The following is a 115,343-nucleotide window of genomic DNA, read 5'->3' as shown; positions in this document are numbered from 1 at the left end:
GCAGCCGGCCACTCGACTACGAGGTCTATGCGGTGCAGCGGCTCGCGAGCGAACAGCGTGACGACGGCCAGTCGCGCGAATTCCGGCCGTTTCACGCGTCGTTCGCCGGCGACGGCGGCAATTACGGCGCGTACTACACGGTGCGGCGCGAGCCGCGGCTGGTGTCCGCGCAGGCGCGCGCGAACGGCACGCGCACCGGCTACGTCGGCAGCGAGGCCTACGTGTCGCTCGTCGACAGTCAATGCGCGCCTTACGACGAAACGATGCGCTACCTGTCCGTCGACACGCTGTGCACCAACCGCGATCTCGTGCTGCTGCAGCCGCCCGGCGACGCAAACACGTTCACGCTGCGCGTGTCCGCGCCCGTCGAGCGGATCGTCGCGATACGCGGCCCGTCGCGGCCGCGCCCGCCGATCGCCGACGCGCAGACGGCCTGGCGGCTGATCCGCCATCTCGGGCTCGCGCGCCACACGCTGACCGATCTCGACGACGACGACGGCGCGCACGTGCTGCGCGAACTGCTCGGCCTGCACGCCGATCCGGCGGACGCCGCGATGCGCCGGCAGATCGACGGCTTGCGGCGCGTCGCGTTCTCGCCCGTGTTCCGCCGCCTGCCGGCGCTCGGGCCGCTGATGTTCGGGCGCGGCGTGCAGGTCGACGTGACCGTCGACGACCACGCGTTCTCCGGCGACAGCCCGTTCCTGCTCGGTGCGGTGCTCGAACAGTTCTTCGCGCGGCATGTGTCGATCAACGCGTTCGCCGAATGCGTGCTGACGAGCGCGCAACGCGGCACGCTCGCGCACTGGCCGGCCCGCATCGGCAGGCGGCCCGCGATATGACGCGCGACATGAAACACGACACGCGATCCGGCGTGCAGCCGGCCGCCGACGCAACGCGCCGCGACGCATGGTGGGCGCGGCTGCGCGCCGCGCCGCACGGCTACGACCTGTTCCAGGCGCTGCGCTGGCTCGATGCGCTGTCGCCCGGGCGCGCGCCGCTCGGCCATGCCGCGCGGCCGCGCGACGAGCCCGTGCGGCTCGGGCAGCAGCCGTCGCTCGCGTTCGCGGCGTCGATGCTGGCCGGCGTGCGCGATCAGGGCACGGCGCCGCCGCGCGTCGCGATCCACGGCTTCGGGCTGTTCGGGCCGAACGGGCCGCTGCCGTCGCATCTCACCGAATACGCGCACGAACGGGCGGCCCAGCACGGCGATCCGACCTTCGCCGCGTTCGCGGACCTGTTTCATCACCGGCTGATCCTGCTGTTCTACCGCGCGTGGGCTGATGCTCAGCCGACGGTGAGTCTCGACCGGCCCGCGCGCGCACGGTTCGATGGCTATATCGCGAGCCTGATCGGCCGCGAAGCGAACGCGGACCGGCCGGCCGGACAGGCGCGTGCCGAGGCCGACACGCTCGCGCCGCATGCCCGCTATTTCCATGCGGGCCATCTCGTCCGGCATACGCGCAACCCCGAAGGGCTCGTGCAGATCGTGCGCCGGCATTTCGGCGTCGACGCAAGGATCGTCGAGCACGTGCCGCAATGGGTGGCGATCGAGCGCTCGCAGCGCTGCACGATCCGCGCAACCCGGCCGACGTTGCGCCTGGGCGGCGTCGCGCTCGGCTTCGCGGTGCGTGACGCGCAGTCGCGGTTCCGGATCGTGCTCGGCCCGCTGTCGCTCGACGCGTACCGGTGCTTCCTGCCCGGCGGCCCGCATGCGCGGCAGCTTGCGCAATGGGTGCGCGAGTACGTCGGCATCGAATTCGACTGGGACGTGCAGCTCGAACTCGCGGCCGACGCGGTGCCCGCGCTCGCGCTCGGCGTGCCCCAAGGGATCGGCCGCACCGCGTGGCTCGGCCGGCGGCTCGAACCGGGCCCCGCGCGCGATCTCGTGGTTCACTACGACGCGCGCCGCGATTCGCCGCGCGCGGGCGTCGACCTTCATCGCGAAACCGCATAAACGGGAACCGTCATGTCCGATATCGGCCGCGTCAACCTGTTCGGGAAACTGAATTCGTTCCTTTACGAAACGCTCGAGCAGGCCACCGGATTCTGCCGGCTGCGCGGCAATCCGTACGTCGAGCTCGCGCACTGGATCAAGCAGATCCTGCAGCGGCCCGACAGCGACCTGCACCGGGTCCTGCGCCGCTTCGACATCGACGAGGCCGCCGTCGACCGCCGTCTCGTCGCGGCACTCGACCGGCTGCCGCGCGGCGCGGGATCGGTGTCCGACCTGTCCGCGCACATCGACGACGCCGTCGAGCGCGCGTGGGTCTACGCGACGCTGAAATACGACGCCACGCGCATTCGGGGCGCGGTGCTGTTGCTCGCGATCCTGAAGACGCCGCAGCTGCGCAATGTGCTGTACGCGATCGCGCGCGAGTTCGAGCGCATCGTGCCCGATGTGCTCGCCGATGGGCTCGATTCGATCGTCGACGGTTCGCCCGAAGCGCAACCGGGCGGGCCGGCCGGCCCGGGCGGAGACGCCACGGCGCGCGCCGCTGCGTCAGCCACCGCGGGCGGCTCCGCGCTCGCACGCTTCGCGTTCGACCTCACGGCCCGCGCGCGCGCCGGCGAGATCGACCCTGTCATCGGCCGCGATCCCGAGATTCGCCAGATCGTCGACATCCTGCTGCGGCGCCGGCAGAACAATCCGCTGCTGGTCGGCGAGGCCGGTGTCGGCAAGACGGCCGTGGCCGAGGGCTTCGCGCTGCGGATCGCCGCCGGCGACGTGCCGCCGGCGCTGCGCGACGTCGCGCTGTACCTGCTTGACATCGGGCTGCTGCAGGCCGGCGCGGGCGTGAAGGGCGAGTTCGAGAGCCGCCTGCGCGGCGTGATCGACGAAGCGATGTCGTCCGAGCGGCCGGCGATCCTGTTCATCGACGAAGTGCACACGCTCGTCGGCGCGGGCGGCGCGGCGGGCACCGGCGACGCCGCCAATCTGCTGAAACCCGCGCTCGCGCGCGGCTTGCTGCGGACCATCGGCGCGACGACCTGGTCCGAGTACAAGCAGTACATCGAGAAGGACCCGGCGCTGACCCGCCGCTTCCAGCTCGTGCACGTGCACGAACCGGAAGAGGACGCCGCGCTGACGATGCTGCGCGGGCTCGCCGCGAAGCTCGAAGCGCATCACCGCGTGCTCGTGCTCGACGATGCGCTGCAGGCCGCCGTCGCGCTGTCGCACCGGTACATCCCCGCGCGGCAGTTGCCCGACAAGGCGATCAGCCTGCTCGACACCGCGTGCGCGCGCGTCGCCGTCAGCCAGCACGCGGTGCCCGCGCCGATCGAGGACGCGCGCCGCCGCATCGACAGCCTGCGCGTCGAACACGAGCGGATCGGGCGCGAGTTCGCGCTCGGCACCGGCGACGCCGCGCGGCGCGACGCGATCGACACCGCGATTGCCGGCGCGCAGGCCGGGCTCGACCGGCTCGATGCGCGCTGGCAGGCCGAACGCGCCGCGTTGACGACGATCGTCGACGCCCGCGCCGTGCTGCTCGACGACGCTCCGTCGAGCGCGCTCGACGCCGACGCCAGGGCTGCCGCGCAAGCCCGTCTCGCCGCCGCACAGCAGGCGCTGGCCGACCTGCAGGGTGACGCGCCGCTGGTGCTCCCTGCAGTCGACTCGCACGCGGTCGCGGCCGTCGTCGCCGACTGGACCGGCATCCCGCTCGGCCGGATGGTGCGCGACGAGACGCAGGCCGTGCTGAAGCTCGCCGATACGCTCGGCGAACGGGTCGTCGGCCAGCGGCACGCGGTCGAACTGATCGCCGAGCGGATCCAGACCGCTCGCGCGAAGCTCGACGATCCGGCCAAGCCGCACGGCGTGTTCCTGCTGTGCGGGCCGTCCGGTGTCGGCAAGACCGAAACCGCGCTCGCGCTGGCCGACACGTTGTACGGTGGCGAACACAACGCGATCACGATCAACATGAGCGAGTTTCAGGAAGCGCATACCGTGTCGACGCTGAAGGGCGCGCCGCCCGGCTATGTCGGCTACGGGCAGGGCGGCGTGCTGACCGAGGCCGTGCGGCGCCGTCCGTACAGCGTCGTGCTGCTCGACGAGATCGAGAAGGCGCATCGCGATGTGCACGAGATCTTCTTCCAGGTGTTCGACAAGGGCTGGATGGAAGACGGCGAAGGACGCGACATCGACTTCCGGCATACGGTGATCCTGCTGACGTCGAACGTCGGCGCCGATCGCGTGATGCAGGTGTGCCGCGATCCCGAGCGTTTGCCCGACGCGCAGACGCTCGCCGATGCGCTGCGCGCGCCGCTGCTCGACGTGTTTCCGGCCGCGCTGCTCGGCCGGCTGACCGTCGTGCCGTACTACCCGCTGAGCGACGCCACGCTGGCCCGGATCGTCGCGCTGCAACTGCGCCGGATCGAGCAGCGGATCGACCTGCATCACGGCATCCGGCTGCATTGCACCGACGCGGCGACCGTACTGATCGTCGAACGCTGCCGGACCATCGAGTCAGGCGGCCGGATGGTCGACTCGATCCTCACGCACACCGTGATGCCGCGCATCAGCCGCGCGATCCTGCAGGCGACGCTCGAAGGCCGCACGCTGGCGTCGATCGAAGTGAGCGCGGCCGGCGGCGAATTCGTTTACCGGTTCGACGAGGAGGCCACGGCGTGAACCGCGTCTTCATACTCGACAGCCCGCACGGCGACGACCTGAAATTCCATACGCTCGACGGCAGCGAGGCACTCGGCCGCCTGTTCGAATTCCGGATCGAGGCGCTCGCGGACAGCCACAGCCTGTCGCTGAAGGATCTGCTCGGCAAACCCGTGACCGTGCGGATCGAACAGCAGGACCGCTCGACGCGCTACCTGAACGGGATCGTTGCGCGTGCGACGCTGGCCGGCCGGCGCGCCGAACGGCACTACGGCTACGAACTGATCGTGCGCCCGTGGCTGTGGCTCGCGACGCGCCGCTCCGACTGCCGGATCTTCCAGAACCGCACCGTGCCCGAGATCGTGCAGGAGGTGCTGGCGCCGTATGGTTTTCCTGTCGAGAACAAGCTGACCGAAGCGTATGTACCGCGCGAATACTGTGTGCAGTACAACGAAACCGACACGGCGTTCGTCTCGCGGTTGATGGAGTTCGAGGGCATCTATTTCCATTTCCGGCACGCGGCGGACCATCACACGCTGGTGCTGTGCGACGCGATGTCGTCGCACACCGCGTTGCCCGGCTACGAGACGATTCCGTACATCGCGCCCGACCGCACCGCGATCGCTGACGAGGAGCATATCGACAGCTGGCTGCCCGCGCAGGAGGTGAGCGTCGGGAAGCACCAGACCACCGACTACGACTACACGAAGCCGCGCGCCGATCTGTCGACGCAGAAGGTCGATCCTCGCGGGCACGATCATGACGGCTTCGCGTCGTTCGAATGGCCCGGCGGCTATCGCGACGATGGGCCCGGCGCGCACTACAGCCGCGTGCGGCTCGAGGAGCAGCAGGCCGAACACGAACGGGCGAGCGCCGATACCGACGTGCGCGGCGTCGCGCCCGGTTACCTGTTCACGCTCGTGCATTGCCCGCGCGCCGACCAGAACCGCGAGTATCTGATCGTGAGGTGCCAGTACCGCTTTCGGGAGAACGCGTATGCGAGCGCCGCCGATGCCGAAGCGGTCGTGCATGAATCGCAGGTGCTCGCACAACCGTCGAGCCTGCCTTACCGGTCGCCGCGCGACACGCCGCAGCCGCGCACGAACGGCCCGCAGACAGCGACCGTCGTCGGGCCGCCCGGCGAGGAAATCTGGACCGACCAGTACGGGCGCGTGAAGCTGCAGTTCCGCTGGGATCGTTATGGGCAGAGCAATCAGGATTCGTCGTGCTGGGTGCGTGTATCGAGTCCGTGGGCCGGGGGCGGGTTCGGGGGCGTGCAGATTCCGCGTGTGGGCGACGAGGTGGTCGTCGATTTCCTGAACGGCGATCCGGATGCACCGATCGTGACCGGGCGCGTATACAACGGCGAGAAGATGCCGCCGTGGGGCCTGCCGGGCAGCGCGACGCAGAGCGGTTTGCTGTCGCGGTCGTCGCCGGGCGGGACGACCGAGCACGCGAATGCGTTCCGGTTCGAGGACAAGAAGGGCGCGGAGCAGCTGTGGATGCATGCCGAGCGGAATTTCGATGTGGAGACGGAGCTCGATCATTCGCTGTCGGTGGGGAACAACCATACGCATACGGTCGGCAATGACGAGACGATGCAGGTGAAGAACAACCGGCTGAGGAGTGTGGGGCAGAACGAGACGGTGAATATTGGGCAGAACAGGGTTGCGCAGATTGGCGGAAACGAGACGCATGGCGTAACCGGCAACCGGACGCGCTCAGTCGGGCAGAACGAGACCGTGACGATCGCCGCGAATCGCGACGCGACCATCGGCGGCACGCACAAGGAAACGGTCGCACTGAGCAAGACCGAAACCATCGGCGAAGGCAAGACGCTGAACGTCGGGCAGCTTTATCAGACGACGTCGCAGGACATGAAGACGCTGGTTGCGTCGTCGCATACCGAGGAGATCGGTGCGCGGACGTCGACGATTGCGAATGCGCATGTGCTCATGGTCGGCGGTGAACACACCGTCAGCGTCGGCGCGAACCACACGACTAACGTGCAGCGTCAGGTGCTCGTCAATGCCGGCGATCAGCTTGCGCTGATCTGCGGGATGTCCAGCATCGTGATGAAGAGCGACGGCACGATCACGATCCAGGGCGTCAACGTCGCATCGACCGGCACAGAAAGCCACCGCGTGAACGGCAAGACGGTGACGTCGTCGGCGACGGGCGAGCACACGGTCGAAGGCACCATCCTGAAACTGAATCCGTGACGGAGGTTCGCACGAATGCAGAACTGGCAGCCGACCAATCCGGTGGAGCGCAGGTTCATGGATGCGCATGCGGACTGGATGAGTTTCGCGAAGGACAAGGCCGCGCGGTTGATGGTCTGGCAGACCGACGAGACGGATGCGCAACTCGTGCGGCTGTATTTCCAGGTTCAGGACGAAACGTCGTGCGCGGTGCGGACGATGCGCGCGTCGTTCGTCAATGAATCGCGCTATGCGAAGGCGCTGACGGACGAGCTCGTCGCGTTCTACGACAGCCGGCGGGATGCATCCAATGCGCAGGGCGTGCACGCCGATTGGCAAGCGCCGTACGACGATGGCACGAATTCGTTGCTGTATCTGTTCACGGTTGCCGACAGCCTGATGCGCCACCATCCGGACATTTTCCCGTCGATGGTGTTTGTGCTGGAGCCGGCGAACGTGCGTGACAACTCGGCATGGGTGCGATGGCTGGATGGCTTGCTGTCGATCATCGCCTTCGCCCCGAAGCTTGGCGAGCGCGTGCGCTTCGTCGTGCCGCGCACGGATATCACGCCGTTTGCTGAACTGCTGCAACGGCATTCATCTGTGGCACGCCTCGTGCGAGGCAAGTATTCGACGGCGAGCGTGCCGCGTGAATTGCTGGCGGAGTCGGGCGAACGCGGGCCGAGCGGTGAGTTTCGGCGGCATTTCGTGATGTTGACCGAGACGATCGAAGGCGGAAATCCGGCGCGGCTCGAGGAATTGCGTGCGGCGGCGCTGAAGATCGCGGAGCGCGAGCAGTGGTTCGATCAGTGTGTTGTCGTGCATCTGATTGCAGGGGCCGCGTACCTGAAGTGGCGCGATCGGGAGCGTGCGATCGATGCATACCGGAGCGCTGCCAGCAGCGGCATGCGCGCGGTCGAAGCAGGGCATCCGGCGGGGCACAAGCTTGTCGCGAACGGGTTGTTCGGCGAGGCAAGCGTGCATCTGACACACAAGGACTACGCGCACTCGGCGTATTGCTATGAGCGCGCGGCGGCATCGACTACGGCTGCAAAGGACGGGCTAATGACGGTCGAGGCATGGCGCATGAGCGCCGTGTGCTGGGAGCGGGCAGGGGAGCGCGAGCATGCGCTGGAGGCCGGGTTCAATGCGCTCGATGCGGGATTGATGATCGACGAACCGATGCGCGCGAACAGTAGTTTGCCGCTCGTGGTCGAGTGGATGGTTTCGCAGTTGGGTGTGATGGACCGGCGGCGCAACGCGCTCAGCGAGAAGGTTGCTGCATTGCGCGGCGGGCGCTGAGCGCGAGCAGAGGGGCTAAATCGTGGCACTACTGGCCGTCAAGCATCTCGATCCGGTTGTTGGCGTCGACGTTCATTCGGTACTGGTCACGCCAGGTACGCCGCCGGTGTTCCTGCCGCACCCCCATGTCGGGTTCATGCTCGATCTGCGCGAGTATGTCCAGGCGGCGAAGGGCGTCGTCGGCAGCATTGCGATGATGATCGTGCAGGAGAAGGTGACCGAGTATGTCGAAGATCATCCCGACGATGTGAAGAAGCTGGAGCACTTGGCCGAATCAACGATGCAGCAGGTCAATGACTTGACCGGTGTAATGGGCGGGAAGCTGCCGGACATCAAGGACAACGCGATAGTTGCTAAAGGGCTGAAGCTCGAGGAGGAGGGCAAGGCAATCAGGAGCCGGATAGATGACGCGCTTGGTTCAAACGTCGGCGCCGGGGGCGGCAGCGGCAGGCCGATTTTCGTGAACGGGATGCTGCGCGCCACGGCGGGGACGCACGCGTATCACGTTCCGGGGTTGCATTTCCCGCTGGGGGAATCGTTTGTGCCGCCGCCGGCGGAGGATCCGGAGCCGTCGAACGACGGGGAATCGTTCATGGGCAGCAAGACGGTGCTCGCCAACAATGATCCGATGTCGTACATGGCACTGCAGGCGTTGAGTTGCTGGTCGGTCGGTATGGAACCGCCGCCGCACAATAGCGCGCATACGGATCGGACTTATCCGTCGATGCCGAGTTCGGTGATGCTGCCGATTCCGGCAGGGCGGCCGGTGTTGGTGGGTGGACCACCGATCATGAACATGGCTGCGGCGGCGAAGGGGTTGCTCAAGGCGTTTCGGGGATCGGATTGGGCGAAGGCGCTGGCGGACAAGCTGAATTTGAAGTCGGGGTTTTTGCGGTGCAAGGTGCTGCATGCAGAGCCGGTGGATGCAATCACAGGTGAAGTGGTTGTGCAGCAGCACGATTTCACGATTTCTGGTCGCCTGCCACTCGTATGGGACCGTCATTACGCGAGCCAGAACACGTGGCGCGGCACGGTTGGTGTGGGCTGGCAAACGCCGGCCGACATCCGACTTGAACTGATGCAGCATGCAGGCGAGGTGGGGGCGGCTGCCTATTTTCCGGATCATGCGACGGCATTCGACTCGATGCCGGATGCTACCGGATGGTGGGCCCGCGTACATGACTGGCAGCACGGACATGCGCTGTACCGGAATGGCGACCAACTGGTCCTTCGCACGCGTGCCGGGATCGAATATACGTTTGCATTGCCTGCACGATGGCAGCACGCGGTAGACATCCTTGCGGAAGGCTCCACGTTGACGCTGCCTATCGCGCGGATTGCCGACCTGAATGGTAATGCCTGGGTGTTCGAGCGCGGAGCGGAAGGTCGTTTGGCGCGCCTCATCGAGTGGAAGGGCGACGAAGCGAGCGGTCGTACGATCGCATGCGCACCGAGCGCAAGAAACCTGCTAACTGCACTGACCCTGATCGATGCCGGCGGTCACGCACATCTGCTCGTTGCCTACGAACACGACCGACACGGTGATCTGGTTACCGCGCTCGACGCGATGGGCCAGTCACGTAGATTCGCGTATGCCGACGGTCACCGGATGGTACTCCACACGAACGCGCGGGGAATATCTTTCTACTACAGTCACCGACAGTATCAAGACCGGAGGTGGCGGGTTACTCACGCATGGGGCGACAACGGAATATTCGATTACCACTTTGCCTACGACACTGGGCGGAGTGAAACTCTGATCACCGATTCATTAGGACATGAAACGCTTCTCCAAGCCAATGATCGCGGAACTCCGGTAGCGCGAATCGGCCCACTAGGTGACATGTGGAGCTACCGCTACGATCCGCAACGACGTACAAGCGCCGAGACAGATCCCGCCGGCCACACCACCGAATGGGAGTACGATGTCTACGGCAATCTGCTGGCGCAGACGCTAGCCGATGGGAGCGCGGTGCGTGTGGAGTACAACGCGAACCATAAACCCGTGCATGTGACTGATTCGGGCGCAAGGCAGTGGCGTTGCGAATGGGACGAACGCGGCAACTTGCTTGAGCAGATGCTGCCGACGCAGGTCAACATCTTGTACAAGTACGATCGGTACGGTCAACTGGTTAGCTATACGAAGCCACCTGGTGCGGTGACATGCTTCGACTACGATCCCGATGGCAACCTCTTGCAGGTAGTCGACGCTCTCGGACAACGTACCCGATATGCGCATGATGCGCGGGGCAACTGCATCCAGACTGTCAACCCACTGGGTCAAGTGAGCAACTATGAATTCGATCGCAACGGCAACCTCACGCGAGCACTCGAGCCGGGTGATCGGGAAGTCTTTTACAGCTATGACGCTGACGGTAATCTGGTGCGCTACCGTGATCCGAGCGGCTGGGTCACGCAACTCGAATATTCGGCGCTGGGGCAGATCGCCAAATGGCTGACGCCGGATGGGAGCGTGGTCGAGCACCAGTACGACACCGAAGGCCAATTGGTCGGCATAGTCAACGAGCGCGGCGAACTGTATCAGCTAAAGCGTGACGCGTTGGGACGGATCTTGGAAGAGGTCGACTACTGGGGCCAGTCGCGGCGCTATGAATATGGTGTGACGGGTGAACTGCTGCGTAGCATCGACCCTTTGAATCAGGCCGTCGAATACGAAACAGATATCCTCGGTCGTATCGTGCAAAAGCGTATACCCGATCCGCGACAGCTTGATGGAATCCGCACCGAGACGTTCTCATACGATTTCATTGGCAATCTCGTCGTCGCTGAGAATCCCGACAGCCGCGTTGAACTGAAATATGACATGGCCGGCCGCGTCGTCGAGGAAAGGCAGGGCGAGGCGTTCACGATCACCCACGTGTATGACGTGGCTGGCAATCGCATCGAACGCCAGACCCGATTGAAGACGGATGATGGCATTATCACGCACACGGTTCGCTACGAGTATGACGCGCTCGGTGCAGTCAGTTCGATCCGATTGGACGACGCGGCACCGGTCACGTTCGAACGAGATGCACTCGGACAAATTCGAGTCGAGCATCTTGGGGCCGAAATACGTCGGGAGTTGTCATACACGTCGGCGGGATTACCGGCAAAGCAAACCCTGTTTTCCAGCGCTGGCCCGCTATTTACCAGAGAATATGGGTATGACGCAAACGGTGAATTGCTTGAAAAGCGAGACTCTCGTCTGGGCGCTGAGCGCTATCAATACGATCCGGTGGGCAAACTGACCGGACACCTTGATCCGGCAGGCAAACTACATCGTTTCCTGTACGACTCCACGGGTGACCTGCTGAGAACTACGATTCGCGGTGGCAACCGCAACCAGACCGGCAGGTTCGGCCAGGAGCAACAGACCGACACATGGGTACGAGAAGGTGAGTACGAAGGCTGTTATTGCGTGTATGACCGCGCGGGCAACCTGATCCGCAAACGGGAGAGCACCCAGGACCTGGTCTTGCGCTGGGATGCTTCCGGACAACTGATTGAAACCGTGTCATTGCGTCCGATGCACATAGGTGCCGAGGGTCACCACGTCTGCATTCGCACAGGATACGAATACGATGCGCTCCGACGGCGCGTACGCAAGGTTGTGTACGTCGATCAGGACAGACCGGAATCAGCTGCAATCCACGAAAACTCCGGTACACCGTCATACATTTCCCGCTATTTTTGGGACGCAGATACGTTGACTGCAGAATACGCCTGCGATGTTGAGGATGTCATATCAAATTTTGGCGATCAGGGCCCGTCAGTACGACCGAAACAAACACACGTAAATTGTGTTCCCGAAGAGAGGGCTTTGCGCGGTGGCCGTGAGTGGATTTATTACCCCAGGACCTTCCAGATTCTGGCCGTAGCGTATTGCAGCCATCAGCAGCGCGACGATCTTGAATTCCCAAACGCAAACGCACAACACGTTACGCTCTCTGCGTCGCCGGAGGATTCGGCTTCTGCCGCTGGGTGGATGTCTGCAGTGCCTACGCCCTTGAGGAAGGATGTATATTTTTTCGAGAACGATTTGAACGGGGCGCCAGTGCGGATGCATGACGAATGTGGATGCCTGGTTTGGGAAGCACGTTATGGGCCACTGGGAAACGTTGCATGCGTTGAAGAACATCCAATTGAACAGCCGATAAGACTCCAAGGTCAATTTTTTGACTGGGAGTCTGGCCTCAGCTACAACAGACATAGATATTTTGATTCTCATACCGGAATTTTCACAAGCCAGGATCCGATTGGGTTAGACGGCGGTATAAACCTCTACCAGTATGCGCCAAACTTATTCCGCTGGGCAGATCCAACGGGGTTAAAGAAAAATGAGCACGGACGAGATTGGGTTAATGCCGTGCGAGCAACAATTGTCGTGGGAAATGGAGCACCTAAAACTTATGGAAGCGGAGCATCAGGACATGCCGAGCAGGATGCACTTCTCGACAATATCCTCGATATCGATAATCAGGACGTTATGCTGACAAATATTGAAGGCGATTATCGAAGCAACGAAAAAGGCACATGGATCGATCCGGTAACAATCTGCACCAAGCGCTGCAGAGGTGAGATGTTCTGGGCGGCACATATCGGCAATGTGGCTTCTTTGACATTCCCGATGGTCATCGCAAAGAAGTTCGTGAGGAATGTAACAATCCAGCGGGGGCACTTCGAATATTTGGCCAACGAAATGGAGAATCTAAAAAGTAGCTCAAAAAAACAATGGGATGCGATAACGAAATGTGAGCAAGGTCAATGCAACCACCCTTGATAATCGTTGGTTTGAACCTTATCGGTCATCCGCCACTCTCCTCCATTAACTGAATGCGGTCGCCACGCAAAAAAAGTTGTGGACGCAAAAATGCCTAAGCGGGACAACCGCGGTCACCGGCGTAACGTATCAATCCTTCGGTTTGAATGGTTGTGGTACACGCACCGCTCCCTGCATCGCGACCATCCAGCCCGGATATTCGGCCGGCAAGACACTCACTTCATCGAGCCGGGCGATCTGTTCCGGCGAAAGCGTCAGGTCGACTGCGGCGAGATTGTCTTCGAGCTGCGCGACGTTCTTCGCGCCGACGATCACACTCGTCACATGCGTCTTCGCCAAGACCCACGCCAGCGCGACCCGCACAACCGACACCGCATGCGCGGCGGCGATGTCGCGCATGACGGCGACGCACGCCCATGTGCGCCACGGTCGTTGGGGTCGGGGCCCATCGGGCTGCTGACCATGGTGGCGATCACGACGTCCTTGCGCGCGACGCCGAGATTCTTAAGCGCCTGACCGAGCCGCTGCTCGGACGCACCGAACGAATACACATCCGCCGAATAAATATTGGCGTTAAATCAAAGGGTTGCTTTTTGGGATCGAGCCTCAGGCTTTTGGCCTTGGGAGGCGAAAACCGAAGATTTCGGTCGAACAAATTGACAGTGACGATCCCGCAACAAGCGCGAGCGTATCGGAACATCTGTCGGATACAGCCTTCAACAATTCGAGTCTGAGATCGCGTCGTCGTAATCCGGTGTCCGTGCTTCGAATGAATCCGCCCCGATAAACCGGAGTGGATTTTTTCCCCACGTCATGTAGGCGTCGCAGAGCGTATCGCAAGCGTTTGGGCCCGACGCGTGGTCCGGATGAAACTCGCCGCGACGATGCCCGCTACGACACAGAGCGCGATGAAATACCAGCCGTTCGTGTAGACCTTGTGGCCCGATGCGTCGACGACCACGAGCGCTGCGAAGATCTTCGCGGAGAATGCCGCGACGAAGTAGCCTGCGCCATTGACAAAGCCCATCGCCTTGCCATAGACCTCGGGGGAGAATATCTCGGCGGGCAGCGCGAGGAACGGGCCCCACGCCATGTTCCCGAAGAACCCCATGCCGCAGAGCGCGACCGCGAGCAGCACCTGATTCGCCTGTTGCAGCGTGCCGAGCAGCACCACGAACGGTGCGAGCCCGATGAAGCACACAAGAATCATGATTTTCCGGTTACCCTTGAAGACCTTGTCCGACATGTACGACGAGATGAAGCTGCCGATTGCGCCTGCTGCGAAGTAGAGACCACTCCACCAGCCCATCGTCTGCAGCTTGAAGCCAAAGTTGTCCGACAGATACAGCGGAATCCACGTGAGCGCGCCGTAAAGCGTGATCTGCATCACGATATCGACGAACACGACGGCGACATACGTGGGATTTTTGAACAGATCGAGAAAGCGCACGCCGCCGCCCTTGAGAATGACCTTCTGCGCTGATGCATATTGTCCGCGTGTGATCGTGCCCGCTTCGAGTTCATCGCGGTATGCGTATTCGAGATCAGCTTCGGTCGCGTGACGATAGTGCTCCGGGCGGTCAAACACGAACAACGCGATCAGCGCGAGCGGCACGATCCCGAGTGCGCCCGTGACGAAAAACACGATGCGCCAGCTGTCGGCGTGTGCAGCGAATTGCGTAGCAAGGACACTCGCCCACGCAGGCGTGAGAATCCATGCCCACGCCAGAACGGTCTGCGCACGCGCACGGCCTTCCTTGTTGAACCAGCGCATCAGCACGCGCGCGGACGGAACGTATTCCGTGCCCACGAGCATACCGAAAATCGCCATCCGCCAGAGGTATTCGTCGCGCGTCTGGATGAGCCCCATGTACATCGTCATCAACGACCAGACAATGACGGAGAAGATCAGCATCTTTTTGGCGCCGAAGCGGTCGGTCAGCAAGCCCGACACGTATTGCGCGGGTCCGTAGAACAGCAGCATCAGGAAGGCACCGGTGCCGATATCCGCGGTCGTCAGTCCGATGTCGTGAGCGATAGCTGGATTGAGCACGCTGCTCTTCACGCGATCGAGATACTGGATGCTGTACGCTATGAGGGGTGCCTTTGATTTTCGCGCAATTTTCCGGTTAGAACGATCGAGACTACGCGCGGCCTAGCGACCTGCCCCCAAAAAATATTGGTTTTAAATCAATGAATTGCTGTCTGGCTGCCAACTGGTGCTTCCGGGGGTGCCGTAAAAGGGGTTGTCGTACTTTCCGTGCAGATTGTGGCGGTGAACGACAGAGGAGTGCCTTGCAGTAAGGCTCAGCAGCTCTTCATCGTTGGTACGAGGTGCGATTCTGTAAGCCTTTGATTGATATTGATTTTTATGGCAAAACCGCCAGTTCTTGCGTAGAAAATACGAGGCCTGCACGGTGAAATTGGTGTGGTTGTGGCGTCCACGCGCGCGGCAGCTGCCCGCAGAGTGAACGCGCTGAACATTGCTCAATACACGTCCGATAGTTCGCTGCACGCCCGGATAGGCTGGCAAAACCGAAAGCTAGGCGTGCTACGGATAGACGAGTCAGGCCACTTCGAACAATCCGGCGGCCCCCATGCCGCCGCCAACACACATCGACACGACTACATAACGCGCGCCCCGTCGCTTGCCTTCAATCAGCGCGTGGCCAACTAGCCGGGCCCCCGTCATGCCATACGGGTGCCCAATCGCTATGCTGCCGCCGTTCACGTTGTACAGCATCGGATCGATGCCGAGCTTGTCGCGGCAGTACAGCACTTGGCAAGCGAACGCTTCGTTGAGCTCCCACAGGCCGATATCCTGCACCGTCAGTCCGTGCAGCTTCAGCAGCTTGGGAATCGCGTACACGGGACCGATGCCCATTTCTTCCGGCGCGTTACCGACGACGGTCATTCCTCGATAAATGCCTAGCGGTTCGAGGCCGAGCTGTTGCGCCGTTTTGCCGTTCATCAACACGCAGGCACTGGCGCCATCCGACAGTTGGCTCGCATTGCCGGCAGTCACGACCCCGCCCTCCATAACGGGCGCCAGTTCGCCGAGCGAAGCGAGCGTCGTGCCGGGACGATTGCCTTCGTCGCGTGCGAGCGTGATCTCCTTGAGCGACGTCTGCCCGGTGACCTTGTCGGTGACCGACATCTGCGTAGTGATCGGCACAATCTCGTCCGCAAAGCGGCCTTCTGCCTGGGCCTCGGCGGTGCGCCGTTGCGACTCGAGCGCGTACTGATCCTGTGCGTCTCGCGAGATGCCGTACTTGCGCGCCACGAACTCGGCGGTTTCCAGCATTGGCATATAGGCCGCCGGCTGCGCGAACACCACGTTAGGGTCCCGCTCTGCGCTCACCCACTCGAAGTAGCGGGCCTGCACGGCCGAGATGTTTTCCTGCCCGCCCGCGACGACAACCTGCATGCCATCGCACACGATCTGCTTGGCAGCGGTGGCAATCGCCATCAGGCCGGACGCGCATTGCCGATCAAGCGTCTGCGCTCCCACCGAAGCAGGCAGCCCGGCTGCCAACACGCCATGCCGGGCGAGATTGCCGCCGGCTGTGCCGGCGTTGAGCACGGAGCCGATCACGGCATCCTCGATACGGTCGGGCTCGATGCCGGCACGCAATACCGCGTGCCGGATCGCGTGACCCAGCAGCGTGGGTGAACGCGTGGCGTTGAATGCGCCGCGATAAGCTTTGCCGATCGGCGTGCGGGCGGTGGAAACGATGACTGCGTCGATCATGATGCGTCCTTGGTCGAATGGTAAACGGCGAACGTGGCCATGCGGATAACAGTGCGGCGGCGCCGCTCAGAGCCATTCCACGGGCGTATTCAGCGGGGTCGTCTCGACGGGGTCCAGCACCGCGAGCCATGCGGGAACTTTGGGCATCTCCCAACCGAAAAAGTAATCGCAGGCGGCGAGCTTGCCGCGATGGAAGTCGCTTGCTTGCACATCGGACGCCAGCGCGTTCACGGCAACCGCCTGATCGAGCCACAGCCAGCCGACTACGACGTGGCCGAATGCTTCGAGGTAGGGCGCAGCATTGGCGAGCTGCAGTTCGCCGTTGTCGATGGCGTGCAGCGCGCCCGTCACCATGCGAATCCGGGACCACGCAGCTTCGAGCGTGTGGGCGTGTCGCTGCAGCGACACGCTCGCTTGCGCCCGCGCTACGGTATGCGCAATCCTCTCGCCAAGCAGTGCCATGGCGGCTCCACCGTTTTGACGGGTCTTTCGGCCAAGCAGGTCGAGTGCCTGGATGCCGAAGGTGCCTTCGTGAATCGGGTTCAGCCGGTTGTCCCGATAGAACTGCTCGACGTTGTATTCACGCGTGTAACCGTATCCACCATGCACCTGGATCGCCAGATCATTGGCCGCGAGCCCCCATTGGGAAGACCAGCTTTTCACGATCGGCGTGAGCAGGTCGAGTAGGTCTTGCGCATCCGCGCAGGCGCGGGCGTCGTCCAGCGAATGAAGATCGTCGCTGAGGCGGGCCGCGTACAGGCACAACGCCAGTGCTCCCGATGCATACGCCTTCTGGGCAAGCAGCATGCGACGCACATCGGCGTGACGAACGATCGGCACTTGGGCTGTCGTGGGGTCGCGCTCGTTGCGTGGGCGTCCCTGCAGGCGCGTCTTTGCGTAATCGAGCGCATGCAGATAGCCGGTATAGCCGAGCGCGGCTGCGCCAAGGCCGACGGAGATGCGCGCCTCATTCATCATGTGGAACATATAGGCGAGCCCCTTGCCGGGTTCGCCCACGAGTTCGCCAAGCGCGCCGGCTTCGCCTTCCGGACGGAAGCGGCCTTCGCCGAAATTCAGCACGCAGTTGACGGTGCCGCGATAGCCCATCTTGTGATTGATGCCCGCCAAGGCAATGTCGTTGCGCTCCCCGGCTGCCCCGTCGCTGCCGACGAGCCTGCGAGGGACAGTGAATAGTGAGATGCCCTGCACACCAGCGGGCAACTGGCCGTTCTCGTCCGGGATCTTTGCAAGCACCAAATGGACGATATTCTCGGCAATCTCGTGATCGCCTCCCGAGATCCACATCTTGTTGCCGAACAGTCGGTAGCGGCCGTCACCGGTTGGCACTGCGCGGGTTCGGATGTCCGCGAGGCTCGAGCCGGCTTGCGGTTCCGACAGGCACATTGTGCCGAAGCAGCGACCTTCCGACATCGCCTCGACGTAATGGGACACCAACTCACGCTCGCCGTGCGCAATCAGGAGGTTCGCATTGGCTATGGTGAGAAATGCGTAGCCGGCCGTGCCAGGATTCGCTGCCAGCAGGTACGCCATGCCTGCCCGCTCGACGGTAGCGGGCAGGCTCATACCGTTCCATTCCGCGGGAAACGACGCGCTGATCAGGCCGGCATCGGCAAACGCACGCAATGCGATACCGACTTCCGGGTTGACGGTCACGCGCTCTCCATCGAACGTGGGTTCTTGACTGTCGTTCTTCTTGTTGTGGGGTGCGAATAAGTCAACTGCAAGGAGTTCGTAGACATCGAGCACCGACGCATAGTCGAACCGGTCCTGGCTGGCAAAGCGCGGGCGGACGGTGAGCGATTCGACCTGCAACCAGTCAAACAGAATGAAGTCCAGGTCGTGGCGACAGAGGATGAGCTCGCTTGTCATGGCATTGATTTGTGAATGTGCCCGGTTTTGATCGAAGCGTCGACCATCACCGTATAAGTAAAAAGGAATGCTTAATAAAATGACGATAAAGCAGGACGTCTGGATGTCCGTTGCTGTCAGGTGTTGACGAGCATCACCCACTCGGCTACCAGCGCGGGTTTGGGCTGGTGCTCGATTTCCACCGTGACGCCCACTGTCAACTGATAGCTGCCCGGGCTTCGTTCTACGACTTCTTTCAATTTGAATCGTCCACGCACACGCTCGCCGCTGCGGACGGGCGTCAAGAAGCGCAGACTGTTCAGGCCGTAATTGATGCTTGTGCGTTGGCCTTCGAGTACGGGAACGACGTCGTACGCCATTGCCGAGAGCAGCGAGAGGGTGAGGAACCCATGAGCGATGGTGCTACCGAATGGCCCCGTGCGTGCTATTTCTTCGTTGACATGGATGGGCTGCCAGTCATGCGTGACATCGGCGAAGGCGTTGATCGAGGCCTGGTCGACGCATAACGATTTGGAAACGCCCAGCTCCTCGCCGACGAGGGCCGACAATTGCGCCGGCGATAGCAATGCATGACCATGATGCTGCGCATCAGGCGCGCGGCGGTCCTGGTCGATGCCGGTTACGTCGGCAATCGGACGGATCGTGTCACGCATGCTCATGCTCGCTGGTTTTCGGTTCAACAAAGCCGGCCTTGCGCAGCTCGATGTTGATCTGTGCTGCACCCGACGCAGGAACGGATTCACCGCTGCCGGCGGCTACCTCGTCGAGCCGCTGAGCGAGCGTGTGCGGCACATTTTCGCCAGTTCCAAGGTAGATCCCCGGCGTGAGCGTGATGTGTGCAGCCTCGAAGCTGCCTGCGCCCGCGCAAAGCACCATGCGGGTAGGCGCATCATCGCTGGCGAGCACGGCTACGGCCGGGCTGACGGCACGGGGTGAGAGGGCATTGAAAGCGTCCGCAGAAACGAGACCTTCCAGCATCCGAGTGCCCGCAGAAGGAGCGAGACAGTTGACGCGGATGTTGTGTCGTTCCCCCTCGATCGCCAGCGTTTGCATCAGGCCGACCAAGGCCATTTTCGCCGCACCATAGTTGGACTGCCCGAAATTGCCGTACAGGCCCGACGACGACGTCGTCATCACAATGCGGCCGTATTTCTGCTCTCGCATGACGTCCCACACGGCCTTCGTGCAATTCACCGAACCCATCAGATGGACTTCGATGACTGCGCGAAAGTCGTCGAGCGTCATCTTGCTGAAGGTCTTGTCACGCAGGATGCCTGCGTTGTTCACGAGAATATCGACACGGCCCCAGCGCGACAGCGTCTGGTCAATCATCTGCTGTACTTGGTCGACGTCAGTAACCGACGCACCATTCGCGATCGCCTCGCCACCAGCAGCCATGATCTCGTCGACAACGTTCTGTGCGGCGGTACCGGATCCGCCACGGCCATTCAAATCACTACCGAGATCGTTCACGACGACTTTCGCGCCCAATCGCGCGAGCAGCAGTGCATGTTCTCGTCCGAGGCCCGCTCCGGCCCCCGTGACAATGGCAACTCGGTTAGTCAGATTGATCGTCATGGCTTGCTTTCCTTGAAATGAACTCCGAGATGGCCTGTAGATGCGCCAACGCGAGTTGCGGGCGCGACCGGTTGCTACGCTTCCTGAAGACTTTCGCCGACGAAGCCGAGTCGGCGGATCATGTCCTGTGAAAGTCGAAACAATCTAGTTGTACAGATACCTTGAACCAGCCTAACTGACGGGAAAACGCGAGTTTTGGCGGTAATGTGAGTTCATGCTAGGTGGTCAGCTAGCTCGCGTCAATCATTTTTTGAATGTTTGTACCGATTTGTGCAGAGGGAGTGGTTTTGGGTAGTTCATTGCATCAAGGGCGCCCAGAAACTCGAGTCGCAGGTCGCCCAACGCCGCGATCTCGGCGCCGGTCGCCAGCAGGCGGACTTGCATGCCCGTGAAGAGACTGCACATCAGCAGCCCAAGTGCTGCGGGTGCCGTGCTGTCGAAGCCGGCCAGGAGCCGATGCCAGGCCCGGCTTCGGTCGCTGAACCATCGGCCCACCATCGGCCTCAGCGCTGGCTGTCTCGCTGCCTCCACTTCGATCGCGAGGGTGGCAAGGTTGAAGTCGCTGAACTGTGTGACTTCGCGGACTAGTACGGCGGTGGTCAGATCAACGATCTGGTCTGCCGTTGCGACCGTGAGGTCGATCCCGTTCACACTTTCGCGATAACGCGCCTTCGCTGCTTCATAGAGTTGTTCGCGCGCTGCGTCGATCAATGTGCCGACCGGCTTGAAATAGTAGGATGGCAGAGCCGGCGCGACGCCGGCCTCGGCGGCAACCGCATGTCCGGTCACTGCGCCGGCACCGCGGGCCGCCATCAGCCGAATGGCGGCATCGAGCAATTGCTTGCGGGTTTCGAGCCCTTTGCTGCGCTTGGATATGCGCTCCAAAGCGGGCGCCGGGACATCAGACAGAGGCTCGGGCATGACGCAGTCCAGGCCGCTGGTAAAGCAGGCCGCGGCCTCGTCAGGTGTGAGGCCGAGCGCCGTGACGATGAACAGTAGGCCAATGGTCCGGTCGATCGCAGCCTGGACGTGGAGTGGTTCGGAGCTTGCGCCGAGGAGCGACGCGATATCTGTCCAGACCTCGCGCAGGCGCGCGTACCAGTTTTTTGCGAGCGCACGGGTATCGGAGTTTCGAGCGGCGATGAGCATGATCTCGCACCAGGCGATAGTGCGCAGCCGATCCCGTCCCGCGGCATTGCGCAATAAGCGGACGAGGAATTGCTCAAACGTCGGGCGATCCGACGTGCGGGCCGCCTGACGGGACGCAAAATTGCGAAATCGTGCCGCATAGTCTTCGAGGATGACGGAAGACGCATGAGCGATGAGATCGAATTTCGACGCATAGTGGTAAGTCGTGGCCGCCAGGGAAACCTCCGCGCACTTCGCGACGTCGCGATGCGTCAGGCCGGCTTCACCGATTTCACCCAGCAGGTGTATCGTTGCCTGCGCAATCCGGTTTTGAGTCGCTTGCGATCGTTGCTGCTTGGGTTGCCGCGCGGGCGCCGCTTTCGGGAGCATGTCGAGAGATTTCCAATTTCATCAGCGCTATTTTGCCTACACCCACAGTGTGACACGGTGCGACGGTGTGCTGTCTGGCGGAACCTCTATGTCGAAGCGGTGGCGCCCGTCGCGGGAGCCGATGTGGGGGTGACAAGCTGTGCCGCGATCTGCGTTATGAACTCATGCGGCAGGTGGTGAATTGGTGCTCGTAGCTGATGCGACTGTCCTTGGGTGGTTGCGAATGGCGGTTCACTGTATCGTTGGAATCCGCTTTGTCACGCCAGCCCGATTGGCGTGCCAATCAGGCCAGTAGGCGAACGCTCTCGATCTCATCATCGGCAGCGTGCCATTGTCTCCGAGCGCGCACGGTGAAGCGGGTAGGTCGGCTTATCGAGCCGACGCGCGATCCCGTGCCGTCTGATCGCGTCGATTGAGGCAGGGCGCTGGCAGCCTTTGCCATCGGCCGAGTCTGCCGCGCGGCTGATCGCACTGGCTCGCGCCGGTATCGGTCCCGACATCGGTTGATGGCGAGCCTTTACGGGGCCAGGATACGAGATGAGCGGACGTTCGTGGTCGGTAGGACGTCAGGCGCCTTGGATACCCGTTGAGCGACGCGGATTGCCCAGAATCGGCCAGAGAGCGACGTTCGCCGTCTTTGAGACTGTGTCGTCCAGACGGCCGCGTCGCTCCGAAGGTAGTCACCTACCAGCAGTTTTCGCTTGCCGGCTTGTCGACCTTGGGGCGGGCTGGGTTCTACATCAGCAATAGGCGGATTGCTGGCAGCGCCTGCATCGAGCAGCCGAATGTCAGCTTAGCCGGAGCCTGGAATTGATGACAGTGACCAAGTCGACCGTATCGATTCGGAAGTCCCTCGCTGCCCCAACTAGGCCGTCGATCTCCTCTGGCCACTCTCTGTCGCTCTCTTGGTGCCAACGTTGCCTTGCGCGACGCGTATGGTAACGGCTTTCATCAACTCGAAAATGCGATTCGCCTCTAACGGTTGCTTCTTTGAACCGAACAACAAAATTGGTGCTCCCTCTGTCTGAGCTGCGATGAGCGTCGCGCGCGCGTGGCATTCGCGGGCAGTGGCAGAAGCGTCAAGCTCGCGTACTAAATCCACATAGAGTGCCCGATAGGCCGAGTAGAGCGTTTTCGTCAGTTCCAGCGTAATGTCCGAGTGCTGGGCCAGCGCAAGTATTTCGAACAAGAATCGGCACACTCTTGAATCGCGAGCCTCTTCAAAAGCATCAACCGTGATCTCGCACAGTCGCTCCAACGCAGGCTTGTCGCTTGGCTTGCCCATTTCCGCATACCGGTCCTGATAAACGTTCATGAGCGCGCTCGTGGTCGATCGCAGTAGATCATCATGTGTTGGGAAGTAGTTCCGGAGCGCGGATTCCGGGATGCCCAGTTCCCTGGCTACTCCCGCGAGGGTAAAGTTCACGTATCCTTCCGTCGCCAATAGGTTCGCGGCAGTGGAGACGATTTCGTTGATCTTTACCTTTCGTCGCTTCCCTTGAACTGTTGGTCGGTAATAAGGCGAATCCTGGCCCGTCTGTCGCGCGCTCAACTCGAACAGGTCCTGGCCATCCTTGTCAGAATTGAAGATGGCGCCGTGCGAACTGTTCGTGCCGTGAGTCTCCAGATTGGGCAAACCGCGAAGCGTTACGTCGTTCTCCAGTACTTGTGGCGAAAGGTCAACGATCATTTTTACAGACTGCTTTGTCACGCGAACACAGTCGGCATAGTCCTTATCCGAATCTCCGCAGTTGTAGGCGAATATCATGATCCCTGCCATCTGCACGACAATCACCGATGCACGAGCAAGACACTCTTCGTGAGTCAAAGTCGGATGGATCTCGGATAACAACTTCGCGAAGGTGCTTCGATGCTCGGCATACATGTCATCAACGAGCTCGGCAGCGTAGGGTTCTTGCTGGGCGAATGCCCATATTTCAAACAAGAACTTCGGCAGATCGGTTTCGTTGATATCGAAAAAAATGCGTTCTACCAGCGCCGAGCAACGCCGCTGAGCACTCATGCCCGGCTGGTTTGCGATGGTGGTGTAGTCGTTAATCTTCTGAGACACGTGTGCCTTCAGCGCCGCATTGAGCAACTCCCCTTTCGTTCGAAAGTAGTATTGAAGGTTTCCTAATGTGATCCCTACGCGCGCAGCTACGCCGCGTGTAGCAAACGCGGCATAGCCATCCTCGCGAAACGTTTGCTGCGCCGCAAGAATGATCTGTGCAAGGCGCCGTTCCCGATTTCCCTGCGCAGTCGATCCCGTCGCTGATCTTGCCTCGGCAAGGTCACTCACGGCTGCTCGCCTTACCGCCTTTTGTTGCACGTTGACTCCCCCTCAAGAAAAGAGATTCACTTCGATCTATCGCAAGTTATAGGTCGCAACCTAGTAAGAGGATACACCATCGTGTAGCCAGGCAAGCGGTGCGCCGCTGCAGTCATATCGCGATTGGAAGCCCGTGCCGGCTCAACCTCGCAGTCCGCAGGTGGGCCGCCGCCTCGTGGCTGTACCCCTTGAAATCAAGAATCTTTCCGGACGACCCGACACTCAAGTCAGTGTTTTCCCTGTCTTAATTTACCTTGTTGTTAGGTCACTGGCGCGCTACTCTTAGGTTGTGGACGCGTTAATTGTAGGTCGAATGCGCGTATATGATGGGTCGAATGCGCAGTGCCCTGGGTATCGAAGGGCGCGGGCTGCGAGGCGGAAGGCAAAAGAGAGCCTCGACGCGCACCGCGCCGATCCATTCCGCGCACCATAGGTTCCGTCAACTCGTTTAATCGAAGGTATATGCACCATGGCATCTGGTACTCAACGGCAATCGATCGTCCCTCCCCAGTTTCTGGCTTGGCACGATACCTACCACTTCACCCCGGCGACCCGTGTGGGCGACACGATCTGGGTGTCTGGCCAAGTTGGGGTCGACGCACAGATGAAAATTGGCGAGGACGTGCAGGCACAGACCCGAATCGCATTCGAGTCCCTGAAGACGATTCTTGCGGCGGCCGGGGCGACCCTGTCCGACGTCGTCGAACTGACGACGTTCCACACGAATCTGCAAGCCGACATTGAGCTGTTCTCGGCCGTCAAAGACGAATATTTTCCGAACCGCTTCCCCGCATGGACGGCGGTCGGCGTGACGCAACTCGGTCTTCCCGAGCTTTGCGTTGAAATTCGGGCAATGGCGGTTGCGGGATCCGGCGAGATGTGAGTCATCAGGAAGTACGTAGGCCGGATCGTCAGCGATCGGAACGGCGGAGTGCCAATCGTCCACCAGTGGCGTGATCGGCAAATGAATGTGGAACCGGAAGGAGACTAGGATGAAGAAGCACCAAATTGGAGCTGCGTCAGCTATTGCGGCCGTCTTGCTACTTTCGGCAGGCGGTGCTGTCTCAGCGGAAGACCTTACACCGGAAGGTGCTGAACGCGCTGCGAGTAAGGACGGCGTGGTGGCGGCCTACGCTGGCAAGCAATCGCCCGATGCAGGCTGGGAGTGGGGCAAGGTTCGAGGCGATTTCTGGAAGCACAAGAACGAAAAACCGCTGTTCTCGATCGACGCATCGAACATCGATCAGTACGCAGACAAGCTGACCCCGGGCCAGATCGCGCTGGTCAAACAGAAAAAGGGCTACCGGATGGATGTGTATCCCTCGCATCGCGAATGTCAAGTGCCCGACTTCGTCGCGCAGAACTCCAAAGCGAACTTCACGGCGGCAAAGCTCGATTCGACGAGCGAGCAGTTGCAGACTGCGAATCTTCCGGGGGTCGCATTTCCGCAACCGAAGAACGGCGCCGAAGCGATTCTGAACTATCTCATGCGGTACCGGGGCGAAGCCATTGAATGGCCGGCTGTGGTGACGACGGTTTCCCCACGTCCGGGGGGCAGCGAATGGATCGATGCAATCAGCACGGCAACTCAATATTTTCCGCCGAGCAAGTCGGGCAAACACACACCGCAGGACGTCGACCAGTTCAGCAGCGGCACCTTCTTCCAGATGCAATCGCCGCCGGCGCTGGCCGGGCAGGCCTTTGTTCAGCGCCAATTCTTCAACAAGGATCCGGAAACTTTCTATTACTTCCCCGGACAGAGGCGCGTGCGCCGCATGCCGGCCTACACACACGATGCGCCGGTCATCGGTTTCGAAAACCAGTACCTGATCGATGAAGCCAACATGTTCTTTGGCTCCCTCGATCGGTTCAACTGGAAGCTTGTCGGCAAGAAGGAAATGATCGTGCCGTACAACGTCTTCGGCATGTACAAATTCAACGAGAAGTTGCACGACGTGATCAGGCCTGATGGTGTCGCCGCCGCTAACCGGCGCTATGAGATGCACCGCGTCTGGGTTGTGGAGGCGACGCTCAAGACCACTGCGCGCCACGTTGCATCGAAGAAGGTCTTCTATCTGGATGAGGATAGCTGGTTGGCGCTCGCCGGCGAGGACTACGACGCCCAAGGCAAGCTGTGGAGGGTGCGCGAGAGTTACCCGATCCCGGTGTGGGAACTGGGCGGCACCTGCGATAACGAGCCGTTCGCGCAATATGACTTGATCAATGGGCGTTATGTAACCGATTCATCGTCGATCGGCCAAGGCAAAGACATCCGCTGGTATCAGCAAGCCAATGATCCTCGCTTCAAGGCGGACTTCTTTACTGCAGAAACGTTGCGGTCGGTCAGCGAACGCTGACGCGTGTCGAATAGATAAAAAAATGAGCCTGCGCGCATGGATGCGTTGCCGGCATCCGGTTTGGAGATGGGGTGGAGACATGAAAGCGAAAAAAATCGTTAGGCATACTGCAGTTTCTATTTCCGTGCTGGGTGCCGCGACATCGACCGCGTACGGGTACGATTTCACGTTGGGTGATGGCGCCGTGCAGGGGTCGTTGGTCAGCAATATCACGGCAGGAGCCGGCATTCGGACCAAGAGCCCGAGCTGCTCGCTCACCGGCGACCCGAACGCGAACGGTTGCGGTGCGGCGGCCAATACCAACCAATGGGGCTTCGGCGACAACGGTGACCTGAACTACCGCAAGGGACAACCGTTCAGCACCTATATCAGCGCAACCAGCGAGCTGCTGCTGAAGATGCCGAGCGAAGGACTGAAGTTCATGGTGCGCGGCACCGGGATGTACGACTTCATGGCGAAGAACACCGAGCGAACGCCGCTGTCGAGCACTGCGGCGGCGCAGGTGGTCTACAACGCACAGCTGCTGGACCTGTGGGGTGAGAAGGATTTCACGATCAACGGGCGACCCGCGCACGTGCGGCTCGGTAACCAGGTGATCAACTGGGGCGAGAGCATATTCGCGCAGAACGGTATCAACGCGACCAACTCGCTCGATATCCAGAAGCTGCTGATTCCAGGCACGCAGCTCAAGCAAGGTCTGCTTCCGGCACCGATGGTGAGCTTCGCCGCGGATCTCTCGCACGGGATCAGCACTGAGGGTTACTACCAGTTTCAGTGGAACGGCAACCGCTATCCGCCCGTTGGAACATTCTGGTCGACCACGAACGGCTTTGGCCGCGGCGCGGAACCGTTCACGCTCAACACGACCAACCTGAACGTGGCCGGGCCGAGCGCGGGCACGATTGCGAACGCGATCGGCGGGCCGGGCGCGGCAGGCAATCAGGATACGCTCAACGCGATCAAGAACGGTCTCGTGAACGGCGCGTTCGCGGGGCCGCCGTTCAACGACATCGGTTTTCCGACCACGACAAACCTACCGGCGAAATACCGGCCGCAATTCGGTGTGAAATTCGGTTTCGCGCCCGCTTCCCTCGGTGCGAACTTCGCACTGTATTACGTCAACTATATCGACAAGGCGCCGGTGCTGACGTCGACGGCGAATGGGGTTGCGCAATGGTCGTATCTCGGCAACCGCCAGCTCTTCGGCGCCAGTACCAACTTCGCGCTCGGCGACTGGGCGATCGGCGCCGAGCTGTCGTATCGCCCGCGAGACGCGGTGGCGCTGTCGAGCTGCTTCGGCGCCGGCGGTCCGCTCGACCTGAACACGAATGGCGTGTCGGGCATCGACTGCCAGCAGTGGGCCGACAAGAAGAAATTCCAGCTCGACATCAACGGCCTGCTTGCGCTCACGCGCAGCGGGTATCCGTTCCTGAAGCTGCTCGGCGCGGATTCGGCCACGTTGACGTGGGAACTGACGTGGATCCATTACCCGGGCCTGAATGCCAACGGCGTCACGCGCACGATCAACGGACAGACGGTCACGCAGGTGCCTGCCGCCGGCTATCTGGCGTGGCTGAACAACAACTCGGGGCTCGGCTATCCGATCGTGGCAGCGCAGGGCACGGCGAGTTCGGTCGGCGCCACGATCGATTTCAACTGGACCTATGACGGCACGCTGATCCACGGCTGGCAGGTGACACCCGGGGTGACCTTCTCCACCGGACTCTACGGCTATACACCGACGTTCACCGGCAACTACCTGCAGGGCGCGAAGTCGGTGAACGTCTATGTGCTGTTCAACCAGAATCCGACCGTCTGGCAGGCGGGCATCAACTTTTCGGCATTCTTCGGCGGGCACAACACGGTGGGGCAGCCATACGCGGATCGCAATTTCGTCGGGATGTTCGTCACCCGGAATTTCTGACGCATGAACCGATGAGAGACGGCGCGCATCGCGCGCCGCCGGAATACTTGAAGGGGTAACGTTGTGCTCAATCGTCTTGTCAGCAGGCTGGAAAAGGCCTTCTTCGCCCATCGCGCGATCGTGCTTGTGGTGATCGGCCTGTTTACCGTCGTGATGGCGGTATTCGCCGTGCAACTCCGGATGGACGCCGGCTTCGAGAAGCAGATGCCGATTGGCCATGAATACATCCGGACATTCCAGAAGTACCGGTCCAATTTGCTCGGTGCGAACCGGATCACGGTGGTGGTGCGCGCCAGGAAGGGTTCCATCTGGACGCCGGAAGGGCTGACGCGCCTGTACAAGGTGACCCAGGCGGTCACGTATCTGCCGAACGTGGACCGGATCGGTGTGCGCTCGCTGTGGACGCCGAACGCGTTCGTCAACGAGATCACCGACGAAGGGTTTCGCGCCGAGCCGATCATCTCGGGCAGCATCACACCGGATCAACTGACGCCCGAGGTCGTTGCGAACATTCGTCGCGCGACGACGTTGGGGGGCTACGTCGGTACGCTCGTCTCGCACAACGAAGACAGCGCGATGATCACCGCCGAGCTGAACGAACGGGATAGTGCCGGCAAGGTGCTCGACTACGTGGCGTTCAACCATACGCTCGAAGACAAGATCCGCAAACCGTTCGAAGACGCCGGTTATGAAGTCCAGATCATCGGCTTCGCCAAGCAGATCGGCGACATTGCTGACGGCGCCACGGCCGTGCTGGGCTTCTGCGCGATCGCGCTGCTGCTGACCGCGCTGGCGGTGTATTGGTACTGCCATTCGGTGCGCTTCACGGTGCTGCTGATCGTCTGCTCGCTGACGTCGCTGGTCTGGCAGTTCGGCACGCTGAGGCTGCTGGGCTTCGGCCTGGACCCGCTCGCGGTGCTGGTGCCGTTCCTGGTGTTCGCCATTGGCGTGTCGCACGGCGTGCAGCAGGTCAACTTCATCGTGCGCGAGATCGCTCGCGGGAACAGCTCGTACGATGCCGCGCGCCACAGCTTCAGTGGCCTGCTGATCCCGGGTGTGCTGGCACTCGTCACCGCGTTCGTGTCGTTCGTCACGCTGCTGCTGATTCCGATTCCGATGGTGCGCGAGCTGGCGATCACCGCATCGCTGGGCGTGGCCTACAAGATCGTCACCAACCTGATCCTGCTGCCGGTTGCCGCATCGTGTTTCAACTTCAGCCAGGCGTACGCCGAGCGCGCGCTCAAGCGAAGCGCCTGGCGCTCGGCGTTCCTGCGACCGTTGTCGCGGGTGGCCCAGCCGAAGCTCGCAGGCGTCACGCTTTTGATCACGTTGATGGTCTTCGGACTTGCCGTCTGGCAGAGCCGCGACCGCGTGATCGGCACGCTGCAGCCGGGCGCCCCGGAGTTGCGTGAAGAAGCGCGGTTCAACCGGGATGCGACGTCGATCGCGGGCAACTACGACATGGGCCTCGACTGGCTCTCGGTGGCGATCGAGTCGAACGGCAAGGCGTGCGACAACCCGGCCGTCGGGTTGTACGAGGACGAATTCACCTCCGCCATGCGCACCGAACCGGGTGTGGTGTCCGTACAGTCCTACTCGGCGATGTTGCGCACCTACAACGCGGGCTACAACGAAGACTATCCCAAGATGAACGTCGTCCCGATCGACCCCGAGAACTACGGCGCGGTATCGGTCGATGTGTCGCGCCTGAAGGGCTTCATGACGGCCGATTGCAGCATGACTGCCGTCCACCTGTACCTGACCGATCACAAGGCGACGACGATCAACCGGGTTCTCAACGACATCAAGCAGTACCGCGCGTCGCATCCGTTCCCGGGTATCAACATCCGCCTCGCGGCGGGCAATGCAGGGGTACTGGCAGCCACCAATGAAGAGGTGGAGAGGAGCGAGTTGCCGATGATGCTGTACGTGTACGCCGCGATCGTGATCCTCGTGTTCGTCGCGTACCGCGACTGGCGCGCGATGCTGGCCTGCTGCGTGCCGCTGGCGGTGGCTACCTTCATCGGCTACTGGTTCATGAAGGAACTCAAGATCGGCCTGACGGTGGCGACCTTGCCGGTGATGGTGCTGGCGGTGGGCATTGGCGTGGACTACGCGCTGTACATCTACAACCGGCTGCAGCGACACCTGGCCGAGGGCGATCCGATCCTCAAGGCGATGGAGCGTGCGCTCGAGTTCGAATGCGTGGCGACGATCTTTACGGCGATCACGCTGGCGATCGGCGTGGCGACGTGGAGCTTCTCGGCGCTCAAGTTCCAGGCGGACATGGGCAAGCTGCTCGCGTTCATGTTCATCGTCAACTTGGTGATGGCGATGACGGCGCTGCCGGCGCTGGCCTCGGTGCTGGAGCGCTGGTTCCCGCGTCGCAAGCCGGCGCGTGCGCCGGGCTTGCTCAGCCACTGACGCTCGCGCACCGCCCGACGGAGATTCCACCATGATCAAGACATTCGTTGTTTGTACCGTACTTTGCGCAGCCGTAGCGGCGTTGGTCCGATTCCATGGGCCGATCGTGAACGGGGCCGGGCCGAACCATACGCCCCTGACCACTGCAAAACTCGCGGGTGCACGCGCGGTTGCCGTCGACGAATCGAACACCGCACAGTCGTTGAACGACGACAGATTCACACGGCAGGCCTCGGCCGCGAAGACATCGACCGAGTCGTCGACGGTCGCACTCGGCGCGGCGAAGGCGGGTTGGGCCGACCTGTTCAACCACTGACGTCCGTGCACACCACAACAGAGATGCAACCATGATCAAGATTCTCGTTGCCTGTACCGCGCTCTGCGCAGCTGCGACCGCGCTCGCACAACCACCAGGAACCGTGGCTGACTGGGCCGCCGTGCCGGCACATGCGTGGGCCGCGCCGACCCACATGATGCTGATGGATGCGACGCGCGCCGGAAAGCGCATCGTCGCCGTGGGTGAGCACGGCCTTGTCCTGCTGTCGGACGACGACGGCAAGTCGTTCCGGCAAGCCCATGCCGTGCCGAACTCGGCAACGCTGTCGGCCGTCAGGTTTACCGATGAGCACCATGGCTGGGCGGTCGGTCAATGGGGCACGATTCTCGCGACCAGCGACGGTGGGGAAACCTGGCAGAAGCAGCGCATGGACACGTCGGTCGACCAGCCGCTGTTCTCCGTCATTTTCACGAGCTCGCAGGACGGGATTGCAGTCGGCCTGTGGTCGCTGATGCTGGTGACGCACGACGGCGGCAAGACGTGGAGCAAGCAGACGCTCCCTAAGCCGCCGGGTGGCGGGAAGGCGGACAGGAACCTGTACCACATCTTCTCGGACGGGAAGCACGCGCTGTACATCGTGTCGGAGCAGGGGACGGTGCTGAAGTCGACCGACGGCGGTGCGAACTGGACGTATGGCGCGACGGGCGGCAAGGGCACGCTGTGGACAGGCGTGGTGCTGCCGGACGGGAAGGTGGTCGTGGCCGGATTGCTGGGAAGCATGTTCCAGAGCACGGACGGAGGGGGGAGCTGGACGCCGGTGAGTTCAGGCACGAAAAGCTCGATCACCGAACTGTTCGTCAATGACGATCGCCTGGCCGGCGTCGGGCTCGACGGTCTGGTGCTGCAGCAGAAGGCGGACGGCGCGTCGTTCGATGTTACGCAGCGCGAGGATCGCGCGACGATGACTGCCTCTCTGACGAACGCGGTAGGAAAAACGATCTTGTTTGCGCGTGAGGGGGTGCTGACGGAGCATTGAACGCCCCTTGGTTCAAGTCTCACCAGCACATCAATACTAGCGGAGACAACTAGCGGAAGCGGCAGAGTACGCCATCGAAAACTCAGTCGATTACTGCGCCATTAGTTTTTCATCATGACCCAATGTTTATTCGGTGTCCTTCATGAATTGAGATCTTCGTGCTCTCGAAACATGGTGGACACGCTTCGGAATCTGACGTGCTAAGTGGCTCCGTGTACCAAATCGCGATGAATTGAATCAACTCTCAACAACCGAACTATCAGGAGACAAATCATGGCAAAGCACCCCGTCGTCGTCTATGGCGCAAGCGGTTACACCGGCATGCTGATCATGGACTGGCTGATCGACCAGAACATTCCCTTCACCGCCGTGGCACGCAACGCTGCCCGCGCGAAGGAAATGATGGCGCAGCGCGTTGTGCGCCTTGAGTCGGCGGACTACGAAATCATCGAAGCGGAACATAACGTCGACTCGCTCGTGAATGCATTTCGTGGCGCCAAAGTCGTGTGTGCCACCGTCGGGCCATTCTTCGATTTCGGGCTGGTTGCGGTGGAGGCGGCACTCAAGGCTGGCTGCCATTACCTCGACACCACCGGCGAGCAGCACTACATGCGCCAGGTGCGTGAGCAGTTTGGCGACCTGTACCAGCAGGCTGGCTTGCTGGTGTCGCCGTCGAATGCGTACATGTACTCGTTTGCAGAGATCGCTGCCGAGCTGGCGCTCGAGACGCCGGGCGTCGATGCACTGGAGACGGCTACGTTGGCGCGCGGCCCACGTGGGGCGGGCGCCGGTGTGAGCGTGGGCTCCACTGCAACCATCTTCGGGGGCTACCGCCAGGAGGCGTGCTACCTGTGGGAAAAGAAGCTGGTGCCGCATGAGAAGCACGCTTCGTTCAACGTCTCCTCCCCAGATTTCCTGCAGCCTGTGTTTGCGTTGCCGTGGGGCGGTACGTCGCTGCCGGTGTACTTCGAGCACGACGCGCGCGTGCGCAGTTGCATCTCGTGCGTGGGCTTCTACGACAACAACGCGATGCAGATGGTGCATGCGCTCGGCCAGAAGTGGGATGCCGAGTACGCGCACTTGCCGCGCGAGCAACAGGAAGCGGTGCTCAAGCAGCTCGTCGATTCGACCACGCCGGCCATGCCACCGCGCGAGCGCACGTCGCTGCATCGCACCGTTGACTTCGCAATCGGCCGCGGCCAGCTCGCAGCGGTGCGTGCAACCCTGCACGGCATCACGCCGTATATCGCCACCGGAGCGCTTCATGCCGCCGGCGCCATCAAGCTCCTCGATGGCGATACCGCCAAGGTCGGTTTTGCATCCGGCTCGAAGGCGTTCGGCCACCGGTACCTGCTCGGCTTCCTCGAGCAACGCGGGCTGGCGCGCGCAACGATCTCGCAGCTGTAACCGTACACGCAAGGGCACTGCGGGGCTGGTTCAACCCGTACACGGAAGGCATGGATCACCCCGTCATCGACCTGGTATGGATTCAAAGGAATACGTAAATGGCAATCATTGATTTTTTCGACCGTGGGTGGCGCATCAACCCCAACGGCATCGCCTATATCCAGGATGAGCGAAGCTTCTCGTTCCAGGAGATCGGCGAGCTTTCTTGCCGCATTGCGAACGGGCTGCTTGCGAGCGGGTTCGAGAGGGAAGCGAAGGCTGCAGTATGGGCGGACAACGACGTGATCGGTTGGGGCTGCACACTCGGCATGTGGCGCGCCGGCATGGTGTACATCCCCGTCAACGGGCGCAACGCACCTGCCGAGAACCAGTACGTGCTGGACGCCTTCGACTGCGAGGCGCTGTTCTTCACCCAAGCCTTCGCGCCGATCATTGGAGAACTGCGCGCTAGCTTGCCAAAGGTGAAGCTGTGGGTGTGCATCGATGCCGAGCTACCGTGGGCACCGTCGCTTGCAACGTGGAGCGCATGCCAGCCGACGACGATGCCGCGTGTCGATTACGACATGGACGACATCGTCACGCTGTCGGCCACCGGTGGCACGACTGGCGCACCAAAGGGCGTGATGAACTCGCACCGCGCGTTCCAGACGTACTTCGCCCAGTTCATGATCGCGTTCCCGTATGGCGCGCAGCGTCCGATGAACCTTGCCGCGGCGCCGATGACGCATACCGCAGGTATGTTGTCTCTGCCCTGTACCGCACGCGGTGGCACGGTGGTCGTACTGACCAAACCGGATCCCGTGCTGCTGTTGGCCACCATCGCCAAGCATCGAGTCACCGAATTCTTCCTGCCGCCGACGGTCATCTACCGCCTGCTCGATATCCCGGGCATCGAGCAGCAGGATTTCTCGTCGCTCAAGTACTTCCTCTACGGCGCCGCGCCGATGTCGGTGGAGAAGCTCAAGCGCGCGATCGAGGTGTTCGGCCCCGTCATGGCCGGCGGTTACGGGCAGACGGAGGCCGCAGCGTCGATTTCCTACTTGACGCCAACTGAGCATTTCGTCGACGGAAAGATTGCGTCGGATGAGCGGCTGTCTTCGGTCGGCCGTCCGAACCCGCTGATCCGCGTCGAGATCCTGAACGATCAGGGCGAGGTGCTGCCGCAAGGCGAGACCGGAGAAATCTGCGTGCGCGGAGACCTCGTGATGAAGGGCTATTTCAAGGCGCCGGACAAGACTGCGGAGACCATCGTCGACGGCTGGTTGCACACCGGCGACATCGGTCACCTGGATGCCGAGGGCTACCTGCACATCACGGACCGCAAGAAAGACATGATCATCAGCGGCGGCTTCAACGTGTACCCGAGCGAAGTCGAACAGGTCATCTGGGCGCACCCGGCGGTGCAGGACTGCGCGGTGATCGGCGTGCCCGACGACAAGTGGGGCGAGGCGGTGAAGGCGGTCGTCGAGCTTAACGTCGGCCAAAACGTGAGCGCCGAGGAACTCGTCGCGCTGTGCAAGGACAAGCTCGGTTCGGTCAAGGCGCCGAAGAGTGTGGACTTCGTCGCCGCGCTGCCGCGCAGCACGGTCGGCAAGGTGCTGAAGAAAGATCTGCGCGAGCAGTACTGGCAAGGCCAGCAACGCAAGATCTAACAGGCCTTCTACGAGCGACACACCATGAACAACATCTACATTGTCGGTATCGCCATGACCGTGTTCGGTCGGCACATCGAGCGCAGCATCGACGATCTGGCCGGCGAGGCGCTGCGCGGCGCTTTGCATGACGCAGGCTGCAATGCCGACGCGATTGGCGCGGCGTATTACTCGGGCGTTACCAATGGACACCTGCAGGGGCAAATATCGATCCCGGGCCAGGTTGTGTTCAGCAAGATCGGGCTCGAGGGCATTCCGGTGTTCAACGTCGAGAATGCCTGCGCATCGGGCAGCACCGCTGTGCACTTGGCGGTGCAGAGCCTGAAAGCCGGCACATGCGACGTGGCATTGGCGATCGGCGCGGAGAAGATGAACGTTCCGGACAAGGCGAAGGCATTCGCGCTGTTCGAGGGCGGGTGGGATGTGTCGCGCGTCGACGAAAACTTCGCGAACCTGGTGAAGCTAGGCGAGGGCGTCGAGCCGCCTGGCGGCTCCGAGTCCGACCGGCCCTACAGCCGCTTCATGTCGATCTATGCCGCGCTGTGCCGGTATCACATGAAGACATACGGCACGACGCAGCGCCAGATCGCCGCCGTCTCGGCAAAGAACCACGGGCATTCGGTACACAACCCGCTGTCGCAGTTCCGTAAGCCCTTCACCATTGACGAGGTGCTTGCGGCGCCGCCGATCACCTATCCGATCACGCTGCCGATGTGTGCGCCGGTTACGGACGGTGCGGCTGCAGCGATCCTCTGTACCGAAGAGGGACTGCGGCGCATTGGTGCCGATCGCAGCCGTTGCATCAAAGTCGCCGCAAGCGTGATTCGCAGCTTCACGCATCGGTGCATCGACGAGCCGGAAAAGAACATCGGCCGCCTGGCCGCGCTGCAAGCCTATGAGCAGGCCAGCCTGAGCCCGGAAGACATGGACGTTGCCGAGGTGCATGACGCATCGGCAATGGGCGAAATCATCCAGGCTGAAAACCTCGGGTTGGCGCAGCTCGGTCTGGGTGGTGTCGCAGCCGAACGAGGCGATTTCACGATCGGTGGACGCATCCCCATCAATACCTCTGGCGGCCTCGAATCGAAAGGCCACCCGCTGGGCGCGACGGGCATCGGCCAGCTCCATGAACTGGTGACGCAATTGCGTGGAGAGGCGGGTGCACGCCAAGTGTGGGGTGCCCGCCATGCAATTCAGGAAAACGGCGGTGGGCTGCAAGGTATCGAAGAGGCCGCGCTCGCCGTGCACATCTTGAGCAAACCCTGACGGAGGCAGCGATGATCGAAGCGAATGCAACGCAGAACTGGGCGGAGGAATTCGTTGGAGCCACCTCGCGCCCCTTGGACAAGGGTGCAAAAGCGCCATCCGACAGTACGGTGGCACAAGAGAGAGTCACCGCTGCACTGAAGCAGTATCGGCCGATCGGCATGTGGGTGGAAAAGCCAGCTGATCTTCAAGCCCCGCTGGAGGGCGATGTCAACGCTGACGTGATCGTTGTTGGCGCTGGCTTCGCCGGTTTGTCCACCGCGTTGGAGCTTGCCGCGCAAGGGGCGAAAGTGATCGTCCTCGAGCGTGAGTTCGCCGGTTTCGGTGCAAGCGGTCGAAACGCTGGCTACCTCGCGGGTGGCCAGGGACTTGAATACGACCTGTTCCTGAAACGCGTGGGTCTCGAGCGGGCGAAGGCGATTGTCGGGTTCTACGACGAAGGTGTTAGGTACGTCGAACGAAAGCTGGGCGAATACGACATCGACTGCGACTACAACGCATCCGGATTGATCCGGGCAGGCGTCCACCCATCACAGGAGAAGCATGTCCGCAAGACCATGCAACTGGGTATCGAACTCGGCTCTCCTGCGGTATTTCTGGACGAAGCCGGCATGCGCGCGCGTGGAATCCCGCCTGCGTTTCTATTTGGGTACCACGTCCCAACAGGAGGCACGCTGGACCCAGGAAAGTATGTGATGGGGTTGCGGCGTGCCGCGCTTAAGGCTGGTGTGAGGATTTACGAAGACACGACGCTTTTGTCCTACGACCAGGGTCCGATTGTTAAGGTAAGAACGGCACGCGGCAGCGCGAGCGCTCCATTCCTGGTGCTCGCCACCAACGCGTACACACCGCAGCTTGGCCTGCTCGGAGACAAGGTGATTCCGCTGCGCGTGTCGGCGATCGAGACCGAGCCTCTGTCCGCGGCACAGCTTGCAGCCTTGGGTTGGCCGCGGCGCGAAGGCGTGGTGACAGCCCATTGGACGATGGAAAGTCATCGCTTGACGGCACGCAACACGCTCGTGCTCACGACAAAGCGCCTCCGTTACGTCTACGGTTCGCGAACACCCAATGTGCCGGATAACACGGCCTATCGCGAGCTGGTGAAGGCACTGCACGACCGGTTCCCGACGTTGAGAGATCTCGCTATCCGGGCGTGCTGGAGCGGCTACGTCAGCTTCGCCAATGATGCGCTACCCGTGGTGGGTGAAACCGGGGCTCAGCAGAACATCTTCTATTCCGCAGGATGTTCCGGACACGGCCTCGGCACGCAATCCTTGATGGGGCATCTGCTCGCCGAGCGGATTCGCGGAACTGAGCCTCCTCTGCTTTCGGCGCTACGCCACGAGACCCCATCGACGCTGCCCGAGCCGGTCCGATGGTGCTTCGTCAATGGCGCGTTGAGCATGGCGAACCTTCTGGACGATCGGGTGAACAGCAAGGCGCGGTCCATCGCTGACCGAGCGGAGCAGTGAACCGATATGACGAGCACCGACACTCGATTTCCCAGAACGCGTCGTTTCAAACCGGAATTCTGATACTCGCCGGAGATTGATCATGAATCTTAGACTCTATTGCATTTTGTTTTCCTGTTCGGTATTTGCGTTTGCTTCACTCATTTATGGAGTGAAGTTTGTGATAAAGCGAAACTATCTTGTTGGGCTGGAATGGCTTGCTCTGGGGATTTCTGGCTTAAACGTTATCGTTTTTTTGCTGACGAATTCGCACGTTTCGTATGAGGTCATGCATTTCCTGGATGCGTTTTCCAGGGGATTCGGTTTGCCGGTTGTTGCAGTTGCTGGTTTGATGGATGTCACTCGGAAGCGCAAGCTGTCGGTGGTTCAAGACATCCTGCTGGTCGCAGGTGCAATTCTTGGAGGGATTGTATTGGTGACGGCCGATTTCATGGTCGGAATTCTTCCTTACTTCTATGTGGTGATGTGGATTTGGTTATCGGGGCATCTCGTCTATTTCATCGTCAAGTTGATGGAAATTGGCGAGTCATTGCAGGCTTTGAGCACGTTTGTGGCGCTCGTGACTTCTTTGGTGATTGCTTGTATCTACGATTTTTACAAGATACCAGGGGATGAAACCAATTTGGTATTGAATTTCCCATTTCTCGCGCTGCTCACGTGGGGATATTTCTCGGCTTCAATCTATTACGCCTATTGCGCATTGGAGCGAGGCGATTTGAGGCGTGGAGGTTTGGTGCGTGCGTGAATTGCACGAAGAGTTAAGTTCTTGATGTGAATGGTTTTGGAAGGTAGGTTTGATCCCAATTATTTTTTGTAAACCGTTATTTGTTTGTATCGTCATCGATACCAATCTTTGGAGGAATGCAAAATGAGCAACGTGGCGAAATCTGTTATTAAAACGGTGCCGAGCACGTCATCGGTTGAAGACATTCATGCAATTTTTCAGGAAGACGGGTGTGTCATCCTCAAGAATTATTTGACTGAGGCGCAGGTTAGATCGTTTAACGAAGATATCGAAACCGAGATGCAAAAGCTCACGCCGGGCTGCAAGAATGACGAATATGAAATCATGACCGAATTCCATGGCGTGAATACAAAGCGACTGACTGCTTTGGCCAAGATAAGCAGGACATTCCGTGAGGAAATCCTGGATATTGACGTCTTTCACGCCATGGGTGATGCGATTTTCCAGGAAGAGTCCGGTACCTGCTGGTTGACGACCGCCCAGGTGATCGAGATTGGCCCGGACAGCCGAGCGCAACCGCTGCACCGCGACCTCGAGGGCTGGACCCATTTCCTCAAGATGGGCGCTCAAGCGCCGGAGGTCGTTATCAACTTCCTGGTGGCCTTGACCGACTTCACCGACGAGAACGGTGCTACGCGAGTGATTCCGGGCAGTCACAAATGGCCGGACTACGCTGACCGTGGCACGCAGGAGATGACGATCCCTGTGGAGATGAAGGCCGGCGACGCTGTCTTGTACACAGGCAAGTTGGTACACGGTGGTGGAGCGAATCGCACCAAGGACTTCTATCGCCGCGGCGTGACCATTCCTCTGATCCCGGGCTTTCTCACCCCAGAAGAAGCTGTTCCGCTCCTCGTTGATATTGAGACGGTACGCGGGTTGCCCGAACGTGTGCAGCGCGTACTCGGTTTCCGCTCGCAGTACCCCGTCGGTTCAATCGGTTTGTGGCAAGCCAACGTTGGCGACGTCGGGACGTACCTCGGACTCTGACGGGCCCCTCAGGCCGGCGCACGCCAGGGGTATGCGCCGGTCATGCGATTCAGGAAAACGGCGGTGCTAGCAAGGCATCGAAGAGGCCGCGTTTGCTGTTCATGTTTTGAAAAGGATTGAGGGAGGCAGAAATGAGCAAGGGTCTCGATACCAAGCCGGACGGGCAAACCGGCCATTCCGGGATCACCCGGCGCAATTTCGTGAAGGGTGCGGCAGCCGCGGCCGTCGTTGTACCAGTTGCGGCGGCAATGCAAAGTGCGCGCACGGAGCCGGCTGCGGACGGCAGAGAGGCAGCCGACCTGGAAAAGTATCGGGCGCTTGGCGGATGGGTGGAAAAGCCCGAAGACATGCAGCCGGCGCTCGAGGGAAACGTCAGCGCCGATGTCGTGATTGTCGGCGCCGGCTTCGCTGGCCTTTCCGCCGCACTCGAGCTCGCCCAGCAGGGCGCGAAAGTGATCGTCCTGGAGCGTGAATTTGCCGGCTTCGGGGCAAGCGGCCGCAACGCCGGCTACCTGGGCGGCGGTGTAGCGCTCGAATACGACCTGTTCCTCAAGGACGTCGGCAAGGAGCGTGCGAAGGAGATCGTCCGCTACTACGAAGACGCTGTCCCCTTTGTTGAAGGCAAGCTCAAGGAGCACGGGATTGACTGCGACTACAACCCCTCCGGGTTGATTCGCGCAGGGATTCATCCGTCGCAGGAAGAGAAGGTGCGCGAGGGCGTACGCGCCAGCGCGGAATTTGGCGCCAAGTCAGAATTTTGGGGCGAGGCCCAGATGCGTGCGCGGGGCATTCCGCCGGCGTTTCTGTTTGGTGAATACACCCCGCGTGGCGGCACGCTCAATCCAGGCAAGTACGTGATGGGTCTGCGGCGTGCCGCGCTTCGCGCAGGCGTCAAGATTTATGAAAACACGCCGCTGCTGTCTTACACCGAAGGTCCCGTGATCAAGGTGAAGACGCCACGGGGTAGCGCGAGCGCTCCGGTGCTGATGTTCGCCACGAACGGCTATACCCCGCAGCTTGGTCTTCTCGCGGACAAGGTGGTCCCCTTGCGGGTGTCGGCCATCGAGACCGAACCGCTTTCCCCCGCGCAACTGAAGTCGCTGGGCTGGCCCGGGCGTGAAGGCATCGTGACTGCGCACTGGACAATGGAAAGCCATCGCTTGACGGCGAACAATACGCTCCTGGTGACCACCAAGCGACTTCACTATCCCTACGGATCAAAGACGCCGAACGTGCCTGACTACGATCAGTATCGCGAGTTGAGGATCGCTCTGCGCGACCGCTTTCCGACCTTGAAAAACATCGCTGTGCGGGCGTGTTGGAGCGGCTATATCAGCTTTGCCAGCGATGCGCTTCCGGTGGTCGGCACCACCGGGGCGAACCAGAACATTTACTACGCCGCTGGGTGCTCCGGGCATGGCGTGGCCTCCCAGTCCATGGTCGGCCACCTGATTGCCCAACGGATTCGCGGAACCGAGCCCCCGCTGCTCGCGGCGGTGCGCCACGAGACGCCCTCGACATTACCCGAACCGTTCCGATGGTGCGTCCTTAACGGGGCACTCGGTGGTGCAGCCGCGATGGACGATTGGTTGAACCGTAAGGTGCGCGACGCTGCAGCCTGAAGGCGGGCGCTTTAACTGAAAAAGGAATGGAGGAGCACAACATGATTCGCCTGAAGAAAAACGTGGAGTTGCCGTCGGTCGGCCTGACCGGCTTCGAGACGCCGTTGAGCGAAGAGGAAAGCGCGATCCAGAGCACAGTCCATCGCTTTGCCCGCGATGTACTGCGCCCGATTGGCCGGGAGCTCGATCGCATGACGCCGGAGGAAGCGATCGCCCCAGGGTCTCCGTACTGGACGGCGATCATTGAGGCCGCCAAGCTCGGGCTCGATCCGCAACTGATCGCGCAGTTCCCGCCCGAAGTCGCGATTCGCATCGAGTCGATCATTGGCGAGGAACTCGGTTGGGGCGATGCGGGCTTCGCCATTTCGATTGGCGCCGCGAGCATGCCGATGATGATGGCCCAGACGGTCGGTAACGAGGAACTGATCGAAATGTGTGCCGGCAAGGTTGGCTGCTGGATGAATACGCAGCCCGACCGCGGCTCCGATGCTGCAATTCTGTATCGCCAGGAACTCAGCGCTGGCGGAAAGCAGCCAGTCGGCAACGTTACCGCGAAGGTCGGCACCGATGAAATCATCATCAACGGCCAGAGTTCGGCATGGGTGTCGAACGGCGCGGTGGCACAGGTCGCGCTCGCCTACATGGCGGCCGACTATGGCGACGGGTTTTACGGCACTGGCGAGCACAGCACGTTTACCAATGGTATCGGGATAATCATTCCACTCGATCTGCCGGGGGTCTCGCGTGGTAAGCCGCTCGACAAGATCGGCCAGCGTTCGTTGCCACAAGGGGAGATCTATTTCGACAACGTCAAGGTGCCGAAGCGCTTCGCCATTGCGCTGAAGGATGACTATCTCGGCAACCTGGCGTCGACGTGGTCGTATGCCGGCACGCACATGTGCCAGACCTTTGTCGGCGTGGCGCGTTCGGCGTTTGAGCTGGCGCTCGACTACTGCCACCAACGCAAACAAGGCGGCGCGCTGCTAATGGATCACCAGATGACGCACTTGCGCGTCGGCGAGATGCTGCGCCGGCTGGAGATGGCGCGTGCGATCGCACGCCGCAGCCTCGCGTATTCGCGTATGTCGCCGGTGAGCCACCCTTATGCGACCGCACAGGCAAAGGTGAGCGTCACAGAAGAGGCGATGAAGATCACCCACGAGGCGTTTCAGCTCTTCGGCGGCAACGGCACGACGCGCGAATTCCCGATCGAGAAAATCTTCCGTGATGTGCGCTCCGCGCTGATCGAGGACGGTGAGAACTACATCCTCACGTCGCGCCTGGGCGTGCTTGCCGGTGAGCTTTATCAGAACGGCTGGACCAAGGAGTAAGCGCCGGGAGTGGGTACAGGCCGCAGCATCAATCAAGACGTTACCGAGCCGAGACGGACACAGTATTCGCATGGGAGACGTTGTCATGACGACATGTTCCGGCACTACGGCTGCGTCTTGGGGGCGGCAGCCTACCGCAAAGGAAATGCTCCACTTCTGGTCTGGGCTGTCAGGCAGCACCGAAGCAACTGCGGCGGCCGGCATGTCCGCAGGTTCGGGATCGAAGTGCAATGAGGCACTCGAAGCATCAACCCATTCATCGCAGTTACGTAAACACCATGTCAGAGAAATCTCACCCCGACACACCGGCCAACCTGCCGCGCAGGCAATGGCTGAAATACGCTGGCGTTGCGGCGGCCGCAGGCGGTATGGCGCTTGGCGCCCGGCAAGCCGATGCTGGTACCGCCAAGGCTGGACAGACACCGGACGGCGTGCTTGATGTCGCCATTATCGGCGCTGGGCTGGCGGGCTTGACGGCCGCGCGCGACCTGCAGCTGGCAGGTTGCAACTCCTTCGTAGTCCTGGAGGCGCGAGACCGAGTAGGCGGGCGCACGCTCAACTACAACATCGAAGGCGGCTACGTTTCCGAAGTCGGCGGCCAGTGGATCGGGCCCGGTCAGACCGCCGTCGCGGATCTCGCCCGCCAACTGGAGGTCGACACGTTTCCGAGCTACTACGAGGGCAAGACCGTCATTCTGGGCGGCGATGGCCGAGTGGCGGTCGATCTGAAGGGGACGTTCGGTACCGATGAGGCGGTCAGCGCAAAGCTCAGCCAGCTGTCGCGCGATGTGCCTTCGGGCGCCCCTTGGAAATCGCCGAGAGTCCGTGAGCTGGACAAGCTCTCGGTCGGTGACTGGCTCGGAAAGCAGAACATCAAGCCCGAAGACCAAGTCGGCTGGAACGCAAGCATTACTCTTTCCGGCGGCGCGGCCCCGGCCAAGATGGGGCTCCTGCATTTTCTGTCGATGATCAATTCAGCGGATCGCGACTACTCGCAGCTCGACAGCATCAAGCACAGCGCGCAGGAAACCCGCTTCGTCGGCGGTTCGCAAATCCTCAGTATCAAGATGGCGAAGCAATTGGGCGACAAGGTGCGCCTGTCGACGCCGGTGCGCCAGATTTCCGGTTGGGACCGCGATGTCGTCACGCTGCATACCGACCACGGCGAAGTGCGCGCCCGCAAAGTCATCATGGCCATCCATCCGGCCCTGTGTAACCAGGTGCAGTTCGACCCACCACTGCCGGAGAAGCGCGCCGCGTTGCAACGCGCATGGCCTGCGCACTCACCCGCACGCAAGGTGGCCATGGTCTACCGCCGCCCGTTCTGGCGTGAGAAAGGTCTGAATGGTCACATCATCCAGATCAACGGGCCCGTGATCTGGGCCTTCGACAACTCGCCTCCGGGCGGTGAAATCGGAGTCGTCAACGCCTTCGTCGTAAATGCACAGCTTCCGTCGGAGCCGGACGCGGCAAAGTCAATCCTGACCGAGCTCTACGCCCGGGCATGGGGCCGTGAAGCCCTGTCGCCGGTGGCCTATCACGATCACGACTGGGGCCGGGGCGACCCCTGGACGATCACCTGCATCTCAGCCATTCCGCCCGGCTTCTGGAGCGCCCACGGTGAAGCACTGCGCCCACCGTGCGGCAACCTGATCTGGTCAGGCACTGAGACGGCGGAGATCTGGGCCGGCTACATGGATGGCGCGGTGCGCTCCGGCCATCAGGCGTCTCTGCAGGTGCTCAATGCACTGCGTTGGGCGTAAGGGGAAGGACATGAAGAAACTCATTGTGATTAGCGTTGCCGCCATCACCGCTGCTGTGGCGCTTGTCGTCTTTGGCCCAGATCTGCTCGATCTCCATCGCCTGGATCGCTATATCGACGCATCAGCCAAGGCGTATGAGGCTGACGGAGGCCCGTGGCCGCACGTGAACGATGCCTGCTTCATGTGCCACGGCGTCAAAGGCAATTCACTCCATCAGGGCTATCCGAGCCTGGCGGGGCAGCCTGCCGCCTATTTGGAAGCGCAGCTCCACAATTTTGCGAGCGGCGCGCGACGTAGTCCGAACATGGGACCGTTGTCGATGACCATGGACAACGCGCAAATCAAGGACCTGGCGAATTATTTCTCCAAGGTTTCGCCTATCGCAAACCGCTACTTCAAGCCTGATGCGCAATTGCGCGAAAAGGGGCAGCAATTGGTGACGGGCGGGAATTGCGCGGCATGTCACGGGGCGCAACTGATGGGGCACGACCAGTTTCCGCGCCTGGCCGGCCAAGGCTACGACTACATCCTGGCACAGTTCGACGCGTTTGCCTCCGGCACCCGTAGCGAACCGACCGGCATGATGAAGCGCCTTGCGGACGGCACCTCGGCGGAAGACCGCAAGGCAATCGCCAGCTACCTCGCGAGCCTTGAACCAAAACATTGACGGCTTGCGTGCGGGTGAATACATGACCGGTTATGGAGCCCCCAAAGCGGCGCTGATCAGTTTGACGCAGTCCATGGCGCTCGAACTTGCAAGAAAGGGGCTTCAGGTCGACGCACTTCGCCCCGGAAACTTCAGGACGGAGATACATGCGTCTTTCGAAGAGAAGGGGCTGGACGAGAACCTGATCAAGCGTATCCCGATGCGCAAGATCGGCGAGGTTGAACAGCTCGACGGGGCGACCATGCTGCTGGCGTCTGATGCCGGTAGCCATATGACGGGCTCGGTGATCGACGTCGATGGCGGCCACGTACTGAATTGGATGTAAGGGCCTGTCTGGCCCAGTTTGTAGCAGCTGGACAATGCGTCCGGCAATTTATTAGGAATGTTGAAGTCATGAAGCTGAAAGACAAAGTGGCCGTCATCACGGGCGCGGCCGCGGGTATTGGGCAGGCGACTGCGCGCAAGTTCGCAAGCGAAGGCGCTACGGTGATTCTTTGCGACCGCGCGACGGAGGCTGTGGAGCAAGAAGCCAGCAGCCTGAGGTCAGAGGGCTATAAGGCCGCAGGCTATTCGTTGGACGTTACCGACCGCGCGGGTATCGAGGCCTTGGCCGCGGACGTCGTGGAAAAGTTTGGCCGTATCGACATTCTGGTCAACAACGCGGGCATCACGCTGGACGCGAAGGTCACGCGCATGACCGAAGAGCAGTTTGACCGGGTGATCGATGTCAACCTCAAGGGGGTGTTCAACTGCACGCAGGCGGTGATCGGTGCAATGCTTGAGCAGCAGTCCGGGGTCATCCTGAACGCGTCGAGCGTGGTTGGTATCTATGGCAATTTCGGGCAGACGAACTACGCGGCTAGCAAGTTCGGTGTAGTCGGATTTACGAAAACCTGGGCGCGAGAACTCGGGCCGAAAGGGATCCGCGTGAATGCCGTGTGCCCGGGCTTTATCGAGACGGACATTCTGAAAACGATGCCCGAGAAGGTTCTTGATGGATTTCGTTCCAACTGCTGGCAGCGGCGCCTGGGCGCGCCAAAAGAAATCGCAAACGTCTATGCATTCCTTGCGTCCGACGATGCGAGCTTTGTCAACGGGGAAGCGATCGAAGTTTCGGGAGGGCTTTCGATCTAAATCTGGTGCACAAACGAGACCGGAGTGGCGAATGTCTACTGAGCAACGCAGCAGCAGGAACGCAGCAGCATCGACCACAAGGTGCAGGGGAATACTCAGTCTTTCTGTTCTACCAGTTGTATGCAACACGACCTATGTTGGGCAACTCTTGAAATTGATGCATCGGGTGGACACATCGGCAATCCGGTTGGTATGCCTTTGTGTCCGAATGGACAGAGTTATGAGATTGAATCTGGAGGGGCAATGAAGGTGTTGGTAGCGGTGAAGCGTGTAGTGGATGCCAATGTGAAAGTTCGCGTCAAGACAGACTGCTCGGGCGTCAATGTTGCGAACATCAAAATGAGCATCAATCCCTTCGACGAGATCGCGGTCGAAGAGGCGGTACGGTTGAAGGAAGCGGGCGTGGCGAGCGAAGTGATCGCTGTCTCCGCCGGCGTGGCGCAGGCACAGGAGACGCTGCGCACGGCGCTGGCGATCGGCGCCGACCGCGCGATCCTGGTCGAGTCCGACGAGGAACTGCAGCCGCTGGCGGTGGCCAAGCTCTTGAAGGCGCTGGTCGACAAGGAGCAGCCGCAACTGGTGATCCTCGGCAAGCAGGCGATCGACGACGATTCGAACCAGACGGGCCAGATGCTCGCCGCGCTCGCGAAGCTGCCGCAGGCGACGTTCGCTTCGAAGCTGGCGGTTGCCGATGGCCGCGCACAGGTCACGCGCGAAGTCGACGGCGGCCTGGAGACGGTTTCGCTGTCGCTGCCGGCGGTGGTGACGACCGACCTGCGCCTCAATGAGCCGCGCTACGTGACGCTGCCCGACATCATGAAGGCGAAGAAGAAGCCGCTGGAGACGGTGCGGCCGGCGGACCTGGGCGTTGACGTGAGCCCGCGCCTGAAGATGCTGAAGGTTGTCGAGCCATCGAAGCGTGCGGTCGGCGTGAAGGTGCCGGACGTGGCGACGCTGGTAGAGAAGCTGAAGAACGAAGTGAAGGTCTTGTGAGAGGGAGGAGCGACGACATGAGCATTCTGGTTATTGCAGAACCTGACGCCCCAAAGGAAGCCCCCTTGGGAGGCAATCAATCGATCAAGGCAGCGACGCTGAATACCGTCACGGCGGCGCTCCAGTGTGGCGACGATGTGCACGTGTTGGTTGCGGGCGCGAACGCCGATGCGGCAGCGCAGCAAGCGGCGCAAATCGCCGGCGTGACAAAGGTGCTGCACGCCGATGCGGCGCACCTGGGCGACGGCTTGGCGGAGAACGTGGCGGCGCAGGTGGTGGCACTGGTTGTAACGGCAGGCGAGGGCTACACGCACATCCTGGCGCCGGCGACTGCCTACGGCAAGAACATCGCGCCGCGCGTGGCTGCGTTGCTGGACGTGGCGCAGGTCTCGGACATCACTAGGGTGGTCAGCCCCGATACGTTCGAGCGTCCGATCTACGCGGGAAATGCGATCGCGACGGTGCAGTCGAGCGACCCGATCAAGGTGATCACCGTGCGTTCGACGGGCTTCGATCAGGTGGTGGCCGAAGGCGGCAGCGCTGCGATCGAGCAGATCGAAGCGGCAGCGGATGCTGGCGTCTCGCAATTCGTGCGTCGTGAAGTGACGAAGCTGGACCGTCCTGAACTGACGAACGCGCACATCATTGTGTCGGGCGGCCGTGGTCTGGGCAGCGGCGAAAACTACCAGAAGGTGCTGGAGCCGCTGGCAGACAAGCTGCAAGCTGCACTGGGCGCATCGCGTGCCGCGGTCGACGCCGGCTACGTGCCGAACGACTACCAAGTCGGCCAGACAGGCAAGATCGTCGCGCCGCAACTGTACATCGCAGTCGGCATCTCGGGTGCGATCCAGCACTTGGCCGGCATGAAGGATTCGAAGGTGATCGTTGCGATCAACAAGGATCCGGAAGCGCCGATCTTCAGCGTGGCCGACTACGGCCTCGTCGGCGATCTGTTCAGCGTCGTACCTGAACTGACGCGTGCGATTTGAGCGAAAGCTCACCCGGTCGGGAGGTGTTGTATCCACTGCGCATTGGCCAGCCTCATCAAGGAGTTTGAGGCTTCTCTGATCGCCTATCCGATGATACAAGCCATCGATGCTGGCGGACCTCCTGTTATTTTTCCCGGTGAGGAGACGAACGTCGTCTTCAATTTTCTTTTCCTGGCTCTTCTTACGTGGTCGAGTTCTGTGACCCAACAATCTCGATTTGACCGCGTAGGATTCGCTTCATGAATGCCGTGAGATTCATAAAATAAATTTCAGAAACAGCAGCTCAATCGATATGATAAGTATTCCTTAGAATTAGGGCATGCAATGGCCAAACTCAATCTGGTGAGGAGCAGCCGGATGTCTTTCGGCATGGAGAGTTGCGATGGGAACGCCGTTCTCGGCGAGCACGATTCGGACCTATGGTTGACTCACAATACTGAATGATCGGAACAATGACGAACACGGCACAGCAACTCGATATCAACAGGCTGGTACGCTATCTGGAAGACCATGTTCCAGGTTTCGAAGGTCCCGTTGAAGCGAACAAGTTCGCCGGCGGCCAGTCGAATCCGACCTTCCGACTGACCGCGCGCAGCGGCCACTACGTGCTGCGATGCCAGCCGCCGGGTGAACTGCTGAAGTCCGCACACGCGGTGGATCGCGAGTTTCGTGTGTTGACCTCGCTGTCGGGCACCGCGGTGCCGGTCGCGCATCCGTATCACCTGTGCGAAGACCGCGACGTGATCGGCAGCATGTTCTACGTGATGAGCTTCGAGGACGGTCGGATTTTCTGGGATCCCGCGCTGCCGGATCTGCCGAAGGATGATCGTGCGATCTGCTACGACGTCGTGCTGCAGACGATGGCTGCGCTGCATGACGTTGATGTCGACGCGGTCGGTCTCGCCGACTACGGTCGCCCGGGCAACTACTTCGAGCGCCAGATCGGTGTGTGGACGAAGCAATACCGCGCGGCAGAGATGGAGCGTCTCGACGCGATGGAAACGCTGATCGATTGGCTGCCGAAGGCATGCCCTGACGACACGGGCCGGCCGGCACTGGTCCACGGCGACTTCCGGATCGACAACCTGATGTTCGCACGAGACGGCTATCGCGTGAGGGCTGTGCTCGACTGGGAACTGTCGACGCTCGGCAATCCGCTCGCGGATCTCGCCTACTTTTGCATGTGCCTACGATTGCCGTCCGAAGGCTTGGTTCCCGGATTAACCGGGCACGACCGCGACGAACTCGGCATTCCTGACGAAGCGGCGATCGTCGCGCGCTATTGCGAACTGCGCGGAATCGAACCGATCCGAGATTGGAATTTCTATCTGGCATTCAGCTTTTTCCGGTTTGCGGCGATCGCGCAGGGAGTGAAAGCTCGCGCCCTCCAGGGCAACGCATCGAATTCAAAGGCACTGCAGGTCGGCGACATGACCAGGTTGCTGGCTGACGAGGCCGTGCGAGTGATCGACACGCAGCGCTGAAACAAACCGAAGCGGCACGCGCCGCATGTATATCAATGGAGGAGTGAAACATGGCAACGAATCTGTTCGACCTGACCGGCAAGATCGCACTGGTGACGGGTGCGAGCCGCGGCATCGGCGAGGAAATCGCGAAGCTGCTCGCGGAGCAGGGCGCGCACGTGATCGTGTCGAGCCGCAAGCTCGACGACTGCCAGGCGGTGGCGGACGCAATCGTCGCGGCGGGCGGCCGCGCCGAAGCACTGGCATGCCACGTGGGGCGTCTGGAGGACATCGCCGCGACGTTCGAGACGATCCGCGGCAAGCACGGCCGGCTCGACATCCTCGTGAACAACGCGGCCGCGAACCCGTATTTCGGCCACATTCTCGATACTGATCTCGCCGCGTATGAGAAGACCGTTGACGTGAACATCCGCGGCTACTTCTTCATGTCTTTAGAGGCCGGAAAACTGATGAAGACGCACGGCGGTGGCGCGATCGTCAACACGGCGTCGGTCAATGCGCTGCAGCCGGGCGACCGGCAGGGCATCTATTCGATCACGAAGGCCGCGGTCGTCAACATGACGAAGGCGTTCGCGAAGGAGTGCGGGTCATTCGGCATTCGCGTGAACGCACTGCTGCCGGGGCTCACGAAGACGAAATTCGCTGGTGCGTTGTTTGAGGACAAGGATATCTATGGAGGCTGGCTGGCGAAGATCCCGCTGGGCCGCCATGCGGAGCCGCGCGAGATGGCAGGCACTGTACTTTACCTCGTGTCAGATGCGGCGAGCTATACGAGCGGCGAATGCATCGTCGTCGACGGCGGCCTGACGATCTGATACCGCAATGAAAGCAGAGGTCGAAGCTCGCGAGTCGTGACGATGCCCCTTGTGCAGGGCTCGCTGCTCAGGTGCTTCGGGTGGCTTGAGGATGTTGTCGCGGCGATGTCGGTATCTCGTCCGTGAATGTGCTTGTTTGACCGGGCTGGCCGCCGCTGTCGACGGTGGTGTCTCGGTTTTCTGACCGAACGGAGTCGATCATGGATTTTGGCTATACCCCAAAAGTAGAAGAATTGCGCGGCCGTTTGGCCGTGTTCATGCACGAACACATCGTGCCGCGCATCCGCCAGTGGCATGAAGAGGTGCACGCGGGACGCTACCCGGTGTCGTTCATGGAGGAACTGAAGGCGCGCGCGAAAGCGGAAGGGCTGTGGAACCTGTTCCTGCCGCACTTGAAGGCCAGCGAGCCTGGCATGGGGTTGACGAACCTCGAATATGCGCCGCTCGCCGAGATCATGGGGCGCGTGAGCTGGGCGTCGGAGGTGTTCAACTGCAACGCACCGGACACCGGCAACATGGAGCTGCTGCACATGTTCGCGACGCCCGAGCAACGCGAACAGTGGCTGCTGCCGCTGCTGCGCGGCGAGATCCGCTCGGCATTCGCGATGACGGAGCCCGACGTCGCGTCGTCGGATGCGACGAACATCACGACGCGCATCGAGCGCGACGGCGGCGACTACGTGATCAATGGCCGCAAGTGGTTCATCACGAACGCCGCACACCCGAACTGCCGCATCTTCATCGTGATGGGCAAGACCGATCCCGATGCGGCGTCGCACCAGCAGCAGAGCATGATCCTCGTGCCGCGCGATACGCCGGGCGTGACGATCGTGCGCAACATCACGGTGCTCAACCACTTCGCGCCGGAAGGGCACTGCGAGATCACATTCGACAACGTGCGCGTGCCGGCGAGCAACCTGCTCGGCGAAGAAGGCAGCGGCTTCTCGCTCGCGCAGGCGCGCCTCGGCCCGGGCCGGATCCATCACTGCATGCGCTCGATCGGCGCGGCGGAGTTGGCACTGGAACTGATGATCGATCGCGCGCAGTCGCGTCAGGCGTTCGGCCAGCCGCTGAACCGGCATGGCACCGTCGGCGAATGGATCGCGCGCTCGCGCATCGAGATCGACCAGGCGCGCCTGCTCGTGCTGAAGGCCGCGTGGATGATCGACAAGGTCGGCGCGAAGGCCGCGCGCAAGGAAATCTCGATGATCAAGGCGCTCGTGCCGTCCGTGCATACGGCCGTGTGCGATCGCGCGATGCAGGTGTTCGGCGCGATGGGGATCAGCCCCGACACCCCGCTCGCCGACAGCTGGACCTTGGGTCGCACGCTGCGCTTCGCGGACGGCCCGGACGAGGTGCATCTGCAGGCGATCGCACGGATGGAGATCAAGGACGCGACGCCCGGATCGAGCGCGCCGTACCTGACCGTGCCGCCGCGGGGCTGATCGCGGCACGCGCCGCCCCTGGGCGGCGCGTGCGGGCCGCGGCGAACGGGACGCCATCACCCAGCTTAGACGCCCGAGCGGCACGCGCCTTAAGATGCCATCAAGGAGACATAGGTGATAGGCTTATCAAAGCTTGGTCGAAATCTGTTTTTCGTATTCGAAACGATCTACAACAAGCGCAACCTGACGTGAAGCGCTCGACCTGTTGCGAAAGCACCCCGAGACGGCGAACATCCCTGTTGTCGCGCTCAGTTCGAATGCGATGCCGCATGACGTCGAGCAGGGCCTGGAAGCGGGCTTTTTCCGCTATTTGACCAAGCCGATCAAGATCGATCCGTTCATGCACGCACTTGCCGAAGCCATTGCGCTGGCAGCGAGACGGAAATAGCGCAGGTCGGCGCGTCAGGTACCGAATTAGGATCGATTCGTAATCGTTTAGTGGTCGCGATACTCTCAAGCGTCTCAGCCAAACTCAAGATGGGTTACCAGGCTGCTTACATTTTTGTTGTGCGCACAACCAATTTGACATAACGTGAATTATCGCCTTTTCGCGCTGTAGCGGCCATATCCTAATGTCGTGTTCTGGCTATTTACAGATGTCGTGTTTTTGACTGCTGGCATGCTGGACGGCTCGTTGAGCAAGCACGGGAGCCGACCATGCAGCCAGCCGGATTGGTGACACTGACGATGCGAGAACTTGATCGACTCAAGGTGATCCAGGCTGTGGTGGATATGGGTTTGAAGCCCGGACGTGCAGCCGAACGGCTGGGCCTGAGCGTGCGCCAGGTGGAACGGCTGGTCATCCGGTATCGCGAGCGCGGGCCCGGTGGTGTTGCTTCGGGCCGCCGTGGCCGACCGGGCAACCGCAAGCTCGACGACGGGCTGGCGTTACGTGCCCTGACTGTTATTCGTGAGCGCTACGCCGATTTCGGGCCGACGCTGGCTTGCGAGAAGCTCTGGGAATGCCACGGCATTCGGTTGGCCAAGGAAACGGTCAGGAAGCTGATGACGGAGGCTGGGCTCTGGATCCCGCGCCGGCAACGACCGCCCAAGGTCTACCAGCCGCGAGCGCGCCGGGCTTGCCTCGGCGAACTGATCCAAATCGACGGCTGCGATCATCGATGGTTCGAGGAACGGGCGCCGGCCTGTACGCTGCTGGTGTACGTCGACGACGCGACGAGCCGGCTGATGACGCTGCATTTCACGCAGACCGAGTCGACGTTCAGCTACTTCGAGGCCACGCGAACGTATCTGGAGCGCCATGGCAAGCCAGTGGCGTTCTACAGCGATAAGTACAGCGTGTTCCGCAATACGAGCGCCGGCAAGACCGGTCAGAGCGTCACGCACTTCGGCCGCGCGATGTACGAACTGAACATCGACACGTTCTGCGCGAACAGCAGCTCGGCCAAGGGGCGTGTCGAGCGAGCGCACCTGACGTTGCAGGACCGACTGGTCAAGGAACTACGATTGCGCGGGATCAGCACGGTAGCGGATGCCAATGCTTATGCGCCCTCCTTCATCGCCACGTATAACGCGCGCTTCGCGAAGCCCCCACGCAGCGGCTTTGATGCGCACCGGCCGCTGCGATCCGACGAGGATCTGGACCGGCTGCTGACCTGGCGTGAGACACGCCGGGTGACGAAGGCGTTGACGGTGCAGTACGACCGGGTGCTGTACCTGCTGGACGATACGCCGGGGAATCGAGCGTGGATACATCGCGACGTCGAGGTGTGGGAGTACCCGGATGGTCGGATCGAAATCCGAGCAGCCGGTCAGATACTGGCAGCTCAGTCCTATGACCGGCTGGCGGAGGTCGATCAAGGCGCAATCGTGGACCACAAGCGTCTGAGTCACGCGTTGCAGGTGGCGCAAGCGTTTCAGGCGCAGCGCGACAGCCGGCGGATCGGGACCGCACCGTCGCGAACGCATCGAGGGCTTCCGGTGCGGGAGGACGAAGCGCAACCCGGCACCAAGAAACCACGCCGGTTCACAGCGGCTGACATGGAGACGGTGATTCTGGAGGCCGCATCAAAAGCAGGAACTGAGCGGCGGTCTGCGAAGGCCCGCGGGTGAGCGTAAGCGCCCTGCTGCTTCAGGCTCGGCGCTTCAACGTTGAACAACGGAAAGGCCGATGAAACATGCGACATCTGTATTTAGCTGGCACCCCGACATCTGAATCCGGGTATGACAAAAATTGTAGTAGCTTTATAGATGGAATGGTCGCCTCCCGCCACATCGACCGTTCCAGCGCCTGTCTCCGCTTTCTGGGTTCCTGGTACGGATGTGCGACAGTGTCTTGTCCATTCTTCCGTTCAGGAGAGATTCCATGGAGCCCACGACGATCGCCATCGACCTGGCCAAGCGCGTTTTCCAGATCCACTTTGTCGATCCGGTGCGGCGGGATTGGCGTCGCGTAAGCGCGGGTTTCCGGGCAACCGGAAGCTGGACAAAGATATGGGGGCATGCCGACTTGCAATGGTATTGGCCTTCAACCCAAAGCAGACATGCCCCATCGAAATCATCAGCGGCCGATCCGTCTACCGTCTACTTTGCGGCAGCCTCGATCACTCGAGCGACCGCGGCCGGCTGAGACATAAACACCGCGTGGCTTGCACTCACCTCGGTCACCTTCGCCCCCGAACGCTGATACATCCAGCGCTGAAGCTGAGGGCTTACGACATGATCCCGGGTGGTCAGGACTGCATAGCTCGGTTTGGTTCGCCATGCCGCCACCGTGACAGGCGCGCCCAAAGCCTTCTCGGCGAGTTGCACCTGGGAATCCGCCAGGAATCGAGCGTCCGACGGCGAGACATCCGCGGCATAGGTCGCGTGGAATTGCGCCGGTGGAATGAAGAAATGCTTGTCCGGCGTGGCCCGCATCGCATCGTTGGGCGCGGCGAACTTCGACAGAAGCTGACCGCTGGCTTCTCCTGCATCGGGTTGGAGCGCAGCCACGTAGACGAGCGCACTGACCTTCGGGTCAGCACCCGCCTCCGTGATCACGGAGCCGCCATAGCTATGACCGACCAGCACGACAGGGCCCTTCTGCTGATCGACGACGCGTTTGGTCGCATCGACGTCCTCGGCGAGCCCAGTGAGTGGCTCCTGCACGATGCCCACATGAAAACCGTCCTGCGTCAGGATGTCGTAGACGGCCCGCCAGCCTGAGCCGTCCACCAGTGCGCCATGGACAATGACGATATCTTTCACAGCCGGTTTCGACTCGGCGTAAGCCATCGTGCCGGTCATGGCAACCATGACGGCGACGGTCAGTGTTTTTCGCAGTGCAAACAATTTAACCTCCGATAAGTTTCTGGAAAACCGCCGTTCAGGCGTCAGGCCAGCTTGTTCTTCATCGCCAGGACGTCGATCGGCTCGACCGACGGCGGGCTCGCCAGCATCTCGTCGACGCGCGCCATCAACGCATTGGCCATGTCGCCGGCGAGGTGTGCCTGCTGATCTTCTTCACTCGCAAAAGCATCGAAGACGCCGAACGTCGTCGGCGACAGCTTGAGGGCGAACCAGATCGGCGTGCCCGCCTCCCGATTGGTCAGTTCAAAGCCGGCGGTAAGGAAGTCCGCGACGGCCTGTTCCTTTCCCGGCCTGGCTTCAAGTCGGACAAATAATGCGTGCTTGATCATCTTTGCTCTCCAGTATCCGCGTGATCCATTCACTCGGTGAGCGACACTTTACAAACGGAGCGCCCGGGGAAATACTGTCGCGATCGACAGTTTTGATATCGATCCTGCCATGCGAATTTTTGTCCTGGCCCTCGAGGGGGTGTTCGACACAGGCCTCGTGACCGTGCTCGATGGGTTGACGACGGCTAACGAACTGGCGCGCTCGACGGGGATGGCCACGCCGGGCTTCGACATCACCGTTGCGGGGATGCGGCCGGAGGTGCGCACCGCGCTTGGGCTGCAGGTTCCCGTCTGCGATGTAACAGACGCCCCCACCCCGGATTGGGTCGTCGTACCGGCGCTCAACAGGACGACGACGGACCTGCTCGTGCCTTCGCTCGGCCGGGCCGACGTGATCGATGCGCTAGGTGCATTGCGCTCGTGGCACCGTGCCGGCGCCCAGATCGGAGCCGCCTGCACGGGTACCTTCGTACTGGCCGAAAGCGGCTTGCTCGACGGGCGCGAAGCCACGACCACCTGGTGGCTCTCGCCGCTGTTCCGGCAGCGTTACCCCGACGTGCACCTGGATGCGCATCGCATCGTCGTTCCCAGCGGCAGCACGGTGACGGCAGGAGCGGCCCTGAGCCATCTCGACCTTGCGCTCTGGCTGATCCGCCACAACAGCCCCGAGCTTGCGGCACTCGTGGCCAGGTACCTCGTATTCGATTCGCGCCCGTCACAGTCCGCCTTTGCGATCTCCGATCATCTGTCCCATTCGGACCCGCTCGTCGAGCGTTTCGACCGCTGGGTGCGCGAGCACCTCGACACGGCAATCGCACTCGATGACGTCGCGGACGCATTGGCGACGAGCAAGCGGACCTTGACGCGACGTCTGAATGATGTGCTCGGTAAAACGCCGGTCGAATACATCCAGGATCTGCGGATCGAGCGCGCCGTTCACCTGCTGAAAACGAGCAAGGACAGCGTGGATCGTATCGCCGAGCAGGTCGGCTACGCAGACGGCGTCACCTTGCGCACGCTGCTGCGGCGGCGGATTGGCAAGGGGGTACGTGAGTTGCGGGCGTCGTGAGCCTGGGTTGGACGAAGAGCCCGGTGCAATGTTTACCATGGCGAATCGGCTCGACCAGTCAGGCGCTACGCGCCGGCATGCCGCAACCCATCTGTCCCGTTGCCTACGACCAATTCGACAACTCGGCCCGGACTACGGAACTGGGTGTCGGGTGCGAATTGCTGGTTGGGCCGGAACGGGCCGCGAGCCGCCCGCTTCATCGTTTTGCGCCGGCGCCGGGGCCGAACGGCGGGCGAGCCAGCCACACCACCGCGATTACGGCGAAATACACGCAGCCGAGCGCGAACGAAACGTCGTTGAACGAGATCTGGTAGGCCTGTGTGTCGAGCAGATGGTTCAGCAGCATCGCCGCGTGCCGCGGATCGCCGCCGCCGAGTTCTGCGAGCCTGGCCCGCACGGCCGGATCGAACGTGCTCACGTGTTCGCCGAGCTGCGCATGATGCAGGATCGCGCGCCGGTCCCACAGGAACGACGTGATCGAGACGGCGAAGCTCGCGCCGAGCGTGCGCAGGAACGTCGACAGGCCGGAGCCGGCGGCGATCTCGTCCGGCTTCAGGTCGGACAGCAGGATGCTGTTGATCGGCATGATGAACAGGGCGAGGCCGAGGCCCTGCAGCAGCTGGATCAGCGCGATGTGCGTGAAGTCGACGTCGGCCACGAAGCCTGCGCGCAGGAACGACGACGTGCCGAAGATCGCGAACGCGCAGCAGACGAGCACGCGCATGTTGAAGCGCGGCGCGTACTTGCCCATGAACGGCGTCATCAGCACGGGGATCACGCCCATCGGCGCGACGGCGAGCCCGGCCCAGAACGCGGTGTAGCCGAGCGTGCGCTGCAGCCACTGCGGGACGATCACGTTGACCGCGAAGAACGCCGAGTACGCAAGCACAAGAGTCAGCGTACCGGCCGCGAAGTTGCGACGCGCGAAGAGCCGCAGGTTCACGATCGGATTCGGTTCATTGAGCTCCCAGATCAGAAACAGTGCGATGCCGAACGCGGCGATCACCGACATCACGACGATGAACGGCGAGTTGAACCAGTCGGCGTCGTTGCCTTTGTCGAGCACGATCTGCAGCGCACCGACGCCGATCACGAGCGCCGCGAGGCCGACGTAGTCGACGCGCGCGGCGACCGTCGTCTCGACGCGCGCGCGCATCTGCACGAACACGCACAGCGCGGCGAACACGCCGATCGGCAGGTTGATCAGGAACGCCCAGCGCCACGTGTAATGCTCGGTGATCCAGCCGCCGAACACGGGGCCCGCGATCGGCGCGACGACGGTGACCATCGCGATCATCGACAGCGCGAAGCCGCGCCGTTGCGGCGGGTAGATCGACAGCATCAACGCCTGCGTGGTCGGGATCATCGGTCCGGCCACCGCGCCCTGCAGCGCACGGAACGCGACGAGCTGTGGCAGGTTTTGCGCGAGGCCGCACAGCAGCGAGGCGAACGTGAACGCGAGCGTTGCCCACACGAACAGCCTGACCTGCCCGAAGCGCTTGACGAGAAACCCGGTCAACGGCAGCGCGACAGCATTGCTGACCGCGAACGTCGTGACGACCCATGCGCCCTGCGTCGCACTCACGCCGAAGTTGCCGGCGATCGTCGATAGCGACACGTTCGCGACGGTGCCGTCGAGCACCTGCATGAACACCGCGAGCGCGAGGCCGAAGGTGGTCAGCGCGACGCTTGACGGACGAAAGCCGCCATCGGCGGCCGGGGCCGGCATAGGGCCGCTCATCGCACACGCTCCGCGCGCCCCGCCACGGGCAGGTTCGCCTGCACGACCTCGGCGATCAGGCTGTCGGCCCGCGCGAGCTCGTCGCGGTACACGTCGGTGCGGAACACGGGGGCGCGCTGCACGCGCTGCGACAGCATCGGACCGCTGCGGTCGTGCAGGTCGACGCGTGCGTGCATCGACAGGCCGATCCGCAACGGATGCGCGTCGAGCTGGGCCGGATCCGTCAGCTCGATGCGCACGGGCAGCCGCTGCACGATCTTGATCCAGTTGCCGGTCGCGTTCTGCGCGGGCAGCAGCGAGAACGCGCCGCCGGTGCCGACGCCGAGGCTCTGCACGCGGCCGCTATAGCGCACGGCGCCGCCATACAGATCGGCAGTCAGCTCGACCGGTTGCCCGATGCGCATGTGCTCGAGCTGCTTCTCGGTGAAGTTCGCGTCGATCCACAGCTCGCGCAGCGGCACGACCGCGAGCAGCGGCACGCCGGGCGACGCGCGTTGTCCGACCTGCACCGTGCGCTTCGCGACATAACCGGTGACGGGTGCGACCACGTCGGTGCGTGCGCGCTGCAGGTACGCGGCGCGCAGCCGTGCCGCCGCGGCCTGCACGTCGGGGTGTGACGCGACAGCCGTGTCGTCGACGAGCGCCCTGCTCGTCTGATGCTGCTCGCGCAACGTCGCGAGTGCGCTTTGCGCGGCCGCATACGCGCTTTGTGACGCCGTCAGCGTGTCGCGCGCATGGGCCAGTTCCTCGCGCGAAATCGCGCCGGAGCGGCCGAGATCCTCGCGGCGCCGGTAGTCGGCCTTCGCGCTGTCGAGCGCGGTGCGTCGGGTGTCGAGTTCGGCGCGTGCACCGTCGATGCTGTTCGCGAGCCCGCGCTCGTTGCTATACAGGCCGCGAACCTTGCGTACCGTTGCCGCGAGGTCGGCCTGGGCGGCCTCGAGCGCGACCCGGGCGTCGCTTGCGTCGAGACGGACGATCGGCGTGCCGGCGCGGACAAGGTTGCCGTCGTCCGCATCGATCGACACGACGGTGCCCGTCACCTGCGGCGTCAACTCGACGACGTTGCCTTGCGCGTACGCGTTGTCGGTGGCTTCGAACCATCGGCCGACGAGTGCGTACCAGATCCCCCACCCTGCGATGCCGAGCGCGAACACGGCCACGAGCGCGCGCACGAGCCGCTTGCGTCGCGCGGCCGGCGGTGGCGGCGCCGGTTTTGTGCGGGCGTCAGGGGCGTCCGGCTCGCGCGGCGCACCGGCGTGGTCGGCCGCCGGATGCGGGCGGGCACTGGCGGAATCGGCGGCTGCGGGCCGCGCGGGAGTCTGCGGAGTGTTGTCGCTGCTCATGGTTCGATGTCAAGGACGGTGGGAAGGAGTGGCGGCGAGCGCGACGTCGTCCGGCTCGGCCCGGAAGCCGCCGCCCAGCGCGGCGACGAGTTGCAGCGATTGGTCCGCGCGCTGCGCGCGCAGCGCGGCGACCTCACGGCTCGCGATCAGCAGTTGCTGGCGGACGACGAGCGCGTCGAGGTAGCTGCCGACGCCGGCCCGATAGCGCGCGTCCGCGAGTCGCCAGGCATCGGTGGCGGAATCGTACGCAAGCTGCTGCGCATCGGCCTGCACCGCGAGCGAGCGCAGGCGCTGCAGATCGTCGGCCACTTCGCCGATCGCACCGATCAGCGTCTTGTTGTAGCCGGCGACCGCGAGGTCGTATTGCGCGTCTCGTTTGCGCAGCACGCCGCGCCGCGCGCCGCCGTCGAAGATCGGCAGACTCACGGCCGGACTCGCGTTGTAGGTGCGCGATGCGGCCTGGAACAGCGATGCGCCGCCGCGTGTCGCGAGCCCGATCAGCGCGGTCAGACTGACGTTGGGCAGAAAATCCGCGCGGGCGGCGACGACGTTGCGGCTCGCCGCTTCGACGCGCCAGCGTGCGGCGACGAGATCCGCACGCCGGCCGAGCAGCGCGGCCGGCAGATCCGCCGGCACCGCGAGCGCGGCGGCCGGCAACGGCGCGGGACGAACGAGCGCGAGGCCGCGATCGGGGCCTGCGCCGAGCAGGATGGCGAGCGCGATGCGCGCGCTGTCGATCGTCTGCGCCGCGCGCGCCTGCTCGCGCGTCGCGGCCGCGACCTCGCTTTCCGCCTGGCGCTGCTGAGCGACGTTGTCGATGCCTTTCGAGACGCGCTGGCGCGTCAGCGAGAGCGCTTCGTCGGCGCGGTCGTATTCGGCACGCGCGACATCCTGCTGATCGAACGCGTACGCGAGGTTCACATACGCGCGAGCGACGTTGACGGACAGCATGATGCGTGCAGCCTGCGCGTCGATCCGCGCGGCGCGTGCTTCGCCGAGCGCGGCCTCCCATGCGGCGCGGCGGCCGCCCCACAGATCGAGATCCCAACTGAAGCCGAGATTCATCTCGCGTGTGTGGCTGAAGAAGCCGCCGCCTTCGCCCGTCGAGTACTGGGTGCCGGACAGCCGCTCGGCCTTCGCGCCCGCGCGGCCGACAACGTGCGGCACGCGTGCGGCCTGTGCTTCGATCACCAGCGCCTGCGCTTCGCTAGCGCGCGAATCGGCGGTCGCGAGATCGGGATTGCCGGCGAGTGCTTCGTCGATCAGCGCATTCAGTTGCGGATCGTTCAGCGCGCGCCACCAGTCGGCAGCCGGCCAGTCGGCGGCCGGCTCATGCGCGATGCTTCGCGCCGCGGCGATCGTGTCGACGGTGCGCAGCGTGCCGACGGGCGCGAGCCCGTCGCGGCTCGCGCACGCGCCGAGCACGGCGAGCGCCGCGGCGACGGCCATTCGCGACGCAACGCGCATCGCGCAGGCATCGCGTGTCCAGGGAGCAAGTGCTGCACGCATCGCATTCCTCTGCTTCGTATCGTGTTGAACACGACTTGCATTGTTGGACGCGCCCAGGCAAAGCTGATAATGTTGTTTGGACTAAAAATAATGAATTCCGGCCATGCCCATCCGTGAAGTTTCTCCGCCGCGCGCGGTGCCGCGCGCCGACGTCGATCCGAGCGAGCGCGCGGACGGCCCGTCGCTGATCGCCGTCTGGGGCGAAGACAATGGCAGCAATGCGTATCGGCTCGGCACCCGTGAGGTCGACTGGCACAGTCATCTGCGAGGCCAGGTGTTCTGCGTGGAAAGCGGTTTCGCACACGTGCGCACGCCGCATGGTTCGTGGCTGCTGCCGCCGCATCGCGCGGGCTGGATTCCGCCGGGCGAGCAGCACAAGGTCAGCATCAGCGGTGCGCTGAGCGGCTGGAGCGTCGTGATCGCGCCTGCCGCGAGCCGCAGGATGCCGGGCCAGCCCTGCGTGATCGCGATCACCGAGCTGATGCGCGCGCTCGTGCGCCGCGCGACGTCGTGGGCCGATCAGGATCGGCTCGACATCGAGCAGACGCGTATCAGCCTCGTGCTGCTCGACGAGATGGGCCGCGCGCCGCACGAACCGCTGCACTTGCCGATGCCGCGCGACCGGCGGCTGCTGCGGATCGCCAACGCGATCCTCGGACAGCCGCACGACGGCCGCACGCTCGACGCGTGGGCCGAATGGGCCGGCCTGTCCGCACGCACGCTGAGTCGGCTGTTCGTCGCGGAGACCGGTACGAGTTTTGCGCAATGGCGGCAGCAGGCGCGTCTTACGCACGCGCTCGAACGTCTCGCGAACGGCGACAGCGTCGCCAACATCGCGGACGCGCTCGGCTACGCAACGCCGAGCAATTTCATCGCGATGTTCCGCCGCGCGTTTGGCGATTCGCCCGCGCGTTACTTCGCGACGCGCAGGCAGACGGGCTAGACGCTATCGCAACCTTGCGCGCAATGTGACGTCCACCCTTCGCCACCACCGGCCTCCAGAATGCGCGACTTCCATTGGCACTCGGACCATTCGAGATCGGCCTCCGAATCCAGCACGATGCCGCCGCCCACGCCGTACACGCCGGAACCGTCCTTATCGAGCACAAGCGTGCGAATGGCAACGTTCAGCGAGAAATCGCCATCCGGCGCCAGCCATCCGATGCTGCCGCAATACAGGCCGCGATCGTCGAGTTCCAGTTGCCTGATATAACGCATCGCCGCGATCTTCGGTGCGCCGACAACCGAGCCGCACGGAAACAGTGCACGCAATATGTCGCGAAACGAGGTACGACCGACGTCGGCCTTGATGGTGGACGTCAGCGTCCAGATGGACGGGTAGCGTTCGAGATCGAACAGCTTGTCGACATTGACCGAGCCGACGCGGGCGATCCTTCCCATGTCGTTCCGCAGCAGATCGACAATCATCGCGTTCTCGGCCCTGTCCTTCGTACTTGCCTTGAGCGCTTCGGCCGACGCCAGGTCGGCAGCCGGATCCGTGTGCCGCGGGGCGGTGCCTTTCATTGGGCGGCTGGTCAGCATGTTGCCGCTGCGCGACAGAAAGAGCTCCGGTGAAAACGACAGCACGTACGATTCGCCGTCGTCGATATAGGCCGCGTGCGACACCGGATGCCGATTGATCAGTTCCCTATACAGCCCCTCTGGCTCCCCTGTCATCCTGACGTCGACCGGGAGCGTGAAATTGATCTGATAGACCTCGCCCGCTTCGATCCATTGCTTGATGTGCGCGATTTTCTTTTGGTATTCGCTGAAATCGATCCGTGGTGCGACTTCGACGATACGGCCGGATTCGGACGCAAGCGGTGGCCCCCAAGGCGCTTCGTCGACGGCCCGCTCGAACACGAGGGCAGTCAGGCGCGGGCCATCATGGCGGGTCGGATGAGAATCGCCTCTCGCCAGCGCGGGCTCGAGCCATTCGCCGAGAGAAAAGGAGAGCATCAGCGCGACCCAGCACCCGTCCCGCTGTGCCTTCTCGATCGCGTCGAACGACGCGGGTAATTCGTCCGGCGTTCTGGCGACGATCTTGTGGCTGAAGCCATGCATGACGAGCGCCCGTTTCCGGATCGCGTCTTCGAAGCGGCAGATGGCCATCAGATTCCTCCCGCCGCAAAGCCCATCGGCGACGTGAGGAATGCGCGTGCCGGCGCATGGAAACGAATGAGGGAAAATATCGGCTGCATAGTCCTGGGCATTGGAGCGTTTCATTGAGAAATGAGCCCAGGCGCGCGGCGAAATGACGGCGGTCGCGCTTCCCGATAGTCTTCTATCTCTCGGCGCCAGTCACGCGACCGAGTGATTCTCTCACAGGGCGCCGCCTCGTATCGTTCTGCGCGGGCAGTCACGCAGCACATCGCGCGATCGCAAAACGCATGTCGCCCGCGCGGCCTCACCGCGGCAGGCGCGGTGGAATCCCCGCAATGCCAGCACCGGCGCCTTTCTCGGCACCGGGCCCATGCATCGAAGCATCCCGTTCAACCGACTCCTGCCTCACCTCTTCGCCCGTGTTCGCCCCGATCAGCGCGGCTTCGCGCCAGCACGGGTTCGAGCGCGCGCCCTGTATGACTCGCGCTCACCTGCACGAGCCCTTCCGGATGCGCGGCCGCCACGATCGCGCCGCCGCCCACGCCCCCCTCCGGCCCGAGGTCGATGATCCAGTCCGCTTCCGCGATCACATCGAGATCGTGCTCGATCACGACGACACTGTGCCCCGCATCCACGAGCCGATGCAGCACATGAATCAGCTTCGCGACGTCGGCCATATGCAGGCCCACGGTCGGCTCGTCGAGCACGTACAGCGTATGCGGCGCTTTCTGGCCGCGCCGTGTGATGTCGTCGCGCACCTTGCTGAGTTCGGTGACGAGCTTGATACGCTGCGCCTCGCCGCCGGACAAGGTCGGCGATGGCTGACCGAGCGTCAGGTAACCGAGGCCGACGTCCTTCATCAGTTGCAGCGGATGCGCGATGTTCGAGATCGGCGCGAAAAACTCCACCGCTTCGTCGATCTCCATCGTCAGCACGTCGCCGATGTTCCGGCCGCGCCACGTGACCGCGAGCGTCTCCGGATTGAAGCGCTGCCCGTGGCACACATCGCACGGCACCTTCACATCGGGCAGGAAGCTCATGCCGATCGTGCGCACGCCCTGCCCTTCGCAGGCGGGGCAACGCCCGTCGCCGGTGTTGAACGAGAAACGCGACGCCGTGTAGCCGCGCGCGCGCGCCTCCAGCGTGTCCGCGAACAGCTTGCGGATGGCGTCCCACACGCCGATATAAGTCGCCGGGCATGAGCGCGGCGTCTTGCCGATCGGTGTCTGATCGACTTCGAGCACGCGATCGATATGCTCCCAGCCGCTGATCGACTCGCAGCCCTGCCACGCATGCGTGACGTTGAGCGACGGCCTTGGCGCGCTGCGCGCCAGCACGCTCGCGCGGCGGTTCGCCGCCTGCGGGGCCGCCTGCTCTGCCGCCTTGCGCGCGCGTCGCGTGGCCGGCGACGACAGCACCGAGCGGCCCACCGCATCGAGCAGGTTCGTCATCAGCACGTCGCGCGCGAGCGTCGACTTGCCCGAGCCGCTCACGCCCGTCACCGCGACGAGCCGCCCAAGCGGAATGCCGACCGTGACGTCGCGCAGGTTGTGCAGCTTGCCGCCATGCACCGTCAGCCAGGTCTCCGGCACCGCCGCGCCGTCCTTCGCGCCCGGCAGGTTCACGCTGCGGCGCGGCTGCAGCGGATGCACGATCGGTTGTGCGAGGAAGCGCCCCGTCAACGAGTCGGGCTGCGCGGCGAGATCCGCGACCCCGCCCTGCGCGACCAGCGTGCCGCCGCGCTTGCCGGCGCCCGGGCCGACGTCGATGATGTGATCGGCGCGGCGTATCGTGTCTTCGTCATGCTCGACGACGACGAGCGTATTGCCCTTGTCGCCGAGCTTGCGCAGCGCGTTCAGCAGGATCTGGTTGTCGCGCGGATGCAGGCCGATCGTCGGCTCGTCGAGCACGTAGCACACGCCCTGCAGGTTGCTGCCCAGTTGCGCGGCGAGACGGATACGCTGGGCCTCGCCGCCCGACAGGCTCGGCGCCGCGCGATCGAGGCTCAGGTAGCCGAGCCCGACTTCCTCGAGAAACGCGAGACGGCTGCCGATCTCGCTGACGATGTCGCGCGCGATCTGCGCGTCCCGCCCGGCGAGCTGCAGACCGTCGATCCAGCGACGCGTATCCGACACCGTCCATTGCGCGACATCGACGATCGGATGGCCTTCGAAGGTCACCGCGCGCGCGGACGGGTTCAGCCGCGTGCCGCCGCAATCCGGGCACGGCTCGTCGCCGACGCCTTCCGGTTCCTGCTCGTCCGAAGGCAGCGTCTGCTCGCGGCCGCGACCGTCTTCGGCGAGCACCGTATCGTCGTAGGCCGCGCGCTGTTCGCGCGTGAGCGTGACGCCGGTTCCCACGCAGGTCGTGCACCAGCCGTGCTTGCTGTTGTACGAGAACATCCGCGGGTCCAGCTCCGGGTAGCTCGTGCCGCACTCGGGGCACGCGCGCTTGACCGACAGCACCTTGACCTCGCCGATCCGCGCGGTCGAATGATCGTTGGCCATCGCATGATGCAGGCCGTCGAGCGGCGCGAGCAGATGCATCACGCCCTTGCCGAGCTCGAGCGTCTCGTTCAGGCGCTGCCGCAGCTCGGCTTCGTGGTCCGGCGACACGACGATGTCGGCCACCGGCAGCTCGATCGTATGTTCGCGGAAGCGATCGAGCTTCGGCCACGGGTCCACCGTCACGAATTCGCCGTCGACGCGCAGATGCGTGCTGCCGCGCGCCTTCGCCCACTTCGCGAGATCCGTGTACACGCCCTTGCGATTGACGACGAGCGGCGCGAGCAGCCCGACGTGATCGCCGCGGTGATCGCGCAGCAATTGCGCGGCGATCGATTCGACGGATTGCGACGTCACCGGCGTGCCGTCGTGGATGCAGTGCTGAAGGCCGAGCTTCACGTAAAGTAGCCGCAGGAAGTGCCACACTTCGGACGTCGTCGCGACCGTGCTCTTGCGGCCGCCGCGCGACAGCCGCTGCTCGATCGCGACGGTCGGCGGAATGCCGTACACCGCGTCGACTTCGGGGCGCCCCGCCGGCTGCACGATCGAGCGCGCGTATGCGTTCAGCGATTCGAGGTAGCGGCGCTGCCCTTCGTGAAAGAGGATGTCGAACGCGAGCGTCGACTTGCCGGAACCGGACACGCCGGTGACCACGTTGAACTTGCCGTGCGGAATGTCGACGTCGAGCGCCTTCAGGTTGTGCTCGCGCGCGTTGACGATCCGCACGATGTCCTCGCCTTCGACTTCGCGTCGCGCGCGCGCCGCGCTCAACGCGGCCTGCAACGGCACGCCCTCCTCTGCGGGCTCGATATCGGCGGCCATTGCGCGGTCGTAGTGCAACAACGCCACGCCGGTATGCGATTCGGCGCAGGCTTTCACATCGTCAGGCGTGCCCGCGCACAGCACGAGGCCGCCGCCGTCGCCGCCTTCCGGACCGAGATCGATCAGCCAGTCGGCCGCGCGGATCACGTCGAGATTGTGCTCGATCACGATCAGCGAATGGCCGCTCGCAAGCAGCTTGCCGAACGCCTGCATCAGCTTCGCGATGTCGTCGAAGTGCAGCCCCGTGGTCGGCTCGTCGAACATGAACAGACGTGCGACGCGCGCCTCTCTCGTGACGACACGGCGCCCGCTGGCGGCCTTCGCCGACTCGGCGAGAAAGCCCGCCAGCTTCAGGCGTTGCGCTTCGCCGCCCGACAGCGTCGGCACCGGCTGGCCGAGTTTTACGTATTCGAGCCCGACGTCGACGATCGGCTGCAGCACGCGCAGCACCTCGGCGTCAGCCGCGAAGAACGCGGCGGCTTCGCTGACGGTCAGGTCGAGCACCTCGGCCACGTTGAGTGCGCGGCCATCGCGCTTGATCCGCACTTCGAGCACCTCGGCACGATAGCGCTGGCCGTCGCAGTCCGGGCAGCGCAGATAGACGTCGCTCAGGAACTGCATCTCGATGTGCTCGAAGCCGGAGCCGCCGCAGGTCGGGCAGCGGCCGTCGCCCGAGTTGAAGCTGAACGTGCCTGCACTGTAGCCACGCTGCAGCGCGAGCGGCGCCGTCGCGAACAGCTTGCGGATCTCGTCGAACGCGCCGACATAGCTCGCCGGGTTCGAGCGTGTGGTCTTGCCGATCGGCGATTGATCGACGAACACGACATCGGTCACCTGCTCCGCGCCCGTGAGGCTGCGGTATGCGCCCGGCGACTCGGTCGCCTTGCCCAGGTGCCGCGCCATCGCCGGATAGAGCACGTCCTGCAGCAGCGTCGATTTGCCGGAACCCGATACGCCGGTCACGCACACGAGGCGCTGCAATGGAATCTCGACCGTGACGTCGCGCAGGTTGTGCTCGCTCGCGCTCTCGAGCACGATGCGCGGCGTGTGCGCGTCCACCGCGCGGCGCGCCCAGTGCGATGCGTGGGCCACGTGCTTGCGGCCGCCGAGATACTCGCCCGTCAGCGTGCGGGCCGAACGGATCGCGCCGGGCGTACCGTCGTACACGATCGTGCCGCCGCGCTCGCCCGGGCCGGGGCCCATGTCGATCAGCCGGTCGGCCGCGAGCATCACCGACGGATCGTGTTCGACGACGACCAGCGTATTGCCCGCATCGCGCAAGCGCTGCATCGCCTCGACGATCCGGTTCAGGTCGCGTGGATGCAGCCCGATGCTCGGCTCGTCGAGCACGAACAGCGTTTTCGTGAGCGAGGTGCCGAGCGCCGTCGTCAGGTTGATCCGTTGCACCTCGCCGCCGGACAGCGTGCGGCTCTGCCGGTCGAGCGTCAGGTAGCCCAGGCCCACGTCGCACAGATACTTCAGCCGCGTGCGCACCTCGGCGAGCAGCAGCTTCAGCGCATCGTCGAGCAGTGCGCTCGGCAGGCTGATGTCGTCGAAGAAGCGGCGGATACGCTCGATCGGCAGCAGCATCAGGTCGTGCACCGTCAGGCCCGGCAGCGCTTCGAGCTGCGCGCGGGTCCAGTCGACGCCGCGCGGCAGGAAGCGGCCGGCAGGCGCGAGCGCCGCGTCGGCGTTCGCCTTCGTGCCGAGCCGCCACAGCAGCGACTCCGTCTTCAGGCGCGCGCCGCCGCACACGTCGCATGGCGTGTAGCTGCGGTATTTCGACAGCAGCACGCGGATGTGCATCTTGTACGCTTTCGATTCGAGGTACGCGAAGAAGCGCTTCACGCCGTACCACTGGCTCTGCCACTTGCCGTTCCAGTCCGGCGAGCCGTTGATGACCCAGTCCCGTTCGTCGGATGTCAGGTCGGCCCACGGCGTATCGCGCCGGATGTTCGCCTTCGCCGCATAGCGCATCAGGTCGTCCTGGCATTCCTTCCACGCGGGCGTCTGCATCGGCTTGATCGCGCCGCCGCGCAGCGTCTTGCGCTCGTCGGGGATCACGAGGCCGAGATCGACGCCGATCACGCGGCCAAAGCCGCGGCAGGTTTCGCATGCGCCGTACGCCGAGTTGAACGAGAACAACGCCGCCTGCGGATCCGCGTAGCGCAGGTCGCTGTCCGGGCTATGGAGCCCGGTGGAGAAGCGCCAGACTTGCGGCTCCGCTGCCGCGTCGGTCGCGTTGTCCGGCGCTTGTGCGAGCACGTAGACGTTCACGCGCCCGCCGCCGCGCTTCAACGACGCTTCGATCGCCTCGATGGCGCGCACCTTGTCGACCTGATGCAGCCGGAAGCGGTCGGCCACCACGTCGAGCACCTTGCGCGGCCCGGTGGGCGACGCGATCTCGCGCCGTGCCTGCACCCGCGTATAGCCGCTCGCCGACAGCCACTGCTCGACTTCCTCATCGGTCACGGTTTCCGGCAACTCGACCGGAAACGTAACCACGAGCCGCGGATCGTGATCCGTCGTGCGCGCGGAGAGGTCAGCGTAGATCGTCTCCGGCGTGTCGTGCCGCACCGGCTGCGCGGTCTTGCAGTCGAACAGTTCCGCTGCGCGGGCGTACAGGAGCTTCAGGTGGTCGTTGAGCTCGGTCATCGTGCCGACGGTCGAGCGTGAACTGCGGACGGGGTTGGTCTGGTCGATCGCAATCGCGGGCGGCACGCCGTCGACGCGGTCTACCTGCGGGCGGTCCATCCGGTCGAGAAACTGCCGCGCGTATGCGCTGAACGTCTCGACGTAGCGCCGTTGGCCCTCTGCGTACAGGGTGTCGAACACGAGACTCGATTTGCCGGAACCCGACGGGCCGGTGACGACCGTCATTTCACCGGTGCGCAGGTCGAGATCGATATGCTTGAGATTGTGCTGACGCGCTCCGCGAATGCGGATCAGATTGCTGGATGACAATTTGTCTGCCCGTCTGAATGGGTTGGCCAGGGGAGCGGCGCCGGGAGGCTGGGGGCGCTCGCGGGCACGGCGCCCGGGTCGTGGTGCGGACACGGGGACGGGCCGGTTTCGGACGAGTACTATACTGTATATTTGTACAGGTGCGACCTGAAGGTCGCTATCGCAATTGTCTTGCCGATAGTAATCGGACAAGACCTGCTGTTCTGCCAGCAGTAGCCTACTCGGTCGTGCGTCGCTGGTAACGGCGAGGTGCGGAGCATCGAGGACAACGACCGGGGCCGCGAGGCCTAGCCCGAGCCGCGAGGCGAAGGCGACACCTGCAAGCACCGATGCGGGAGCCGGGAGGGCTTGGATGGCACGGTTAACGGAAGTGAATTCTCGCAAGCGTCGTGAACACAGTCCAGCCAAAGGTGCTGTTAGGCTGCGGGCAAAAGCTAAGCGACCGGGTGCATTCAGTCTGTCTTGGATGCACGCAGACCATAGCGTCGCCGGCGTAGAGAGGAAACCGTCGCCATCTTCGTTGCGTTAGCGAAACAGGGTAAGCCCATCCTGCCGCCCGCATGGGCAGGCCGACCGCGAGGGAAGCTGTTGGCGGAGTGGGTAAAGGAGGTTGGAGAAAGCGAACGCCGGGTTGTAATGGCCGGGATACGGGCTGAGACATCGCCCGACACGAAAGTGGGCAGACTTCCAACTGGTCTCTCATCACGAGATAGCTTGCATAATCTTTGAAGGCAAGAAAGCAAATGAACGGGCAGTCAACGTGTGCACTGGCCGACCAAGGTACGTCGTGGCACAGCATCGACTGGAACACGGCCCACGCCGCGGTCAAAAGAATGCAGGCGCGTATCGTGAAGGCAACACAGGACGGTCGCTGGAACAGGGTCAAGGCCCTGCAACGGCTGCTGACCACCTCGTTTTACAGCAAAGCCTTAGCCGTGAAACGAGTGACGGAAAACCAGGGCAAACGTACACCGGGGGTAGACAGAGTGCTTTGGTCGACCCCGGATGCCAAATACATGGCGATAGGTTCTCTGAAGCGGTGCGGCTACCAACCGCTTCCGCTGAAGCGAATCTATATACCCAAGAGTAACGGCAAGCTGCGCCCGCTGAGCATCCCTACGATGCGCGATCGGGCGATGCAGGCCCTTTACCTGCTCGCTCTCGATCCAGTATCCGAAACGATTTCAGATGTGCAATCCTATGGATTCCGAAAAGAGCGATCCACTCATGACGCGATAGCGCAATGCTTCATGAACGCCCGCTACCACGGCAACCCAAAAGACCGGGGTGCACGAGTTTCGGCGCAGTGGATTCTCGAAGCGGACATCCGCGGCTGCTTCGACAACATCGACCACGCGTGGCTCCTAAAGCACGTGCCGACGGACAAGGCCGTGTTGGCGAAATGGCTGAGGGCCGGTTACTTGAAGGACGGCGCATTCGCAAGGACAACCGAAGGAACGCCACAGGGCGGAATCATTAGCCCTGTGCTCGCCAACTTTGCGCTAAACGGGTTGGACAAGGCTCTATCGTCCGCCTTCAAAAATGCATCACAGCGCATAGCCCACAAGGTCAATCTCGTGCGATATGCCGACGACTTCGTCATCACTGGAGTGAGTCGGGAAGTGTTACAAGACACAATCACCCCGGCAGTCACCGCGTTTCTTGCATCTAGGGGACTGGAACTCGCTCCGGAGAAAACGAAGATCACCCATTTGACAGAAGGCTATGATTTCCTCGGCCAGAACGTCCGGCGATACGGCAAGAAACTGCTTATCAAGCCGGCGCGGAAGAACGTGCAGTCCTTCCTGCTAAAGGCCCGGGATCTCATCCGAAGGTTACGGTCAGCACCGCAAGATTTGTTGATCCGCGCCCTCAACCCTGTGATCACTGGCTGGGCGATGTACCACCGCCACGTTGTCGCACAGGAAACCTTCTCTAACGTGGACAGCCATATTTGGTACGCACTCTGGCAATGGGCTAAGCGACGCCACCCAAAGAAACCTCCGGAATGGGTAAGGCAACGCTACTTCCATCAGATTGGGCTGCGGAGGTGGGTATTCGCCGCCGCCACCGATCAAATGGACGATAGCGGACGCCCCCTGCTCCGGACTCTCCGGACGGCGGCAAGCATACCCATCGAACGGCATCCGAAAGTCCAGTCGGACGCCAATCCCTACGATCGTGAGTGGTACGGCTACTTCGCGCAGCGAGCTGCGATTCGAAGTCGGGCCTCCCGCGCACGCCGCAAGGGAACCGGCCGCAGCTAGTACGCGTGCTGCCATAAGCAGGTACACACGCCGGTTGGTACGTTGTGCCGCCGGGTTGGTCTAACAACTGGCCTTATAGAGGCTTGAGCCGTATGCGGGGAAACTCGCCCGTACGGTTCTTAGGGGGCGGCGGCGCAGTAATGCGCCGCTGCTACCCGACTCAGTCATCCGTGTCACTGCCTCGCCGTACGTAGCCCTGCCCTCGCCGCCCTGCTCGAACTCCACGATTCGCCGTCCAACCTCCCAGTAGGTCGCCGTCATCAAGGCGTTTACGCTACGGGCGGCCGCCGCGCGCGTGGACTCTACAACATGCTGGATATAACGGGACGCGATTGCCCACTATCAGTCAATCGCGCCCTGCACCACCGGCCCCCGTCGCAACCTGTGCAAGCGTCCCCGAGTGCCGACGTGCTCTTTGGCTCAGATATGCACCGCGTGCCCCAACGCCCGCAACGCCGCCTCCTGCATCGCCTCACCAAGCGTCGGATGCGCATGGATCGTGCCGCCGATATCCTCGAGCCGCGCGCCCATCTCGATCGATTGCGAGAACGCCGCGGCCAGCTCCGACACCCCGCGCCCGACCGCCTGCCAGCCGACGATCAGATGCGTATCCCGCCGCGCGACAACCCGCACGAACCCGTCGGTAGCCTGAAGCGTCATCGCCCGCCCATTCGCGGCAAACGGGAACGAAGCACTCAAGCAGTCAACGCCAGCCGCCCGCGCGTCATCCGGCGACCACCCCGACGTCACGATCTCCGGATCGGTAAAGCAGACAGCCGGAATCGACGCAGGCACGAACTTGCGACGCTTGCCGGCAATCAGCTCCGCGACCATCTCGCCCTGCGCCATCGCGCGATGCGCGAGCATCGGCTCGCCAGCAACGTCCCCGATCGCCCACACATTGCGCATCGACGTCCGGCATTCGTCGTCGATCCGCAGCGCCCGCCCGTTGCGTTCGAGCGGCAGTGTCTCGAGCCCAAACCCGTCGACGCGCGGCCGACGCCCGACCGCGACCAGCACGCGATCGGCCGGCAGCGTCCGCTCGGCGCCATCGGGCGCCTGCACGCGCACTGCGCCGTCGTCCGCGAGCCCGAGCACCTTGTGGCCGAGCCACAGCCTGACGCCGAGCCGCGCGAGCGAATCGGCGACCGGCTTCACGAGCTCCGCGTCATACGCGGGCAGCACGCGCTCCGCCGCCTCGACCACGCTGACGTCGACCCCGAGCTTGCGATAGACCATCCCGAGTTCCAGCCCGATGTAACCCGCGCCGACGACGACCAGCCGCTTCGGTAACGTCTTTGGCGACAGCGCCTCGGTCGACGAAACGACATGCCCGCCGAACGGCATCGACGGTAGCGCGACCGGCTCGGAACCCGTCGCGAGCAACAGGTGCTCGCAACCGATCCGGATCGTCTCGCCGCCGGCGTCGACCTCGACGGTCTTGCCGTCGATCACGCGCGCGTCGCCGTGCAGCACGCGCACGCCGTTCTTCTTCAGCAGCGCGCCGACGCCGCGCGTCAGCTTGTCGACGACGCCGTCCTTCCACGCGACGCTGCGCGCAATATCGATCTCCGGCGTGTGCACGCGGATGCCGAGCGTGCCTTCACCGGCCTGGTCGCGCGCCTGCTCGAATGCGTCGGCGACGTGGATCAGCGCCTTCGACGGAATGCAGCCGATGTTCAGGCAGGTACCGCCGAGCCGGTCGCGCTCGACGAGCAGCGTCGGAATGCCGAGCTGTCCGGCACGAATGGCGGCGACGTAGCCGCCCGGGCCGCCGCCGATCACGAGCAGCGTGGTGTGTTCGTTCTTCATTGCGCTCACTTCCTCACTCCACGAACAGCAGCGCCGGGCGTTCGAGCAACGCGCGCACCGCCTGGATGAATTCGGCCGCGTCCATGCCGTCGACGACGCGATGATCGAACGACGACGACAGGTTCATCAGCTTGCGCGCGACGACCGCGCCGTCATGGAACATCGGCCGCTCGACGATGCGGTTCACGCCGACGATGCCGACTTCCGGATGATTGATGACCGGCGTCGACACGATGCCGCCAATCGGGCCGAGGCTCGAAATCGTGATCGTCGAACCGGTGAGCTCGTCGCGCTGCGCGCGGTTGGTGCGCACCGCGTCGGCCAGCCGCGCGATTTCGGCCGAGATCGACCACACGTCGCGCGCTTCCGCGTGACGCAGCACGGGCACCGTGAGGCCCGCGTCGGTCTGTGTCGCAACGCCCATGTGCACCGCGCCGTAACGGGTCACGACGCCGGCTTCGTCGTCGAAGCGCGCGTTGAGCTGCGGAAAGTCGCGCAACGCGATCACCATCGCGCGGATCAGCAGCGGCAGCAGCGTGAGCCGGCCGCGCGAGTCGCCGTAGCGGCGGTTCAGTTCCGCGCGCAGCGTCTCGAGCTCGGTCACGTCGATTTCCTCGACGTAGCTGAAGTGCGGAATGCGCCGCTTCGCTTCCTGCATCTTGCGCGCGATCGCGCGGCGCAGGCCGATCACCGGTACCTCGGTCTCGTCGGTCCGTTCGTCATAGCCGCGCGCAGGCTGTCCGCCCGCCCGGCTGCCGGTGCGCGCGTATGCATCGAGGTCCGCGTGCAGGATCCGCCCGGCGTCGCCCGTGCCGCGCACGTAGCGCAGCTCGATGCCCATGTCCCACGCGCGCTGGCGCACGGCCGGCGATGCGAGCGGCCGCTCGCCCGGCGCAAGCGCCGCGCGCGGCGGCGTGGCGTGTTCCGCGCGGCGCGGCTCGGCAGGCGCGCGGCTCGCCGCGTGACCCGCATCCGCGGACGATACGACAGACGCGGCGGCAGCTGGCGCCGTGGCGGCGGCTGCAACGGCTGTATCTGCCACAGTGGCCACCGCGGCCACCGCGGCCTCGCGCACGTCGGCGCCCGGCTTCAGGTTGCCGTCGCCTTCGACCTCGAGGCGAATCAGCTCGCTGCCGACCGCCATCATCTCGCCGATCTTGCCGCCGAGCGCCAGCACCTTGCCCGACACGGGCGACGGAATCTCGACCGCCGCCTTGTCGGTCATCACGTCGGCGAGCGGCTGGTCTTCCTTGATCGTCTGCCCCACTTCCACATGCCAGGCCACCAGCTCGACCTCGGCGATCCCTTCGCCGATATCCGGCATCTTGATGACGTGAATACCCATGTCAAGCCTCCATCACGCGTCGCAACGCATCGCCAACCCGGCTCGGGCCGGGAAAATACGCCCATTCCTGCGCATGCGGATACGGCGTATCCCAGCCCGTCGTGCGCTCCACGGGTGCCTCGAGGTGGTAGAAGCAATGCTCCTGGACGAGCGACACCAGTTCCGCGCCATAACCGCAGGTGCGCGTCGCCTCGTGAACCACGACGCAGCGCCCGGTCTTGCGCACCGATGCGACGACCGTATCCAGATCGAGCGGCCACAGCGTCCGCAGGTCGATCACCTCGGCATCGATGCCCGTCTCCTCGGCCGCGGCCAGCGACACGTGGACCGTCGTGCCGTACGTCAGCACCGTCACGTCGCTGCCGGCGCGCACGACGGCGGCCGAATCGAGCGGCACCGTGTAGTAGCCCTCCGGCACCGCGCTTGCCGGATGCTTCAGCCACGACGTGACCGGCCGTTCGTGATGGCCGTCGAACGGCCCGTTGTAAAGCCGCTTTGGTTCGAGAAAGATCACCGGATCGTCGTTTTCGATCGCCGCGATCAGCAGCCCCTTCGCGTCGTACGGGTTCGACGGCATCACCGTGCGCAGCCCGCACACCTGCGTGAACATCGCCTCCGGGCTCTGGCTGTGGGTCTGGCCGCCGTAGATGCCGCCGCCGCACGGCATCCGGATCGTCATCGGCGCGGTGAACTGGCCGGCAGACCGGTAGCGCAGCCGCGCGCCTTCCGACACGATCTGGTCGGATGCCGGGTAGAAGTAGTCCGCGAACTGGATCTCGCACACGGGCCGCAGCCCGTACGCGCCCATCCCGACCGCCGCGCCGACGATCCCGCCTTCCGAGATCGGCGCGTCGAACACGCGCGACTTGCCGTACTTCGTCTGCAGCCCTTCGGTGCAGCGGAACACGCCGCCGAAATAGCCGACGTCCTGGCCGAACACGACCACATCGCCGTCGCGCTCGAGCATCACGTCCATCGCGGAGCGCAGCGCCTGGATCATCGTCATCGGCTGCGTGGCCGTCGTCGTTGCTTCTCGTTGCGCCATGATCACGCTCCCAGTTCCTGGCGCTGACGGCGCAGATGCGCGGGCAGCTCCTTGTACACGTCGTCGAACATCGACGCCGGCGACGGAATCCGCTCGTCGGCCAGCGTTCCGTATTTCTCCGCTTCCTTCTGTGCGGCAATCACCTCGGCCTCGAGCTCGGCCGTGAGCGCGTCGTGCGCGTTGTCCGACCAGATGCCCTTGGCGATCAGGTGGCGCTTGAAGCGCGCGATCGGATCGCCGAGCGGGAAATGGGTCCAGTCGTCGCCCGGCCGGTATTTCGACGGATCGTCCGACGTCGAGTGCGCGCCCGCGCGGTAGGTCACCCATTCGATCAGCGTCGGGCCCAGGTTGCGGCGCGCGCGTTCGGCCGCCCAGCTCGACGCCGCGTAGATCGCGAGGAAGTCGTTGCCGTCGACGCGCAGCGACGCGATCCCGCAGCCGACGCCGCGCCCCGCGAACGTCGTCCCCTCGCCGCCCGCGATCGCCTGGAACGTCGAGATCGCCCACTGGTTGTTGACGACATTCAGCACGACGGGCGCGCGATACACGTGCGCGAACGTGAGCGCGGTATGAAAGTCGGCCTCGGCCGTCGCGCCGTCGCCGATCCAGGCGGACGCGATCTTCGTGTCGCCCTTGATCGCCGACGCCATCGCCCAGCCGACCGCCTGGATGAACTGCGTCGCCAGATTGCCGGAGATCGAGAAGAAGCCTGCTTCGCGGTCCGAATACATGACCGGGAGCTGGCGCCCCTTCAGCGGGTCGCCCTCGTTCGACATCAACTGGCAGATCATCCGTTCGAGCGGCACGTCGCGCGCGATCAGGATGCTCTGCTGCCGGTAGGTCGGGAAACACATGTCGCCGTGCCGCAGCGCCATCGCATGCGCGGCGCCGATGGCCTCTTCGCCGAGGCTCAGCATGTAGAACGAGATTTTTTTCTGGCGCTGCGCGATCAGCATGCGCGCGTCGAAGATGCGGGTCTTGAGCATCGCCCGCATCCCGGCGAGCAGTTGCGCGTCGTCGAGATCCGGTGCCCACGGGCCGACGGCTTCGCCATGGTCGTCGAGCACGCGCACGAGGCTGCGGGCGAGATCGGCGGTGTCCGCCGCGGCAACATCGATCGGCGGGCGGCGAACCGCGCCGGCTGGCGATAGATGCAGATAGGAAAAGTCGGTCTTGCAGCCCGGTCGCCCTGTAGGCTCCGGCACATGCAGACGCAATGGCTCTGACAGGCTCATCGTGTCGTCTCCACGCTCGATTTTGTCTCACGCTGATAAGGAAACGCGCGGCCGGTTGCCGGCTCGCGCGTGGCGTGGCACGCGGATAAGCGCACCAACCTTGGGAATTTATGCAATGCCACGCTGGCCGTCGATGACCAACCCGCTCGATCGTGGTGAGCAGATTTGCCATGTCGGGCAGGACACGGCTGGGCCGCGATGCGCGCGCCGGCGATTGACCGGCGAACGTGAACGCATCAACCGCCGCCGTCAATCGACGCGGCTGTCGGCCCTCGGCGAGACCAGAATCGGCACGTAATGGATCGTGTGGGATCGTGTGCGCGAGCAGCGCGACGAGCGAGAAGCGATGCGTGATCAGTTGGTTCGGATCGAGCCGCCCCGCGCGCACGGTCTTCATCAGCAGCGCTACCGGCAACGCGAGCGCTTCACTGTGCGGCCACCGGGCGCAACCGCCGTTGATCTGAGTCAACGGTGCGGGAAGCCAGCCTCGTAGACTGAATTGCACTGACGGGTCCACCGTCGATGGAGCGATCGCGATGAGCTACAAGAGCCTGGTCGTGCATCTCGATACGAGCGACCGCGCACATTCGCGCCTCGAGTTCGCATTGCGGCTCGCGCGGCAATTCGATGCGCATCTGACCGGCGTCTTCGCCGTCTATACGCCGGAGCCAAGTTCGTTTTATGTGATGGCCGGGTCCGCCGACTATTTTCGCGAGCACCAGCAATGGCGCGATCAGCGCTTTGCGGCACTCGAGCGTCTGTTCCATGCGGAAACCATGCGCGCCAAGGTGCCGAGCCGCTGGATCACCGCCGACGCACGGGCCAACAGCACGGTGCCGCATCATGCGCGTCATGCCGATCTCGTGATCGTCGGCCAGCGCAATCCCGACGACCCCGAGACCTTCATCGACGATCAGTTCCCCGAAAACCTGGTGCTCTCGGCGGGACGCCCCGTGCTGTTCGTGCCGTACGCGGGAGAGTTTGCGTCGGTCGGCGAGCGCGTGCTCGTTGCATGGGACGGCAGTCGGGAAGCCGTGCGCGCCGCGCATGACGCGATACCGTTCCTCGAACGGGCGAAACGAACGACGGTCGTCGCCGTCACCGGCGCGGGCGACGACGAGGCGGACTGGCGCATTCCGGGGGCCGACGCGGCGCAGATGCTTGCGCGCCATGCGCCGGATGTCAACGTACTCGATATTGCCGGTGCGCCCGATACGCCAGTCGGCGACACGTTGCTGTCGCGCGCGTACGAAACGGGCTCCGACCTGCTCGTCATGGGCGCCTATGGGCACACGCGCTGGCGCGAACTGCTGATGGGCGGCGTGACGCGTACCGTGCTCGCGTCGATGACGCTGCCGGTCCTGATGTCGCACTGAGCGCGAGCGCACCAATGCGGACCCGCGCGAACCGCGTGATCGACGCGGCCTCGACCGAAAAGGAACAGTCATGAGCTACAAGACCCTGCTCGTTCATCTCGACGACAGCCCGCGCAGTGCGGCACGCGTCGAACTGGCGCTCGAGCTTGCGCAACGCTGGCACGCGCACCTGATCGGCCTGTACGTGGTCTGCCAGGATCTGTTCGAGCCATTGCTCCGGCACGATGAACCGCTGAAGCTGGCCGTGTACGAACGCTTGGGCGAAGAACGCCGGAAGCAGGCGGAAACCGCCTTCCTCGAAGCGGCGGAACGTGCAGGATGTAGCGTCGAGTGGCGAGCGCCTGCCGGCCCCGCGACCGAGACAGCGACACTGCATGCGCGCCACGCGGATCTGCTCGTGCTCGGCCAGACGGATCCGCACGACCGCACCACCTACATTGCCCGCCATTTCGTCGATGACGTGGTGACGGGCAGCGGGCGTCCGGCGATCATCGTGCCGTACGCGGGCCAGGTACGCACGTTCGGCGAGAACATCCTCATCGCATGGGACGGCGGCCGTGAGGCAGCCCGCGCGGTTGCCGACGCGCTGCCGCTGCTCGAGCGCGCGCGCTTCGTCACCGTCGAGACGGTCGAGCGCCGGCATTCCGATCCGGACTGGACGCCCGCAGGCGTCGATGTTGCCGCTTACCTTGAACGCCACGGCATTCGCGCCGCCTTTGCGACGACGCCGCGCGAAGGCGACGTCGGCACCGGCGCGACGCTGCTCAACCGGACCAGCGACCTGCATGCGGATCTCCTCGTCATGGGGGCCTACAGCCACACGCGCACGCGCGAGCGCGTGCTCGGCGGCGCAACGCGAACCATCCTCGAAAGCATGACGGTGCCGGTGCTGATGTCGCACTGAGCCAGTGCGGGGCGGCCTTCTTGCGCCGCCCGAATTCCGGCCCGATTTCAGCTCGACTTCCGGCCGATCGGCCGTGCCCGGCAGCGATTCCGCCACGCATCACTGCAGAGACCCCACCTTCCCCGATGCAGGCCAGGCCACCGCGCGATTGTGCGCGGTCCTGCAGAGGACCTTTCCTGTGCAGCATCTTAATCGGCAGTCGCGCGATCTCCAATAATCGCTGCTCTGTCCGTCGGTCCATTCACTGTCCGCCGGCGCGGCAGGCCGGCACTCCGGCCGGATCGACCGATAAAAAATCATATGCATTCCTATAGACATAAGAAAACACGCAACCACGCCCTCCTCGCCAGGCTTCACGCCGTGGCCAGCGGCCGGCGGGCCGGCGGCATTGCGGGGACCGTCGTGGTGGCCTGCCTGGGCGGCTTCGGCGCAGGCGCGGCCCACGCGCAAAGCAGCGTCGCGTTGTACGGCCTGATCGACACGTCGATCACCTATGCGAACAACCAGCGCACCCACGGAGCCGGTTCGCCGGGCAACAGCAACTGGGCAATGACGAGCGGCGCGTTGAACGCGGCGCGCTGGGGGCTGCGCGGCCGTGAGGATCTCGGCGGCGGATTGGCGGCGATCTTTACGCTCGAGAACGGCTTCTCGGGCACGACCGGCGCGCTGTCGCAGAAAGGCGTCGACCTGTTCGGCCGTCAGGCGTGGGTCGGTGTCAGCTCGAAATCGGGCGGCGCGCTGACGTTCGGCCGCCAGTACGATCTGATCCTGGATTTCGTGACGCCGCTCGGCGCATCCGGTCCCGGCTGGGGCGGCAATCTGGCCGTCCATCCGTACGACAACGACGACTCGAACCGTAACATCCGCATCAACAACGCGGTCAAGTACACGAGCCCGACGTATCGCGGCCTGACGTTCGGCGCGATGTACGGCTTCTCGAACACGCCGGGCCAGTTCGGCAACAACGCGGCGTGGAGCGCGGGGCTCTCGTACGCGAACGGGCCGCTGAAGCTCGGCGCCGGCTACCTGAAGATCAACCGCGACAGGAACGCGGCGAATCCGAACGGCGCACTGAGCACGGTGGACGGCTCCGCGACGATCACGGGCGGCAGCCAGCAGATCTGGGCCGTTGCCGGACGGTATGCGTTCGGACCGCATTCGGTCGGCGCCGCATGGTCGCATTCCGCGACCGATGGCGTGACCGGCGTGCTGCAGGGCGGCAGCATCGCCGCGCTCAAGGGCAACTCGCTGGTCTTCGACAACGTCACGATCGACGGGCGCTACTTCGTCACGCACGCGTTGAGCGTCGGCGCCGCGTACACCTATACGATGGGCCGCTTCGACTCCCGCACGGGGCAAACCCGTCCGAAGTGGAACCAGGTGGTCGCGCAAGCCGATTACGCGTTCTCGAAGCGCACGGATGCCTACCTCGAAGGCGTCTACCAGAGCGTGAGCGGCGGCAACGGCAACCCGGCGTTCAATGCGACGGTGTGGACCTTGACCCCGTCGGCCAACAGCAATCAGGTTGTCGTCGCGCTGGGCTTGCGGCACCGCTTCTGATCGATTTCCGATCGATCCCCGTGCACCGGCGGCATGATGCGCAACGCGCATGCGTCGTGCGGCCGGCGTCGGCCAGTTGTCCATTCATCCGATAAGTGCCCGCTTAAGCGTGCGTTAATCCTCGGCGCCTACGCTGGAAGTGTCGTACCGTGTCACGGCAACGCCGGGGTCGGTCGCTGACCGCCTCCGGCATTGCGCGGGACCGCAGCAACGACGCGCGCAGGCATTGCGCCAATGCGTGTTGCAGTCTTACATGGGGTCGCCCCGCTGCCCTCGCCGCAGCTTGCGGCGCCACTGCTTCGACGCCCCGGCGACATCCCTGCTCCCGATCCTGAACGGTCCGGACCCGGCGCGCATGCCATCGCGCGGCTTGTTCGATGTCATCGTGAATGCACGTCCTCCGTGCATGAGGACGCACATCGAACGCGTTTGATGATGCCCGGTTCCACATGGCACAACACAAACGGAGGCGATCATGAACTCCCTATCCACATTGAAGCTGGATATTGCCGTGGTGGCCGTGCTGGCGCTCGGCATCGGCGGCCAGTACGCATGGGCCGCGGATGCCGAATCGCTGCCACCGCCCGATCATGCCGGTCAGGTGACGTATCTGTCCGGCGGCATTGGCAGCGATCAGTCGGCTGCGATCAAGGAGCAAATGCGCGATTACCCGCTGGTGCTCGAGTTTGCCGGCCGGGCCGGCAGCGGCGACAACGACTACCTCGCGGATATCCCCGTGAACGTCACGGACGCGCATGGCAATCAGGTGCTGTCGACGGTCACGCAAGGCCCGTTCCTGCTCGCGACGCTGCCCGACGGGCGCTACTCGGTGACGGCGACGTACAACGGCCAGACCCAGCGGCGCAACGTGCAGGTGCATGCGTCGTCGCACGTGCACGAAGTGTTCATCTGGAACATGTGACGGGTGTCACGAGCAAAGCCGGCCCGCCGGCGCCCGCGGCGTGACGATCCCGAAGGCGGAATGAACGTATGGACGAACAACCGCTTGAACGATCGCCTGAGCAACCGGCCGAACAACCACTAGAGCACCCGCCTGAAGCCGTCGACGTGATGCGGCGCAGATGGCTGATCGCGACTTCCGTCACGGGCGGGATCGGCTGCGCGGCGGCCGCATTTCCGTTCGTGGATTCGCTGACGCCGCCAGCGAGCGCGATCGCGGCGGGCGCGCCGGTCAAGGTCGACATCAGCCGGCTGTCCGAGGGCGACATGATGACGGCCGCGTGGCGTGGCAAGCCCGTGTTCATCGTCAACCGGTCGAGCGCGATGCTCGCTGCCGTCGCAAAGGCGGCGCCACTGGTCGCCGATCCTGACACGCGGCATCCGTTCTCGATGCCGTTACCGGACTACTGCAGGAACGCGTACCGCGCACGTGCGGATCATCGCAACATCCTCGTGGTCGTCGGCGTCTGCACGCATCTCGGCTGCACGCCGATTCCGCGCTTCCAGCCAGGGCCGCAGCCGAACCTGCCGGACGACTGGCCCGGCGGCTTTCTCTGTCCTTGCCACGGATCGACCTACGATCTCGCGGGGCGCGTGTTCCGCGACAAGCCCGCGCCGCAGAACCTCGACGTGCCGCGCTACACGTTCGCGTCGCCGACCGAACTGGTGATCGGCCACGACGAGCACGGCGACGCGTAGCGGAGCGTGGCGGTTTCGCACCGGCGCTCGGTGCCGTCGGCGCCGAAGCGGGGCCTTGCGTTGCCGCGCGCATGCGCATCGCGTTCGTCCGACGATCCGCTGACGCGACGCATCCTGCGAAACTGGTCGCGTTGTGACATTTTTCCTAAGCTATTTGCAGGGATTCGTGCAACAAGCCCGTCGCGCGCACCCGCGAGTATCCAACGAAGTCAACCGCAGGAGACGAACGATGAGCAAAATGAACCGATACGCGGTGATCGTGGTCCTGGCGCTGCTGGCCGGTTGCCACCACGCGGCGAAGACGCCGGAGAACGCCGCCGTGAATCCGAGTGCGACGAACGAGGCGGTCGCCACGACGCAGGCCGACGAGCTCAATAATCCGAACAGTCCGCTCGCGAAGCGGAGCATCTATTTCGATTTCGACAGCAACGTGATCAAGCCGGAATTCCAGTCGCTGCTGCAATCGCACGCAGATTACTTGCGCCGCCACCCCGCGCAGCGCGTGCTGATTCAGGGTAATACCGACGAGCGCGGCACGTCCGAATACAACATCGCGCTCGGGCAACGCCGTTCGCAAGCGGTGCTGAGCGCGCTCGTCACGCTGGGCGTGCAGGAAACGCAGCTCGAAGCGGTCAGCTTCGGCAAGGAAAAGCCGGTGGCGCTCGGTCATGACGAAGCGTCATGGGCGCAAAACCGCCGGGCGGATCTCGTCTATCGTTGACCGGATCGGGCCGGAACCCTCGGCGCGCGTCGGGCAGGCGTTCGGGCGCAAGCGACCGCCGCGCTCGGCGTGCGGCACTTACGCGTTCGGGGCGGTCACATCCTGGAACGCCCAGCCGAACGAGCGGATCTCCGATTTGTGCAGGGTCGCGACCGTGCGCAAGCAGCTTTCGCCTTTCGGTGTCAGATGAATCTCGACCTGCCTGCGGTCGTGCAGGCTCGCGTGGCGCGTGACGAGACCGGCGGCCTCGCAGCGCGTCACCAGCGCGACCGTGCCGTGCGACGACGCCTGCAGGCGTTCCGCGATTTCACCGACGGTCGCCCATGAACGGTCGGGAAACGCGCAGGTGTGCAGCATCAGCATGTACTGCAGCGGGGTGAGCCCCGCGTCGTGAAGGATCCGTTCGGAAAAGTGCAGGAATTGCCTCAGCCGGTAGCGAAAATCAGACAGTTGCTCCAGATCGGATTTCGTCACGCCCGTTTCGGCCTTGCGGTTGGTCGGTTGCATCGCTGACTCCCGTCGACGGGGCGTTTTCCGGATATATATCATCTTGTGACATAAATGTAGACCGGCATCTGCGCGAGTGCAAAAGCGTATCGGCGGTGATGTTTGCGGCCCGCCTCGAGTGGCGCTAGCGACCCGGTTGGTGCGGATTCTATAGGAATGCGTATCGACGTCGCTGCGTCAAACCATCATCGCGCCGGAAACGCGCGCGCCGCACGTGACATCCAATCGGTTGAGCGGCTTCGAACCGCGCATCGAGTCGCGCATCGAGTCGCGCATCGAGTCGCGCTTCGAGTCGCGCTTCGAGTCGCGCTTCAAGCCGAGATTACCCGGCGGCATCGCGCCGCTCGTCATTGTTCGGAGGATTCAGGATGAACACGATCTTCGATGCAGCGTTGTGCGGCGCCCTGCTCGCCGTCGCGCTGCCCGTTTCCGCGCAGCAGGCCGGCCCGACCGATCCGCAGATCGCGGCGATCGTCGTGACGGCCAACCAGGTCGACATCGACGCCGGGAAACTGGCCGAATCGAAAACGCACAACAAGGACGTCAAGGCGTTCGCCGACCGCATGGTGACCGACCACACGGGGGTCAACAAGGCGGCAGCCGATCTCGTCCACAAGCTGGGCGTGACGCCCGAGGAGAACCCCACCAGCATGGACCTCAAGCATGGCGGCGACACGAATCTGCAGACCCTCGGCAAGCTCGACGGCGCGCGTTTCGACCGCGCGTACATCGACCATGAGGTGACCTATCATGAAGCCGTACTGTCCGCGATCGATCACACGCTGATCCCGTCCGCGAAGAACGCCGAACTGAAGGCGCTGCTCGTCAAGGTCGAGCCCGCGTTCGTCGCGCACCTCGAGCATGCGCGCAAACTGCAGTCGACGCTGGGGAAAGGCAGTGACGGCGCGCAATGACGCGCTGGCGGCGCCGTCGCGCGCAAGCCCGTGGGGACGGCGCTGCGCCTGCGCGGTGTGGCTGGGCGCGTTGGCCCTGTCGTCCGGCGCGCTCGCCGGATCGCAGGTGGTCGTGATCGAGCAGATGCGCTTCACGCCGGCCGAGCTGACCGTGCATCGCGGCGACGAGGTGGTATGGATCAACCGCGATCTGTTTCCGCATACGGCAAGCGCCGACGGCCACGCGTTCGACTCCGGCAGCATCGCGCCGCAGGCGTCGTGGCGCTACGTCGCGCACGAGCGCGGCCGGTTCCCCTATTCGTGCACGTTCCACCCGACGATGCACGGGACCCTGAACGTGCATTGACGTCGACAAAGGTGCGCGATGACGATTTCTCTCGACACGCATGCGTATCCCGCCCTCGATGACGAACCCGCGCTCGTGCGCCGCGTCGTTGCGGGCGATCCTGGCGCATTCGAACTCGTGATGCGGCGGCACAACCGGCGCCTGTTCCGGCTCGCCCGCGCGATCCTGCGCGACGACGCGGAAGCCGAGGGCGCGCTCCAGGTCGCGTACCTGTCCGCGTACCGGTCGATTGCGCGCTTTCGCGGCGATGCGGCGCTCGGCACCTGGCTCACCCGGCTGCTGCTGAACGAGTGCTTCGGCCGCGTGCGGCGCGCGCGGCGCCGGGCCGGCGCGATGCCGATGTGCGATGCCGACGATGCCCTCGACGAGGCAGACATGATCGATATCTCGTCCGATTCCCCCGAACGGTCGGCGTCGCGCGCCGAATTGCGGGACCTGCTGGAGCGCCGGATCGACGCGCTGCCGCCGGCGTTCCGGATCGTGTTCGTGATGCGCTCGGTGGAGGAAATGACCGTCGAGGAGACCGCGCAACACCTCGCGCTGCCCGAGGCGACGGTGCGCAGCCGGCACCATCGCGCGCGGCGGATGTTGCGCGCGTCGCTCGCACTCGATCTCGATCTGGCCGCGCGCGACGCGTTCGATTTTCGCGGTGCGCAGTGCGACCGGGTGGTCGCACAGGTGCTGGCGCGGCTGCTGGCGGACGATCCGGCCGAACCCGCGCCGGATGCCTGAGCGGGCGAACGGCCGTTGCCGTGCCGCAACGCGCGCTCACGCTCGCAAGCTCGCACGATAAGCCGGGCCGGACAGCGGGCGCTGCGGGCACGCCGGTTGCAGGCCCGCGCAACCCGCGGCCCGCACGACATCGGATGGAATAAGGCGGTTGTCCGGAACGTTTCGTGTTCGCGCGGGCGTCGGGGCCGCCCGTCCGTCAACTGGAGGATGAGATGAAACCGACTACGTGGGTCGCTGCCGTGGTCGCAGCGCTGACGCTGCTGCTGTCCGCGGGATGCATGTCCGACAACGGCGCTTCGCAGAATCACGCCGTCGGCCGCTATGGTGGAGGCGGCGCGGGTGGCGGTGGCGGGGGCGGAGGAGGTGGTGGCGGCGGCTACTGACCCTTCACCTTTCGCCGCACGGGCCGCCGTGCGCGAGCGCCGCAAACCGGCTGCCTCGAGCCGCGGCGCCCCGCCCTTCCCCGTCAGCGCATCGCCTTCACGTCGGCCGGTGTGATGTTCGCCGGCTGCCCGCCCCAGGTCGCGCGCAGGTAGTTCGCGAGCTGCGCGAGTTCGTCGTCGCTCAACGTCAGCGCGAAGCCCGGCATCGACTGCATGTTTTCGACGCCGGCGAACTTCTGCGCGTCGATGCCGTCGAGCATCGCTACGAGCAGGTTGCGCGGATCGGGCTGTCGCAGCGTCGAGTTGCCGTTCATCGGCACCGCGACGTGCGGCTTGCCCTCGCCGCCGAGCCCGTGACAGCCGGCGCAGACCGCGAGGTAGACCGAGCGGCCCGCCGCAAGCTGCGCCGCGTCGGCCGACACCGGCTTCCCCCATTGCGGCGCCGGCGGCGTGTCGCCGAGCAGGTACACGGACAGCCCGCGCAGGTCGTCCTTCGTCAGGTACTGCGTGCTCAGGTGCACAACCGGGTACATCTCGCCGAACGCGGAGCCTTGCGGCGCGATGCCGACGCCGAAGAACGCCTGCAGGTCGGCGCCCGTCCAGCCGCGTGCGGCGAGGCCCGCCGGCGTGATGTCGGGTGCGGCCACGCGGCCGAGCGCCGCGCCCGCGAACGGCTTCGCGCCGTCGAGCTGGCCCGTGAAGCTGCGCGGCGTATGGCATTCCGCGCAGTGGCCGAGCGCATTCGCGACATAGCGGCCGCGCTGCCAGTCGGCGGACTGGCCGGTCGATGCGTCGGGCAGGCTGTTCTTCAGGAACAGCAGGTCCCAGATCGCCATCCCGAACCTCAGGTTGTACGGGAACGACAATTCGTGCGGACGGTTTTCCTGCGCGACCGGTTTTACCGACATCAGGTATGCGTACATTGCGTCCGTATCGGCGCGCGTGAGCTGCCGGTACGACGTGTACGGCATCGACGGATACAGCCGCCGGCCCGGCGCCTTGCCGTCGTGCAGCGCGGCGTAGAAGTCGTCCGCGCTCCAGCTGCCGATTCCGTGATCCTTGTCCGGCGTGATGTTCGAGCCGTAGAACGTGCCGTATGGCGAATCGAGCTTCGCGCCGCCGGCGAACGGCGCGCCGTCCTTCGCGGTATGGCAGGCCGCGCAGTCGGCGGCCTTCACGAGATAGCGGCCGCGCGCGATCTGGTCGGGCGCCGGCGCGGTGGCGACGCTCGGCGCGTCGTGGCCGCCGCAGGCGGCGAGCGCCAGTGCGCCGGCGGCCGCCAGCGCGGGCACGCGCACTGCGCGCGCGACTCGATGGGCGAATGTGCGTGTCATGCGGCGTCCTTCACGAGTCCCGGCGTCGTCAACACGACGTCCTTTACCGCTTCGTAGTAACGGACGTAGCCCGTGCAGCGGCAGAGGTGCGAATCGAGCGCTTCGGTGATCGTGCGTTCGACGTCGGCCTTCGCGACCGGCTCGCGCTTCAGCCGCTCGATCAGCACCGTGGCCGCGTTGACGAAGCCCGGCGTGCAGTAGCCGCACTGGAAGCTGAAATGCTCGAGAAACTTCTGCTGGATCGGCGACAGCTCGACCACTTCGCCCGCGTCGTTGCGCTTCGCGTGGCCTTCGACCGTGCGGATCGAGCGACCATGAAAGAAGTGCGCGCCGGTGATGCAGCTGCGGATTTCCTCGCTCGTGCCGTCCGGCTTGTCGAGGATCACCACGCACGCGTGGCAGATGCCCTGCCCGCAGCCGAGCCGCGAGCCGGTCAGGCCCGCGTACTCGTGCAGGAACTCGATCATCATCAGCCCTTCGGGCACCTGCATCGGGCCGACGGACTTGCCGTTGATGGTCACGGACAGCGGCTTCGGCTGGAACCGGACGAGCGGGCGCTCGACGGGCGCGGCAGCCGGTGTTGAAGCCTGTGCCTGTGCCTGTGCCGGTGCCGCGGCCGCGGCCGCGGCTGCGGCTGCGGTCGCCGGGGCCGGCGCGCTGGCGCCGCCGGCGGACGCAGGGATGGCGATAGTGGCGTTAGTGGCGCTTGCAGCGCCTGCGGCCGGGGGAATGATGCTGGTGGCGCTGGTGGCGCTGCCAGCGCTGGTGGCCGACGCGGCGGTATGGGCGGTCGTCATGCGAGCACCTCCTGAATCTTTTGCGGGGTCACCGGCAAGTCGGTGAAACGATGGCCGATCGCGTGCGCGATGCCGTTCACGATCGCGCCGACGACCGGAATCATCACCACTTCGGCGACGCCCTTCGGCGGATCGGTTTCGGACAGCGGCGGCAGCACTTCGCCCGTCTGCGTCCACACGGCGACGTCGGACGCGCGCGGCAGCGTATAGCGGTTGAAGTTCCACGTGCCGTTGCCGGGGCCGTCCTCGTACAGCGGCAGGTATTCGTGCAGCGCGTGGCCGATGCCCATCGCGAGGCCGCCCTGCAACTGGCCCGACACGAGCTGCGGCGAGATCTGGTTGCCGCACTCCATGATCGAGTGGTGCGTGAGCAGTTCGACCTTGCCGGTCGCTTCATGGATCGCGAGCTCGACGAGCGTGCCGACCGCGGTGTAGTCCGTGACGGCCGCGTTGTTGCGGCTCGTCGGCGGGATGAACACGCGCTTGCGGTCCAGCACGCGATAGCCGTTCGCGGTCGGCGGCAGCGTGCCGCGGATCGCGGTCGCGCCGGCCGGCGCCTGGCCGCGCGCGGCGCCCGATGCGGCGGCGCCGGAAGCCGCCGCATTCGCCACCGCATTCGCCGCTGCCGTGTTCGGCGCGCCGATGCGCAGCGACAACCCGTCGATCGGCAAACGCTCGACCGCGCCGCCGATCTCGAACTCGGCGTCGGTCCACTGCCAGCGATTGAACACGTGCACGACCGCACCGGTCGGCAGGCCGAGCGCATACGCCTGCTTCGCAAGCTGTTCGAACGTCAGCGGCTCGAGGCCGTCGGCCGTCAGCTTGCCGTCGACCCAGCGCGCGTCCTCGATGCGGATCGTGTATGGCGCGGCCTGGCCGCCGCCGAGGCCGCGCGTCCAGATCGACATCGCCGCGGGCCACAGCCCGTAGCGGAACACTGCGCGCGCGGCTTCGCGCGTGCTGTGCGTGAAGTAGTACGCGGAGTTCGTCGCGCTCGACGGCGACGCGTAGCTCGGCGACCAGCGCGGGTTCGCGCTCAGCCGGTCCTGGTCCGCCTGCGACATCAGGTACGGATCGCCGCTCGTCTCGACCGGCAGGTCCGGCCAGTCGGTTACCGCGACGCGCACGTCCGTCGCCGGCCGGCCGAGCCATTTCGTGACCGCGACGGCCTGCGACGTCGACATCCCGGTGCCGATCTCGGCGGCCGTGTGATGCAGCGTGACCTGGCCGCTCTCGTCGAACTCGACCTTTGCGAACGACGCTTCCGCGCCGGTGCCGAAATCCTTCTGCACGCATGCGAAGCCGACGCCGTAGCGCTTGCCAGGATGCGCGGCCTCGAATTCGGTCTTGCGTGCGACACGGCGCGTCCACAGCGGGTGCTGCCTCGCGCGTTCGAGCACGTCGTCGACGCGCAGCGCGCCAGCCGGAATCGCACCCTGCGTGTTCTTCATCCCCGAGCGCAGCGCGTTCTTCAAGCGGAACTCGATCGGGTCGAGCTGCAGCTGCGCGGCGATCTCGTCCACCGCCATCTCGGTCGCGGCCATGCTCTGCAGCGTGCCGTAGCCGCGCGCGGAACCCGCGTCGATCGCGCGCGACGCGATCGCGACCGCGGCCAGATCGCTCTTCGGGAAGTAATAGATCGATTGCGCGGCCGTCGCGCCGACCATCGCGACCGACGGCGAGAAGTTCATGCGGCCGCCGCCATCCGCCTCGAAGTCGCCCTTGAACGATTGCAGCAGCCCCGTGTTGCGGTCGACCGCGATCCGGTAATGCATCTTGAACGCGTGACGCTTCAGCGACGTCTGGAACTGCTCGTAGCGGTCGTTCGCGAAACGCACCGGGCGACCGTCCGCATACAGTGCGCAGACGAGCCCGTAGAACGGCACGTTGCAGTGATCCTTCGATCCGTAGCCGACCGTGTAGCACGGATGCACGAACAGCTTCTTCACCGGGAAACGGCATTTCGCGACCATCGCCGCGGCATTCTCGGCCACTTCGAGCGGCGACTGGGTCGGCACGACGAGGTGCAGCGCCTGCGTCGCGGCGTCGTACCAGCAGTTCGCGTTGTCGGGTTCGAGCGCGGCGGTGTCGACCGACTGCGTGCTGTACTCGCGGTCGAACACGAGCCAGTCGGCCGACGGATGGTCGAGCTCGCCGGCGATCCGCTCCGCATGGAACATCCCCTGCTCGTCGAGCTTGCCGTGTTCCTTGCCGTCCGGCCACACGGGCTGGCGCTTGCGCATCATGCTCGGGAAGATCGGCGCGTCCTTCAGGCTCGAATAGACGTCGTCGTCGTAAGCGGTCTTGCCGCCGACGCGCACGTAGCGGAATGTGCCCCACGGGTCGCGCTCGAGCGGGCCCGTGACCGCGCCGTAGCGGATCACGTCGTCGCGGAACTTGAGCAGGTTCTTCGCGAAGCGGAAGCGCGCGAAGTCGTGATAGATCAGGATCGCGACGGCATGGCCGAGATACGCGGGCGTCTTGCCGGCGGGCAACAGCATGTCATCGCCGTAGAACGCCGGGAACGCGACGCCGTCGCGCGCGAGATCGTCGGCGGTGACGATGCGGTCGGGCTTCAGGTCGTCGCCGAGCAGCGACAGGTCGAAACCTTCGTAGACGCGGTCGGCCTGTGTCGCGCGCAGGATAAGCGCATGCGACTGCTGTTGCGGCCAGTGCGGCATGTCGGCCGCGCGCACGTCGCGGGCGAACACTTTCGAGCCCGTGACCTTGGCGATGCCGTCGATGCGGAAACGGGGGATGCCGGTGACGCTATCCCATTTGACCGGAGTAAGGAGTTTTTCTTCGAAGAGTGCTGCGAATGCGCGGCTGCCGAGGGGCGCGACGTAGACTGCGACGCCCGCCAGCACGCTGGCTTTCAGAAAACCTCGCCGTGACAGGCCGTGGTTTTTCATGGGGGGACCTCCTGGTGCGGCTCGCGACGGCGAGCGGATGTCGCGGCCTTCGGAGCGGCGCGCATTCTGGCATCGTTTCCCGTATGGCGGCTATAGCGTTTCTCATATGTATTACTTATTGGAACGCATATAACGCGGTGCGCACGGGCGGGCGCCCGTCATCCGACCGGATGGCGATATTTCGTGTTAAGGTCTTGCGCATCCGGCCCACCGGTTTCGCCCGCAACGATGCGGGCGCCACCGGCGGTCATCGTGTCGAGGTCATCGATCATGGCAGTCAGGGCATCTCTCCTGCACTCCGTTCTCGCTACCCCTCCCTCCGGCAATCACCGCGTGACGGCTGCATTGCGCCCGTCCCTGCTCTCCACCCTGTTCGAAGACATCCGGCCGATGTTCCTGTCCGGCCTCGCGAGCAATTTCGTCGCGATCGTCGCGCTGATGCGGCTGCAGCAGACCTGGTGCGTGCTGTGGCTGATCGCCGATCTCGGCCTGCTCGCGGCGCGGCTCGCGATCGCGCGCGCGTACATCGCGGGCCGCGATGCCGGCGACCCGCGCGTGGAAGACTGGGCGATGCGCTACGCGCCGGTGTCGCTCGCCGCATGTTTCCTGCTCGGGCTGGGCACGATGGGTTGCGTGCAGGCGGTCGACGTCGAGATTGGCACGCTGTCGGTGATGGTCGCGGGCGGCGTGTTCGGCGGGATCGGGTCGCGCAATGCTGCACTGCCGCGTCTCGCGATGTCGCAGATCACGCTCGGCGTGCTGCCGATCGGGGCCGGCGCGCTGCTGGCGCCGCGCAGCGGCGCGTGGCTGCTGCTGCCGCCGATTGCGATCTACCTCGTTGCGATGCGCACGGTCGTGCAGCGGCACTACAAGGTGCTGGTCGCGCTGATCGCCGCGCGGCAGCGCAACGCCGAGCTCGTCGCGCGCTTCGACGCTGCACTGACGCATATGCCGCACGGCCTGTGCATGGTCGACGGCGACAACCGCGTGATCGTCGCGAACCGGCGCACCGCGCAACTGTTCGGCTCGCCTCGCGAGATCATGCTGAACACGCCGTTCCCGGACGTCGTCGTGGCGCTCGGCGCGGGCCTGACCGCGGAGCCTGACGACACCGCGCTCGGCGCGCGGTGTCGCGGCTGGCTGTTCCGCGAACCGGCGCCGTTCGAGATCACGCTCGCCGATGGCCGGCAGCTCGAGATGACGCGGCACCTCGTGCCGGACGGCAGCGCGGTGATCATCGTCGAGGACGTCACCGCTCGCCGCCGCGCGGAGCAACACATCCGCCACCTCGCAAGGCACGACGCGCTGACGGGCCTGCCGAACCGGCACGAACTCCACGCGGAGCTGAAGCGCATGCTGGCGCGGCGCACGCGGCGCCACGGGATGGCGCTCGGCGTGATGTATCTCGATCTTGACGGCTTCAAGGCGATCAACGACCGGTTCGGCCATCACGCCGGCGACGACGTGCTGACGCAGGTGGCCGCGCGGCTCAGGAAGACGCTGCCGCCCGGCGAGCTCGCGGCGCGCATTGGTGGCGACGAGTTCATCGTCGCCATCGACGACACGGAGATGGTCGCGTGTTCGAATCTCGCCGAGCAGATCATCCGGCAGATCTCGATGCCGTACACGCTGGCGATCGGCGAGACGGTGAACCTCGGGATCAGCATCGGAATCGCGCTCGACGGCGGCGGCAGCACGCCCGAGGACCTGATCCGGCAGGCCGACAGCGCGCTGTATGACGCGAAGTCGTCCGGTAAGGGTAGGTTCCGGTTCTATTCGAAAGGCAGCCGTGGGGTCGCGCCGGCTACGGCGGGGTGATGGCGGTGGGTGACGCGTTTGCTTTCGCTCCCGCTTTTGGCCGGCACTTCCCCGTTCCCCCCGAAATCCGCCCGCAAGTCCGGCGCCAGCCGGTTTCATCCGCGCTACATTTCACGCTCCGCACACGAGCGACGACGCACGTGTCACGTTACATGTTTCGTAACATCGGGCTGCTCGGACCGTGCAATTCGCAGCGGAACGCCGCACGATAGGCGCATCAGCGGGGTTTTCCGGCCTGGCACTCTTATTGCTGTTCTACGGGTAACAAAGAAAGTACTCGGGGAGCGCCAAAATGGATACCGTCGAAATCGTCAGCCGCAATGAGCCGATCAACGAAGCGACCGTGATCGACGGCGCCACGCTGATCAGGCGTCTCACGTCGTTCCGCCGTCCCGACCCGCGCGAAGCCGCATGCGTGAAGAATCCGCCGCTGACGCTGTACGGCGCGTATCGCCAGGGTGTCGACGACTATGCGGCCCGACGCGCGAATCCGTATCGTGCCGGCAGCCGCCTTTGGGCGCTTTGGGAAGAAGGACGTATCGAGGCTGAAACCGACGCGCGCTGAGCGCCGCGCGCCGCAGGTCGCGTAGTGGCGCGGGCGAGCGCCTGTTCGGCCGGTTTCGGCCTGCTGGCCTGTGTTACGGGGATGAAACGCGAGCCGGGTCCGTTGCCTCACCGTTGCCGGACTGTTGCCTCAGTCCGCGTTGCCGGCCGGATCGGGGAGGATCAGCCGGTCCGGCGCGCACGAGCGCGATCGCCGCGACACCGCGTAATACAGGATACCCGGCACGACGATGCCGACGATCCACGAAACGTCGACCCCGCCCAGCGCATCGACCCACGGCCCCGTGTAGAACCCGGTCGCGACGAACGGCATCTGCACGAGCACGCCGATCACGTAGACGGCGATGCCGGCAAGGTTCCAGCGGCCGTAGCGGCCGTTCGCGTCGAACAGCGCGGGCACGTCGTAGCGCTCGCGCGTGACCCAGTAGTAGTCGACCAGATTGATCGCACTCCACGGCGTGAATAACACGAGCAGGAACAGCAGGAACGACGAGAACGCCTTCAGGAACGAATGCTGCCCGGCGAGCGCGAGCCCGCTCGACGCGGCGACGGTGAGCAGCACGAACGCGACGCGCATGCGCGGTGAGATTTCGCGCTTGCCGCCGAATCCGGTGAGGATCGCCGCCACCGACATCACGCTGCCGTACGCATTGAGCGTGGTGATCGTCAGCTTGCCCAGCGCGATCGTGAAGTACAGCACGGCGGCGATCGGGCCGGTCGCGCCGAGCCCTACGATGAACGCGACCTCGTGCCCCGAAAAGTGGTCGCCGGCGAGCGCGGCGGCCAGAACGCCGAAGGTCATCGACACCTGCGCGCCGATCACGGTGCCGGAAAACACCGCGAGGAACGTCTTTCGCGCCGATGTCGAAGTCGGCAGGTAGCGCGAATAATCGGCGACATAGGGCCCGTATGCGATCTGCCACGACGCCGACAGCGACACCGCGAGCAGGAACGATGCGACCGTGAAGTGGCAATTCGCGAGCAGCGTGGCAAGCGCATGGCCGTGCAGCAGGCTCGCGAACAGGTACAGGAACGCGAGCGTGCCGACGATGCTCGACACGCGGCCCATCGCGTGGATCGTCCGGTAGCCGAGGCCGGTCAGCAGCACCAGGAGCGCGGAGAAGACGAGGATCGCGACCGTGTGATCGACATGCAGCAGCTCGGCGATCGCTTGCCCGGCGAGCACCGTGCCGCCCGCGGAAAAGCCGACGTACATCACGCAGACGAGCGCGAGCGGAATGATCGCGCCGTACACGCCGAACTGCACGCGGCTCGAGATCATCTGCGGCAGCCCGAGCTGCGGCCCCTGCGCGCCGTGCAGCGCCATCACCGCACCGCCGATCACCTGGCCGGCAAACAGCCCGATCAGCGACCAGAACACGTCGCCGCCGAGCACGACCGCGAGCGCGCCGACGACGACTGCCGTCACCTGCAGGTTCGCGCCGAACCACAGGGTGAATTGACTGAACAGGCTGCCGTGGCGCTCGGCGTCGGGGATGTAGTCGATCGAGCGGCGCTCGATCAGCGTGGTGTTTGCGGCCGGCGAAGCCGCTGAAGTCCATTGCTCGATTGCGCACCAGCCGCGGCATCACGGCGGCACGCGCAAGATCGGACGATCCTGACGGGTTGCGGGAATCAGACCGCCGCGGCGAATGCCGGGACGATCTCGTGCAGGTCGCCGACGAAGCCGTAGTCGGCGACGCCGAAGATCGGTGCTTCCGGATCCTTGTTGATCGCGACGATCACTTTCGAATCTTTCATGCCGGCGAGGTGCTGGATCGCGCCGGAGATGCCCACCGCGATGTACAGCTGTGGCGCGACGATCTTGCCGGTCTGGCCGACCTGGTAATCGTTCGGCACGTAGCCGGCGTCGACTGCGCCGCGCGATGCGCCGAGGGCGGCCTGCAGCTTGTCCGCTAGCGGTTCGAGCACCTTTGTGTAGTTTTCGCCGCTGCCGAGGCCGCGGCCACCGGACACGATGATGTTTGCCGACGTGAGTTCCGGACGGTCGAGCTTCGTCACCTCTCGGCTCACGAATTGCGACGTGCCCGCATCCGCTGCCGCGTCGATAGTCTCGACTGCTGCACTTCCGCTTTCCGCTGCCACCGGATCGAAGCCCGTCGCACGCACGGTGATGACCGTGACCGGATCGGAAGACTTCACCGTCGCGATCGCGTTGCCCGCGTAGATCGGGCGCTCGAACGTGTCGTCGCTGACGACCGCCGTGATGTCCGAGATCTGCGCGGCATCGAGCTTGGCGGCAATGCGCGGCGCAATGTTCTTGCCGTAGGCAGTGGCTGGCACGAGGATGTGCGAATAGCCCTGCGCGATGGTCAGCGCGGTCGCTTCGACATTCTCCGCGAGGCCGTCAGCCAATTGCGGTGCGTCGGCGAGCAGAACCTTCGAAACACCCTCGATCTTCGCTGCGGCATCGGCCGCGCGCTGTGCGTTATGACCTGCGACCAGCACGTGGATGTCGCCACCGCCGAACGTGGCGATGCAGCGTGCCGCCGCCACGGTGTTCAACGTGGCAGCCTTGATCAATGCGTGGCCTCCCGAAGCGCCTTCGATCGGCGCGTCGTGTTCGGCAATAACCAGAATCGTCATTTTCTTTCCGCTCCTTACAGCACCTTGGCTTCGGTCTTCAACTTCTCGATCAGCGTTGCCACGTCCGGCACCTTCACGCCGGCCGCGCGCTTCGGCGGTTCGGCCACCTTCAACGTCGTCAGACGCGGCGCCATGTCCACGCCGAGGTCTTCCGGCTTGAGCGTGTCGAGCGGCTTTTTCTTCGCCTTCATGAGGTTCGGCAGCGTCACATAGCGGGGCTCGTTCAGGCGTAGATCGGTGGTGACGACCGCCGGCAATTGAACGGATAGCGTTTCCGTCCCGCCGTCGATTTCACGCGCGACCGTCGCCCTGCCGTCGGCTATCACAAGCTTCGACGCGAACGTTGCCTGCGGCAGACCGGCCAGCGCAGCCAGCATCTGCCCGGTCTGGTTCGAGTCGTCATCGATCGCCTGCTTGCCGAGGATCAACAGCTTCGGCTGCTCCTTGTCGAACAGTGCCTTCAGCACCTTCGCGACGCCCAAAGGCTCGACGCCCGCATCTGATTCGACAAGAATCGCGCGATCCGCACCGATCGCGAGTGCGGTACGCAGCGTTTCCTGCGTCTGCGCAACGCCGACCGACACGGCCACCACTTCGGTCGCCATGCCCGCTTCCTTCAACCGCACCGCCTCTTCCACCGCGATCTCATCGAACGGGTTCATCGACATCTTCACGTTCGCGATGTCGACACCCGACTGATCGCTCTTCACGCCGACCTTCACGTTCGCGTCCACCACCCGTTTCACGGCGACCAGAATCTTCACTGCACGTCTCCTTGTTCCGTTCGTCCGCGCGTTACGCGAGCACCGAGCGCGCGATCACCGTGCGCTGAATCTCCGACGAGCCTTCGTAGATGCGCAGGATCCGCGCATCGCGCACCAGACGCTCGATTCGCATCTCGCGCGTGAAGCCGTAGCCGCCGTGCATCTGCAGCGCGGCATCCGTCACGAACGCGACCGTTTCCGACGCGTACAGCTTCGCCATCGACGCGAGATCCGTGAACGGCTCGCCTGCCGCCCGCCGCGCGGCGGCCTGCAGCGTCAGCAGCCACGCCGCTTCGAGGCGGGTTTTCATGTCGGCGAACGTCCACTGCAGCCCCTGCTTGTTCGCGAGCAGCTCGCCGCCGACTATCCGCTGCTTCGCCCAGTCGACCGCGTCGGCGAGCGCGGCCTCGGCAATTCCGAGGCTCGTCGCCGCGACATCGAGTCGGCTGTTGTCGAGCACCTTCATCGCGGTGCGGAAGCCACTGCCTTCGTCGCCGAGCCGGTTCGCGGCCGGCACGAAGCAATCCAGCGCGACCTCGTGCGCGGGCGCGCCGCGAATGCCCATCAGTTTCTCGGCGGGCGCGACCGTCACGCCGGGTGTGTCGCGATCGACGACGAACGCGCTGATGCCGCGCGTGCCGGGCCCGGGCGCCGTCTTCGCATACACGACGATGAACTGCGCAGCAGCCGCGTTCGAGATGAAATGCTTGACCCCGCGAATGCGGTAGCCGTCGCCTTCGCGCACCGCCTGCGTGGTCATGCCCGCCGGATTGGAGCCGGCCTGCGGTTCGGTCAGCGCGAACGCGCCGAGCTTCGTGCCGGTCGCGGCAGCCGGCAGATAGCGCGCGCGCAGCGCGTCGTCGCCGCCGATCAGTACCGAATCCGTCGCGAGGTAATGAGCGCCGATCATCGATGACGTCGCCGCGCACGCTTTCGCGATCTCGGCGAGCGCGAGAATGATCGCGGCCGGTGACGCGCCGATGCCGCCCCAGCGCTCCGGCAGGTTCATCCCCATCACGCCGAGTTCGGCAAGCGCCGGCACGTAGCGCGTCGTCGCGATCTCGTCGCGGTCGACCTGTGCTGCGTGCGGCGCGAGTTCGGCCTGCGCGAAGCGCCGGATCGCGTCGGCAATCTCGAGGTCGGCGTCGGCGACGCCCAGTCGTTTATGCATCGTGAGTCTCCTGATTCGTTGCGGATGAGGGGGCTGGCTCGGCTTCGGCATGCACGACGCCGGCCTGCGCGAGCGCGGCGACCTGCGCGGGGGCGAGGCCGAGCACGCGTTCGAGCACCGCGCGCGTGTGCTCGCCAAGCCGCGGCGCGCGCGTGGTGCGCGTGCCGGAATACGCGGAAAACTTCACCGGCTGGGCCGGCAGCCGCACGGTCGCGCCGTCGGACGCGGGGGCCTCGACGAGCAGGCCGCGCACACGGGCGTGCTCGCTGTCGAGCGCCTCGCGGACGCTTTGGATCGGCGCGACCGGAATGCCCGCGCCGCTCAGCGCCGCGTTGACTTCCGCGACCGAGTGCGAGCCGGCCCATTGCTCGATACAGGCGCGCAGCACGGATTCGTGCGCGCAGCGCGACGTGTCGGTCGCGAAACGCGGATCGTCGCTCAGCGCCGGCTGGCCGATCGTATCCGCGAGCCGCGCGAACAGCCGGTTGTTGAGCACTGCGACGACGAAGTGGCCGTCGGCGGCGCGATATGCGCCGAACGGCGCGGACGTCGGATGGCGGTTGCCGACCCGCTGTTGCGCGACACCGGTGGTCGCGTAGCGCGCGACGAGCGTTGCGGTCAGGTTCAGCGTCGCGTCGAACATCGACACGTCGACATGGGTGCCGCGGCCCGTGCGATCGCGCGCGACGAGCGCGGCCAGCACACCCCACGACGCGAAGATCCCGCTCACCACGTCCGAGACCGAATCGCCGACCAGCGTCGGCTCGCCGTCCGGCGCGCCAGTCGCATCCATCAGCCCGCACAGCGCCTGCAGAATGATGTCGTAGGCCGGCCGGTGCGATTCGGGGCCGGTCTGCCCGAAGCCCGATACGCTCGCGTAGACGAGCGCCGGATGGCGTTCGGACAGCGCCGCATAGCCGATCCCGAGCCGATCGGCGACGCCCGGCCGGAAGTTCTCGACGACCACGTCCGCCTGGGCGCACAGCGATTGCGCGAGTGCCTGCCCGTCGGCGGTCTTCAGGTCGATCACGACACTGCGCTTGTTGCGGTTCATCGCGCGGAACAGTCCGCTTTCGCCATCGGCGAACGGGCCGATCGCGCGGTAATCGTCGCCGTCGGGCGGTTCGATCTTGATCACGTCCGCGCCGAGGTCGCCGAGCAGCGCGGAGCACAGCGGTCCTGCGAGCACCCGGGAAAAGTCGATCACGCGTATGCCGTCGAGCGGCAGCCTGGACAGAGTCACGGCATCTTTCTCCTGAAGGTCGGGCCCGGTAGGCCGATACGGTGATTCTGGTCGAGCGAGGCGATTAGATAAAATATCGGAATAAATTAACGGCTATAGGATTTTCGTATGGCTTTGTCGCTGAGGTTGCTCCGCTATTTCGTCGCTGCCGCGGAAACCGGCAGTACCACCGCGGCCGCGGTCCAGTTGAGCGTGTCGCAGCCGTCGATCTCGGTCGCAATCCGCGAGCTCGAAGCGTCGTTCAACGATCCGCTCTTCACGCGCGGCGCCGGCACGCGGATGACGCTCACGCATTTCGGCGAACGCAAGCTCGCCGAGGCGCGGCAGCTGCTCGCATCGGCGTTAGCATTCGAGACCGACGATGTGGGCGACGAGCAAGGCGGCGTCGCGCAGATCGGCGTGTTCCGCACCATCGCGCCCGTCTATCTGCCGCGCGCGCTGGCGTTCGCGCAGCAGCGCCATCCGAATCTGTCGGTCCGGTTCGTCGAGGGCGATCTCGCGCAGCTCGACGCATGGCTGCACAAGCGGCAGATCGATTTTGCGCTGATGTACGACGTCGGCCTGCCGGACGACATCGAACGCGAATGCCTTGCCGAGCTGCGGCCCTACGGACTCGTGCCGGCCGCGTCGCCGCTCGCGAAGCGCAAGCGGGCGATCTCGCTGCAGGATCTCGCCGCGCAGCCGTTCATCCTGATCGATTTGCCGCAAAGCCGCGATTTCCTGATGGCGCCGTTCTGGCAATGCGGGCTGTCGCCGAACGTCCGCTACCGCGCGGCGTCGATCGAACTGGTGCGGGCGATGGTCGCAAGCGGGCTCGGCGTGTCGCTGCTGATCACGCAGAGCCCGGAGGCGACGCGTTCGCCGCTCGTGGTCGAATGCCCGATCCGCGAATCCACGGTGATCCAGCCGCTCGTGATCGCGCGGCCCGCTCGGGCGGCGCGCATGGGCGCGTCCGAGCGCGTGGCGGCGTGCGTGCGCGATGCGGTGGCCGAGGCGATGCAGGCGCGTGCGGGGCGGTGAGCGTTCCCGCTTTCATTCCCGTTGTCACTCCAGTTTCCCGATAAGATGAGGCCTTCCGTCCCCGTCATCCCTCCGTGACCATGACCACCCCGCTCCACGCCCGCAACCCGATCCACTGCGAAATCGACCTCGACGCCCCCGGCAAGCACGCCGGCTACCTGCGCCTGCCGCATTCGGTGCACCGTTCCGCGTATGGCTGGCAGCCAATCCCGATTGCGTCGATCCGCAACGGCGACGGCCCGGTCGCGCTCGTGATGGCCGGCAACCACGGCGACGAGTACGAAGGCCAGATCATCGTGTCGCAGCTGATCCGCGAGATCGAGCCGGAGATGATCACCGGGCAACTGATCCTGCTGCCGATGGCGAACTTCCCGGCGGCCGATGCAGGCCTGCGCGTGTCGCCGCTCGACGACGGCAACCTGAACCGCAGCTTCCCGGGCGAACCGGCCGGCACACCGACGCAGATGATCGCCCACTACATCGAGCACACGCTGTTGTCGCGCGCACAGTACCTCGTGGACCTGCACTCAGGCGGCAGCTCGCTGCTCTATCACGGCGGCAACATGCTCGCGATCGATCCGCTCGACGCCGACGAAGCCGCACGGCTCAACGCGCTGCTGCTGGCATTCGGGCTGCCGAACGCGCTGTTGCACGCGCCGAATCCCGTGCATTCGGCGTCGGCCGCGCGCCGGCAAGGCGCGATCTCGATCGTGACGGAACTCGGCGGCGCGGGGATGGCGGATCCGGCGATGATCCGGCTCGGCCGCCACGGGCTGCTCCATTACCTCGGCTTCATCGGCCTGCTGCACGGCACGCTCGTGCCCGACGCGCCGCCGGCCGTCACGCGCTTCATGCGCGTCGACGGCGACCGTCACTTCGTCTATGCATACGAGCGCGGCCTGTACGAACCGCTCGCCGAACTCGGCGACCAGGTGCACGCCGGGCAGCCGGCCGCGTGGATCCACTTTCCCGACACGCCACTGCGCGAACCGGTGCTGTGCCGCTTCAAGGGCGACGGCGAAGTCGTCTGCAAGCGCGTGCCTGCGCAGGTGCAGCGCGGCGATTGCCTGTTCCAGCTCGCGGAGCCGAGCGCCGCGCCGGTCTGACGCGCGTTCGCCGCTCGCTCCGACACCGCAGCGGCGCGAGCCGACACGATAGCCGGCGTGCCGCTTCTCCGGCGCGCCAGCGCATCGCGCACCACCATCCCCGTGCGCGCAACGCGCACCACGCACCGCACCGCGCGTAAAAGCCTTCTGACGCGCGCGACGAAATCCTTATCGAAATTGCTTCGTTCGCCTTTGTCGATCGCGACGGTAACTTAGTCGAAACCGCAGCGGCCGCTTGCCTGTGCCTCGGAACCGGCCTGCTCCGCTGCTGAATCGACAATCGCGCCGCGATAACGGACCGGCCTTCCGCCGGAGCCCGGATATGGACATCCGTGTCGCGCGCCACTCGCGACGCCCATGGCCATGACCGACCGCATCATCGACACGACGCCGCTCGACGCCCGCGCGCAACCGCTGATCGACGCGCTGATCGACGAATACGCGACCCGCTACGACGCATACCGCCCCGACAGCCTCACGTCCGCCCGCGCAGAGCTCGCGCGCTATCCGGCCGAACGGTTCGCGCCGCCGGAAGGCGCGTTCGTGCTGCTGCTGCGCGACGGCGAGACGATCGGCGGCGGCGCGTTCAAGCGCTACGACGCGCAGACGGCCGAGCTGAAGCGCATCTGGACGCGCGCGGACCTGCGCCGCCAGGGCCTCGCGCGGCGCGTCGTCGCGGCGCTGGAAGCGCGCGCCGCGCAGCTGGGCTATCGCCGCCTCTACCTGACGACGGGCTTTCGCCAGCCCGAAGCATGGGCGCTGTACGACGGCACGGGCTACACGCGGCTGTTCGATTCGTCGATCGATCCCGAGCTGTATGTGCACTTGCCGTTCGGCAAGGACCTCGTCGAGCGCTCGCGCACCGCGACGCTCGCCGATCTGTGGGCGCCCGAGCCGGCCGTGCCGCGCTGAACGGGCATGCCGCGCCTTCGACTCCCTTCCCCGTATCCGACAAACAGGACGCTTTCATGCAACGAGCCGCACCTATCGCTTCATACGCGCTGCGCACGCTCGCCGTCGCGCTGATCGGCATCACGGCCTTCGCCGCGACCGCCGCGACGTTCGACCTGAGCCCCGAGCAGCGCGGCCGCCCGCGCGGCAGCGCGGATCCGGCCATCGAGCGCGCGGTGCCGGCCGCGTTCAAGTTCGCCGAGCCGGGCACGTTCACGATCGGCATCGCGCCGAGCCTGCCGCCGATCAGCTCGTACGCGACCGACGCGCGCACGGTCATCGGCTTCGATGCCGACATCGGCCAGCTCGTCGCGGACAGCCTCGGCCGCAAGCTGAAGATCGTCGCGCTCGCATGGCCCGACTGGCCGCTGGCGCTCGAGTCGGGCAAGGTCGACGCCGTGCTGTCGAACGTGACGGTCACCGAGGAGCGCAAGCAGAAGTTCGATTTCTCGAGCTACCGCAAGGACCAGGTCGGCTTCTACGTGCGCAACGACAGCAAGATCACCGCGATCCGCGAGCCGAAGGACGTCGCGGGGCTGCGCATCGTGACCGACGCCGGCACCAACCAGGAAAAGATCCTGCTCGCGTGGGATCGCGAGAACGTCGCGCACGGGCTCAAGCCGGTCGCGGTCCAGTACTACGACGACCAGGCGATGCGGGTCGTCGCCGTGCAGTCGGGCCGCGCCGACGCGGTGTTCAGCGTGAATTCGGTGCTCGCGTACCAGAGCGCGCAACAGGGCAAGACCCGGCTCGTCGGCGCGATCAGCGGCGGCTGGCCGCGCACGGCCGATATCGCGATCGCGACGCGCAAGGGCAGCGGCCTCGCCGGGCCGCTGACGCTCGCGCTGAACGGGCTGATCACGAACGGCCGTTATCGGCAGGTGCTCGACCGCTGGAATCTCGGTTCCGAGGCGATCGACGAGGCGCGCACCAATCCGCCGGGCCTGCCGAAGTCCTGATGACCTGCAGCCGGAATCCCGACATCCCCCTGAAAACCCCACACGAGACGCCCATGACCCGACGATCCATCACTTTCGGCCTGATGCTGCAAGGCGCGGGCAGCCACATGAACGCATGGCGGCATCCGAGCAACCCGCCGGACGCGAGCATCAACCTCGACTTCATCACGCGGATCGCGCGCAAGGCGGAGGACCACGGCATCGCGTTCGCGTTCGTCGCGGACGGCCTCTACATCAACGACAAGTCGATCCCGCATTTCCTGAACCGCTTCGAGCCGCTGACGGTGCTGTCCGCGCTCGCGGCCGCGACGCACAAGATCGGGCTCGCAGGCACGATTTCGACGTCGTACAGCGAGCCGTTCACGGTCGCGCGCCAGCTCGCGTCGCTCGACGTGATCAGCGGCGGGCGCGCGGGCTGGAACGTCGTGACGACGCCGCTCGAAGGCACCGCGAAGAACTTCGGCAAGGTGCATCCCGAGCACGCGCTGCGCTACGAGATCGCCGACGAATACCTGAGCGTCGTGCAGGGGCTATGGGACAGCTGGGACGACGACGCGTTCGTCCGCGACCGCGCGAGTGGCCAGTTCTTCGCGCGCGACGGGTTGCATACGCTCGATCACCACGGCCGCTTCTTCCAGGTCGCGGGGCCGCTGAACATCCAGCGCTCGCCGCAGGGGCAGCCGGTGATCTTCCAGGCCGGCTCGTCGGATGCGGGAATCGGGCTCGCGGGCAAGTACGCGGACGCGGTGTTCACGCATTCGCCGTCGCTCGACGAGACGCACGCGTTCACGCAGCGCGTGAAGCAGAGCGCGGTCGATCACGGCCGGCGTGCCGACGACGTGAAGATCTTCCCCGGCATCGGGCCGATCGTCGGACGCACGGCGGCCGAGGCCGAAGACAAGTACCAGGCGATCCGCAACCTGCTGACGGTCGACGAGGCGCTTGCGTATCTCGGCCGCTTCTTCGATCACCACGACTTCACGCAATACTCGCTCGACGCGCCGTTCCCGGATCTCGGCGACATCGGCCGCAACAGCTTCCGCTCGACCACCGACCGCATCAAGGCAGACGCGGCGCAACACGGGTGGACGCTGCGCGAGACGGCGCTCGAAGTGGCGACGCCGCGGCCGAACTTCATCGGCACGGCCGCGCACGTGGCCGACGAGCTCGTCCGCTGGATCGACGCGGGCGCGGCCGACGGCTTCATCCTCGGTTTCCCGGTGCAGGCGCAGGGCGTCGACGATTTCGTCGAGCTCGTGATTCCCGAACTCGAAGCGCGCGGCCGGTATAGCCGCGACCTGCCGGGCAGCACGCTGCGCGATCACCTCGGCCTGCCGCGCAAGGCGAGCCGCTACGCGTCGGCCGATCCGGCGCGCGAGACAGTCGCCGAAGCGCAGGCCTGAGCGCAGATCCGCTGCCTATCCGCCGCCTATCCGCCGCCTATCCGCCGCCGACCGTGGCTGAGCTGCGCGCGGCGCACCGACCGATTCGAGGACCCGCATCGACATGAGCGACACCACCCATCTCGGCGGCGCGCTGCCGCCGCTATCTTCCCCCGCCGCGCGCGACGCCGGCGCTCGCCTGCGGATCGTGCCGGTCCGGCACCGTTCGGCCACGGCCGGCACCGCGCTCGCCGTCGTGCTGATCGCGCTCGCGCTGTACTCGATCCTCGGCAACCCGCAGTGGGGCTGGCCGGTATTCGCCGAATGGTTCTTCTCGCCGCCGGTGCTGTCCGGGCTCGCGCGCACGCTGCTGTTGACCGTGCTCGGCGCGCTGTCCGGGCTCGTGCTCGGCGCGTTCGTCGCGCTCGCGCGGCTGTCGCGGTCGCGCCTGCTGGCGGCGAGTGCGTGGACGTTCATCTGGCTGTTCCGCTCGATTCCGCTGATCGTGCTGCTGCTGATCCTGAACAATCTCGGCTACCTGTACGAGCACGTTCGGCTCGGCGTGCCGTTCTCCGGCATCACGTTCTTCGACGTGCCGACGACCGAGCTGATCAGCCCGTTCTTCGCGGCCGTGCTTGGCCTGACGCTGAACTACGCGGCGTTCTCGGCCGAAGTGATTCGCGGCGGCATCCTCGCGGTCGACCAGGGGCAGCTCGAGGCCGCGGCGGCGCTCGGCCTGCCGCGCGGCCGCCAGACGGTCAGGATCGTGCTGCCGCAGGCGATGCGCGCGATCCTGCCGACCGCGTTCAACGACCTGATCTCGCTCGCGAAAGGCACGTCGATGGTGTACGTGCTCGCGATGCCCGAGCTGTTCTACACGGTGCAGGTGATCTACCGCCGCAATCTCGAGGTGATTCCGCTGCTGATGGTCGCGACCGTCTGGTATCTGATCATCCTCACCGTGCTGTCGGCGATCCAGGTGCAGGTCGAGCGGCACTATGCGCGCGGCGCACTGCGCAATCCGCCGCCGTCCGCCCTCACCTTCGCGCTCGCGCGCGCCAGTGCGCTATGGCGGCGGGTACGGTCACGCAATGCCATCGACGCGACGGCCGCGCCCGACCGCGACGCCGTCGCGCCGCGCCTCGGCGGCGAAGTGGTCGTGCACGGCATCTCGAAGCAGTTCGGCGCGCAGCGCGTGCTCGATCGCGTGTCGTTCGTCGCGCCGCGCGGCAGCGTGACGGCGATCGTCGGGCCGTCGGGCTCCGGCAAGTCGACGCTGCTGCGCACGATCAACCATCTGGAGCGCGTCGACGACGGCTTCATCGACATTGACGGCGAGCTGATCGGCTACCGGCGCGATGGCGACGTGCTGTACGAACTGAAGGAACGCGACGTGCTGAAGCGCCGCACCGAAGTCGGTATGGTGTTCCAGAACTTCAACCTGTTCCCGCACCTGACCGTGCTCGACAATCTGGTCGAGGCGCCCGTCGCCGTCGGCGGTGCGACGCGCGACGCGGCCGAACGCGCCGCGCGCACGCTGCTCGCGCGCGTCGGGCTCGCCGACAAGGCCGACGCCTATCCACGCCAGCTGTCGGGCGGGCAGCAGCAACGCGTCGCGATCGCGCGGGCGCTCGCGTTGCGGCCGAAGGTGCTGCTGTTCGACGAGCCGACGTCGGCGCTCGATCCGGAGCTCGTCAACGAGGTGCTCGACGTGATCAAGGAACTCGCCCGCTCCGGCACGACGCTCGTGATCGTCACGCACGAGATCGGCTTCGCGCGCGAGGTCGCGGACAACGTGCTGTTCATGGAGCACGGGCGTGTCGTGGAGGCGGGGCCGCCTGCCGTCGTGCTCGATGCGCCGACGCATCCGCGCACGCGCGAATTCCTGTCGCGGGTGCTGTGACGTCCGCGCGCCCGTCCGGCGCGCCCCAAACGAGCGATTCGAACCGATGATCGACCGACGCCTGTTCATCACGGCCGCACTGGCCGCTTCCACCGGCCTGCCGTTTCGCGCGGCGCTTGCCGCCGCACCGGTGGCGGATCTCGACCCGCGCCAGGCGGGCCGCGTGCGCGCCCCGCAGGACGCGGCGGCGATCCGTGCGGCGAGCGGCTATCGCTGGGTGCGCGACGGCGCATTGACGGTCGCGATCTCGCCGCATGCGCCGCCGGTGTCCACCTACGCGACGGACGCCCGCACAGTGGTCGGCGCCGATCCCGACTATGCGCAGCTCGTGGCCGATGCGCTCGGCCGCAAGCTCGAGCTGGTGCCGATCGCGTGGGCCGACTGGCCGCTCGGGCTCAGTTCCGGCAAGTACGACGCGGTGATTTCGAACGTCGGCGTGACCGAGAAGCGCAAGGAAAAATACGATTTCACGACGTACCGGCTCGGGCTGCACGGCTTCTACGTGCGCAACGCGAGCCCGATCGTGAAGATCGCCGAGCCGAAGGATATCGCCGGGCTGCGGATCATCACCGGCGCGGGAACGAGCCAGGAGCGGATCCTGCTCGAATGGAGCCGCCGCAACGTCGCGCAGGGGCTGAAGGCGACCGAGCTGCAGTATTTCGACGACGAAGCAGCCGCGCGCATTGCGCTGCTGTCCGGGCGCGCCGACGCGGAGCTGAACCCGAACGCGGCGCTCGCCTACGAGGCGGCACGCGAGGGCAAGCTGCGCCGTGTCGGGCTCGTCAACGCGGGCTGGCCCGCGAACGCGGACGTCGCGATCGCGACGCGCAAGGGCAGCGGGCTTGCCGCCGCGCTGACGCTCGCGACCAATACGCTGATCGGCAACGGTCGTTACGGACAGGCGCTTGCGCGCTGGGGGTTGCAAAGCGAGGCTGTTGCGCGCGCAGAGACGAATCCGCCGGGGTTGCCGGCGTTCTGAGCCACACCGGCTGCTCTTCGCAGAACGATTCGAGCGTTCCCTACAACTATCGCGGCATCGACTCGTCGCGGACGGCGCGTTTATCCGCTTGTATTCGCGTATATTTTCGCGCGCTTTCCCGCAAATTTTCCCGGTTGACGACGCGCGATCCGGCAACACCTACCGGCTACGTCCTGTTACAAAAAATGCCTGCTGCCCCGGGGTTTTGTTCGCCTACATTGCAATCCGTTTCGACGCATTCGTCGTATCGAGCAGACCGGGGGTACCCGCCCGATAACCATGACGCGCGGGTTCCAAAAAGCAAGAATCAACAGGAGTCTTGACCGATGCGCTGGCGGACCCCAGCGAAGGCGGATTGCGATGGCTGAAGCGGCAATCTGAACGACGTGCGCTGGCGCGCTGTGCCGCTGCCGCTGCACGAGCGCCGTGCGTTCACGTTCCGTGCGCGGACCCGCACGCGGCTCGCCGCTGCGTGACGGCACGCGATGCCGCGGCCTGTCAGGCCACTGCTTCCGCATGTCACCGAGGAGCAGTCCATGCGACGCACTACCCTGCCTCACCCGTTCGTTACCCGACTGACCGTTGCCGCCGCGCTGGCATTTGCGGCCGCCGCGCACGCGGACCCGTTGCGCGTATCCGGGCCGAGCCCGTTCGCCGCCTGCACGATCGGCGGCCCCGGCACGGTCTACGTGAACGCCGAGGTCGAGCCGTGGCTCGCGGTCAACCCGGCCAACCCGTCGAACATGATCGGCGTGTGGCAGCAGGATCGCTGGTCGAACGGCGGCGCGCACGGCCTCGTCGCGGGCTACTCGTTCGACGGCGGCGCAACCTGGGCGCAGACGCCGCAACCGTTCAGCGCATGCGCGCCGGGCGGGCTGCCTTACGAGCGGGCGTCCGACCCGTGGGTGTCGATCGGGCCGGACGGCACCGCGTATTCGGTGTCGATCTCGTTCAACCAGTCGAACAACAGCAATGCGGTCGCGGCATCGGTGTCGACCAACGGCGGACAGACGTGGAGCAGCCCGACGCTGCTGATCGCGAACAACGAGCCGACGACGCAGTTCTTCAACGACAAGGAATCGGTGACCGCGAACCCGGTGAAGGCCGGCACCGCGTATGCGGTGTGGGACCGCCTCGAGCTGCCGAACGGCAATCCGTACGCGAACCTGCACACGCAGGCCTACCGCGGGCCGACGTTGTTCTCAAAGACGACGGACGCCGGCAACACGTGGAGCGCGCCGCGGGTGATCGTGAACGTGCCGTCGCGGCAGCAGACGATCGGCAACCAGATCGTCGTCGATCCGAAAAGCGGCACGCTTTACGATTTCTTCGACCTGATCCAGCCGCCATTCAGCCAGGCCGCGGGCAAGGTCGCCTTCATCAAGTCGACCGACGACGGCGCGACGTGGACGAAACCGCAGGTGATCGCCGGGCTGCAGACGGCGGGTGTGACCGATCCGAACACCGGCGAGCCGGTGCGCACGGGCGACATCATTCCGGAGCCGGCGATCGATCCGGCGTCCGGTCAGCTCTATGTCGTCTGGCAGGACGCGCGCTTCAACGGCGGCACATACGACGAGATCGCGCTGTCGACGTCGCGCGACGGCGGCGCGACGTGGAGCGCGCCGCTGCAGGTGAACACGCCGACCGGGCGGGCGGCGTTCAACCCGTCGGTGCGCGTCGACAACACGGGCGCGGTGATGGTCACCTACTACGACTTCCGCGACCTGCTGGCCGGCAACACGACGACGCTGCCGACCGGCTTCTGGCGCAAGATCTCGCATGACGGCGGCAAGACGTTCGCTGACGAGCGACGCGTTGGCGGGCCGTTCGACCTGAAGGTCGCGCCGTATGCCGAGGGCTTCTTCATCGGCGATTACCAGGGGCTCGACGTGATGCCGGCGTCGTCGTTCCATCCGTTCTTCATCCAGACCAACCCGGGCAATCTCGCAAACCGCACCGACGTGTTCTTCGCGCAGTGACGGGCGGACCGGCCGCCTGCGGGGCGGCCGGTCCGCGTCCGCGTGATGTTCTCGCGCCGGCGCCTCCCCTTCCGTTTCGCGCAGCGCATCCTGTATCGCGGCGCGGGCCTCGACGCGGTATGGCCGCAGTTCGTGATTCTGTTCGCGATCGGCGGCGTGCTGTTCCTGCTGTCGCTGAAGCGGTTCCGCAAGACCATCGGGCAGATGGCGTGACGGCGTGTCGCGCTTTGCCGCGCGACACGCCACCACTCATCGCATCTCGGTCAGCACGATGCGTCCGTCGACCTGGCCCGCGCGCAGCTTCGCGAACACGTCGTTGATGTTGCCGAGCCGGTCGCGGTGGATGTGCGCGCGCACGAGCCCGTCCGCCGCGAAGTCGAGCGACTCCTGCAGGTCGCGCCGGGTGCCGACGATCGAGCCGCGCACGGTGATGCCGTTCAGCACGGTCGAGAAGATCGGCAGCGGGAAATCGCCGGGCGGCAGGCCGTTGAGCGCGACCGTTCCGCCCCGCCGCACCATTCCGAGCGCCTGCGCAAACGCGCTTTTCGACACCGCGGTGACGAGCACGCCGTGCGCGCCGCCGATCGCCTTCTGGATGACCGCGGCCGGATCGTCGGTCGATGCGTCGATCGTCAGCTCCGCGCCGAGCTGCTTCGCGAGCGCGAGCTTCTCGGGCGCGACGTCGATCGCCGCGACGTGCAGGCCCATCGCGCGCGCGTATTGCACGGCGACGTGTCCGAGCCCGCCGATCCCGGAGATCGCGAGCCATTGGCCGGGGCGCGTGTCGGTCACGCGAATGCCCTTGTAGACCGTCACGCCCGCGCACAGGATCGGTGCGATCTCGTCGAACGCGACTTGCGCCGGAAGATGGCCGACGTAATCCGGATCGGCGAGCACGTATTCCGCGTAGCTGCCATTCACCGAGTAGCCGGTGTTCTGTTGCCCGTGGCACAGCGTCTCCCAGCCCGAGTGGCAATACTCGCAGTGGCCGCAGGCCGTATATAGCCACGGCACGCCGACGCGGTCGCCTTCCCGCACGTGTGCGACGCCCGCGCCGACCGCCGCGACGACGCCCACCCCTTCATGCCCCGGAATGAACGGCAGCGAAGGCTTCACAGGCCAGTCGCCGTCGGCCGCGTGCAGGTCGGTATGGCAGACGCCCGACGCCTTGATGTTGACGAGGATCTGGCCGGGGCCCGGCGTCGGCACCGGCACCTCCTCGATACGCAATGGTTCGCCGAATGCGTGCACCACGGCCGCTTTCATGGTTTGCGTCATGTGTCGCTCCTGTCTGGTCGTTGAGCGACCCAGTATCCGCACGCGGAATCGGGGCCGGTTGACGCGCATCAACGGGCGCGCAGTGCGCAGCGCAGGCGCGGCACTCGGTCGCGCAGCAATACTTAAGCGTTGGCTTGACTTTCCGGTGAACACGTCATAACTTAAGTGAATGATTGAGTATTCTGAACAACTTGACAGAGCCTTTCACGCGCTCGCAGACGCGACGCGCCGGGGGATGCTCGAGCGCCTGTCGCGCGGGCCGGCGTCGGTGAGCGAACTGGCCGAGCCATATGACACGTCCCTCGCCGCGATCCATCAGCACGTGCAGGTGCTCGAGGCGAGCGGGCTCGTCGTCACGGAAAAACACGGGCGCGTGCGCGAATGCCGGATCTCCGCCGAGGCGGTCCAGCGTGTCGAAAACTGGCTGAGCGAGCGTCGCGTCCTCTGGGAGAGCCGCTTCGATCGCCTCGGCAAACTGCTTGAAAGCAACGAACTCAAAGGAGACGACTGATGGCGGATACCCCGTTTTTCCACGGCACCTTCACGCTGAGCCGCGTGTGGGCGGCCCGGCCCGATCGCGTGTTTGCAGCTTGGGCCGATCCGGACCTCAAGGCCCAGTGGTTCACCGGTCCGGCGGAACACTGGACGCTGCTGCGCCGCTCGATGGATTTTCGGGTGGGCGGCGCCGAGGTGCTGGAAGGCCGCTTCAACGAAAGCGGCATGGTGACGCTGTTCGAGTCCCGCTATCACGTGGTTGAACCGGCCCGGCGCCTCGTCTATACCTACGACCTCCATCATTCCGGGCGCTTTCATTCGGTCACGCTGGCGAGTCTCGAACTCGAACCGCAGGCGGACGGGACGCGCGTGTCCTACACCGAGCAGATCGTGTTCCTGGACGGCAAGGACGGCACCGCCGATCGCCGCCACGGGTCCGGACTCATGTACGACATGATCGAGGGCGTCCTTCGATCCTCCGGAGCCCTCCAATGACGGTCGCACTTTACGGGCACCCGTTCGCGTCGTTCGTCTGGAAACCGCTGATTGCGCTCTACGAGCGCGAGGTGGCCTTCACGTTCCGGATCGTCGACCCCGATCATCCGGACAACCAGGCGCGCATGGCGGCGCTCTCGCCCACCGGGCAGTTTCCGGCGCTGGTCGACGGGGACACGGAGATCACGCAGAGCAATGCCGTGATCGAATATCTCGACCTGTTTCATGGCAACGGCAGGCCGATGGTGCCGGCGGACCCGCGCGAGGCGCTGGACGCGCGGATGATCGCCGACGTGTTCGACGATTACGTGAACGCGCCGATGCAGCGGATCGTCGGCGATGCGTTGCGGGCGGAAAACGAGCGGGACCCGCGCGGCGTTGCCGACGCGCATGCGCTGCTGGATCGCAGCTACGCATGGCTGGACACGCGTCTGCAGGCGAAGGAATGGGCCGCGTGCGGCCGGTTCACGATTGCCGATTGCGCGGCCGCGCCGGCGCTGTTCTATGCGGACTGGGTGCATCCGATTCCCGAACGCCATGCCACGCTCGCCGCATACCGGGCCCGGCTGCTGTCCCGGCCGTCCGTGGCCCGCGTCGTCGACGAGGCGCGGCCTTATCGGCACTTCTTTCCGTTGGGCGCGCCCGAGCGCGACTAGGGCGCATGCAGGGCCAACGGACTGGTCACGGTGATCGTTTCGCGACCGCCCCCGCCGCGGGGGCGGGTTGTCATTTCGCAATGATATAACATATCATTTTGCCTTCGTGACGCTCGCCGACTGCCAACCGACCGGCAGGCGCCGTCACGTCTCGCTTCGGCGGGTCATTGCGCGCTGTTGACGCAACAATATATCGTATCAAAATGGCGCGCACCGACTCCCGCTTGTCCGAATCCGACAACCTATCCGACCATGCGCGACCACCCTCGTCATCCTCTTCGTTCTCTTCACCCGCTTCGCCCGCTCTCACCGCTTTCCCTGATGCTGCTCGCCACCGTGGCCCACGGACAGGCCAATACACCGCTCATGCCGCCCGCGACGCCCGACCAATCCACCGATCGCCCGCTCCCGCCGATCTTCGTCACCGCGAACCCGCTCGGCGGCGCGCAACTGATCGCACCGACCGCGCAACTGTCCGGCGACGCGCTGACGCGCCGTCAGGCCGATTCGCTCGGCGAGACGCTGAACGGCCTGCCCGGCGTGTCGACGACGACTTACGGCCCGATGGTCGGCCGCCCGATCATCCGCGGGATGGACGGCGACCGGATCCGGCTGCTGCAGAACGGCGTCGCCGCCTACGATGCGTCGTCGCTGTCGTACGACCACGCAGTGCCGCAGGATCCGTTGACGATCGAGCGCGTCGAGATCGTGCGCGGCCCGGCCGCGCTGCTGTACGGCGGCAATGCGGTCGGCGGCGTCGTCAACACGATCGACAACCGCATTCCGCGCGAAGCGATCGAAGGCGTGACGGGTGCGCTCGACGCGCGCTACGGCGGCGCGAACTCGGTGCGCGCGGGCGCTGTGCAGGTCGAGGGCGGCAACGGCCGCTTCGCGTTCCACGTCGATGCATTCGATCGCGAGACGAGCAAGCTGCGGATTCCCGGCTACGCGCACAGCGACGCGCAGCGCGCGCTCGACGGCCCCGATGCGCCGCAGCCGACCGGCAGCGTGCCGAACAGCGACGGCCGCGTGCACGGCGGCTCGGTCGGCGCGGCGTACACGTGGGCGGACGGCTTCACGGGCCTGTCGTACAGCGGTTACGAGTCGAACTACGGCTCGGTCGCCGATGACAACGTGCGGCTGCGGATGCGCCAGGAGCGCCTTGCGGTCGCGTCCGAGGTGCGGAACCTGCGCGGGCCGTTCTCGCAGCTGAAATTCGACTTTGCGTACACCGATTACCGGCACAAGGAAGTCGACAACGGCGAAACCGCGACGATGTTTCGCAATCGCGGCTATGAGGCGCGCATCGAGGCGCGGCATCGCAAGGTCGGCCCGTTCGAGGGTGCGCTCGGCGTGCAGTTCGGCCAGAACACGTTCTCGGCGCTCGGCGATGAGACGCTCGTGCCGAGCACGCGCACGACGAGCGTCGCGCTGTTCGGCCTCGAGGAATGGCAGGTGTCGGATGCGCTGAAGCTGAGCGTCGGCGGGCGCTACGAGCATGTGAAGCTGCAGCCCGATCCGGCGGGCGTCGCGAAGTTCGCGCTCGCGCAGCCGCGCGACTTCAACGCGGGCAGCGTGTCTGCGGGCGCGCTGTTCTCGCTGACCTCCGTGTGGTCGGTTGCCGCGAACGTCGCGTACACGGAGCGCGCGCCGACGTTCTACGAGCTGTATTCGAACGGCCCGCACGACGCGACCGGCCAGTTCCTGATCGGCAACCCGAACGCATCGAAGGAAAAGGCGGTGTCGACCGACCTGTCGCTGCGCTATGCGAGCGGCCCGAATCGGGGCAGCGTCGGCGTGTTCTACAACCGCTTCTCGAACTACCTGACCGAGTACAACACAGGCCGTGTCGTCGACGGCGACGGCGAGCCGGTCGCGCCCGGCACGGACGGCGCGCTCTACGAGGCGGTCTATCGCGGCGTGCGCGCCGAGTTCTACGGTGTCGAGCTGGACGGCAAGTGGCGCGCGTTCGCGCGGCGCGGCCATACGGTCGATCTCGAACTGACCGCCGACTACACGCACGCGCGCAACGTCGACACGGGCCAGCCGCTGCCGCGCATCGCGCCGCTGCGCGCGACGCTGGCTGCCGACTACGGATACGGGCCGTTCGGCGCGCGCGCCCAGGTCACGCACGCATGGGCGCAGCACCGCGTGCCGGACAACGACCTGCCGACCGCCAGCTACACGTCGCTCGGCGTGATGCTGACCTACAAGTTCCGGGTCGGCGCGACGCATTGGCTCGCGTACCTGCGTGGCGACAACCTGACGAACCAGGACATTCGCTACGCGAGCTCGGTCGTGCGCGGCTTCGCGCCGGAAGGCGGCCGCAGCGTGATGGCCGGTTTGCGCACGACGTTCTGACCGCGTGGTCCTGCCGGACAGACAGGGGCGGCGGCCGTGGATCGGCGTGGCCCCGCCCCGTCGGGCATCGCGGCTGCGCAATCGCGGCATTCAGCGGGACAGATCTTCGAGCGCGACATCGCGCGTTCTCGGCCCGAGCAACCCGATCGCGGCAATCACGATCGCCATGGCTGCCGAGATGAACACGAACACGCCGGGGACGCCGAATTCGCGCAGGCACCACGCAATCACGAATGATGAAAACATCGCGCTCACGCGGCTCCACGAGTAGACGAAACCGACCGCGCGGGCGCGGATGCTGGTCGGGAAC

The 115,343-nt window shown here is 64.6% G+C and carries 90 protein-coding genes, 2 pseudogenes and 1 riboswitch (2 of these 93 only partly in view); of the genes and pseudogenes, 60 read left to right on the top strand and 32 right to left on the bottom strand.

Features of this window, described 5'->3' with window-relative positions:
- The 6 genes in view from tssF to DID96_RS01745 are tightly spaced (at most 22 nt apart) and all read left to right on the top strand, a layout consistent with a single transcriptional unit that may run on beyond the window.
- A protein-coding gene (gene tssF / locus DID96_RS01770; protein WP_124597546.1) for a type VI secretion system baseplate subunit TssF crosses the window boundary here: on the top strand, window positions 1-839 show its 3' portion. 1,033 nt of this gene lie to the left of the window's left edge; 839 of the gene's 1,872 nt are visible here — the last part of the coding sequence; its start codon lies off the left edge, out of view; it ends in the stop codon at window positions 837-839.
- Window positions 836-1,954: a type VI secretion system baseplate subunit TssG gene (gene tssG / locus DID96_RS01765; RefSeq protein WP_409333749.1), complete on the top strand. Its 1,119-nt coding sequence runs from the start codon at window positions 836-838 to the stop codon at window positions 1,952-1,954. The genes tssF and tssG overlap by 4 nt, the downstream gene beginning before the upstream one ends.
- Window positions 1,955-1,966: 12 nt before the next feature.
- Window positions 1,967-4,630 (top strand): type VI secretion system ATPase TssH, encoded by a 2,664-nt coding sequence (gene tssH / locus DID96_RS01760; protein ID WP_124597544.1) that lies wholly within the window; start codon window positions 1,967-1,969, stop codon window positions 4,628-4,630.
- Window positions 4,627-6,831, top strand: coding sequence for a type VI secretion system tip protein VgrG (gene tssI, locus DID96_RS01755; RefSeq protein ID WP_124597543.1), 2,205 nt, complete (start codon window positions 4,627-4,629; stop codon window positions 6,829-6,831). Before tssH ends, tssI begins: the two co-directional genes overlap by 4 nt.
- A gap of 15 nt (window positions 6,832-6,846) precedes the next feature.
- Window positions 6,847-8,112 carry a hypothetical protein gene (locus DID96_RS01750; protein ID WP_124597542.1) on the top strand — a complete coding sequence of 422 codons (1,266 nt, stop codon included), beginning with the start codon at window positions 6,847-6,849 and terminating at the stop codon, window positions 8,110-8,112.
- Window positions 8,113-8,134: 22 nt separating this feature from the next.
- Window positions 8,135-12,895 carry an RHS repeat-associated core domain-containing protein gene (locus DID96_RS01745; RefSeq protein WP_124597541.1) on the top strand — a complete coding sequence of 1,587 codons (4,761 nt, stop codon included), beginning with the start codon at window positions 8,135-8,137 and terminating at the stop codon, window positions 12,893-12,895.
- A gap of 129 nt (window positions 12,896-13,024) precedes the next feature.
- Here the strand turns inward: DID96_RS01745 and DID96_RS01740 are convergent.
- The 9 genes and pseudogenes from DID96_RS01740 to DID96_RS01695 form a co-directional block, all read right to left on the bottom strand.
- Window positions 13,025-13,306, bottom strand: a pseudogene (locus DID96_RS01740) (aldo/keto reductase); the annotation flags it as partial.
- 400 nt (window positions 13,307-13,706) lie between these two features.
- Window positions 13,707-14,978 carry an MFS transporter gene (locus DID96_RS01730; protein ID WP_260463779.1) on the bottom strand — a complete coding sequence of 424 codons (1,272 nt, stop codon included), beginning with the start codon at window positions 14,976-14,978 and terminating at the stop codon, window positions 13,707-13,709.
- 102 nt (window positions 14,979-15,080) lie between these two features.
- Window positions 15,081-15,386 (bottom strand): hypothetical protein, encoded by a 306-nt coding sequence (locus tag DID96_RS01725; protein WP_124597538.1) that lies wholly within the window; start codon window positions 15,384-15,386, stop codon window positions 15,081-15,083.
- 75 nt (window positions 15,387-15,461) lie between these two features.
- The gene (locus DID96_RS01720; RefSeq protein WP_124597537.1) at window positions 15,462-16,646 is read right to left on the bottom strand and encodes an acetyl-CoA C-acyltransferase; all 1,185 of its coding nucleotides are present in this window, start codon (window positions 16,644-16,646) and stop codon (window positions 15,462-15,464) included.
- Between the two features lie 66 nt (window positions 16,647-16,712).
- On the bottom strand, window positions 16,713-18,536 hold the full coding sequence (locus DID96_RS01715) for an acyl-CoA dehydrogenase (RefSeq protein ID WP_124597578.1): 1,824 nt from the start codon (window positions 18,534-18,536) through the stop codon (window positions 16,713-16,715).
- Between the two features lie 116 nt (window positions 18,537-18,652).
- Window positions 18,653-19,189, bottom strand: coding sequence for a MaoC family dehydratase (locus DID96_RS01710; RefSeq protein ID WP_124597536.1), 537 nt, complete (start codon window positions 19,187-19,189; stop codon window positions 18,653-18,655).
- Window positions 19,182-20,114, bottom strand: a complete 933-nt coding sequence (locus tag DID96_RS01705) for an SDR family NAD(P)-dependent oxidoreductase (RefSeq protein WP_124597535.1) — start codon at window positions 20,112-20,114, stop codon at window positions 19,182-19,184. The genes DID96_RS01710 and DID96_RS01705 overlap by 8 nt, the downstream gene beginning before the upstream one ends.
- A gap of 243 nt (window positions 20,115-20,357) precedes the next feature.
- Window positions 20,358-21,632: a TetR/AcrR family transcriptional regulator gene (locus DID96_RS01700; protein ID WP_124597534.1), complete on the bottom strand. Its 1,275-nt coding sequence runs from the start codon at window positions 21,630-21,632 to the stop codon at window positions 20,358-20,360.
- 865 nt (window positions 21,633-22,497) lie between these two features.
- The gene (locus DID96_RS01695) at window positions 22,498-23,931 is read right to left on the bottom strand and encodes a TetR/AcrR family transcriptional regulator (RefSeq protein WP_260463768.1); all 1,434 of its coding nucleotides are present in this window, start codon (window positions 23,929-23,931) and stop codon (window positions 22,498-22,500) included.
- A 499-nt stretch (window positions 23,932-24,430) separates the two neighbouring features.
- On the opposite strand from DID96_RS01695, the gene DID96_RS01690 reads away from it, so the two are divergent.
- From DID96_RS01690 to DID96_RS01570, 25 genes are all read left to right on the top strand, one after another.
- Window positions 24,431-24,844 (top strand): RidA family protein, encoded by a 414-nt coding sequence (locus DID96_RS01690; protein WP_124597532.1) that lies wholly within the window; start codon window positions 24,431-24,433, stop codon window positions 24,842-24,844.
- Window positions 24,845-24,953: 109 nt separating this feature from the next.
- Window positions 24,954-26,318, top strand: coding sequence for a DUF1329 domain-containing protein (locus DID96_RS01685; protein ID WP_124597531.1), 1,365 nt, complete (start codon window positions 24,954-24,956; stop codon window positions 26,316-26,318).
- Between the two features lie 79 nt (window positions 26,319-26,397).
- Entirely contained in the window at window positions 26,398-28,242 is a 1,845-nt protein-coding gene (locus DID96_RS01680; protein ID WP_124597530.1) for a DUF1302 domain-containing protein, read from the top strand.
- A 63-nt stretch (window positions 28,243-28,305) separates the two neighbouring features.
- Complete coding sequence (locus DID96_RS01675; protein ID WP_124597529.1) at window positions 28,306-30,666, top strand: RND family transporter; 2,361 nt, start codon at window positions 28,306-28,308, stop codon at window positions 30,664-30,666.
- A gap of 31 nt (window positions 30,667-30,697) precedes the next feature.
- Complete coding sequence (locus tag DID96_RS01670; RefSeq protein ID WP_124597528.1) at window positions 30,698-30,982, top strand: hypothetical protein; 285 nt, start codon at window positions 30,698-30,700, stop codon at window positions 30,980-30,982.
- 31 nt (window positions 30,983-31,013) lie between these two features.
- Entirely contained in the window at window positions 31,014-31,979 is a 966-nt protein-coding gene (locus tag DID96_RS01665) for a YCF48-related protein (protein ID WP_124597527.1), read from the top strand.
- Window positions 31,980-32,252: 273 nt separating this feature from the next.
- Window positions 32,253-33,386, top strand: coding sequence for a trans-acting enoyl reductase family protein (locus tag DID96_RS01660; RefSeq protein WP_124597526.1), 1,134 nt, complete (start codon window positions 32,253-32,255; stop codon window positions 33,384-33,386).
- Window positions 33,387-33,484: 98 nt separating this feature from the next.
- Window positions 33,485-35,038: a class I adenylate-forming enzyme family protein gene (locus tag DID96_RS01655; RefSeq protein ID WP_124597525.1), complete on the top strand. Its 1,554-nt coding sequence runs from the start codon at window positions 33,485-33,487 to the stop codon at window positions 35,036-35,038.
- Window positions 35,039-35,062: 24 nt separating this feature from the next.
- Window positions 35,063-36,304 carry a thiolase family protein gene (locus tag DID96_RS01650; protein ID WP_124597524.1) on the top strand — a complete coding sequence of 414 codons (1,242 nt, stop codon included), beginning with the start codon at window positions 35,063-35,065 and terminating at the stop codon, window positions 36,302-36,304.
- A 161-nt stretch (window positions 36,305-36,465) separates the two neighbouring features.
- Window positions 36,466-37,776 (top strand): FAD-binding oxidoreductase, encoded by a 1,311-nt coding sequence (locus tag DID96_RS01645; protein ID WP_260463778.1) that lies wholly within the window; start codon window positions 36,466-36,468, stop codon window positions 37,774-37,776.
- 82 nt (window positions 37,777-37,858) lie between these two features.
- A complete protein-coding gene (locus tag DID96_RS01640) occupies window positions 37,859-38,521 on the top strand; it encodes a hypothetical protein (protein WP_124597522.1) in 663 nt (220 codons plus the stop codon).
- Between the two features lie 123 nt (window positions 38,522-38,644).
- Window positions 38,645-39,511 carry a phytanoyl-CoA dioxygenase family protein gene (locus DID96_RS01635; RefSeq protein WP_124597521.1) on the top strand — a complete coding sequence of 289 codons (867 nt, stop codon included), beginning with the start codon at window positions 38,645-38,647 and terminating at the stop codon, window positions 39,509-39,511.
- 131 nt (window positions 39,512-39,642) lie between these two features.
- Window positions 39,643-41,133 carry an FAD-binding oxidoreductase gene (locus tag DID96_RS01630; protein ID WP_124597520.1) on the top strand — a complete coding sequence of 497 codons (1,491 nt, stop codon included), beginning with the start codon at window positions 39,643-39,645 and terminating at the stop codon, window positions 41,131-41,133.
- A 41-nt stretch (window positions 41,134-41,174) separates the two neighbouring features.
- Window positions 41,175-42,464 carry an acyl-CoA dehydrogenase family protein gene (locus DID96_RS01625; RefSeq protein ID WP_124597519.1) on the top strand — a complete coding sequence of 430 codons (1,290 nt, stop codon included), beginning with the start codon at window positions 41,175-41,177 and terminating at the stop codon, window positions 42,462-42,464.
- Between the two features lie 278 nt (window positions 42,465-42,742).
- Window positions 42,743-44,227 (top strand): FAD-dependent oxidoreductase, encoded by a 1,485-nt coding sequence (locus DID96_RS01620; protein WP_124597518.1) that lies wholly within the window; start codon window positions 42,743-42,745, stop codon window positions 44,225-44,227.
- Window positions 44,228-44,237: 10 nt separating this feature from the next.
- A complete protein-coding gene (locus DID96_RS01615) occupies window positions 44,238-44,894 on the top strand; it encodes a c-type cytochrome (protein WP_124597517.1) in 657 nt (218 codons plus the stop codon).
- Window positions 44,878-45,219: an SDR family NAD(P)-dependent oxidoreductase gene (locus DID96_RS01610; protein ID WP_260463767.1), complete on the top strand. Its 342-nt coding sequence runs from the start codon at window positions 44,878-44,880 to the stop codon at window positions 45,217-45,219. The genes DID96_RS01615 and DID96_RS01610 overlap by 17 nt, the downstream gene beginning before the upstream one ends.
- A 68-nt stretch (window positions 45,220-45,287) precedes the next feature.
- Window positions 45,288-46,028 (top strand): 3-oxoacyl-ACP reductase FabG, encoded by a 741-nt coding sequence (gene fabG, locus DID96_RS01605; RefSeq protein ID WP_124597516.1) that lies wholly within the window; start codon window positions 45,288-45,290, stop codon window positions 46,026-46,028.
- A gap of 243 nt (window positions 46,029-46,271) precedes the next feature.
- Window positions 46,272-47,021 carry an electron transfer flavoprotein subunit beta/FixA family protein gene (locus DID96_RS01600; protein WP_124597577.1) on the top strand — a complete coding sequence of 250 codons (750 nt, stop codon included), beginning with the start codon at window positions 46,272-46,274 and terminating at the stop codon, window positions 47,019-47,021.
- Window positions 47,022-47,038: 17 nt separating this feature from the next.
- Complete coding sequence (locus DID96_RS01595; RefSeq protein ID WP_124597515.1) at window positions 47,039-48,010, top strand: electron transfer flavoprotein subunit alpha/FixB family protein; 972 nt, start codon at window positions 47,039-47,041, stop codon at window positions 48,008-48,010.
- 452 nt (window positions 48,011-48,462) lie between these two features.
- Entirely contained in the window at window positions 48,463-49,494 is a 1,032-nt protein-coding gene (locus DID96_RS01590; protein ID WP_124597514.1) for a phosphotransferase, read from the top strand.
- A 50-nt stretch (window positions 49,495-49,544) separates the two neighbouring features.
- Complete coding sequence (locus tag DID96_RS01585; protein WP_124597513.1) at window positions 49,545-50,309, top strand: SDR family oxidoreductase; 765 nt, start codon at window positions 49,545-49,547, stop codon at window positions 50,307-50,309.
- 200 nt (window positions 50,310-50,509) lie between these two features.
- Window positions 50,510-51,754: an acyl-CoA dehydrogenase family protein gene (locus DID96_RS01580; protein ID WP_124597512.1), complete on the top strand. Its 1,245-nt coding sequence runs from the start codon at window positions 50,510-50,512 to the stop codon at window positions 51,752-51,754.
- 205 nt (window positions 51,755-51,959) lie between these two features.
- The gene (locus DID96_RS01575; RefSeq protein WP_409333747.1) at window positions 51,960-52,142 is read left to right on the top strand and encodes a response regulator; all 183 of its coding nucleotides are present in this window, start codon (window positions 51,960-51,962) and stop codon (window positions 52,140-52,142) included.
- Window positions 52,143-52,411: 269 nt separating this feature from the next.
- The gene (locus DID96_RS01570) at window positions 52,412-53,827 is read left to right on the top strand and encodes an ISNCY family transposase (RefSeq protein WP_124597511.1); all 1,416 of its coding nucleotides are present in this window, start codon (window positions 52,412-52,414) and stop codon (window positions 53,825-53,827) included.
- 471 nt (window positions 53,828-54,298) lie between these two features.
- Here DID96_RS01570 and DID96_RS01560 read toward each other — a convergent pair whose 3' ends face one another.
- Complete coding sequence (locus tag DID96_RS01560; RefSeq protein WP_124597509.1) at window positions 54,299-55,048, bottom strand: alpha/beta fold hydrolase; 750 nt, start codon at window positions 55,046-55,048, stop codon at window positions 54,299-54,301.
- A 41-nt stretch (window positions 55,049-55,089) separates the two neighbouring features.
- Window positions 55,090-55,395, bottom strand: a complete 306-nt coding sequence (locus DID96_RS01555) for a putative quinol monooxygenase (RefSeq protein WP_124597508.1) — start codon at window positions 55,393-55,395, stop codon at window positions 55,090-55,092.
- Between the two features lie 109 nt (window positions 55,396-55,504).
- Between DID96_RS01555 and DID96_RS01550 the strand changes: the two genes are divergently transcribed.
- Window positions 55,505-56,464, top strand: a complete 960-nt coding sequence (locus tag DID96_RS01550) for a GlxA family transcriptional regulator (protein ID WP_124597507.1) — start codon at window positions 55,505-55,507, stop codon at window positions 56,462-56,464.
- A 196-nt stretch (window positions 56,465-56,660) separates the two neighbouring features.
- Here the strand turns inward: DID96_RS01550 and DID96_RS01545 are convergent, their stop codons facing one another.
- Genes DID96_RS01545 through DID96_RS01535 form a run of 3 tightly spaced genes read right to left on the bottom strand, consistent with a single transcriptional unit; the run spans window position 56,661 to window position 60,997 of the window.
- On the bottom strand, window positions 56,661-58,205 hold the full coding sequence (locus DID96_RS01545; protein ID WP_124597506.1) for a DHA2 family efflux MFS transporter permease subunit: 1,545 nt from the start codon (window positions 58,203-58,205) through the stop codon (window positions 56,661-56,663).
- The gene (locus tag DID96_RS01540) at window positions 58,202-59,548 is read right to left on the bottom strand and encodes an HlyD family efflux transporter periplasmic adaptor subunit (protein WP_124597505.1); all 1,347 of its coding nucleotides are present in this window, start codon (window positions 59,546-59,548) and stop codon (window positions 58,202-58,204) included. Before DID96_RS01540 ends, DID96_RS01545 begins: the two co-directional genes overlap by 4 nt.
- Window positions 59,549-59,557: 9 nt before the next feature.
- Window positions 59,558-60,997 (bottom strand): efflux transporter outer membrane subunit, encoded by a 1,440-nt coding sequence (locus DID96_RS01535; RefSeq protein WP_260463766.1) that lies wholly within the window; start codon window positions 60,995-60,997, stop codon window positions 59,558-59,560.
- A 163-nt stretch (window positions 60,998-61,160) separates the two neighbouring features.
- On the opposite strand from DID96_RS01535, the gene DID96_RS01530 reads away from it, so the two are divergent.
- Complete coding sequence (locus DID96_RS01530; RefSeq protein WP_124597503.1) at window positions 61,161-62,000, top strand: helix-turn-helix domain-containing protein; 840 nt, start codon at window positions 61,161-61,163, stop codon at window positions 61,998-62,000.
- Here the strand turns inward: DID96_RS01530 and DID96_RS01525 are convergent.
- Both DID96_RS01525 and uvrA read right to left on the bottom strand, forming a co-directional pair.
- Window positions 61,997-63,169: an aminodeoxychorismate synthase component I gene (locus tag DID96_RS01525; RefSeq protein WP_124597576.1), complete on the bottom strand. Its 1,173-nt coding sequence runs from the start codon at window positions 63,167-63,169 to the stop codon at window positions 61,997-61,999. The two genes, DID96_RS01530 and DID96_RS01525, sit on opposite strands and share 4 nt — an antisense overlap.
- A 117-nt stretch (window positions 63,170-63,286) precedes the next feature.
- Window positions 63,287-63,372: riboswitch (ZMP/ZTP riboswitch) on the bottom strand.
- A 177-nt stretch (window positions 63,373-63,549) separates the two neighbouring features.
- Window positions 63,550-69,450: an excinuclease ABC subunit UvrA gene (gene uvrA, locus DID96_RS01520; protein ID WP_124597502.1), complete on the bottom strand. Its 5,901-nt coding sequence runs from the start codon at window positions 69,448-69,450 to the stop codon at window positions 63,550-63,552.
- A gap of 743 nt (window positions 69,451-70,193) precedes the next feature.
- Here uvrA and ltrA point away from each other — a divergent pair.
- The gene (gene ltrA, locus DID96_RS01510) at window positions 70,194-71,717 is read left to right on the top strand and encodes a group II intron reverse transcriptase/maturase (RefSeq protein ID WP_124597501.1); all 1,524 of its coding nucleotides are present in this window, start codon (window positions 70,194-70,196) and stop codon (window positions 71,715-71,717) included.
- A gap of 176 nt (window positions 71,718-71,893) precedes the next feature.
- On the opposite strand, the pseudogene DID96_RS38770 reads toward ltrA, so the two are convergent.
- The 5 genes and pseudogenes from DID96_RS38770 to DID96_RS01485 form a co-directional block, all read right to left on the bottom strand.
- Window positions 71,894-72,050: pseudogene (locus DID96_RS38770) on the bottom strand (DUF1016 N-terminal domain-containing protein); the annotation flags it as partial.
- Between the two features lie 87 nt (window positions 72,051-72,137).
- The gene (gene lpdA, locus DID96_RS01500) at window positions 72,138-73,529 is read right to left on the bottom strand and encodes a dihydrolipoyl dehydrogenase (RefSeq protein ID WP_124597500.1); all 1,392 of its coding nucleotides are present in this window, start codon (window positions 73,527-73,529) and stop codon (window positions 72,138-72,140) included.
- A gap of 13 nt (window positions 73,530-73,542) precedes the next feature.
- Window positions 73,543-74,874, bottom strand: a complete 1,332-nt coding sequence (locus DID96_RS01495; RefSeq protein WP_124597499.1) for a dihydrolipoamide acetyltransferase family protein — start codon at window positions 74,872-74,874, stop codon at window positions 73,543-73,545.
- Window position 74,875: 1 nt separating this feature from the next.
- Complete coding sequence (locus DID96_RS01490) at window positions 74,876-75,919, bottom strand: alpha-ketoacid dehydrogenase subunit beta (protein WP_124597498.1); 1,044 nt, start codon at window positions 75,917-75,919, stop codon at window positions 74,876-74,878.
- Window positions 75,920-75,921: 2 nt separating this feature from the next.
- Window positions 75,922-77,154: a 3-methyl-2-oxobutanoate dehydrogenase (2-methylpropanoyl-transferring) subunit alpha gene (locus DID96_RS01485; RefSeq protein WP_124597497.1), complete on the bottom strand. Its 1,233-nt coding sequence runs from the start codon at window positions 77,152-77,154 to the stop codon at window positions 75,922-75,924.
- 133 nt (window positions 77,155-77,287) lie between these two features.
- On the opposite strand from DID96_RS01485, the gene DID96_RS38175 reads away from it, so the two are divergent.
- From DID96_RS38175 to pal, 7 genes are all read left to right on the top strand, one after another.
- Window positions 77,288-77,452, top strand: coding sequence for a hypothetical protein (locus DID96_RS38175; protein WP_185732147.1), 165 nt, complete (start codon window positions 77,288-77,290; stop codon window positions 77,450-77,452).
- Between the two features lie 238 nt (window positions 77,453-77,690).
- A complete protein-coding gene (locus tag DID96_RS01480; RefSeq protein WP_124597496.1) occupies window positions 77,691-78,530 on the top strand; it encodes a universal stress protein in 840 nt (279 codons plus the stop codon).
- A gap of 70 nt (window positions 78,531-78,600) precedes the next feature.
- Window positions 78,601-79,434, top strand: coding sequence for a universal stress protein (locus DID96_RS01475; protein WP_124597495.1), 834 nt, complete (start codon window positions 78,601-78,603; stop codon window positions 79,432-79,434).
- Window positions 79,435-79,734: 300 nt separating this feature from the next.
- Window positions 79,735-80,994 carry a porin gene (locus DID96_RS01470; protein WP_124597494.1) on the top strand — a complete coding sequence of 420 codons (1,260 nt, stop codon included), beginning with the start codon at window positions 79,735-79,737 and terminating at the stop codon, window positions 80,992-80,994.
- Window positions 80,995-81,469: 475 nt separating this feature from the next.
- On the top strand, window positions 81,470-81,916 hold the full coding sequence (locus DID96_RS01465; RefSeq protein WP_185732146.1) for a carboxypeptidase-like regulatory domain-containing protein: 447 nt from the start codon (window positions 81,470-81,472) through the stop codon (window positions 81,914-81,916).
- 149 nt (window positions 81,917-82,065) lie between these two features.
- Window positions 82,066-82,653, top strand: coding sequence for a ubiquinol-cytochrome c reductase iron-sulfur subunit (gene petA / locus DID96_RS01460; protein ID WP_260463777.1), 588 nt, complete (start codon window positions 82,066-82,068; stop codon window positions 82,651-82,653).
- 229 nt (window positions 82,654-82,882) lie between these two features.
- Complete coding sequence (gene pal / locus DID96_RS01455; protein ID WP_124597492.1) at window positions 82,883-83,374, top strand: peptidoglycan-associated lipoprotein Pal; 492 nt, start codon at window positions 82,883-82,885, stop codon at window positions 83,372-83,374.
- A gap of 78 nt (window positions 83,375-83,452) precedes the next feature.
- Here pal and DID96_RS01450 read toward each other — a convergent pair whose 3' ends face one another.
- Window positions 83,453-83,881 (bottom strand): MarR family winged helix-turn-helix transcriptional regulator, encoded by a 429-nt coding sequence (locus tag DID96_RS01450; protein WP_124597491.1) that lies wholly within the window; start codon window positions 83,879-83,881, stop codon window positions 83,453-83,455.
- Between the two features lie 368 nt (window positions 83,882-84,249).
- Between DID96_RS01450 and DID96_RS01445 the strand changes: the two genes are divergently transcribed.
- The 4 genes from DID96_RS01445 to DID96_RS38170 all read left to right on the top strand — a co-directional run bounded on the left by DID96_RS01445 (window position 84,250) and on the right by DID96_RS38170 (window position 86,256).
- A complete protein-coding gene (locus DID96_RS01445) occupies window positions 84,250-84,795 on the top strand; it encodes a DUF4142 domain-containing protein (protein ID WP_185732145.1) in 546 nt (181 codons plus the stop codon).
- Window positions 84,779-85,141: a cupredoxin family copper-binding protein gene (locus DID96_RS01440; RefSeq protein WP_409333746.1), complete on the top strand. Its 363-nt coding sequence runs from the start codon at window positions 84,779-84,781 to the stop codon at window positions 85,139-85,141. The genes DID96_RS01445 and DID96_RS01440 overlap by 17 nt, the downstream gene beginning before the upstream one ends.
- An 18-nt stretch (window positions 85,142-85,159) precedes the next feature.
- Window positions 85,160-85,873 carry an RNA polymerase sigma factor gene (locus DID96_RS01435; RefSeq protein ID WP_124597489.1) on the top strand — a complete coding sequence of 238 codons (714 nt, stop codon included), beginning with the start codon at window positions 85,160-85,162 and terminating at the stop codon, window positions 85,871-85,873.
- 212 nt (window positions 85,874-86,085) lie between these two features.
- Window positions 86,086-86,256, top strand: coding sequence for a hypothetical protein (locus DID96_RS38170; RefSeq protein WP_185732144.1), 171 nt, complete (start codon window positions 86,086-86,088; stop codon window positions 86,254-86,256).
- Window positions 86,257-86,339: 83 nt separating this feature from the next.
- Here the strand turns inward: DID96_RS38170 and DID96_RS01430 are convergent, their stop codons facing one another.
- From DID96_RS01430 to DID96_RS01420, 3 genes are read right to left on the bottom strand one after another with little or no spacing between them, the layout of a single operon-like run.
- Window positions 86,340-87,590: a cytochrome c gene (locus DID96_RS01430; protein WP_124597488.1), complete on the bottom strand. Its 1,251-nt coding sequence runs from the start codon at window positions 87,588-87,590 to the stop codon at window positions 86,340-86,342.
- On the bottom strand, window positions 87,587-88,387 hold the full coding sequence (locus tag DID96_RS01425) for a (2Fe-2S)-binding protein (protein ID WP_260463765.1): 801 nt from the start codon (window positions 88,385-88,387) through the stop codon (window positions 87,587-87,589). The genes DID96_RS01430 and DID96_RS01425 overlap by 4 nt, the downstream gene beginning before the upstream one ends.
- Window positions 88,384-91,299 carry a xanthine dehydrogenase family protein molybdopterin-binding subunit gene (locus DID96_RS01420; RefSeq protein ID WP_124597487.1) on the bottom strand — a complete coding sequence of 972 codons (2,916 nt, stop codon included), beginning with the start codon at window positions 91,297-91,299 and terminating at the stop codon, window positions 88,384-88,386. The genes DID96_RS01425 and DID96_RS01420 overlap by 4 nt, the downstream gene beginning before the upstream one ends.
- Before the next feature lie 270 nt (window positions 91,300-91,569).
- Between DID96_RS01420 and DID96_RS01415 the strand changes: the two genes are divergently transcribed.
- Both DID96_RS01415 and DID96_RS01410 read left to right on the top strand, forming a co-directional pair.
- Window positions 91,570-93,117: a sensor domain-containing diguanylate cyclase gene (locus tag DID96_RS01415; protein ID WP_124597486.1), complete on the top strand. Its 1,548-nt coding sequence runs from the start codon at window positions 91,570-91,572 to the stop codon at window positions 93,115-93,117.
- A gap of 292 nt (window positions 93,118-93,409) precedes the next feature.
- Window positions 93,410-93,682 (top strand): hypothetical protein, encoded by a 273-nt coding sequence (locus DID96_RS01410; RefSeq protein WP_124597485.1) that lies wholly within the window; start codon window positions 93,410-93,412, stop codon window positions 93,680-93,682.
- Between the two features lie 129 nt (window positions 93,683-93,811).
- On the opposite strand, the gene DID96_RS01405 is transcribed toward DID96_RS01410, so the two are convergent.
- The 5 genes from DID96_RS01405 to DID96_RS01385 all read right to left on the bottom strand — a co-directional run bounded on the left by DID96_RS01405 (window position 93,812) and on the right by DID96_RS01385 (window position 99,466).
- Window positions 93,812-95,251: a cytosine permease gene (locus DID96_RS01405; RefSeq protein ID WP_124597484.1), complete on the bottom strand. Its 1,440-nt coding sequence runs from the start codon at window positions 95,249-95,251 to the stop codon at window positions 93,812-93,814.
- 65 nt (window positions 95,252-95,316) lie between these two features.
- Window positions 95,317-96,288: an electron transfer flavoprotein subunit alpha/FixB family protein gene (locus tag DID96_RS01400; protein WP_124597483.1), complete on the bottom strand. Its 972-nt coding sequence runs from the start codon at window positions 96,286-96,288 to the stop codon at window positions 95,317-95,319.
- Between the two features lie 14 nt (window positions 96,289-96,302).
- Window positions 96,303-97,052, bottom strand: a complete 750-nt coding sequence (locus DID96_RS01395; RefSeq protein WP_124597482.1) for an electron transfer flavoprotein subunit beta/FixA family protein — start codon at window positions 97,050-97,052, stop codon at window positions 96,303-96,305.
- Between the two features lie 31 nt (window positions 97,053-97,083).
- The gene (locus DID96_RS01390) at window positions 97,084-98,223 is read right to left on the bottom strand and encodes an acyl-CoA dehydrogenase family protein (RefSeq protein WP_124597481.1); all 1,140 of its coding nucleotides are present in this window, start codon (window positions 98,221-98,223) and stop codon (window positions 97,084-97,086) included.
- Entirely contained in the window at window positions 98,216-99,466 is a 1,251-nt protein-coding gene (locus DID96_RS01385; protein ID WP_124597480.1) for a CaiB/BaiF CoA-transferase family protein, read from the bottom strand. Before DID96_RS01385 ends, DID96_RS01390 begins: the two co-directional genes overlap by 8 nt.
- A gap of 108 nt (window positions 99,467-99,574) precedes the next feature.
- Between DID96_RS01385 and DID96_RS01380 the strand changes: the two genes are divergently transcribed.
- The 9 genes from DID96_RS01380 (at window position 99,575) to DID96_RS38165 (ending at window position 109,961) form a co-directional block, all read left to right on the top strand.
- Window positions 99,575-100,486 (top strand): LysR family transcriptional regulator, encoded by a 912-nt coding sequence (locus tag DID96_RS01380; protein ID WP_124597479.1) that lies wholly within the window; start codon window positions 99,575-99,577, stop codon window positions 100,484-100,486.
- 80 nt (window positions 100,487-100,566) lie between these two features.
- A complete protein-coding gene (locus tag DID96_RS01375) occupies window positions 100,567-101,592 on the top strand; it encodes a succinylglutamate desuccinylase/aspartoacylase family protein (protein ID WP_124597478.1) in 1,026 nt (341 codons plus the stop codon).
- A gap of 357 nt (window positions 101,593-101,949) precedes the next feature.
- Window positions 101,950-102,504 (top strand): GNAT family N-acetyltransferase, encoded by a 555-nt coding sequence (locus tag DID96_RS01370; protein WP_124597477.1) that lies wholly within the window; start codon window positions 101,950-101,952, stop codon window positions 102,502-102,504.
- A gap of 56 nt (window positions 102,505-102,560) precedes the next feature.
- Entirely contained in the window at window positions 102,561-103,502 is a 942-nt protein-coding gene (locus DID96_RS01365; RefSeq protein WP_124597476.1) for an ABC transporter substrate-binding protein, read from the top strand.
- A 53-nt stretch (window positions 103,503-103,555) separates the two neighbouring features.
- Complete coding sequence (locus DID96_RS01360; protein ID WP_124597475.1) at window positions 103,556-104,905, top strand: LLM class flavin-dependent oxidoreductase; 1,350 nt, start codon at window positions 103,556-103,558, stop codon at window positions 104,903-104,905.
- A gap of 103 nt (window positions 104,906-105,008) precedes the next feature.
- Window positions 105,009-106,787, top strand: coding sequence for an amino acid ABC transporter permease/ATP-binding protein (locus DID96_RS39365; RefSeq protein ID WP_124597474.1), 1,779 nt, complete (start codon window positions 105,009-105,011; stop codon window positions 106,785-106,787).
- A gap of 46 nt (window positions 106,788-106,833) precedes the next feature.
- The gene (locus tag DID96_RS01350; protein WP_124597473.1) at window positions 106,834-107,766 is read left to right on the top strand and encodes an ABC transporter substrate-binding protein; all 933 of its coding nucleotides are present in this window, start codon (window positions 106,834-106,836) and stop codon (window positions 107,764-107,766) included.
- A 536-nt stretch (window positions 107,767-108,302) separates the two neighbouring features.
- Window positions 108,303-109,748, top strand: coding sequence for a sialidase family protein (locus tag DID96_RS01340; protein WP_124597471.1), 1,446 nt, complete (start codon window positions 108,303-108,305; stop codon window positions 109,746-109,748).
- Window positions 109,749-109,790: 42 nt separating this feature from the next.
- A complete protein-coding gene (locus tag DID96_RS38165; RefSeq protein WP_185732151.1) occupies window positions 109,791-109,961 on the top strand; it encodes a hypothetical protein in 171 nt (56 codons plus the stop codon).
- Between the two features lie 36 nt (window positions 109,962-109,997).
- Here the strand turns inward: DID96_RS38165 and adhP are convergent, their stop codons facing one another.
- Window positions 109,998-111,026 carry an alcohol dehydrogenase AdhP gene (gene adhP, locus DID96_RS01335; protein WP_124597470.1) on the bottom strand — a complete coding sequence of 343 codons (1,029 nt, stop codon included), beginning with the start codon at window positions 111,024-111,026 and terminating at the stop codon, window positions 109,998-110,000.
- Window positions 111,027-111,195: 169 nt separating this feature from the next.
- Here adhP and DID96_RS01330 point away from each other — a divergent pair, with 169 nt between their 5' ends.
- From DID96_RS01330 to DID96_RS01315, 4 genes are all read left to right on the top strand, one after another.
- Entirely contained in the window at window positions 111,196-111,537 is a 342-nt protein-coding gene (locus tag DID96_RS01330; RefSeq protein WP_124597469.1) for a helix-turn-helix transcriptional regulator, read from the top strand.
- Entirely contained in the window at window positions 111,537-112,016 is a 480-nt protein-coding gene (locus tag DID96_RS01325) for an SRPBCC family protein (RefSeq protein ID WP_124597468.1), read from the top strand. The genes DID96_RS01330 and DID96_RS01325 overlap by 1 nt, the downstream gene beginning before the upstream one ends.
- Window positions 112,013-112,672 carry a glutathione S-transferase family protein gene (locus DID96_RS01320; protein ID WP_124597467.1) on the top strand — a complete coding sequence of 220 codons (660 nt, stop codon included), beginning with the start codon at window positions 112,013-112,015 and terminating at the stop codon, window positions 112,670-112,672. Before DID96_RS01325 ends, DID96_RS01320 begins: the two co-directional genes overlap by 4 nt.
- 321 nt (window positions 112,673-112,993) lie before the next feature.
- Complete coding sequence (locus DID96_RS01315) at window positions 112,994-115,033, top strand: TonB-dependent receptor (RefSeq protein WP_124597466.1); 2,040 nt, start codon at window positions 112,994-112,996, stop codon at window positions 115,031-115,033.
- Between the two features lie 90 nt (window positions 115,034-115,123).
- Here the strand turns inward: DID96_RS01315 and DID96_RS01310 are convergent, their stop codons facing one another.
- A protein-coding gene (locus DID96_RS01310) for an MFS transporter (RefSeq protein ID WP_124597465.1) crosses the window boundary here: on the bottom strand, window positions 115,124-115,343 show its final stretch. Its footprint extends 1,265 nt past the window's final position; only the last 220 of its 1,485 coding nucleotides appear in the window; its start codon lies beyond the right edge, outside the window — the gene reads right to left on this strand; the stop codon is at window positions 115,124-115,126.

Source organism: Burkholderia sp. Bp8963 (assembly GCF_003854275.1).
GTDB lineage: Bacteria > Pseudomonadota > Gammaproteobacteria > Burkholderiales > Burkholderiaceae > Burkholderia.
The sequence above is the reverse complement of the archived record's forward strand: the minus strand, read 5'-3'. Positions and strand labels throughout refer to the sequence as shown.

Coding starts and splice junctions, on each gene's coding strand:
- DID96_RS01595 (WP_124597515.1), top strand. CDS start 47,039: ATGAGCATTCTGGTTATTGCAGAACCTGACGCCCCAAAGGAAGCCCCC.
- DID96_RS01330 (WP_124597469.1), top strand. CDS start 111,196: ATGATTGAGTATTCTGAACAACTTGACAGAGCCTTTCACGCGCTCGCA.
- DID96_RS01480 (WP_124597496.1), top strand. CDS start 77,691: ATGAGCTACAAGAGCCTGGTCGTGCATCTCGATACGAGCGACCGCGCA.
- DID96_RS01545 (WP_124597506.1), bottom strand. CDS start 58,205: ATGAGCGGCCCTATGCCGGCCCCGGCCGCCGATGGCGGCTTTCGTCCG.
- DID96_RS01400 (WP_124597483.1), bottom strand. CDS start 96,288: ATGACGATTCTGGTTATTGCCGAACACGACGCGCCGATCGAAGGCGCT.
- DID96_RS01615 (WP_124597517.1), top strand. CDS start 44,238: ATGAAGAAACTCATTGTGATTAGCGTTGCCGCCATCACCGCTGCTGTG.
- DID96_RS01640 (WP_124597522.1), top strand. CDS start 37,859: ATGAATCTTAGACTCTATTGCATTTTGTTTTCCTGTTCGGTATTTGCG.
- adhP (WP_124597470.1), bottom strand. CDS start 111,026: ATGACGCAAACCATGAAAGCGGCCGTGGTGCACGCATTCGGCGAACCA.
- DID96_RS01660 (WP_124597526.1), top strand. CDS start 32,253: ATGGCAAAGCACCCCGTCGTCGTCTATGGCGCAAGCGGTTACACCGGC.
- DID96_RS38175 (WP_185732147.1), top strand. CDS start 77,288: ATGACCAACCCGCTCGATCGTGGTGAGCAGATTTGCCATGTCGGGCAG.
- DID96_RS01490 (WP_124597498.1), bottom strand. CDS start 75,919: ATGGCGCAACGAGAAGCAACGACGACGGCCACGCAGCCGATGACGATG.
- ltrA (WP_124597501.1), top strand. CDS start 70,194: ATGAACGGGCAGTCAACGTGTGCACTGGCCGACCAAGGTACGTCGTGG.
- DID96_RS01360 (WP_124597475.1), top strand. CDS start 103,556: ATGACCCGACGATCCATCACTTTCGGCCTGATGCTGCAAGGCGCGGGC.
- fabG (WP_124597516.1), top strand. CDS start 45,288: ATGAAGCTGAAAGACAAAGTGGCCGTCATCACGGGCGCGGCCGCGGGT.
- DID96_RS01370 (WP_124597477.1), top strand. CDS start 101,950: ATGGCCATGACCGACCGCATCATCGACACGACGCCGCTCGACGCCCGC.
- DID96_RS01375 (WP_124597478.1), top strand. CDS start 100,567: ATGACCACCCCGCTCCACGCCCGCAACCCGATCCACTGCGAAATCGAC.
- DID96_RS01350 (WP_124597473.1), top strand. CDS start 106,834: ATGATCGACCGACGCCTGTTCATCACGGCCGCACTGGCCGCTTCCACC.
- DID96_RS01540 (WP_124597505.1), bottom strand. CDS start 59,548: ATGAGCAGCGACAACACTCCGCAGACTCCCGCGCGGCCCGCAGCCGCC.
- DID96_RS01410 (WP_124597485.1), top strand. CDS start 93,410: ATGGATACCGTCGAAATCGTCAGCCGCAATGAGCCGATCAACGAAGCG.
- tssH (WP_124597544.1), top strand. CDS start 1,967: ATGTCCGATATCGGCCGCGTCAACCTGTTCGGGAAACTGAATTCGTTC.
- DID96_RS01315 (WP_124597466.1), top strand. CDS start 112,994: ATGCTGCTCGCCACCGTGGCCCACGGACAGGCCAATACACCGCTCATG.
- DID96_RS01715 (WP_124597578.1), bottom strand. CDS start 18,536: ATGACAAGCGAGCTCATCCTCTGTCGCCACGACCTGGACTTCATTCTG.
- DID96_RS01425 (WP_260463765.1), bottom strand. CDS start 88,387: ATGACGACCGCCCATACCGCCGCGTCGGCCACCAGCGCTGGCAGCGCC.
- DID96_RS01625 (WP_124597519.1), top strand. CDS start 41,175: ATGATTCGCCTGAAGAAAAACGTGGAGTTGCCGTCGGTCGGCCTGACC.
- DID96_RS01620 (WP_124597518.1), top strand. CDS start 42,743: ATGTCAGAGAAATCTCACCCCGACACACCGGCCAACCTGCCGCGCAGG.
- DID96_RS01325 (WP_124597468.1), top strand. CDS start 111,537: ATGGCGGATACCCCGTTTTTCCACGGCACCTTCACGCTGAGCCGCGTG.
- DID96_RS01365 (WP_124597476.1), top strand. CDS start 102,561: ATGCAACGAGCCGCACCTATCGCTTCATACGCGCTGCGCACGCTCGCC.
- petA (WP_260463777.1), top strand. CDS start 82,066: ATGCGGCGCAGATGGCTGATCGCGACTTCCGTCACGGGCGGGATCGGC.
- DID96_RS01550 (WP_124597507.1), top strand. CDS start 55,505: ATGCGAATTTTTGTCCTGGCCCTCGAGGGGGTGTTCGACACAGGCCTC.
- DID96_RS39365 (WP_124597474.1), top strand. CDS start 105,009: ATGAGCGACACCACCCATCTCGGCGGCGCGCTGCCGCCGCTATCTTCC.
- DID96_RS01390 (WP_124597481.1), bottom strand. CDS start 98,223: ATGCATAAACGACTGGGCGTCGCCGACGCCGACCTCGAGATTGCCGAC.
- DID96_RS01465 (WP_185732146.1), top strand. CDS start 81,470: ATGAACTCCCTATCCACATTGAAGCTGGATATTGCCGTGGTGGCCGTG.
- DID96_RS01320 (WP_124597467.1), top strand. CDS start 112,013: ATGACGGTCGCACTTTACGGGCACCCGTTCGCGTCGTTCGTCTGGAAA.
- DID96_RS38170 (WP_185732144.1), top strand. CDS start 86,086: ATGAAACCGACTACGTGGGTCGCTGCCGTGGTCGCAGCGCTGACGCTG.
- DID96_RS01655 (WP_124597525.1), top strand. CDS start 33,485: ATGGCAATCATTGATTTTTTCGACCGTGGGTGGCGCATCAACCCCAAC.
- DID96_RS01630 (WP_124597520.1), top strand. CDS start 39,643: ATGAGCAAGGGTCTCGATACCAAGCCGGACGGGCAAACCGGCCATTCC.
- DID96_RS01650 (WP_124597524.1), top strand. CDS start 35,063: ATGAACAACATCTACATTGTCGGTATCGCCATGACCGTGTTCGGTCGG.
- DID96_RS01530 (WP_124597503.1), top strand. CDS start 61,161: ATGCCCATCCGTGAAGTTTCTCCGCCGCGCGCGGTGCCGCGCGCCGAC.
- DID96_RS01710 (WP_124597536.1), bottom strand. CDS start 19,189: ATGCGTGACACGATCCGTCCGATTGCCGACGTAACCGGCATCGACCAG.
- DID96_RS01475 (WP_124597495.1), top strand. CDS start 78,601: ATGAGCTACAAGACCCTGCTCGTTCATCTCGACGACAGCCCGCGCAGT.
- DID96_RS01645 (WP_260463778.1), top strand. CDS start 36,466: ATGTGGGTGGAAAAGCCAGCTGATCTTCAAGCCCCGCTGGAGGGCGAT.
- DID96_RS01690 (WP_124597532.1), top strand. CDS start 24,431: ATGGCATCTGGTACTCAACGGCAATCGATCGTCCCTCCCCAGTTTCTG.
- lpdA (WP_124597500.1), bottom strand. CDS start 73,529: ATGAAGAACGAACACACCACGCTGCTCGTGATCGGCGGCGGCCCGGGC.
- DID96_RS01450 (WP_124597491.1), bottom strand. CDS start 83,881: ATGCAACCGACCAACCGCAAGGCCGAAACGGGCGTGACGAAATCCGAT.
- DID96_RS01635 (WP_124597521.1), top strand. CDS start 38,645: ATGAGCAACGTGGCGAAATCTGTTATTAAAACGGTGCCGAGCACGTCA.
- DID96_RS01445 (WP_185732145.1), top strand. CDS start 84,250: ATGAACACGATCTTCGATGCAGCGTTGTGCGGCGCCCTGCTCGCCGTC.
- DID96_RS01705 (WP_124597535.1), bottom strand. CDS start 20,114: ATGACGATCAATCTGACTAACCGAGTTGCCATTGTCACGGGGGCCGGA.
- tssG (WP_409333749.1), top strand. CDS start 836: ATGACGCGCGACATGAAACACGACACGCGATCCGGCGTGCAGCCGGCC.
- DID96_RS01580 (WP_124597512.1), top strand. CDS start 50,510: ATGGATTTTGGCTATACCCCAAAAGTAGAAGAATTGCGCGGCCGTTTG.
- DID96_RS01435 (WP_124597489.1), top strand. CDS start 85,160: ATGACGATTTCTCTCGACACGCATGCGTATCCCGCCCTCGATGACGAA.
- DID96_RS01600 (WP_124597577.1), top strand. CDS start 46,272: ATGAAGGTGTTGGTAGCGGTGAAGCGTGTAGTGGATGCCAATGTGAAA.
- DID96_RS01415 (WP_124597486.1), top strand. CDS start 91,570: ATGGCAGTCAGGGCATCTCTCCTGCACTCCGTTCTCGCTACCCCTCCC.
- DID96_RS01340 (WP_124597471.1), top strand. CDS start 108,303: ATGCGACGCACTACCCTGCCTCACCCGTTCGTTACCCGACTGACCGTT.
- pal (WP_124597492.1), top strand. CDS start 82,883: ATGAGCAAAATGAACCGATACGCGGTGATCGTGGTCCTGGCGCTGCTG.
- DID96_RS01700 (WP_124597534.1), bottom strand. CDS start 21,632: ATGCTCCCGAAAGCGGCGCCCGCGCGGCAACCCAAGCAGCAACGATCG.
- DID96_RS01720 (WP_124597537.1), bottom strand. CDS start 16,646: ATGATCGACGCAGTCATCGTTTCCACCGCCCGCACGCCGATCGGCAAA.
- DID96_RS01685 (WP_124597531.1), top strand. CDS start 24,954: ATGAAGAAGCACCAAATTGGAGCTGCGTCAGCTATTGCGGCCGTCTTG.
- DID96_RS01495 (WP_124597499.1), bottom strand. CDS start 74,874: ATGGGTATTCACGTCATCAAGATGCCGGATATCGGCGAAGGGATCGCC.
- DID96_RS01525 (WP_124597576.1), bottom strand. CDS start 63,169: ATGGCCATCTGCCGCTTCGAAGACGCGATCCGGAAACGGGCGCTCGTC.
- DID96_RS01555 (WP_124597508.1), bottom strand. CDS start 55,395: ATGATCAAGCACGCATTATTTGTCCGACTTGAAGCCAGGCCGGGAAAG.
- DID96_RS01665 (WP_124597527.1), top strand. CDS start 31,014: ATGATCAAGATTCTCGTTGCCTGTACCGCGCTCTGCGCAGCTGCGACC.
- DID96_RS01380 (WP_124597479.1), top strand. CDS start 99,575: ATGGCTTTGTCGCTGAGGTTGCTCCGCTATTTCGTCGCTGCCGCGGAA.
- DID96_RS01470 (WP_124597494.1), top strand. CDS start 79,735: ATGCATTCCTATAGACATAAGAAAACACGCAACCACGCCCTCCTCGCC.
- DID96_RS01535 (WP_260463766.1), bottom strand. CDS start 60,997: ATGGCCGTCGCCGCGGCGCTCGCCGTGCTCGGCGCGTGCGCGAGCCGC.
- DID96_RS01750 (WP_124597542.1), top strand. CDS start 6,847: ATGCAGAACTGGCAGCCGACCAATCCGGTGGAGCGCAGGTTCATGGAT.
- DID96_RS01680 (WP_124597530.1), top strand. CDS start 26,398: ATGAAAGCGAAAAAAATCGTTAGGCATACTGCAGTTTCTATTTCCGTG.
- DID96_RS01485 (WP_124597497.1), bottom strand. CDS start 77,154: ATGAGCCTGTCAGAGCCATTGCGTCTGCATGTGCCGGAGCCTACAGGG.
- DID96_RS01420 (WP_124597487.1), bottom strand. CDS start 91,299: ATGAAAAACCACGGCCTGTCACGGCGAGGTTTTCTGAAAGCCAGCGTG.
- DID96_RS01570 (WP_124597511.1), top strand. CDS start 52,412: ATGCAGCCAGCCGGATTGGTGACACTGACGATGCGAGAACTTGATCGA.
- DID96_RS01585 (WP_124597513.1), top strand. CDS start 49,545: ATGGCAACGAATCTGTTCGACCTGACCGGCAAGATCGCACTGGTGACG.
- DID96_RS01670 (WP_124597528.1), top strand. CDS start 30,698: ATGATCAAGACATTCGTTGTTTGTACCGTACTTTGCGCAGCCGTAGCG.
- DID96_RS01590 (WP_124597514.1), top strand. CDS start 48,463: ATGACGAACACGGCACAGCAACTCGATATCAACAGGCTGGTACGCTAT.
- DID96_RS01430 (WP_124597488.1), bottom strand. CDS start 87,590: ATGACACGCACATTCGCCCATCGAGTCGCGCGCGCAGTGCGCGTGCCC.